Origin of the sequence: Alitabrizicola rongguiensis (assembly GCF_021491355.1) — a bacterium.
Taxonomy (GTDB): domain Bacteria; phylum Pseudomonadota; class Alphaproteobacteria; order Rhodobacterales; family Rhodobacteraceae; genus Aliitabrizicola; species Aliitabrizicola rongguiensis.
Genome location: NZ_JAKENF010000002.1, coordinates 563,798 through 674,190, shown reverse-complemented (window position 1 = coordinate 674,190; position 110,393 = coordinate 563,798). Strand labels below are relative to the sequence as shown.

General features: G+C 65.3%; 109 protein-coding genes, 3 tRNA genes and 1 pseudogene (2 of these 113 running past the window's edge). 57 read left to right on the top strand and 56 right to left on the bottom strand.

Annotation, left to right across the window (positions count from 1 at the left end; translation table 11 throughout):
* Positions 1-2,572, bottom strand: the 5' portion of a protein-coding gene (locus tag L0V05_RS09220; protein WP_234869817.1) for a hypothetical protein. Its footprint begins 260 nt before the window's first position; the window shows 2,572 of its 2,832 coding nt (coding positions 1-2,572); its start codon is at positions 2,570-2,572; its stop codon lies beyond the left edge, outside the window.
* Between the two features lie 162 nt (positions 2,573-2,734).
* On the opposite strand from L0V05_RS09220, the gene L0V05_RS09215 reads away from it, so the two are divergent.
* Positions 2,735-3,427 carry an SIMPL domain-containing protein gene (locus tag L0V05_RS09215; protein ID WP_234869816.1) on the top strand — a complete coding sequence of 231 codons (693 nt, stop codon included), beginning with the start codon at positions 2,735-2,737 and terminating at the stop codon, positions 3,425-3,427.
* A 54-nt stretch (positions 3,428-3,481) separates the two neighbouring features.
* Here L0V05_RS09215 and L0V05_RS09210 read toward each other — a convergent pair whose 3' ends face one another.
* Together L0V05_RS09210 and L0V05_RS09205 are read right to left on the bottom strand one after the other, a co-directional pair.
* Positions 3,482-4,768, bottom strand: coding sequence for an O-acetylhomoserine aminocarboxypropyltransferase/cysteine synthase family protein (locus tag L0V05_RS09210; RefSeq protein ID WP_234869815.1), 1,287 nt, complete (start codon positions 4,766-4,768; stop codon positions 3,482-3,484).
* A 102-nt stretch (positions 4,769-4,870) separates the two neighbouring features.
* Positions 4,871-5,323 carry an Lrp/AsnC family transcriptional regulator gene (locus L0V05_RS09205; RefSeq protein WP_234869814.1) on the bottom strand — a complete coding sequence of 151 codons (453 nt, stop codon included), beginning with the start codon at positions 5,321-5,323 and terminating at the stop codon, positions 4,871-4,873.
* 72 nt (positions 5,324-5,395) lie between these two features.
* Here L0V05_RS09205 and L0V05_RS09200 point away from each other — a divergent pair, with 72 nt between their 5' ends.
* Both L0V05_RS09200 and L0V05_RS09195 read left to right on the top strand, forming a co-directional pair.
* Positions 5,396-5,998: a LysE family translocator gene (locus L0V05_RS09200; RefSeq protein WP_234869813.1), complete on the top strand. Its 603-nt coding sequence runs from the start codon at positions 5,396-5,398 to the stop codon at positions 5,996-5,998.
* Between the two features lie 74 nt (positions 5,999-6,072).
* The gene (locus L0V05_RS09195; protein WP_234869812.1) at positions 6,073-6,633 is read left to right on the top strand and encodes a tyrosine-protein phosphatase; all 561 of its coding nucleotides are present in this window, start codon (positions 6,073-6,075) and stop codon (positions 6,631-6,633) included.
* Positions 6,634-6,636: 3 nt separating this feature from the next.
* On the opposite strand, the gene L0V05_RS09190 is transcribed toward L0V05_RS09195, so the two are convergent.
* The 3 genes from L0V05_RS09190 to L0V05_RS09180 form a co-directional block, all read right to left on the bottom strand.
* Positions 6,637-7,635: a GT-B fold glycosyltransferase domain-containing protein gene (locus L0V05_RS09190; RefSeq protein ID WP_234869811.1), complete on the bottom strand. Its 999-nt coding sequence runs from the start codon at positions 7,633-7,635 to the stop codon at positions 6,637-6,639.
* Positions 7,636-7,705: 70 nt separating this feature from the next.
* Positions 7,706-8,503 carry a dimethylarginine dimethylaminohydrolase family protein gene (locus tag L0V05_RS09185; RefSeq protein WP_234869810.1) on the bottom strand — a complete coding sequence of 266 codons (798 nt, stop codon included), beginning with the start codon at positions 8,501-8,503 and terminating at the stop codon, positions 7,706-7,708.
* Positions 8,504-8,569: 66 nt separating this feature from the next.
* The gene (locus tag L0V05_RS09180) at positions 8,570-8,815 is read right to left on the bottom strand and encodes a GlsB/YeaQ/YmgE family stress response membrane protein (RefSeq protein WP_234870577.1); all 246 of its coding nucleotides are present in this window, start codon (positions 8,813-8,815) and stop codon (positions 8,570-8,572) included.
* Positions 8,816-9,366: 551 nt separating this feature from the next.
* Between L0V05_RS09180 and gph the strand changes: the two genes are divergently transcribed.
* The gene (gene gph, locus L0V05_RS09175; protein WP_234869809.1) at positions 9,367-10,014 is read left to right on the top strand and encodes a phosphoglycolate phosphatase; all 648 of its coding nucleotides are present in this window, start codon (positions 9,367-9,369) and stop codon (positions 10,012-10,014) included.
* A 164-nt stretch (positions 10,015-10,178) separates the two neighbouring features.
* Here the strand turns inward: gph and L0V05_RS09170 are convergent.
* Positions 10,179-10,262, bottom strand: a tRNA-Tyr gene (locus L0V05_RS09170).
* A gap of 134 nt (positions 10,263-10,396) precedes the next feature.
* Between L0V05_RS09170 and rlmB the strand changes: the two genes are divergently transcribed.
* Both rlmB and L0V05_RS09160 read left to right on the top strand, forming a co-directional pair.
* Positions 10,397-11,173: a 23S rRNA (guanosine(2251)-2'-O)-methyltransferase RlmB gene (gene rlmB, locus L0V05_RS09165; RefSeq protein WP_234869808.1), complete on the top strand. Its 777-nt coding sequence runs from the start codon at positions 10,397-10,399 to the stop codon at positions 11,171-11,173.
* Positions 11,174-11,334: 161 nt separating this feature from the next.
* Complete coding sequence (locus L0V05_RS09160; RefSeq protein WP_234869807.1) at positions 11,335-11,754, top strand: CoA-binding protein; 420 nt, start codon at positions 11,335-11,337, stop codon at positions 11,752-11,754.
* Positions 11,755-11,812: 58 nt separating this feature from the next.
* Here L0V05_RS09160 and L0V05_RS09155 read toward each other — a convergent pair whose 3' ends face one another.
* From L0V05_RS09155 to hisA, 3 genes are all read right to left on the bottom strand, one after another.
* Positions 11,813-12,124 (bottom strand): phosphoribosyl-ATP diphosphatase, encoded by a 312-nt coding sequence (locus L0V05_RS09155; protein ID WP_234869806.1) that lies wholly within the window; start codon positions 12,122-12,124, stop codon positions 11,813-11,815.
* Entirely contained in the window at positions 12,121-12,882 is a 762-nt protein-coding gene (gene hisF, locus L0V05_RS09150; protein WP_234869805.1) for an imidazole glycerol phosphate synthase subunit HisF, read from the bottom strand. The genes L0V05_RS09155 and hisF overlap by 4 nt, the downstream gene beginning before the upstream one ends.
* 120 nt (positions 12,883-13,002) lie before the next feature.
* Positions 13,003-13,722: a 1-(5-phosphoribosyl)-5-[(5-phosphoribosylamino)methylideneamino]imidazole-4-carboxamide isomerase gene (gene hisA, locus L0V05_RS09145; RefSeq protein WP_234869804.1), complete on the bottom strand. Its 720-nt coding sequence runs from the start codon at positions 13,720-13,722 to the stop codon at positions 13,003-13,005.
* A 151-nt stretch (positions 13,723-13,873) separates the two neighbouring features.
* Between hisA and L0V05_RS09140 the strand changes: the two genes are divergently transcribed.
* Positions 13,874-14,263 (top strand): DUF2147 domain-containing protein, encoded by a 390-nt coding sequence (locus L0V05_RS09140; RefSeq protein ID WP_234869803.1) that lies wholly within the window; start codon positions 13,874-13,876, stop codon positions 14,261-14,263.
* 37 nt (positions 14,264-14,300) lie between these two features.
* On the opposite strand, the gene hisH is transcribed toward L0V05_RS09140, so the two are convergent.
* The 5 genes from hisH to L0V05_RS09115 all read right to left on the bottom strand — a co-directional run bounded on the left by hisH (position 14,301) and on the right by L0V05_RS09115 (position 20,957).
* Positions 14,301-14,942 carry an imidazole glycerol phosphate synthase subunit HisH gene (gene hisH, locus L0V05_RS09135; protein ID WP_234869802.1) on the bottom strand — a complete coding sequence of 214 codons (642 nt, stop codon included), beginning with the start codon at positions 14,940-14,942 and terminating at the stop codon, positions 14,301-14,303.
* Positions 14,939-15,526, bottom strand: coding sequence for an imidazoleglycerol-phosphate dehydratase HisB (gene hisB / locus L0V05_RS09130; RefSeq protein WP_234869801.1), 588 nt, complete (start codon positions 15,524-15,526; stop codon positions 14,939-14,941). Before hisB ends, hisH begins: the two co-directional genes overlap by 4 nt.
* A 103-nt stretch (positions 15,527-15,629) precedes the next feature.
* Positions 15,630-15,704 (bottom strand) — tRNA-Gly (locus L0V05_RS09125).
* An 88-nt stretch (positions 15,705-15,792) separates the two neighbouring features.
* Positions 15,793-19,254 carry a pyruvate carboxylase gene (locus L0V05_RS09120; protein ID WP_234869800.1) on the bottom strand — a complete coding sequence of 1,154 codons (3,462 nt, stop codon included), beginning with the start codon at positions 19,252-19,254 and terminating at the stop codon, positions 15,793-15,795.
* A gap of 173 nt (positions 19,255-19,427) precedes the next feature.
* Positions 19,428-20,957, bottom strand: a complete 1,530-nt coding sequence (locus L0V05_RS09115; protein ID WP_234869799.1) for an MDR family MFS transporter — start codon at positions 20,955-20,957, stop codon at positions 19,428-19,430.
* A gap of 123 nt (positions 20,958-21,080) precedes the next feature.
* Between L0V05_RS09115 and L0V05_RS09110 the strand changes: the two genes are divergently transcribed.
* Positions 21,081-21,635: a MarR family winged helix-turn-helix transcriptional regulator gene (locus L0V05_RS09110; RefSeq protein WP_234869798.1), complete on the top strand. Its 555-nt coding sequence runs from the start codon at positions 21,081-21,083 to the stop codon at positions 21,633-21,635.
* A gap of 15 nt (positions 21,636-21,650) precedes the next feature.
* Positions 21,651-22,427, top strand: a complete 777-nt coding sequence (locus L0V05_RS09105) for a pyrroline-5-carboxylate reductase family protein (protein ID WP_234869797.1) — start codon at positions 21,651-21,653, stop codon at positions 22,425-22,427.
* A 154-nt stretch (positions 22,428-22,581) separates the two neighbouring features.
* Here the strand turns inward: L0V05_RS09105 and L0V05_RS09100 are convergent, their stop codons facing one another.
* Positions 22,582-22,977 carry a ribbon-helix-helix domain-containing protein gene (locus L0V05_RS09100; protein ID WP_234869796.1) on the bottom strand — a complete coding sequence of 132 codons (396 nt, stop codon included), beginning with the start codon at positions 22,975-22,977 and terminating at the stop codon, positions 22,582-22,584.
* Between the two features lie 45 nt (positions 22,978-23,022).
* A complete protein-coding gene (locus L0V05_RS09095; RefSeq protein WP_234869795.1) occupies positions 23,023-23,580 on the bottom strand; it encodes a DJ-1/PfpI family protein in 558 nt (185 codons plus the stop codon).
* A gap of 137 nt (positions 23,581-23,717) precedes the next feature.
* On the opposite strand from L0V05_RS09095, the gene L0V05_RS09090 reads away from it, so the two are divergent.
* A complete protein-coding gene (locus tag L0V05_RS09090) occupies positions 23,718-26,090 on the top strand; it encodes an ATP-dependent helicase (RefSeq protein ID WP_234869794.1) in 2,373 nt (790 codons plus the stop codon).
* A 66-nt stretch (positions 26,091-26,156) separates the two neighbouring features.
* On the opposite strand, the gene L0V05_RS09085 is transcribed toward L0V05_RS09090, so the two are convergent.
* A complete protein-coding gene (locus L0V05_RS09085; RefSeq protein WP_234869793.1) occupies positions 26,157-27,308 on the bottom strand; it encodes a benzoate/H(+) symporter BenE family transporter in 1,152 nt (383 codons plus the stop codon).
* 497 nt (positions 27,309-27,805) lie between these two features.
* Positions 27,806-28,021: a DUF1127 domain-containing protein gene (locus L0V05_RS09080; RefSeq protein ID WP_234869792.1), complete on the bottom strand. Its 216-nt coding sequence runs from the start codon at positions 28,019-28,021 to the stop codon at positions 27,806-27,808.
* 250 nt (positions 28,022-28,271) lie between these two features.
* On the opposite strand from L0V05_RS09080, the gene L0V05_RS09075 reads away from it, so the two are divergent.
* The 10 genes from L0V05_RS09075 (at position 28,272) to L0V05_RS09030 (ending at position 39,717) form a co-directional block, all read left to right on the top strand.
* A complete protein-coding gene (locus L0V05_RS09075; RefSeq protein ID WP_234869791.1) occupies positions 28,272-29,339 on the top strand; it encodes an Mrp/NBP35 family ATP-binding protein in 1,068 nt (355 codons plus the stop codon).
* 648 nt (positions 29,340-29,987) lie between these two features.
* Entirely contained in the window at positions 29,988-30,509 is a 522-nt protein-coding gene (mraZ, locus tag L0V05_RS20650; protein WP_234869790.1) for a division/cell wall cluster transcriptional repressor MraZ, read from the top strand.
* Positions 30,510-30,511: 2 nt separating this feature from the next.
* Entirely contained in the window at positions 30,512-31,513 is a 1,002-nt protein-coding gene (gene rsmH, locus L0V05_RS09065; RefSeq protein WP_234869789.1) for a 16S rRNA (cytosine(1402)-N(4))-methyltransferase RsmH, read from the top strand.
* Positions 31,513-31,899 (top strand): cell division protein FtsL, encoded by a 387-nt coding sequence (gene ftsL / locus L0V05_RS09060; protein WP_234869788.1) that lies wholly within the window; start codon positions 31,513-31,515, stop codon positions 31,897-31,899. The genes rsmH and ftsL overlap by 1 nt, the downstream gene beginning before the upstream one ends.
* Positions 31,896-33,683 (top strand): peptidoglycan D,D-transpeptidase FtsI family protein, encoded by a 1,788-nt coding sequence (locus L0V05_RS09055; RefSeq protein WP_234869787.1) that lies wholly within the window; start codon positions 31,896-31,898, stop codon positions 33,681-33,683. Before ftsL ends, L0V05_RS09055 begins: the two co-directional genes overlap by 4 nt.
* Positions 33,684-33,707: 24 nt before the next feature.
* The gene (locus tag L0V05_RS09050) at positions 33,708-35,189 is read left to right on the top strand and encodes a UDP-N-acetylmuramoyl-L-alanyl-D-glutamate--2,6-diaminopimelate ligase (protein ID WP_234869786.1); all 1,482 of its coding nucleotides are present in this window, start codon (positions 33,708-33,710) and stop codon (positions 35,187-35,189) included.
* Positions 35,189-36,634 carry a UDP-N-acetylmuramoyl-tripeptide--D-alanyl-D-alanine ligase gene (locus tag L0V05_RS09045; RefSeq protein WP_234869785.1) on the top strand — a complete coding sequence of 482 codons (1,446 nt, stop codon included), beginning with the start codon at positions 35,189-35,191 and terminating at the stop codon, positions 36,632-36,634. Before L0V05_RS09050 ends, L0V05_RS09045 begins: the two co-directional genes overlap by 1 nt.
* Before the next feature lie 25 nt (positions 36,635-36,659).
* Positions 36,660-37,742, top strand: a complete 1,083-nt coding sequence (mraY, locus tag L0V05_RS09040) for a phospho-N-acetylmuramoyl-pentapeptide-transferase (RefSeq protein ID WP_234869784.1) — start codon at positions 36,660-36,662, stop codon at positions 37,740-37,742.
* Between the two features lie 61 nt (positions 37,743-37,803).
* A complete protein-coding gene (locus tag L0V05_RS09035) occupies positions 37,804-38,436 on the top strand; it encodes a LysE family translocator (protein ID WP_234869783.1) in 633 nt (210 codons plus the stop codon).
* A gap of 3 nt (positions 38,437-38,439) precedes the next feature.
* Positions 38,440-39,717: an aspartate aminotransferase family protein gene (locus L0V05_RS09030; RefSeq protein WP_234869782.1), complete on the top strand. Its 1,278-nt coding sequence runs from the start codon at positions 38,440-38,442 to the stop codon at positions 39,715-39,717.
* Here L0V05_RS09030 and L0V05_RS09025 read toward each other — a convergent pair.
* Positions 39,708-40,040: a hypothetical protein gene (locus L0V05_RS09025; protein WP_234869781.1), complete on the bottom strand. Its 333-nt coding sequence runs from the start codon at positions 40,038-40,040 to the stop codon at positions 39,708-39,710. The two genes, L0V05_RS09030 and L0V05_RS09025, sit on opposite strands and share 10 nt — an antisense overlap.
* An 80-nt stretch (positions 40,041-40,120) precedes the next feature.
* Between L0V05_RS09025 and L0V05_RS09020 the strand changes: the two genes are divergently transcribed.
* A complete protein-coding gene (locus tag L0V05_RS09020) occupies positions 40,121-40,858 on the top strand; it encodes a helix-turn-helix transcriptional regulator (RefSeq protein ID WP_234869780.1) in 738 nt (245 codons plus the stop codon).
* A gap of 76 nt (positions 40,859-40,934) precedes the next feature.
* Positions 40,935-41,606 carry an SDR family NAD(P)-dependent oxidoreductase gene (locus L0V05_RS09015; protein ID WP_234869779.1) on the top strand — a complete coding sequence of 224 codons (672 nt, stop codon included), beginning with the start codon at positions 40,935-40,937 and terminating at the stop codon, positions 41,604-41,606.
* Between the two features lie 6 nt (positions 41,607-41,612).
* On the opposite strand, the gene L0V05_RS09010 is transcribed toward L0V05_RS09015, so the two are convergent.
* The gene (locus tag L0V05_RS09010) at positions 41,613-42,647 is read right to left on the bottom strand and encodes a GlxA family transcriptional regulator (protein WP_234869778.1); all 1,035 of its coding nucleotides are present in this window, start codon (positions 42,645-42,647) and stop codon (positions 41,613-41,615) included.
* An 89-nt stretch (positions 42,648-42,736) separates the two neighbouring features.
* On the opposite strand from L0V05_RS09010, the gene L0V05_RS09005 reads away from it, so the two are divergent.
* The 3 genes from L0V05_RS09005 (at position 42,737) to L0V05_RS08995 (ending at position 46,345) form a co-directional block, all read left to right on the top strand.
* A complete protein-coding gene (locus tag L0V05_RS09005; protein ID WP_234869777.1) occupies positions 42,737-44,161 on the top strand; it encodes an FAD-binding oxidoreductase in 1,425 nt (474 codons plus the stop codon).
* Positions 44,162-44,229: 68 nt separating this feature from the next.
* On the top strand, positions 44,230-45,633 hold the full coding sequence (gene murD / locus L0V05_RS09000) for a UDP-N-acetylmuramoyl-L-alanine--D-glutamate ligase (RefSeq protein ID WP_234869776.1): 1,404 nt from the start codon (positions 44,230-44,232) through the stop codon (positions 45,631-45,633).
* A gap of 130 nt (positions 45,634-45,763) precedes the next feature.
* Positions 45,764-46,345 carry a hypothetical protein gene (locus L0V05_RS08995; RefSeq protein ID WP_234869775.1) on the top strand — a complete coding sequence of 194 codons (582 nt, stop codon included), beginning with the start codon at positions 45,764-45,766 and terminating at the stop codon, positions 46,343-46,345.
* Between the two features lie 26 nt (positions 46,346-46,371).
* Here the strand turns inward: L0V05_RS08995 and L0V05_RS08990 are convergent, their stop codons facing one another.
* Entirely contained in the window at positions 46,372-47,583 is a 1,212-nt protein-coding gene (locus tag L0V05_RS08990) for an MFS transporter (protein ID WP_234869774.1), read from the bottom strand.
* Positions 47,584-47,768: 185 nt separating this feature from the next.
* On the opposite strand from L0V05_RS08990, the gene L0V05_RS08985 reads away from it, so the two are divergent.
* The 6 genes from L0V05_RS08985 (at position 47,769) to L0V05_RS08960 (ending at position 52,677) form a co-directional block, all read left to right on the top strand.
* Positions 47,769-48,224: a GFA family protein gene (locus L0V05_RS08985; protein ID WP_234869773.1), complete on the top strand. Its 456-nt coding sequence runs from the start codon at positions 47,769-47,771 to the stop codon at positions 48,222-48,224.
* A gap of 140 nt (positions 48,225-48,364) precedes the next feature.
* Positions 48,365-49,531, top strand: a complete 1,167-nt coding sequence (ftsW, locus tag L0V05_RS08980; protein WP_234869772.1) for a putative lipid II flippase FtsW — start codon at positions 48,365-48,367, stop codon at positions 49,529-49,531.
* Position 49,532: 1 nt separating this feature from the next.
* A complete protein-coding gene (locus tag L0V05_RS08975; RefSeq protein ID WP_234869771.1) occupies positions 49,533-50,669 on the top strand; it encodes a UDP-N-acetylglucosamine--N-acetylmuramyl-(pentapeptide) pyrophosphoryl-undecaprenol N-acetylglucosamine transferase in 1,137 nt (378 codons plus the stop codon).
* Complete coding sequence (gene murC / locus L0V05_RS08970; protein ID WP_234869770.1) at positions 50,666-52,072, top strand: UDP-N-acetylmuramate--L-alanine ligase; 1,407 nt, start codon at positions 50,666-50,668, stop codon at positions 52,070-52,072. The genes L0V05_RS08975 and murC overlap by 4 nt, the downstream gene beginning before the upstream one ends.
* Before the next feature lie 78 nt (positions 52,073-52,150).
* Positions 52,151-52,417, top strand: a complete 267-nt coding sequence (locus tag L0V05_RS08965; protein ID WP_234869769.1) for a DUF2484 family protein — start codon at positions 52,151-52,153, stop codon at positions 52,415-52,417.
* Entirely contained in the window at positions 52,414-52,677 is a 264-nt protein-coding gene (locus tag L0V05_RS08960) for a DUF2484 family protein (protein WP_234869768.1), read from the top strand. The genes L0V05_RS08965 and L0V05_RS08960 overlap by 4 nt, the downstream gene beginning before the upstream one ends.
* A gap of 3 nt (positions 52,678-52,680) precedes the next feature.
* Here L0V05_RS08960 and L0V05_RS08955 read toward each other — a convergent pair whose 3' ends face one another.
* The 5 genes from L0V05_RS08955 to L0V05_RS08935 all read right to left on the bottom strand — a co-directional run bounded on the left by L0V05_RS08955 (position 52,681) and on the right by L0V05_RS08935 (position 57,774).
* Complete coding sequence (locus L0V05_RS08955) at positions 52,681-53,775, bottom strand: acetyl-CoA C-acyltransferase (RefSeq protein WP_234869767.1); 1,095 nt, start codon at positions 53,773-53,775, stop codon at positions 52,681-52,683.
* Positions 53,772-54,926: an AMP-binding protein gene (locus L0V05_RS08950; protein ID WP_234869766.1), complete on the bottom strand. Its 1,155-nt coding sequence runs from the start codon at positions 54,924-54,926 to the stop codon at positions 53,772-53,774. The genes L0V05_RS08955 and L0V05_RS08950 overlap by 4 nt, the downstream gene beginning before the upstream one ends.
* A gap of 3 nt (positions 54,927-54,929) precedes the next feature.
* Positions 54,930-55,697, bottom strand: coding sequence for an aldolase/citrate lyase family protein (locus L0V05_RS08945; protein WP_234869765.1), 768 nt, complete (start codon positions 55,695-55,697; stop codon positions 54,930-54,932).
* Positions 55,697-56,140 carry a type II 3-dehydroquinate dehydratase gene (aroQ, locus tag L0V05_RS08940; protein WP_234870575.1) on the bottom strand — a complete coding sequence of 148 codons (444 nt, stop codon included), beginning with the start codon at positions 56,138-56,140 and terminating at the stop codon, positions 55,697-55,699. The genes L0V05_RS08945 and aroQ overlap by 1 nt, the downstream gene beginning before the upstream one ends.
* Positions 56,141-56,265: 125 nt before the next feature.
* Positions 56,266-57,774 carry a DUF1254 domain-containing protein gene (locus L0V05_RS08935; protein ID WP_234869764.1) on the bottom strand — a complete coding sequence of 503 codons (1,509 nt, stop codon included), beginning with the start codon at positions 57,772-57,774 and terminating at the stop codon, positions 56,266-56,268.
* Between the two features lie 156 nt (positions 57,775-57,930).
* Between L0V05_RS08935 and pip the strand changes: the two genes are divergently transcribed.
* Positions 57,931-58,881, top strand: coding sequence for a prolyl aminopeptidase (gene pip / locus L0V05_RS08930; RefSeq protein WP_234869763.1), 951 nt, complete (start codon positions 57,931-57,933; stop codon positions 58,879-58,881).
* A gap of 31 nt (positions 58,882-58,912) precedes the next feature.
* On the opposite strand, the gene L0V05_RS08925 is transcribed toward pip, so the two are convergent.
* The 3 genes from L0V05_RS08925 to metF form a co-directional block, all read right to left on the bottom strand.
* Positions 58,913-60,214 carry a prolyl oligopeptidase family serine peptidase gene (locus L0V05_RS08925; protein WP_234869762.1) on the bottom strand — a complete coding sequence of 434 codons (1,302 nt, stop codon included), beginning with the start codon at positions 60,212-60,214 and terminating at the stop codon, positions 58,913-58,915.
* 219 nt (positions 60,215-60,433) lie between these two features.
* The gene (locus tag L0V05_RS08920) at positions 60,434-60,757 is read right to left on the bottom strand and encodes a putative quinol monooxygenase (protein WP_234869761.1); all 324 of its coding nucleotides are present in this window, start codon (positions 60,755-60,757) and stop codon (positions 60,434-60,436) included.
* A gap of 127 nt (positions 60,758-60,884) precedes the next feature.
* The gene (gene metF, locus L0V05_RS08915) at positions 60,885-61,751 is read right to left on the bottom strand and encodes a methylenetetrahydrofolate reductase [NAD(P)H] (protein ID WP_234869760.1); all 867 of its coding nucleotides are present in this window, start codon (positions 61,749-61,751) and stop codon (positions 60,885-60,887) included.
* A gap of 103 nt (positions 61,752-61,854) precedes the next feature.
* Here metF and L0V05_RS08910 point away from each other — a divergent pair, with 103 nt between their 5' ends.
* Positions 61,855-62,760 (top strand): LysR family transcriptional regulator, encoded by a 906-nt coding sequence (locus L0V05_RS08910; protein ID WP_234869759.1) that lies wholly within the window; start codon positions 61,855-61,857, stop codon positions 62,758-62,760.
* Here the strand turns inward: L0V05_RS08910 and L0V05_RS08905 are convergent.
* Entirely contained in the window at positions 62,757-63,782 is a 1,026-nt protein-coding gene (locus L0V05_RS08905; protein WP_234869758.1) for an NADPH-dependent curcumin/dihydrocurcumin reductase, read from the bottom strand. The genes L0V05_RS08910 and L0V05_RS08905 overlap by 4 nt on opposite strands.
* Positions 63,783-63,831: 49 nt before the next feature.
* Positions 63,832-63,996 carry a hypothetical protein gene (locus L0V05_RS08900; RefSeq protein WP_234869757.1) on the bottom strand — a complete coding sequence of 55 codons (165 nt, stop codon included), beginning with the start codon at positions 63,994-63,996 and terminating at the stop codon, positions 63,832-63,834.
* A gap of 14 nt (positions 63,997-64,010) precedes the next feature.
* Between L0V05_RS08900 and L0V05_RS08895 the strand changes: the two genes are divergently transcribed.
* Positions 64,011-65,321, top strand: coding sequence for an MFS transporter (locus L0V05_RS08895; protein ID WP_234869756.1), 1,311 nt, complete (start codon positions 64,011-64,013; stop codon positions 65,319-65,321).
* A 40-nt stretch (positions 65,322-65,361) separates the two neighbouring features.
* Here L0V05_RS08895 and L0V05_RS08890 read toward each other — a convergent pair whose 3' ends face one another.
* Entirely contained in the window at positions 65,362-65,805 is a 444-nt protein-coding gene (locus L0V05_RS08890) for a glycine zipper 2TM domain-containing protein (protein ID WP_234869755.1), read from the bottom strand.
* 148 nt (positions 65,806-65,953) lie between these two features.
* Between L0V05_RS08890 and L0V05_RS08885 the strand changes: the two genes are divergently transcribed.
* Positions 65,954-66,742, top strand: coding sequence for an inositol monophosphatase family protein (locus tag L0V05_RS08885; RefSeq protein ID WP_234869754.1), 789 nt, complete (start codon positions 65,954-65,956; stop codon positions 66,740-66,742).
* Positions 66,743-66,760: 18 nt separating this feature from the next.
* Here the strand turns inward: L0V05_RS08885 and L0V05_RS08880 are convergent, their stop codons facing one another.
* The 4 genes from L0V05_RS08880 to putA are packed head-to-tail and all read right to left on the bottom strand — an operon-like array spanning position 66,761 to position 71,840.
* A complete protein-coding gene (locus tag L0V05_RS08880; RefSeq protein ID WP_234869753.1) occupies positions 66,761-67,225 on the bottom strand; it encodes an OsmC family protein in 465 nt (154 codons plus the stop codon).
* 37 nt (positions 67,226-67,262) lie between these two features.
* A complete protein-coding gene (locus L0V05_RS08875) occupies positions 67,263-67,622 on the bottom strand; it encodes a GFA family protein (RefSeq protein WP_234869752.1) in 360 nt (119 codons plus the stop codon).
* Positions 67,619-68,359 carry a rhomboid family intramembrane serine protease gene (locus L0V05_RS08870; protein ID WP_234869751.1) on the bottom strand — a complete coding sequence of 247 codons (741 nt, stop codon included), beginning with the start codon at positions 68,357-68,359 and terminating at the stop codon, positions 67,619-67,621. The genes L0V05_RS08875 and L0V05_RS08870 overlap by 4 nt, the downstream gene beginning before the upstream one ends.
* A gap of 31 nt (positions 68,360-68,390) precedes the next feature.
* Positions 68,391-71,840 (bottom strand): bifunctional proline dehydrogenase/L-glutamate gamma-semialdehyde dehydrogenase PutA, encoded by a 3,450-nt coding sequence (gene putA, locus L0V05_RS08865; RefSeq protein ID WP_234869750.1) that lies wholly within the window; start codon positions 71,838-71,840, stop codon positions 68,391-68,393.
* Between the two features lie 104 nt (positions 71,841-71,944).
* Between putA and L0V05_RS08860 the strand changes: the two genes are divergently transcribed.
* Together L0V05_RS08860 and L0V05_RS08855 are read left to right on the top strand one after the other, a co-directional pair.
* Entirely contained in the window at positions 71,945-72,403 is a 459-nt protein-coding gene (locus L0V05_RS08860; protein WP_234869749.1) for an Lrp/AsnC family transcriptional regulator, read from the top strand.
* Positions 72,404-72,569: 166 nt separating this feature from the next.
* Positions 72,570-73,019: a hypothetical protein gene (locus tag L0V05_RS08855; protein ID WP_234869748.1), complete on the top strand. Its 450-nt coding sequence runs from the start codon at positions 72,570-72,572 to the stop codon at positions 73,017-73,019.
* Positions 73,020-73,209: 190 nt separating this feature from the next.
* On the opposite strand, the gene L0V05_RS08850 is transcribed toward L0V05_RS08855, so the two are convergent.
* The gene (locus L0V05_RS08850) at positions 73,210-73,563 is read right to left on the bottom strand and encodes an EF-hand domain-containing protein (protein WP_234869747.1); all 354 of its coding nucleotides are present in this window, start codon (positions 73,561-73,563) and stop codon (positions 73,210-73,212) included.
* A gap of 17 nt (positions 73,564-73,580) precedes the next feature.
* A complete protein-coding gene (locus L0V05_RS08845; RefSeq protein WP_234869746.1) occupies positions 73,581-73,844 on the bottom strand; it encodes a hypothetical protein in 264 nt (87 codons plus the stop codon).
* Between the two features lie 217 nt (positions 73,845-74,061).
* Here L0V05_RS08845 and L0V05_RS08840 point away from each other — a divergent pair, with 217 nt between their 5' ends.
* The gene (locus tag L0V05_RS08840; RefSeq protein WP_234869745.1) at positions 74,062-74,967 is read left to right on the top strand and encodes an alpha/beta hydrolase fold domain-containing protein; all 906 of its coding nucleotides are present in this window, start codon (positions 74,062-74,064) and stop codon (positions 74,965-74,967) included.
* A 142-nt stretch (positions 74,968-75,109) separates the two neighbouring features.
* On the opposite strand, the gene mgtA is transcribed toward L0V05_RS08840, so the two are convergent.
* Complete coding sequence (gene mgtA / locus L0V05_RS08835) at positions 75,110-77,692, bottom strand: magnesium-translocating P-type ATPase (protein WP_234869744.1); 2,583 nt, start codon at positions 77,690-77,692, stop codon at positions 75,110-75,112.
* 352 nt (positions 77,693-78,044) lie between these two features.
* Between mgtA and L0V05_RS08830 the strand changes: the two genes are divergently transcribed.
* Positions 78,045-79,043, top strand: coding sequence for a LacI family DNA-binding transcriptional regulator (locus tag L0V05_RS08830; protein ID WP_234869743.1), 999 nt, complete (start codon positions 78,045-78,047; stop codon positions 79,041-79,043).
* Here L0V05_RS08830 and L0V05_RS08825 read toward each other — a convergent pair.
* Genes L0V05_RS08825 through L0V05_RS08815 form a run of 3 tightly spaced genes read right to left on the bottom strand, consistent with a single transcriptional unit; the run spans position 79,040 to position 82,202 of the window.
* On the bottom strand, positions 79,040-80,197 hold the full coding sequence (locus tag L0V05_RS08825) for a Gfo/Idh/MocA family protein (RefSeq protein ID WP_234869742.1): 1,158 nt from the start codon (positions 80,195-80,197) through the stop codon (positions 79,040-79,042). The two genes, L0V05_RS08830 and L0V05_RS08825, sit on opposite strands and share 4 nt — an antisense overlap.
* Positions 80,198-80,206: 9 nt before the next feature.
* Entirely contained in the window at positions 80,207-81,091 is an 885-nt protein-coding gene (locus tag L0V05_RS08820) for a TIM barrel protein (RefSeq protein ID WP_234869741.1), read from the bottom strand.
* A gap of 10 nt (positions 81,092-81,101) precedes the next feature.
* Positions 81,102-82,202, bottom strand: coding sequence for a Gfo/Idh/MocA family protein (locus tag L0V05_RS08815; protein ID WP_234869740.1), 1,101 nt, complete (start codon positions 82,200-82,202; stop codon positions 81,102-81,104).
* Between the two features lie 180 nt (positions 82,203-82,382).
* Between L0V05_RS08815 and iolC the strand changes: the two genes are divergently transcribed.
* From iolC to L0V05_RS08800, 3 genes are read left to right on the top strand one after another with little or no spacing between them, the layout of a single operon-like run.
* The gene (iolC, locus tag L0V05_RS08810; protein WP_234869739.1) at positions 82,383-83,348 is read left to right on the top strand and encodes a 5-dehydro-2-deoxygluconokinase; all 966 of its coding nucleotides are present in this window, start codon (positions 82,383-82,385) and stop codon (positions 83,346-83,348) included.
* Positions 83,349-83,367: 19 nt separating this feature from the next.
* A complete protein-coding gene (locus L0V05_RS08805) occupies positions 83,368-84,210 on the top strand; it encodes a 5-deoxy-glucuronate isomerase (protein ID WP_234869738.1) in 843 nt (280 codons plus the stop codon).
* Positions 84,207-85,073: a class II fructose-bisphosphate aldolase gene (locus L0V05_RS08800; protein ID WP_234869737.1), complete on the top strand. Its 867-nt coding sequence runs from the start codon at positions 84,207-84,209 to the stop codon at positions 85,071-85,073. Before L0V05_RS08805 ends, L0V05_RS08800 begins: the two co-directional genes overlap by 4 nt.
* 19 nt (positions 85,074-85,092) lie before the next feature.
* Here the strand turns inward: L0V05_RS08800 and L0V05_RS08795 are convergent, their stop codons facing one another.
* Genes L0V05_RS08795 through L0V05_RS08775 form a run of 5 tightly spaced genes read right to left on the bottom strand, consistent with a single transcriptional unit; the run spans position 85,093 to position 89,750 of the window.
* Positions 85,093-85,839: an SDR family NAD(P)-dependent oxidoreductase gene (locus L0V05_RS08795; protein ID WP_234869736.1), complete on the bottom strand. Its 747-nt coding sequence runs from the start codon at positions 85,837-85,839 to the stop codon at positions 85,093-85,095.
* Entirely contained in the window at positions 85,829-86,638 is an 810-nt protein-coding gene (locus L0V05_RS08790; protein ID WP_234869735.1) for an ABC transporter permease, read from the bottom strand. The genes L0V05_RS08795 and L0V05_RS08790 overlap by 11 nt, the downstream gene beginning before the upstream one ends.
* Positions 86,638-87,504 (bottom strand): ABC transporter permease, encoded by an 867-nt coding sequence (locus tag L0V05_RS08785; protein WP_234869734.1) that lies wholly within the window; start codon positions 87,502-87,504, stop codon positions 86,638-86,640. Before L0V05_RS08785 ends, L0V05_RS08790 begins: the two co-directional genes overlap by 1 nt.
* Before the next feature lies 1 nt (position 87,505).
* Positions 87,506-88,663: a polyamine ABC transporter substrate-binding protein gene (locus tag L0V05_RS08780; protein WP_234869733.1), complete on the bottom strand. Its 1,158-nt coding sequence runs from the start codon at positions 88,661-88,663 to the stop codon at positions 87,506-87,508.
* A gap of 25 nt (positions 88,664-88,688) precedes the next feature.
* Positions 88,689-89,750, bottom strand: coding sequence for an ABC transporter ATP-binding protein (locus L0V05_RS08775; protein WP_234869732.1), 1,062 nt, complete (start codon positions 89,748-89,750; stop codon positions 88,689-88,691).
* A 169-nt stretch (positions 89,751-89,919) separates the two neighbouring features.
* Here L0V05_RS08775 and L0V05_RS08770 point away from each other — a divergent pair, with 169 nt between their 5' ends.
* The 3 genes and pseudogenes from L0V05_RS08770 to L0V05_RS08760 all read left to right on the top strand — a co-directional run bounded on the left by L0V05_RS08770 (position 89,920) and on the right by L0V05_RS08760 (position 91,159).
* Positions 89,920-90,711: a helix-turn-helix transcriptional regulator gene (locus L0V05_RS08770; protein WP_234869731.1), complete on the top strand. Its 792-nt coding sequence runs from the start codon at positions 89,920-89,922 to the stop codon at positions 90,709-90,711.
* Positions 90,712-90,767: 56 nt separating this feature from the next.
* A complete protein-coding gene (locus tag L0V05_RS08765; RefSeq protein ID WP_234869730.1) occupies positions 90,768-90,992 on the top strand; it encodes a hypothetical protein in 225 nt (74 codons plus the stop codon).
* A pseudogene (locus tag L0V05_RS08760) lies at positions 90,989-91,159 on the top strand (DUF3309 family protein). The gene L0V05_RS08765 and the pseudogene L0V05_RS08760 overlap by 4 nt, the downstream one beginning before the upstream one ends.
* 539 nt (positions 91,160-91,698) lie before the next feature.
* Here the strand turns inward: L0V05_RS08760 and L0V05_RS08755 are convergent.
* From L0V05_RS08755 to L0V05_RS08745, 3 genes are read right to left on the bottom strand one after another with little or no spacing between them, the layout of a single operon-like run.
* Positions 91,699-92,046: a VIT1/CCC1 transporter family protein gene (locus tag L0V05_RS08755; RefSeq protein WP_234869729.1), complete on the bottom strand. Its 348-nt coding sequence runs from the start codon at positions 92,044-92,046 to the stop codon at positions 91,699-91,701.
* Positions 92,043-93,383, bottom strand: a complete 1,341-nt coding sequence (locus tag L0V05_RS08750) for an ATP-binding protein (RefSeq protein ID WP_234869728.1) — start codon at positions 93,381-93,383, stop codon at positions 92,043-92,045. Before L0V05_RS08750 ends, L0V05_RS08755 begins: the two co-directional genes overlap by 4 nt.
* Complete coding sequence (locus tag L0V05_RS08745; protein ID WP_234869727.1) at positions 93,380-94,039, bottom strand: response regulator transcription factor; 660 nt, start codon at positions 94,037-94,039, stop codon at positions 93,380-93,382. Before L0V05_RS08745 ends, L0V05_RS08750 begins: the two co-directional genes overlap by 4 nt.
* A gap of 134 nt (positions 94,040-94,173) precedes the next feature.
* Between L0V05_RS08745 and L0V05_RS08740 the strand changes: the two genes are divergently transcribed.
* Genes L0V05_RS08740 through L0V05_RS08720 form a run of 5 tightly spaced genes read left to right on the top strand, consistent with a single transcriptional unit; the run spans position 94,174 to position 98,528 of the window.
* A complete protein-coding gene (locus L0V05_RS08740) occupies positions 94,174-94,491 on the top strand; it encodes a PepSY domain-containing protein (RefSeq protein ID WP_234869726.1) in 318 nt (105 codons plus the stop codon).
* Between the two features lie 49 nt (positions 94,492-94,540).
* Positions 94,541-94,873: a hypothetical protein gene (locus L0V05_RS08735; protein ID WP_234869725.1), complete on the top strand. Its 333-nt coding sequence runs from the start codon at positions 94,541-94,543 to the stop codon at positions 94,871-94,873.
* Positions 94,874-94,898: 25 nt separating this feature from the next.
* Positions 94,899-95,369, top strand: coding sequence for a DUF2271 domain-containing protein (locus L0V05_RS08730; protein ID WP_234869724.1), 471 nt, complete (start codon positions 94,899-94,901; stop codon positions 95,367-95,369).
* An 11-nt stretch (positions 95,370-95,380) separates the two neighbouring features.
* The gene (locus tag L0V05_RS08725; RefSeq protein WP_234869723.1) at positions 95,381-97,588 is read left to right on the top strand and encodes a PepSY domain-containing protein; all 2,208 of its coding nucleotides are present in this window, start codon (positions 95,381-95,383) and stop codon (positions 97,586-97,588) included.
* Positions 97,569-98,528: an FAD:protein FMN transferase gene (locus L0V05_RS08720; RefSeq protein WP_234869722.1), complete on the top strand. Its 960-nt coding sequence runs from the start codon at positions 97,569-97,571 to the stop codon at positions 98,526-98,528. Before L0V05_RS08725 ends, L0V05_RS08720 begins: the two co-directional genes overlap by 20 nt.
* 145 nt (positions 98,529-98,673) lie before the next feature.
* Here the strand turns inward: L0V05_RS08720 and L0V05_RS08715 are convergent.
* A tRNA-Leu gene (locus L0V05_RS08715) sits at positions 98,674-98,757 on the bottom strand.
* Positions 98,758-98,908: 151 nt separating this feature from the next.
* Between L0V05_RS08715 and L0V05_RS08710 the strand changes: the two genes are divergently transcribed.
* The gene (locus tag L0V05_RS08710; protein WP_234869721.1) at positions 98,909-100,120 is read left to right on the top strand and encodes an META domain-containing protein; all 1,212 of its coding nucleotides are present in this window, start codon (positions 98,909-98,911) and stop codon (positions 100,118-100,120) included.
* A 21-nt stretch (positions 100,121-100,141) separates the two neighbouring features.
* On the opposite strand, the gene choV is transcribed toward L0V05_RS08710, so the two are convergent.
* The 4 genes from choV to choX (L0V05_RS08690) form a co-directional block, all read right to left on the bottom strand.
* On the bottom strand, positions 100,142-101,176 hold the full coding sequence (choV, locus tag L0V05_RS08705; protein ID WP_406565962.1) for a choline ABC transporter ATP-binding protein: 1,035 nt from the start codon (positions 101,174-101,176) through the stop codon (positions 100,142-100,144).
* Positions 101,173-102,006, bottom strand: a complete 834-nt coding sequence (choW, locus tag L0V05_RS08700; protein ID WP_234869720.1) for a choline ABC transporter permease subunit — start codon at positions 102,004-102,006, stop codon at positions 101,173-101,175. The genes choV and choW overlap by 4 nt, the downstream gene beginning before the upstream one ends.
* 67 nt (positions 102,007-102,073) lie before the next feature.
* Positions 102,074-102,994 (bottom strand): choline ABC transporter substrate-binding protein, encoded by a 921-nt coding sequence (gene choX, locus L0V05_RS08695; protein ID WP_234869719.1) that lies wholly within the window; start codon positions 102,992-102,994, stop codon positions 102,074-102,076.
* A 14-nt stretch (positions 102,995-103,008) separates the two neighbouring features.
* Positions 103,009-103,932 (bottom strand): choline ABC transporter substrate-binding protein, encoded by a 924-nt coding sequence (choX, locus tag L0V05_RS08690; RefSeq protein WP_234869718.1) that lies wholly within the window; start codon positions 103,930-103,932, stop codon positions 103,009-103,011.
* 92 nt (positions 103,933-104,024) lie between these two features.
* On the opposite strand from choX (L0V05_RS08690), the gene betI reads away from it, so the two are divergent.
* The 6 genes from betI to L0V05_RS08660 all read left to right on the top strand — a co-directional run.
* Entirely contained in the window at positions 104,025-104,609 is a 585-nt protein-coding gene (gene betI / locus L0V05_RS08685; protein ID WP_234869717.1) for a choline-binding transcriptional repressor BetI, read from the top strand.
* On the top strand, positions 104,606-106,111 hold the full coding sequence (gene betC / locus L0V05_RS08680; RefSeq protein WP_234869716.1) for a choline-sulfatase: 1,506 nt from the start codon (positions 104,606-104,608) through the stop codon (positions 106,109-106,111). Before betI ends, betC begins: the two co-directional genes overlap by 4 nt.
* A complete protein-coding gene (gene betB / locus L0V05_RS08675; RefSeq protein ID WP_234869715.1) occupies positions 106,111-107,565 on the top strand; it encodes a betaine-aldehyde dehydrogenase in 1,455 nt (484 codons plus the stop codon). Before betC ends, betB begins: the two co-directional genes overlap by 1 nt.
* Entirely contained in the window at positions 107,552-108,550 is a 999-nt protein-coding gene (locus L0V05_RS08670; RefSeq protein WP_234869714.1) for a threonine ammonia-lyase, read from the top strand. The genes betB and L0V05_RS08670 overlap by 14 nt, the downstream gene beginning before the upstream one ends.
* A gap of 1 nt (position 108,551) precedes the next feature.
* A complete protein-coding gene (gene betA, locus L0V05_RS08665) occupies positions 108,552-110,210 on the top strand; it encodes a choline dehydrogenase (protein WP_234869713.1) in 1,659 nt (552 codons plus the stop codon).
* Positions 110,211-110,317: 107 nt separating this feature from the next.
* Positions 110,318-110,393 carry the beginning of a thermonuclease family protein gene (locus L0V05_RS08660; RefSeq protein ID WP_234869712.1) on the top strand. Its footprint extends 590 nt past the window's final position, so 76 of the gene's 666 nt are visible here — the first part of the coding sequence; the start codon lies at positions 110,318-110,320; its stop codon lies off the right edge, out of view.

Sequence of the window (110,393 nt, the reverse complement as noted above, 5' to 3'; positions counted from 1 at the left end):
CCGCATCCTTCGTATCCGCCTCGTCCGCCTCGACCGCTGCAGTGTCATCGGACGGCGCAGCCGCAGCTTTCTTGCCAGCTTTCGGGGCTGGTTGAGCAACCGGTTCGGGATCGGGCTCGGGCAAAGCCAGTGCCAGCGTCGGTTCCTGCGCCGGTTTGGGATCGGGCAGGGCGACGGTCATCGCCGCGGCCTCGGCCACGGCGTTCTCGATCGATGTATCGGTTACGATGGGGCGCGGTGCCGGCTTGCGCGACACGGCCACAGCCAGCGGGCTACCACCGTCTTCGAGCGCGGCCGTTACCAGCGACGCATCGGCTGCCGATGAGGCCTGTTGCTCTTCGAGCGCGGCATTGTTCGCGGCAAAGACTTCAGCCGACCGTGCACGTGGGCGCAGGCTTGCCATGCGGGTATCGGTTTCGGCGGGCAGGGCGGCACCGTCGTCATCCTGTCCGGCGGTCTGGGGGGGCACCAGCCCCTCGGGACGCAGCTTCGGCTTCAACTTGGCCAATGCCGGGTCGACAACCTGCACCGGCGCGACCGCTTCGGCCGTGGCCGCGGGCAGATCCGACAGCGCATCCGTCGTAGCCGCTGGCGCGACCACCGCAGCGGCTGCGGGACGAACGGGCGGCACGATGGGGGGCTTGCCGGCGACCAGCATCACGCCTTCGGGCGTGACAATGCCTTCCTTGGTCGGAATGATCCGGCCGGCCGCGTCAAACTGATAAGTCGTGCCGAACGGGGGCGGATCGGGTTGCGCTGGTGGCACCGCATCGGGTGCGGTCAGTGGCGCGGCAAGGGCGATTGCGTCCGACGTGGCGGGAGCGGGTGCGGCGGTCGACAGGAAAATCTCGTCCTGCGGCTCGTCGCCGGGATTGCGGGTGGTATCGGTGCCGACTGTGGCCGCCGCCGTCGGAACCGTGGCCGAAGCCTCGTCTGCCGGGGTCGAGGTTCCATCGCCAGCCGGAGTGGCGGCAGCCACAGCTGTCGTATCGCCGCTATCCGTCTCAGTGGGGCTTTCGCCAGCCACTGCAGCGGCGTCTGCCGGCATGTCTTCGGCTTCGGGGTCGATATCCTGGCCGTCAGCAAGGGCTTCGTCTTCGGGCGAAGGCAGCTCTGATGTACCTTGGGACGCGACATCCGCAGCCGTTGCGTCGCCCGCCGTTTGGTCGGCCACCGTGTCCTGAGAAGGTGCCGCAACGCCGTCAGCCGTGACCGCCGCCATCTCCACACGGGGCTCGTCGGGATTGAACCAGGACGCCAGGAAGATAGACGACCAGACCGCAACTGCGGCGAGGAATCCCAGCAGGATCGCCGTCAGGATCAGGCCCAGATACTTCGGCTTGCCGCGCGTGCCGCCGCGCCGCGCGCCGAAGACGGTCATCGACTCGGCCTCTGTTTCCGTACGTGGTTGAGCCGGAGGTGCGGGCGTCGCCTCTGGCGCAGGGGAATGACGGCGCTCTTTTGGTACGGCGATCGTCTGGGCGGTGACCATCGCACCCGACGCCTTGACCTTGCCGGACTCTCCCCGCGACTTGACGGTTGCCGTGAGCTGTTCGAGCGGCGAGATCGCCTCGGCCGCAGGGCGCGTTGCCTTGCCGGCAGGACGCGTTGCCGGGCCGATGGCCGGGGCGCGCGGCGCGGCGGGCGGAACGCGCGGCGGCTCCGCACGTGCGGCCGCCCGTGCATTGCGCACGGCCGCGGCGGCGGCGCGCTTGACCGCCTTCTGGTCGGTCTCGGCCAGCACGGGTTCGGGCTCGGCGGGGGCTTCTGTCTCTGTGACGGGCAGAGGATCAGCCAGCGGCGGCTCGACGATCTCTGCCGCGGTCACCGCCGGCAGGGCCTCGATCTCTTCGAAGGGCTCGTCGACCTCGGAGAACGGCGCTTCGGGCTCCGGGTCGGGCTCGACGGCCAGCGGTTCCCCGACAGCGACGGGAATCATCGGCTCCTCGGCCTCTTCCATCGCTTCGAGAGGCTCTTGCTCAGCCTCGGCGTCGTTGGGCGCGGATGCGGGTAGGGGGATCGCCGCACGCCCCACGATGTGGATGGGATCCTGATCGCGCTCGATCTTCTCGCCCGGACCCAGAAGAGTCGGCGCGAAGGCCGTCGGCCCGAACCACGGCTCGCCGCCGAACTGGCTTGTCGGCGGGATGGCAACGAAGGACATCGGGTTGAGCTTCTGCGAAACGGCGAAGGCTTCAGCCTCGTCCAGAGTTTCGCGGGCGACGACGGCGACCTGCACAGTGTCGCCCTTGCCCCACCAATCGAAGACAAGATCATCGACTGCATAGGGTGTCCGCCCTTCCAGACCTGCGCGGATTTGCGCGCGACGGCTTGCGGCGTCGGGGCCCGGCGCCTCGACGGAGAGGTAGAGGATCTGCGAATTCGGGATAACGACCTTGCAGGTCAAACCGCGCGGATCGAGCGTTTGCGCCGTACTGCGCAGATAGCCGATTGTCTCGGTGATCTCGGCGCTGTCCAATCCGACACCGCCAACTTCCAGCCAGCCGCTGGAAGTCCGGTGCAGAAGACTGATACGGTCGTCGGTAATGTTGAGAGCGAATGCGGGCTTCATGGCGGCCGGTTTAGCACGGGAGGGCCGCCGAACGGGAGTAGGCGGCGGCATCTGCACTTTCCCTACAGCAGGTTTCCGCCAAATGAAAGGAAAAGGCCCCTTTCGGGGCTTGAAGTGCCCGTTGCCGCGGGAAAATGTCGCATAATGTCAAAGGAGATCCGAATGAAGCCGATCAAGGGCGCCCTAACCGCACTGATTATTGCAATTTCGCCAGTTGCCGCCCTGGCACATGACGGAGGCCGCATCACCGTAACCGGCGAAGGCCAGGTCACTGGCGCGCCGGATATGGCGACTGTCAGCCTGGGCGTGACGACGCAGGCCAAGACCGCGGCCGAGGCCATGGCCGCGAACAATGTGCAGCTTGGCCTTGTTCTGGAGCGCCTGCGCGGCGCCGGAATCGAAGAGCGGGACCTCCAGACATCCGGTCTGTCGCTGAACCCCGACTGGCAGCAGCCAGAGGGCGAAACGCAGCCCCGGATTGTCGGATACGTCGCCTCGAACATGCTGACGGTGCGGGTCCGCGCCATCGATACGCTCGGCGCGGTGCTGGACAAGGCGGTGATCGATGGCGCTAACACCTTCAACGGTGTCTCCTTCGGCCTGGCGGATCCGCAGCCAGCTCTGGACCAAGCGCGCAAGGCGGCGGTGGCCGATGCGATGGCGCGCGCCAAACTGCTGACAGAGGCGGCGGGGCTGAAGCTTGGCCCGGTCATCTCAATTGCGGAGGGTGGCAATCAGGGCGGCCCGATGCCGATGTACCGCATGGATGCGGCTGCTGCCCCCGCCGTGCCTGTCGCCGCGGGCGAAGTGGCGACGACGGCCAGTGTCACCATCGTTTTCGGTTTGCGTGACTGAATGAGAAAGGGCGCCCCGGTGATCCGGGGCGCCCCTTGCTTTTCGGCCGATCGATCAGGCTGTGGCCTTTGCCAGCGCCTGATCCAGATCGGCGATGATGTCGGCTGGATCCTCGATGCCGATCGAGACGCGGACCACGTTCGGCCCGGCGCCGGCAGCGATCTGCTGTTCGGGCGAAAGCTGACGGTGCGTGGTCGAGGCCGAATGGATGATGAGCGAGCGCGCATCACCGAGGTTGGCCACATGGCTGAAAAGCTTCACCGAGTCGATCAGCTTCACGCAGGCGTCGTAGCCGCCCTTCACCGCGAAGGTGAACAGCGCCCCGGCCCCTTTTGGGCAGATCCGCGCGATGCGGGAATGGTAGGGCGAGGACGGCAGGCCGGCATAGGTCACCGCGTCGATTCTGGAATCCTTTTCAAGCCATTCCGCGACCTTCTTCGCGTTGGCGACATGGCGCTCCATACGCAGGCTGAGCGTCTCTATGCCCATGAGCGTGTAATGCGCGCCCTGCGGGTTCATCGTCATGCCCAGGTCGCGGAGGCCAACGGCGATCGAGTGGAAGGTGAAGGCCATCCCCCCAAGGGCCGCATGGAAGTTCAGCCCGTGATAGGCGGGCTCGGGCGCGGCGAGGCTCGGGAACTTGCCCGAGGCCGACCAGTCGAACTTGCCCGAGTCCACCACAATGCCGCCGGTGACGGTGCCGTTGCCGGTCAGGTACTTGGTCGCCGAATGTACGACCAAAGTCGCACCATGCTTGATCGGGTTGCACAGATAGGGCGAGGCCGAGGTGTTGTCGACGATCAGCGGCAGGCCGACTTTGTTGGCGATCTTGGCGATCGCGTCGAGGTCGGTGATGTAACCGCCGGGATTGGCGATCGACTCGCAGAAGATCGCGCGGGTGTTCTCGTCCACCGCAGCCTCGACCGCCTTCAGGTCATCGAAATCGACGAACTTGGCTGACCAGCCGAACTTGCGGATCGTATTGCCAAGCTGCTGGATCGTGCCGCCATAAAGCTTGTTGGCGGCGACCACGTTGCAGCCCGGCTGCATGAGCGGGAACAGCGCCATGATCTGCGCCGCGTGGCCTGATGAGCAGCAGACCGCGCCTGCGCCCCCCTCCAGCGCCGCGACCCGCTCGGCCAGCGCGCTGACCGTGGGGTTGGTCAGGCGCGAGTAGATGTAGCCGACTTCCTGCAGGTTGAAGAGCTTGGCCGCATGATCCGCATCGCGGAAGACAAAGGCCGTGGTCTGGTAGATCGGCACCTGCCGCGCGCCCGTCGCCGGGTCGGGGCGGTTGCCGGCATGGACCTGCAGGGTATCGAAGCCAAGGGTCTCGCTCATCGCGTCCTCCTCCCAATTGGAACGGGGCGAGACTAGGCGCCGGCCGCAGTCAAGACAAGCGAGGCGCATTCCCGATTTTTCGTGCCCAAGGAGACGGTTTTTCTACCCGCGCTCATCCTTCGAGGATTCGATCACGACATAGGTCGTAAGCGACGCGACTCCGGGAACAGTGCCCAGCACGTCGGTGTGGAAATGCTTGTAGGTGGCAAGGTCGGCCGCCTCGACCCTGAGCAGGTATTCGACGGTGCCGGTGATGTTGTGGCATTCACGTACTTCGCGCGCACCGGCCATCGCCTGTTCGAACGCCTGCTGAGCTGCCTTGGTATGCACCGAAAGACCGACCGAGACATAGGCGACGAAGCCGACGCCCATCTTGGACGGGTCGAGCACGGCCCGATAGCCGCGGATGACGCCGCTGCGTTCCAGTTCCTGCACCCGCCTTAGACAGGCCGACGGCGAAAGACCGATCCTTGCCGCAAGATCAGTGTTGGTCACGCGGCCATCGCGAGTGAGCTCGCGCAATATTCGACGGTCGATATCGTCCAGATCGGTCATTTGTTGCGCAGGATTGGTGATGTATACAACAAAAGCAAGAAAATTGCGCACGTTGCGCCGCATCATCTCGCAATGATGCTTCAGATCCTTCCCGCTCTTCTGGCCTTTGCCTTTGTCACCTCGGTCACGCCTGGGCCAAACAATATGATGCTGATGGCCTCGGGCGCCAATTTTGGTTTCCGCCGGACGGTCCCGCATATGCTGGGAATCGCCATCGGCTTTACTGCGATGGTCTTCCTCGTGGGTGTCGGGCTTGCGGGCCTGTTCCTGGCCGAGCCTCGCCTGGGCAAGGCTTTGGGCATTGTCTCGCTTCTCTACATGCTGTGGCTGGCATGGAAGATCACCCATGCCGCCCCGCCCCAGGCGCAATCTTCCAAGGCGCGCCCCCTCAGTTTCCTGCAGGCGGCGGCCTTTCAGTGGGTCAATCCGAAGGCTTGGGCGATGGCCCTATCGGCCTGCGCGCTCTACGCGCCCGACCAGACGGTTTGGGCGGTCGGGTTCGTCGCGCTCGTCTTCGGCGCGGTCAACCTGCCTTCCGTCAGTGTCTGGGCGGCGGCGGGGCAGGGGCTGCGCGGGTTCCTGACCGACCGTCGGAGGCTGGTGCTGTTCAACTGGGCGATGGCTGGGCTTCTTGTCTTGTCGATGCTGCCTGCGCTGCGACAACTGGCACCCTGACCTGTTGCAAAGAGGTGTTGCCGGGCCAAGGCGCCGGGTTTACCACGAGGACAAGGCCAATACAGGCGGAACGGATGCGGAAGCTGGCATATCTTGGAGTGGCTCTGATTGCGCTGGCGCTGTCGGCTTACGGCTATTCCCAGTTCCTGCAGATCACCGGCAACGTGCATACGGTTGTCGAGGGTGAACTCTATCGCGCCGCGCAGGTTGATCCTAAGCGTATTCGCGAGCTTCACGAAAAGGACGGCATTCGCAGCATCCTCAATCTGCGGGGTCCGGACCCGGGAGAGGCCTGGTACGACAACGAACTTCGTACCAGTGAAGAACTTGGCATCACGCATGCGAACTTCCCGATGAAGTCGTCACGTGAACTCACGCGGACCGACATCGAAACCCTTGTCAGCCTGATGCGTGACCTTCCGAAGCCCTTGCTAATCCACTGCGAGCACGGGGCAGACCGCACAGGCCTGGCCGCCGCGATCTATGTCGGGATGATCAAGGGAGCGGGCGAAGAGGCCGCAGAAATGCAGCTTTCGCCCATCTACGGCCATTTCGCCCTTCCTTATGTCTCGCGCACCTATGCGATGGACGAAAGCTGGGAAACGGTCGAGTCTGTTCTGGGCTTCGACAGTTGACGCCTATCGCATCCACAAGCCCGCGCGCTTGATCGTGTTGCGGATCATCTGCTCCCGCCTTGGCAGGTCGTCGCGGTCGAACAGCGCCCGCACCTCGGCGCCCTTACCCTGATAGACCATCCGCTTGAACGGCTCGTAGTCCTTCAGGACCCGCTTTACCGGGTTTGGGGCACATATCTCTTCCAGCGCCGCAACCGTCCGGTCGGATTCGCGGGCGTAAAGCAGCGGCAGGGTGCGCCAATGGCAGGTCACGTCGCCATCAAGGCCGGCAAGCTCTGGGCCCGGTCGCCCGCCTCCAAGGGCGTGAATTGCAAGCGGGAGGGCAATCTGGTCAAGCCAGGGATAGATCGTCTGTCCCGTCAACTCTGCCGGCGGGGTATCGCGGATCATCAGGGCCGCGGCAAGGAAGCGCTCGCCCAAAAGCCTAGGGCTTTCATGGAAGAACCACCCCGCGTTGAAGTAGAGATAGCGCTGCCAGTATTCGTCCGGCTGGCTGAGATCGAGAGTCGATGCGAAATCGAGCCCCAGCCGGTCATAGAGCGACTTCCAGATCTGGGCGTAGCCCGGCCCGTATAGATCAGGTTGCGGCCATGTCCCCTCGCGCCGCATCGAGGCCGAGGGGCGGGAGAAATCAAAGGCGACATCCGCGAAGCTGCCGGTGACGAGCGTATCGGTGTCGAGAAAAAGAAATGGCTCGTCCGGCAGATGCGCGAGGCATTCGATCTTGTTTCCTTGCGGCCAGTCGGCCCCGAACTGACGCACGGGGAACCCCAGATACTCAACGCCTTGGTCGTCGAGGAACCGCCGCAGCGGCCCGTCCGGCAGCCGGGTGTCAGCGCGCCAGCGTCCGCCGGGCAGAGGCTCCGCCAGGATCAGGCGGCCGGGAAAATCCGGATCGGAGTGGCGCAGCGAGGCCACGAGAAGCGCGGCTTCGTAGCCAAGCCTCCCGTCCTGCAGGATTGCGACGATGTTGAAGCGCTGCCTCGCCCTGGCCTTCGCCATCCTGCCCCCGAATTCGCCGCTTGCCGGCCGTAGCCCGATCCTATGCGCCGGGCGGGTCGGACGGAAGCCCTCAACCCTTGGGTGTGAACCGCAGCGACAGGCAGGACATGCCTCCGTCCAGCTTGGCACATTCGCTATTGCCGATCTCGCAGAGGGTGTAGCCCGCCTTGGCGATCCGCTCGGCGGTGCGCGGGAACCCGGCGGGGACGATGACAAGGTCGTTGAACCGGATCGAATTCGCGGCCGCCTCTTCGCCCTCGGCCACCGAAATTACCCGATAGCCCTCGAAGCAGCCGGAGGCGGCAAGGCGGTCGGTCGAAAGGATCGTTTCGGCGTCGAGCAGCGAGCAGTCAGTCTTGAAATGCAGCACGCCCGGCGGCGTGAAAACCTCGCGCACGGTGTAGCCCCACGGAGCGACCTGCCGAGTCAGTTCGGCTATTCCGGCGGCATTGGTGCGTGCCGAACGGCCGACGAGAATCTCGCGCTCGGTCGTCAGGATGTCGCCGCCCTCGATGAAGCTGTCTGGCCCGTCGATTGCGACGACCTCGGCATAGAGCGCCTTCAGATGCGGTGCCATTTCTGCCGCCTCACCCAGGCGGGAAGGTGCACCGGGGCGCATCACCACCGCACCATCCGGCAGGCAGAGAGCGGTATCCTCGACAAAGACCGCGTCCGGGAAAGCCTCCAGCGGGTCGAGTTCCAAGACCGTCGCCCCGGTCGAACGAAGGGCAGCGATGTAATCGGCATGATGGCCCAGCATGGTCGCGAGGTCCGGGGCGCCGGTATCGACCGCGCGCAGGCCGCCCGTGATGCTGCCCCCCGGGCGGCGGGTGATCGCGTGAGTGAATCGGAAGGAACGGTCGGTCATGCTGGGACTCCGGCTGGGATCGCTCCCCGCCTATCGCGCCGACCGATCGTCTGCAAGGCGTCTGGCCTAGCTCTTCACTGCGCGGGCAATCGCGATCAGGATCGAGGCTCCGATGACGCCCGCGATCAGGTTTCCGATGATGCCACCGAAGCTGACCCCGAGCATGCCGAACAGGAAACTCGCAACGATTGCGCCGACGATTCCGAGCAGGATATTCATCAGGAGGCCCGTCGAACTCTTCATCAGTGACGAGGCGATCCAGCCGGCCAGCCCCCCGACGATGATTGCCGCAATCCAGCCCATGCCTGCCATCTCTGCCACCTCCAATGTGTCCGCTTGAACGGGAAGGATGGACCAGCCGGTGGAAAAGTCGAGTCTGTCGTTTCAAGGCGGGGCGCGGGAGCGACCCTTGTAGCCGATCCAGCCATACCCGGGGGGCATCCGCGGCGTGTCGGCCATCATCCCCCTTTGCTCGGGGTTGCCAGGTGTCTCGGCCGGGGCGATAAAAGTGCAGGCGCTCTCGGAACCAATGGGTCCGGCGCAGGCCACCCGTAGAGGACGATGGGAGTGCGATTCTCTGCAAGATTGCCCAAGACGGGTCGGGTGACGATCCGGCCCAGGCCATCAAGTGGAGTGCTCGCCAGCACATCTTCAACGCGGCCGTCTTGGAAGGTCCCGGCTGCCTCTGTCCGGCAATGGAAGCTCCTCTGTGCGACATCGATTCCGCTGTTATCTGTATCCGCGACGAAGGTACCCGCACTGCCTTGGCCGTCATGTCGATCTGGGACAGATCTGCGACTAGGCCGCGATGCGGCCGGCGGGCGGAACGACAGTACGAAAAAAGGGGCAGGAGATAAGACCCAATGACAATGTCGATCGTGTTTGATCTGGACGGCACCCTCCTCGACAGCGCGCCCGACCTGCAGGCTGCGTTGAACAAGGTGTTGGACGAGGAGGGCGCTGCAGCGCTGACCTTGGCCGAGGTCATTGGCTTCATCGGGCATGGAATTCCGAACCTGGTCGATCGCGCCCGCCGCGCGCGCGGGATCGATGCCGCAAGTCAGCCTGCGATGACCGAGCGGATGTTCGAACATTATCTTGCCAGCCCTGCATCGCTTTCCCGACTGTTTCCCGGTGTGCGCGTGGTCTTGGAACAGTTGGCTGGCACCGGTCATCCGCTTGGCCTGTGCACGAACAAGGCGCTAACGCCGACCATGGAGATTCTGCGCGCCTTCAACCTCGACCGCCAGTTTGCCGTCGTGATTGGCGGCGACAGCCTGCCGCAGAAGAAGCCGGATCCGGCGCCCTTGCTGGCCGCTTTCGATGCTCTGGGCGGGCGGGGCATCTATATCGGCGACAGCGAGGTTGACGCCGAGACCGCCGAGGCCGCGCAGGTTCCCTTCGGTCTGTTCACCTTGGGCTATCGGCACAGCCCGGTCGAACAGCTGCCACACGATTTCGCGTTTGACGATTACCAGGATCTGCCGGGTCTGCTGCGCTTGAACCGCTGATCCGCGTTCTGTCGGCCTAGAGCCGCAGAGCTGGAACCAGAATGACCCGGGCCGCCCGTCCAGAACTCCGCTGGACGTGCCGGCTGACGTCGACGAACTTCAGGAGGGCTGGGGCTTGGGAACCAAGCTTCTGGAGCTGATTTCACCGTCACGGATTGGGGAGATGGTGGGCGACCCTGGAATCGAACCAGGCATGGGTCTCCCCGGCGGAGTTACAGTCCGCTGCCGCACCTTGCAGCTCGTCGCCCGACGCTGGCGGGGGAATATAAGAGGCCCCCGGGAGCGTCAAGCGCGAAAACGGCAGGTCCGTACAAGGGGCTTTCCGCTTGCGGAACGCGGCCGGGAAGTGGAAAGGTCCGGCGGAACGAAAGGGTGCCTTGCCATGAAGAAACCGGCCTGGGTGATCGAGAAGGAACGCGCCAAGCGCGCCGATGCGCGTGAAACGGTCTGGCTGTTCGGCCTGCATGCCGTGCGCGATGCGCTGATGAACCCCAAGCGGGAAAAGCTGCGTCTGGTGTTGACCAAGAACGCCGCCGACAAGCTGGGCGACGCAATCGCCACGGGAGGGATCGAGCCGGAGATCGTCGATCCGCGCAGGTTCGATGTGCCGCTGGACGAGGGATCGGTGCATCAGGGCGCGGCACTTGAGGCGAAGCCTCTCCATTGGGGCAGCCTTGAGGAAGTCTGCCTGACGGGCGAGGGCGCGCCGCTGGTCGTGCTGCTCGACCGGGTGACCGACCCGCACAATGTGGGCGCCGTGCTGCGCTCGGCCGAAGTGTTCGGCGCGCGCGCGGTGATCGCGCCGCATCGTCACTCGGCCCCGGAGACGGGGGCACTGGCCAAGACTGCGAGCGGGGCGCTGGAACGGCAGCCCTATCTGCGGGTGCAGAACCTGTCCGATGCCATGGAGACATTGAAGGGCATGGGTTTCGTGCTTCTTGGCCTTGAAGGGGAGGCGGGCGAGACTTTGGCTGAGGGGCTGGCGGCTGCTGGCACGCGACCGGTCGGGCTTGTGCTCGGCGCCGAAGGGCCGGGCCTGCGCGAAAAGACGCGCGAGACCTGCGACCGGCTGGTGCGCATTCCTTACGCCGGGGTATTCGGCTCGCTCAACGTGTCGAATGCGGCTGCGGTTTCGCTCTATGCGGCTACGGCAAGATAGGCGGCTTCACGCTTTTGCGACCCCTCTTTAATGTCTCTGAAACTGTCCCATATGAAAGTGAGGAATGGCAGCCTGGAACACCGCCGTTTCCCTTCACTGTCCCTCGTTCCACACTCGCGCCCGGATCTCCAAGTCCGGGCGCTTTTTCGTCCGAGACACGCATGACCCCGTCCGACACCGACATCGCCCGTATCCTGCGTGCGACCCGCACGATTGCCCTTGTCGGCTGGTCGCCCAATCCGGCGCGCCCCAGCCATGGCGTCGCGCGTTATCTGGTGGGTCGCGGCTATCGGGTGATCCCGGTCAATCCGGGGCAGGCAGGTCGTGAGGCCCTGGGGACCACCGTACGGGCGAGCCTGGCCGAGATCGGCGAGCCGGTGGATATGGTCGACATCTTCCGCCGTTCGGAAGAGGTGCTGCCGGTGGTCGAGCAGGCCCTGGCCAATCTGCCGGGGCTGAAGACGGTGTGGATGCAGCTGGGCGTGATGAATGCCGAGGCTGCGGCACTGGCCGAAGCCAGGGGTGTTGCCGTGGTGCAGGACCGCTGCCCGGCGATCGAGATTCCACGGCTGGGGCTCTAGGCCTTCGAATTCTCTACGAAAATTCAGGCCGGCGCGGGATTTTTCGTAGAAAAATCGGTTATTTGCGCCCGGCTTTCTCGGCAATGCCCGAGGTGCCTTCGCGCCGCTCCAGCTCCGCCTCGACATCGGCAAGCGTCAGATCCCGCGCGGCAAGCATGACGAGCAGGTGATACAGCACATCGGCCGCCTCGGCGGTCAGTTTGTCCCGGTCGCCCTTGACCGCCTCGATGATCGCTTCGACAGACTCCTCGCCGAACTTCTCGGCGCATTTCTCCGGCCCCTTGGCCAGGAGCTTTGCCGTCCAGCTGGTCTCGGGATCGGCGCCCTTGCGGCTGGCGATGGTGGCGGCAAGGCGGGCAAGCGCGCTCATGCCAGCCTCACGGGGATGCCGGCGGCGGCCATGTGGGCCTTGGCCTGGCCGATGGTGTAGGTGCCGAAATGGAAGATCGAGGCCGCGAGCACCGCGCTGGCATGGCCCTCGGTCACGCCTTCGACCAGATGGTCAAGCGTGCCGACGCCACCGCTGGCGATGACCGGGACCGGCACGGCGTCGGCGATCGCACGGGTCAGGGGAATGTTGAATCCCGCCTTGGTGCCGTCGCGGTCCATCGAGGTCAGCAGGATCTCGCCCGCGCCCTTGGCAGCCACGGTCCTTGCGAACGCCACCGCGTCGATTCCGGTCGGCTTGCGGCCCCCATGGGTGAAGATCTCCCAACGGCCGGGGGCGACGGTCTTTGCGTCGATCGCTACAACGATGCACTGGCTGCCGAAGCGGTCGGCGGCCTCGGCCACGACATCGGGATTGGCGACGGCGGCAGAGTTGAAGCTGACCTTGTCGGCCCCGGCCAGGAGAAGCGCGCGCACGTCTTCGGGCGTACGCACCCCTCCGCCCACGGTCAGCGGCATGAAACATTGTTCGGCGGTGCGGGTGACAAGGTCAAACATCGTGCCGCGGTTTTCATGGGTCGCGTGGATGTCGAGGAAAGTCAGCTCGTCCGCCCCGGCAGCGTCATAGGCCTTGGCGGCCTCGACGGGATCGCCGGCGTCGATCAGGTTGACGAAGTTCACACCCTTGACCACGCGGCCGTCGGCCACGTCGAGGCAGGGAATGATGCGGGTCTTGAGCATGGGTGGGCTCCTTCGCTCTCTCTTGCCTCAATGCGGGAGCGGGGAAAAGGGGGCTTTCCGCCCCCTCGCGCCTTTGGCGCTCACCCCCGAGGATATTTGAGAAACAGAAGAAGGAGGCGGTCAGGCGCCCAGGGCCGCGATCGCCTCGCGGAGGTCAATCGCACCGTCGTAGAGCGCCCGGCCCGAGATCGCGCCGGCGATGACGCCGGTATCGCGCAGCGCCAGCAGGTCGGCCATCGCGGAGACGCCGCCCGATGCGATGACCGGGATCGACACGGCGCGGGCGAGGGCGGCGGTCGCCTCGACATTCGGACCCTGCATCGCGCCGTCGCGGTCGATGTCGGTGTAGATCAGCGCGGCGACGCCGGCATCCTCGAAGCTTTTCGCGAGGTCCGTCGCCATGACTTCGGTTTCCTCGGCCCAGCCGCGGGTGGCGACGCGCCCCTTGCGGGCATCGATGCCGACGGCGACATGGCCGGGGAAGGCGCGGGCGGCCTCGCGCACCAGGCCCGGGTTTTCGACCGCGACGGTGCCGAGGATCACGCGGTTCAGGCCGCGGCCGAGCCAGCCCTCGATCGTGGCCATGTCGCGGATGCCGCCGCCAAGCTGGCAGGGGACGGTGACGCGGGCGAGGATCGCCTCGACCGCCGCCGCATTGACCGGCTTGCCGGCAAAGGCGCCGTTCAGGTCGACGAGATGGAGCCATTCGCAGCCGGCCGCCACAAAGCTCGCCGCCTGCGCCGCCGGATCATCGCCGAAGACGGTCGCCGCCTCCATCTCGCCGCGCAGGAGCCGGACGCACTGGCCGTCCTTGAGGTCGATGGCGGGATAAAGGATCATGATCGGGCTTCCTCTGGCTGGCGCGGACCCTTTGGCATGGGACGCAGGCCGGGACAAGACGCAAGGTTACGGGGCCGGTGACCCTGCGTCAGGCTTGCTGGAATCGGCACGGCCGCCCGAGGATCGCGGCATTCCGAGGGAGGAGAAACCGATGAAATCAATGATGCTGGCTCTGGGGCTGGTCGCTGCGGCGACGGCGGCCTCGGCCGATCCGGTCGAAGGGCTGTGGAAGACCAAGCCAGATGACAACGGCCATTACGGCTATGTCCAGATCGACCCTTGCGGCGCGGCCTTCTGTGGCCGTCTGGTCAAGGCCTTCGATCAGGCGGGGGCCGAGATTGCCTCGCCCAATATTGGCAAGCAGATCGTCTGGGACATGGTGGCGCAGGGGGACGGCGCCTATGGCGACGGCAAGGTCTGGAGCCCGGATCGCGACAAGACCTACAGCTCGAAGATGCAGCTCGACGGGAACAGCCTCGCGGTATCGGGCTGCGTGCTGATGATCTGCCGCGATGGCGGCACCTGGACCCGGGTGCAGTGACAAGTGGGTCGGGCGCGCCAGTGCGCCCGACGGTTTCTCAAGGCTTCCAGCGCAGGAAGTTGGCGATCAGACGCAGACCGGTCTTTTGGCTTTTTTCCGGATGGAACTGGGTTCCCACCACGTTTTCCGCGCCCACGATGGCGGTGATCGGGCCGGCATAGTCGACATGTGCGAGCAGATGCGCCGGATCGGCCACGCGGAAGTGGTAGCTGTGCACGAAATAGGCGTGGTCGCCGGTGGTGATGCCATCCAGGACCGGGTGGGCGTTGTCGATCACCAGATCGTTCCAGCCCATATGCGGCACCTTCAGGGCCGGATCAGTCGGAGTGATGCGCACCACCTCGCCGCCGATCCAGTCGAAGCCCGGTGTCGGTTCGTATTCCAGCCCCCGCGTCGCCAGCATCTGCATGCCGATGCAGATGCCGAGGAAGGGGCGGCCCCGGTCGCGCACGGCTTCCTCGATCGCCTCGTACAGCCCCCCATGCGACCCGAGTGCCCGGCGGCAGGCCGGGAAGGCGCCATCGCCGGGCAGGACGATCCGGTCGGCACGGGCCACATCCTCGGGCCGGGCCGAGACGATCACCGCCCCCGCCCCGGTTTCCTGCGCCATGCGCTGGAAGGCCTTCTCGGCCGAGTGCAGGTTTCCGCTTTCGTAATCGACGAGGACGGTCAGGCTCACAGCGTGCCCTTGGTCGAGGGGATGGCATCGGCGGCACGCGGATCGGGCTCGACCGCCAGACGCAGGGCGCGGGCGACGGCCTTGAAGGTCGCCTCGGCGATATGGTGGCTGTTGATCCCGTGCACCATGTCGATGTGCAGGGTGATCCCGCCATGGGTCGCGAGCGCCTGGAAGAACTCGCGCACCAGTTCGGTGTCGAAGGTGCCGATCTTCGGCGTCGGCAGCATGACGTTCCAGACGAGGTAGGGCCGGCCCGACAGGTCGAGCGCGCAGCGCACCTGCGCGTCGTCCATAGGCAGCGTGCATTCGCCATAGCGGCGGATGCCGCGCTTGTCGCCAAGCGCCCTGGTCAGCGCCTGGCCAAGTGCGATGCCGGTATCCTCGACCGTGTGGTGGTCGTCGATATGCAGGTCGCCCTTGGCCGAGATTTCCATGTCGATCATGGAATGGCGCGCAAGCTGGTCGAGCATGTGGTCGAAGAAGCCCACGCCCGTTGCCACCCGGCGCGCGCCGGTGCCGTCGAGGTTCACGGCGACCGAAATCTCGGTCTCGGCCGTCTTGCGGCTGATCTCTGCCTTGCGCATGGCGCGCCTCCGCCAATGGTGTCAGGGCCTTATAGGGATGGTCGCGGCGTGAGGAAAGAGCGAGCGAAAACAAAAGGCCACCCCGGAGGGTGGCCTGTTTGATTGGAGCGGGCGATGAGATTCGAACTCACGACCCTAACCTTGGCAAGGTTATGCTCTACCCCTGAGCTACGCCCGCATCCTTGGGTGAGCGGTGATCTATAAAGTCCGGCGGGAGGCCGCAAGGGGGATTTTGCGCCCCCGGCGATTTTTTTGTCGACGTCCGGTCACTCGAGCTCGACCAGCAAATCCTTTGCATCGATCTGGACGCCGGGTGTTACATGCACGGCCTTGACGGTTGCGGCGCGGTCGGCATGAAGGCCGGTCTCCATCTTCATCGCCTCGATGGTCAGGAGAAGATCGCCGGCATTCACCTTCTGGCCGGCCATCACCGCGACCGATGCAATCGAGCCCGGCATTGGCGCGCCGACATGGGCCGGATTGCCCTCTGCCGCCTTGGGGCGGGCGGCGGTCTTGGCCTTAATGGCGCGGTTCGGCACGCGGATCGTGCGCGGCTGGCCGTTCAGCTCGAAGAAGACCTTCACCTCGCCGTCGTCACCCACCTCGCCCACGGTCTGCAGGCGAATCTCGAGCGTCTTGCCGGGATCGATCTCGGCGGTGATCTCTTCGCCCGGCTGCATGCCGTAGAAGAAGGTGCGGGTCGGCAGCACGCGGACCGGGCCATAGGTACGATGCCGCGCGCGGTAGTCGGAGAAGACCTTGGGATACATGAGGTAGCCGTTCAGGTCCTCATCATCGATCACCTCGCCCTCGGCGTCACCCTTGCCGAGGCCCAGATCCTTGACGAGTTTCTTGCGGGTGGCCTCGATGTCGACCGCGCTGGCCAGAAGGCCGGGACGGTCGGTGAACGGCGTCTCGCCCTTCAGTACCTTGGCCTGGATGCCCTTGGGCCAGCCGCCATGGGGCTGGCCAAGATTGCCCTTGAGCATGTCGACCACGGAGTCGGGGAAGGCCACGTCCACGGCCGGATCCTCGACCTGCGCGCGGGTCAGACCCTGTGCCACCATCATCAGCGCCATGTCGCCCACGACCTTGGACGAGGGTGTGACCTTGACGATATCGCCGAACATCTGGTTGGCATCGGCATAGGCCTGCGCCACCTCGTGCCAGCGGTCCTCGAGGCCGAGGCTCCGGGCCTGTGCCTTGAGGTTGGTGAACTGGCCGCCGGGCATTTCGTGCAGGTACACCTCGGAGGCAGGGGCCTGCAGGCCGCTCTCGAAGGCGGCGTATTGCTGGCGGACCGCTTCCCAGTAATTCGAAATCTCTCGGATGGCACCCATGTCGAGCCCGGTATCGCGGTCGGTGTTCTTCAGTGCCTCGACGATCGAGCCAAGGCAGGCCTGCGAAGTGCCACCCGAGAAGGCGTCCATGGCCGCATCGACCGCATCCACCCCCGCATCGCAGGCGGCGATGATCGTGGCGGCGGCCGCACCAGACGTATCGTGGGTGTGGAAGTGGACCGGCAGGCCCACCTCCTGCTTCAGCGTCTTGACGAGCTGACGTGCGGCGGCGGGCTTCAGAAGCCCCGCCATGTCCTTGAGCCCGAGGATGTGTGAACCGGCGGCCTTCAGCTCCTGTGCCCGGGCGACATAGTATTTCAGGTCGTATTTCGCCCGGTTCGGGTCGAGCATGTCGCCGGTATAGCAGACCGTGCCTTCCAGGACCTTGTTCTCTTCCAGAACCGCATCCATCGCGACGCGCATGTTCTCGACCCAGTTGAGGCTGTCGAAGACGCGGAATACGTCGACGCCGGTCTTGGCCGCCTGGGCGACGAAGAACTTCACCACGTTGTCGGGATAGTTGGTGTAGCCGACGCCGTTGGCCCCGCGCAGCAGCATCTGCGTCATCAGGTTAGGCATCGCCGCGCGCAGGTCGCGCAGCCGCTGCCAGGGGCATTCCTGCAGGAAGCGGTAGGCCACGTCGAAGGTGGCGCCGCCCCAGCATTCGACGCTGAAGAGCTGCGGCAGGTTCGCAGCATAGACCGGCGCGATGCGGATCATGTCGATCGAGCGCATGCGAGTGGCAAGCAGGCTCTGGTGGCCGTCTCGCATGGTGGTGTCGGTGATCAGCACCTTCTTCTGCGCCTTGAGCCAATCGGCGACTGCCTGCGGACCCTTCTGCTCCAGCAGGTTGCGGGTGCCCATGGCCGGTTCGGCGCGCAGCTTCGGCACGCGAAGCACGCGCGCCTCAGCCGGCGGTTTCGGCCGGCCCGCGGTCTCGGGGTGGCCGTTCACCGTGATGTCGGCGATGTAGGTCAGGATCTTGGTCGCCCGGTCACGCCGCTGCTTGAAGTGGAAGAGTTCCGGCGTCGTGTCGATGAACTTGGTCGTGTAGCTGTCGTTCAGGAAGGTCGGGTGCTTGAGCAGGTTGATGACGAACTCGATGTTCGTCGCGACGCCGCGGATGCGGAATTCGCGTAGCGCCCGGTCCATCCGCGCGATCGCCTTCTCGGGCGTCTGGGCATGGGCCGTCACCTTCACGAGCAGAGAGTCATAGTAGCGGGTGATGACACCGCCCGCATAGGCCGTGCCGCCATCCAAGCGGATCCCGTTGCCGGTGGCCGAGCGATAGGCGGTCAGGCGGCCATAGTCCGGGATGAAGTTGTTCAGCGGATCCTCGGTCGTGACCCGGCATTGCAGCGCATGGCCATTGAGCTTGACCTCCGACTGGCTGGCAACGCCGGTTGCCTCGGCCAGAGACTTGCCTTCCTCGACAAGGATCTGGGCCTGCACGATGTCGATGCCGGTCACCTCTTCGGTGACGGTGTGCTCGACCTGGACGCGGGGGTTCACCTCGATGAAGTAGAACTTTCCGGTGTCCATATCCATCAGGAATTCGACCGTGCCGGCGCATTCGTAGCTGACATGGGCACAGATGCGCTTGGCCATCGCGCAGACGTCCTCGCGCTGCTCCTGCGTGAGGTATGGGGCTGGGGCGCGTTCGACGACCTTCTGGTTGCGCCGCTGCACAGTGCAGTCGCGTTCCCACAGGTGCCAGACATTGCCCTGTTTGTCGCCGAGGATCTGCACCTCGACATGGCGGGCGCGCAGGATCATCTTTTCCAGATAGCCCTCGCCATTGCCAAAGGCGGCCTCGGCCTCGCGCCGGCCCTCGCGCACCTTGTCGGCCAGTTCATCGGGACCGTTGATCGGGCGCATCCCGCGGCCGCCGCCGCCCCAGCTGGCCTTGAGCATCAGCGGATAGCCGATCTCGGCGGCCTGCGTCTTGATGAGGTCCATGTCATCGCCCAGAACCTCGGTGGCCGGAATGACCGGCACACCGGCCTCGATCGCCACGCGGCGGGCGCTGGCCTTGTCGCCAAGCGCGCGCATGGTTTCGGCGCGCGGGCCGATAAAGGTGATTCCGGCCGCATCGCAGGCCTCGACGAAATCGGGGTTCTCCGACAGCAGGCCGTAGCCCGGATGGATGGCATCGGCACCCGAGAGTTTGGCGACCCGGATGATCTCTGGGATCGAAAGATAGGCGCCGACGGGCGACAGGCCCTCGCCGATCCGATAGGCTTCGTCAGCCTTGAACCGGTGAAGACTCAGCTTGTCCTCTTCCGCATAGACGGCGACCGTCTTCTTCCCCATCTCGTTCGCGGCGCGCATCACACGGATGGCGATCTCGCCCCGGTTGGCGACAAGGATCTTGCGGAATTCGGGCATGGGAGCTCTCCGGAAACGAGGGCGGTGGCGCTAACTGTCGCACTCTAGGAGTGCTGCGGTGCGGCGCAAGAGCGGGAAAAGCCCTTTGCTGAGCAATTTGCGACATGACTGGTCAGGGGGTGCCTGTCATGTCCGCAAGTCGCCCAAAATTTGTGCATGACTGCCTACTGCGGCTATTCGCCCCGAGGAACGACGCGATTGGCAAGCGGTATCTCCTCGAGGCGGAGCGCCACGAAGAAGCCGATCGCGCCGAGGACGGCCACTGCCCAGTAGATCGGGTGGATTGCCGACACCACGGCCGCGGCGACCTCGGCCTTAAGCGCCTGATCGAACCCCGCCATCTGCTGCGGCCCGATCTCGACCCCGGCGGGAAGGTTCACGCCCTGCGCCGCAAGGCTTGCCACCATCCTCGCGGTGAACAGTGCGCCGAAGGCGGCCACGGCGAGCGAACCGCCGATCTGGCGGAACATCACGCCGGCCGCCGTCGCAGTGCCGAGTTGCTGCCGTGGCACCGCGTTCTGCACGGCAGTGGTGACGACGGGAAAGATACAGCCCATGCCGATGCCCAGAAGCGCGATGATGAAGCCGAAGGTCACTTCGTTTGTGGTGCTGCTCAGCGTCGCCAGCAAGACGCCAGCCACGGCGATCACTGCCGTGCCGATCATCGGCAGGATGCGGTACTTGCCTGTCTTGCCCATATAGCGCCCCGACAGGTTGGCGGCGGTCAGGATGCCGAGCGTCATCGGAACGAGCAGAAGCCCCGAGACCGTGGGCGTCGCGCCCTTCGCGATCTGAAGATAGATCGGCAGGAAGGTGATCGCCCCGAACATTGCCGCGCCCGAGATGAACCCGATGGCCGACGTGTTGCGGAACACGTTCAGGCGGAACAGCGAGGGTGGCAGGATCGGCTCGGACGCGCGTGCCTCGATCCGGAAGAACAGCCAACCCGCGACCAGCGTCAGAACGATCAGACCAACCGCGGTCGGCGACAGCCAGTCGATCGTCGCGCCGCCAAGGCTCGTTACCAGTGTCAGCGAGGCCAGCGCGACCGACAGCGCGGCGGCGCCGGCCCAGTCGATCCTGTGGTCGTGATGGGCGGTGAAGGGCGGGAAGCTCAGGGTAAAGCCAAGGACGGCGAGCAGGCCGAAGGGGATGTTGACGTAGAAGATCCAGTGCCAGCTGGCGACTTCCACGAACCATCCGCCGATCAGCGGGCCAAGCATCGAGGCAAGGGAAAAGACGATGGCGAAGATGCCCTGCACCTTGCCCCGGTCGCGCGGCGCGATCACGTCGCCGACGACGGCGAGCGCGAGGACGAACAGGCCGCCGCCACCCAGGCCCTGGATCGCCCGCGAGACGATTAGGAACAGCATCGAGGTCGCCAGTCCGCACAGCGCCGAGCCGAAGAGGAACAGCCCGACCGAGATGAAGACCATCCGCCGCCGCCCGTAGAGATCGCCGAGCTTGCCATAAAGCGGTGCAACCACGGTCGAGGCGAGGACATAGGCCGTGACGACCCAGGACAGGTGATCAAGCCCGCCAAGGTCTGCGACGATCGTCGGCAGCGCGGTCGAGACGATTGTCTGGTCCATCGCCGCCAGCAACAGCAGAACGCCGATCGAGGCGATCACCAGACGGGTCGAGCCCGTCGCCGCCTGCGCCGGGGCGTGCTGGGAAGGGGGCGTCTGGATCGGGTGCGGCATGCGAAAGACTCACGGTTAGAGGATGCACCGCATGCCTATGCTTGGTCATATTATGTGTCAATGGCATATAAATGTCTTTATCATATGATTGACAAGCGCACCGGATTGGGCGAACTCGCGATCATGAGCAGTAAACCCGACTCTCCCTATTCCGCCAAACTGGCGGTGGCCTTGGCCGAATACGGCTTCTCCCCTGCTGCGGCCGAAGCGCTGCTGGAGATTGACGGCGAGAACTTCGTCTACATGCGGCGTGTCAAGAAAGGCGACATTCCGCAAAGCCTCATGGAGGAGATGGGGGCTGGCATCGAACCGATGCAGTTCCTGTCTCTGGCCGCGATCATCCGCATCGAGACCGGCAGGGGCCGACCTGCCGAAGAACCGACCGTCGGGCTACTGGCGGAAGAGATGCAGGTCGATGCGTCGCGCGCCAGCCGCATTGCCGCCGATCTGGTCGAGCGCGGTCTCGTGGCGCGCGCCGCAAGCCAGGAGGATGGCCGTCGCTCGGTTCTGGTGCCGACGGCCGAGGGGCGGGCACTTCTGGACGCGTTCCTGAGGGCGAAATGGCAGCGGACGATGCGCCTGTTCCGCGACTGGCCGGAAGAAGATGTTCTTGCCTTCGCCCGGCTGCTCAAGCGCTATAACGATGGGATGCGGGCGCAGTATCCGACCGCCCGGTAAACTGCGGGAGGCGTCATGCGTCTGGGAATTCTTGGGGCGACGGGCTGGCTGGGGCAGGGACTTGGCCTTGGACTGATCGCGAAGGGCCTCTGGCCCGCCGACCGGCTGGTGCTGTTGAACAGGTCTGGCAAGGCGGGCGGATATGCGGACCAGCCGGTGATCTGGGCGCGCGATGCGGCCGATCTTTGTGCACGGGCCGACATCCTTGTGCTGTCCACCCGGCCCGAGGATTTTCCGCCCGAGCGCTTCGATGCCGGCGGACGGCTGGTCATCTCCTTCATGACCGCCTGGACGCTGGCGAAACTGTCGGCGCGCTGGCCAACGGCCCGGATCGTGCGCGCCATGCCGAATGGCGGGGCGAGCATCGGGCAGTCGTATACGCCCTGGGTCGCGCCCAGTCTGTCGGAGGCCGACACGGCACTGGTCGCCCGAATCCTGTCGGCAATGGGGGCCGAGGATCGAGTCGCCGATGAGTCACAACTCGACTATCTGACCGCCCTGTCGGGGTCGGGTCCCGCCTATCCGGCGCTGCTCGCGCAGGCAATGCTGACCGATGCACTGGCCCGGGGGCTGCCGCAGTGGGTCGCGGAACGGGCGGTCGAGGCGGTCATCTGCGGGTCGGCCCCGTTTCTTGAGGGGCGCATGGGTAGCCTGAGGGAGATTCTCGACAGCTTCCTGTCCTATCGCGGTGTGACTGCCGCCGGCATGGCGGCTGCCGGACCCGCTTTCGACCGCACGATGCACGACGCGCTTGCCGCCGCCGAGGCCACGGCTCGGGCGATGGGCAAATAGGCGCGGCTATTCCCGATCCTGATCGAAGAATTGCGGGACACATGTTCCCCGCCTGACTCCCGCCGCGCCGATTTCGGGTACATGATTGACGTGAGAGGCGATCCTTTTTTGTCGCCGCCCTGTCCCCATCGCCGGGTGCGAGGGCGACTCGGTCTCAGACGGGTCGCGAACGCACCGTGGCGTTGGTATGCCTGAGGTGAAGGCGGTCGCGCTGTCGCTCGCGCGCCAGGATCGACACCGCGTCGACCTCGCGAAGCCGACGCGACGGATCGGAGGAAATTTCCCCTGCGGCCATGAGCGACAGATAGCGCGCGCAGCAAACCCGCAGGAACGAGGTAAAGTTGCCCATGTCGTGATCCGCCTCCAGCGCCTCGCGATAGAGCCGGGTGATGAGCTGATTCACCGTCAACTCATCGCGCGCGCCGATATCTTCGAGCGTCGCCCAGAAGAAAGCTTCAAGGCGGATCGAGGTCGCCACGCCATCGATGCGCAGCGATTTGGTGCGTTGACTCCAGTGGTCGGGGTCGGCCCCGATGAACAGCTGGCACATGGGCCTCCCCCCTTGTTGCAGCGGTATCGACGGTCTCGTGGCAGCCTAGAGCAGCCGCATGAACTGCGCCATCCATTCCGCATTCGCGGGCCAGGCGGGCGCTGTCACCAGCTTGCCATCCGTCACCGCCGCGTCCACGGCGATATCGGCATAGATGCCGCCCGAAGCCGTCACCTCCGGCCCGCAGGCCGGATAGGCCGAGCAGGTCCGCCCCTTGAGCACGCCTGCCGCGGTCAGGATCTGGGCGCCATGGCAGATGGCGGCGACCGGCTTGTCGGCAGTGAAGAAGTGCCGGACCATTTCGAGCACCTTCGCGTTCAGCCGCAGGTATTCCGGTGCGCGCCCCCCGGGCACGACTAGGGCGTCGTAGTCCGCCGGGTCGACGGTCGCGAAATCGGCGCTCAGTGCAAAGAGGTGGCCGGGCTTTTCCGTATAGGTCTGGTGGCCCTCGAAATCGTGGATCGCGGTTGCAACCCGGTCGCCCGCCTTCTTGTCGGGGCAGACCGCGTCGACCTTGTGGCCGCAGGCCAGAAGAATCTGGAACGGCACCATCGTCTCGTAGTCCTCGGTGTAGTCGCCGGTGATCATCAGGATCTTGGCCATGTCATCCTCCCGTTATGGCTTCCACATCAGCCTAGCCCTGACCCGGGACTAGCGGGTGGTAGCGGGTTGTGACAGAGGCGAAGAACAATAAAGGAACAAAGCTTTAACTTTGCAGCGAGGCAGGCTAGACTCGGTCCATGACCGGGTTTGACGAAAGCGAGGCCTTCGAGGCCGCCCTGCCGCTAAGCCGCCGCGCCATGGCGGCGCGGCCGGCGCCCTATCTGGATGACCTGAACCCCGCGCAACGCGCGGCGGTCGACGCGCTGGATGGACCGGTGCTGATGCTTGCCGGGGCGGGGACGGGAAAGACCAAGGCGCTGACCGCGCGCATCGCGCATCTGCTGACCACAGGCCGGGCGCGCCCGAACGAGATTCTTGCCGTCACCTTCACCAACAAGGCCGCTCGCGAGATGAAGGATCGGGTCGGGCGCCTCTTGGGCGAGGCGGTGGAGGGGATGCCGTGGATGGGCACCTTCCACTCGATCAGCGTGAAGATCCTGCGCCGTCACGCGGAACTCGTCGGACTCAAGTCGAACTTCACCATTCTCGACACCGACGACCAGATCCGGCTGATGAAACAGCTGATCGTCGCCGCAAACATTGACGAGAAGCGCTGGCCGGCGCGGATGCTCGCCGGGCTGATCGATGGCTGGAAGAACCGCGCGCTGACCCCGCAGAAGGTGCCGAACAGCGAGGCGGCGGCCTTCAACCATCGCGGGACGGAGCTTTACGAGCAATATCAGGAGCGGCTGAAGACGCTGAACGCGGTCGATTTCGGCGACCTGCTGCTGCACGTGCTGACCATCTTCCAGACCCATCCCGACGTGCTGGCGCAATACCAGCGCTGGTTCCGCTACATCCTCGTCGACGAGTATCAGGACACCAACGTCGCCCAGTATCTCTGGCTGCGGCTGCTGGCTCAGGCGCATCACAACATCTGCTGCGTGGGCGATGACGACCAGTCGATCTACGGCTGGCGCGGCGCCGAGGTGGGCAACATCCTGCGCTTCGAGAAGGATTTCCCCGGCGCCACGGTGATCCGGCTGGAGCAGAACTACCGCTCCACCCCCCATATCCTTGCCGCCGCCTCGGGCGTGATCGCGGCCAATGCCGGGCGGCTGGGCAAGACGCTCTGGACCGAGGTCGAGGACGGCCACAAGGTGCGCCTGATCGGCCACTGGGACGGCGAGGAGGAGGCGCGCTGGATCGGGGAAGAGGTCGAGCGGCTGCAGAAGGGTACGCGCGACTTTAGGCGGATGTCGCTGAACGACATGGCGATCCTCGTCCGTGCCAGCCACCAGATGCGCGCCTTCGAGGACCGCTTCCTGACCATCGGATTGCCCTATCGCGTGATCGGCGGTCCGCGCTTTTACGAGCGGCTCGAGGTGCGCGATGCGATGGCCTATTTCCGGCTGGCTGTGTCCCCCGACGACGACCTTGCCTTCGAGCGGGTGGTGAACACGCCCAAGCGTGGCCTCGGTGACAAGGCGCAGCAGACCATTCAGGTGATCGCGCGTCAGAATGGTGTTACGCTGGCCGAGGCGGCGCGCATCCTGCTCGCGGAAGGGGGCATCTCGGGCAAGGGGGCGGGACAGCTGCGCGCCTTCCTCGACGGGATCGAGCGCTGGCATCAGGCGACGCTGCGCCCCGGACAGAGCCATATCGAACTGGCCGAGACGATCCTAGAGGAAAGCGGCTACACCGAGATGTGGCAGCAGGACAAGACGCCCGAGGCGCCGGGGCGGCTAGAGAACCTCAAGTCGTTGATCGAGGGTCTGGAAGAGTTCGACAACCTGCAGGGCTTCCTCGAGCATGTTTCGCTCATCATGGACAATGACAGCGAGGATGCGGTCGAGAAGGTGTCGATCATGACGCTGCACGCCGCCAAGGGGCTGGAGTTTCCCGCCGTGTTCCTGCCGGGCTGGGAGGACGGTCTGTTCCCGAGCCAGCGCAGCATGGACGAGAGCGGGCTGAAGGGCCTCGAGGAAGAGCGTCGACTCGCCTATGTGGGCATCACCCGGGCCGAGGAGCTGTGCACGATCTCCTTCGCCGCGAACCGCCGGGTCTATGGCCAGTGGCAGTCGGCGCTGCCCTCGCGCTTTATCGACGAATTGCCGGGCGAGCATGTCGAGGTGCTGACCCCGCCCGGCCTTTATGGCGGCGGCTTCGGCGCGGCGGGGATGGCGGCGGGGTTTGGCGGTGGCTCGACCATCGAGCAGAAGGCGGCAAAGGCCGATGTCTACAACTCGCCGGGCTGGAAGCGAATGCAGGCGCGCGGGGCCGAGCGGCCCATGGCGCAGCCGCAGGAGGCGCGCAACATGGTGATCGACGCCACGGCGGTGTCCTCTTTCGTGCTGGATGACCGGGTGTTCCACCAGAAATTCGGCTATGGCACGGTCGTCGGGATCGAGGGCGACAAGCTCGACGTGGCCTTCGACAAGGCCGGCGTGAAGAAGATCGTCGCGCGCTTCGTCGTCGGCGCCGCGCAAGCGGATGACGTGCCGTTCTAGGGGGCGCCGCCCCCTCTGAGCCTGCGGCTCATTCACACCCGGGATATTTGGGAACAGAAGAAATGCCTACTGTCTCTTGAGGCGGCTGGCCGTGTGCTCGAGTCCGAAGATCGTCAGGCCCGCGATCAGCCCCCAGAAGGCCGCGCCGATGCCGAAGAAGGCGACACCCGAGGCTGTGGTGGTCAGCGTCACGGCTGCGGCGAAGCGCTGCGGCGGATGAGAGAAGGCGCCGGTCAGCGCGCCGGTCAGTGGCCCGAGCAGCGCAAGTGCCACGAGCGCGGTCATTGTGGCGGCGGGCAGGGCGCCGATCAGCGCGAGGATCAGCGGGCCGAAGATGCCAAGGCAGACCCAGACTGCCGCGTAGGCAAGCCCGACCTTCCAGCGCTGGTTCCTGTCGGGGTGCACGTCGTCGCCCAGACAGATCGCGGCGGTGATCGCGGCCATGCTGATCGTGTGCGAGCCGAAGAGGCCGCCGAGGGCTGACAGCCCGCCGGTGACAGCGAGTGCCGGGCGGACGGGTGGTTCGTATCCGGCGGCGCGGAGCGTTGCGAAGCCGGGAAGGTTCTGCGAGGCCATCGTCACCAGATAGAGCGGCAGGCCGAGGCCGATCAGCACGCCCGGCGTGAATTCGGGTGCAATGAAGGTCAGGCGGGGCAGGGCGAAGCTGAACCCTGCCAGTGCCTCGGGGTGAAGGCCGGTCACGACGCCGGTCGCGAGCGCGACCAGCACGGCGAAGGACGGGTTCCACAGCCGCACCAGCGCAAAGATGAGCACCATTGGCAGGACCTGCTTCGGCGCGATCTGCACGGCGCCGGCGAGTTTCAGCACGAAAGGCAGGAGGACGCCCGCGAGCATGCCTGCGGCGATACCGTCGGGAATTGCTGCAACCAGCCTGCCGAGCGGGCGGACAGCCCCTGTCATAGCGATCAGCGCCCCGGCCAGCAGGAAGGCTCCGACTGCCTGCGCCATGCTGATTCCGGTCGTGGCTGCGATCAGAGCTGCGCCAGGCGTTGACCAGGCCAGCACAACAGGTACCCGGCTGGTTGCACTGAGAAACGCGCTGCCTGCCGCCTTGATGAGGCAGACGGCAAAGACCCAGGACGCTGTCTGCGCCGGAGTTGCGCTGACTGCGCCAGCGGCGGCAAGTACCAGTGTGATGGTCGAGCCATATCCGACGAGGGCGGCGACAAGGGCCGCGGAGATCATCGAAAGGCGCATCACGAACTCCTGCTTTTCGCCCGACCTTTAGCGGGTGGCGGCAGAGTTGCAATCGGAAGGCAATCAACGGGGGCGGAAAAGGAAACGGCGGCGCTCAGGGAGGAGGAGGAGCGCCGCCGTTCTGCACGTCGGACCCAGGGAGGAGGAGGGGTCCTTCGTAGCCCTCGGACCCGATGGGCCCGGTATGTCTGCGACGACACCCAGGGAGGAGGAGGGGTATCGCCGCCTGCTACGCCCGGCCCGAGGGAGGAGGAAGGCCGAACGCATCTGCTTTGGGGTGGCGGGCCTGCGCCCGATCCCCGGATCTTGGCGCGGCGACCCCAGGGAGGAGGAGGGGGTCGCCGCTGGTCCGATCGGCCCAGGGAGGAGGAGGGGCCTTTCGTACGCCGGTGGAAGCAAGGGCTTCCGAAGAAAGTGCGGCGGCACCAGGGAGGAGGAGAAGTGCCGCCGCTTTTGCTATGGACCCCGGGGAGGAGGAGAGGGGTCCAGCAATAATCCTACTTGCCGTAGGCAGCCTGCGCAGCGATCTCGGGGATCAGCGTGCGATTGATGCCGAGGTCCGCGAGTTCACGGTCGGTCAGGACCGCGAGTTCCCGGAAGGTCTGGTTGTACAGTCGCCGCTTGCGAAGCATGTCGGCCACTGCTTTCCGCATCGCCGACAGACGGTCCGGAAGGCCGGCGCGTACAGCGGTGGAAGTGGTTACGTAGCTCATCGTCTTGCCTCTATCGTCTCGCGTGCGCTTGTTTAGTTTCGCGCTGTTAGGGCAAACATAACCCAATGCTGCAGATGCACAATAAGTTAGGTCATCAATGCTGCCATGCGGCAAGTGCATGGCTTCCTTTACGTAATTTTGACATTGCGGCGACTGGCGCGCCTGAAATCTGTGCAGCGTACGAACGGGCCTTGCCCTGACGCGATCAAAGCGCGACGTATTCGCCCAAGCAAAGCCTGGGGAGACAGCCATGTCGGTGTCGCGTGAGTCCGTGATCAAGGTGCTTTCGGGAATCGACGTCCCCGGAGGCGGCGACTTTGTTTCGCGGGACCTGGTCCGTGCCTTGACGGTCGAGGCCGGGCTGGTGCGTTTCGTCATCGAGGTTGCCGACGCCGCAACGGCGCAGGCGCTGGAGCCGGCCCGTGCGCGCGCCGAGGCAGCCTTGCGTGAACTTCCGGGGGTGACCTCCGTCCAGATCGTGCTGACGGCACCGGCGACCAAGGCGGCACCCCCGAGCCTGAAGATCGGCCAGCACCCGACGCCTCAGCAAGGCGGGCCTCAGCCCGTATCCGGCGTCGACCGCATCCTCGCGATCGCCAGCGGCAAGGGTGGAGTGGGCAAATCTACCGTCTCGTCAAATCTTGCCGTCGCGTTGGCGCGGCAGGGGCGGCGCGTGGGGCTGCTCGATGCCGACATCTATGGTCCGTCGCAGGCCCGGATGATGGGGGTGAGCAAGCGCCCGGCTTCACCGGACGGAAAGACGATCCTGCCGCTCGAGGCGCACGGCGTCGTCATGATGTCGATGGGGCTGATGCTCAAGGAGAACGAGGCGGTGGTGTGGCGGGGCCCCATGATCATGGGGGCGCTTCAGCAATTGCTGACCCAGGTGGAGTGGGGACGGCTTGACGTGCTGATCGTCGATCTGCCACCGGGCACCGGTGACATCCAGCTCACGCTTTGCCAGCGGACGAGGCTGACCGGGGCGATCGTGGTCTCGACGCCGCAGGACGTCGCTCTGCTCGACGCGCGCAAGGCGCTCGACATGTTCCGCAAGCTCAACACCCCTGTCCTGGGGTTGATCGAGAATATGTCGACCTTCATTTGCCCCAATTGCGGCCATGAGGAGCATATCTTCGGCCATGGCGGCGTACGGGCCGAGGCCAAGCAGCTGGGGCTGCCCTTCCTCGGGGAATTGCCATTGAGTCTCGATGTGCGGCTCGCAGGTGACAGCGGCACCCCGGTCGCGGCGGGCGAAGGGCCGGCGGCTGACGCCTATGCGCGGATCGCGGCGGGACTGGTGGCCGGCGGCATGGCCTGAGGGCCCGAGCCGCACGGGAAATCATGGGATTTGCCCCTTCCAGGTGAGCGACACGCCGAATCACTGACGCGTGACGCGCCGTGATTCGCTGCGTGTCCTCCTCATATTCGTTGTTTGTTCTCCACTCTTCAGCAGGGCGGCCTGGGGCGAGACATATATCTGGGAATTCATGGGATTTTGTGGTTGAGCGTAACGTGGATCTATATCTTGTGCCTTGTGCTCAGATGACTCCGATTTGTGGGCTAAGCTTCTCAGAATCTTGTCTAATCACAAGCGCGTTAGCGATACTCCGCTGAGTTCCTGCTGAAAGACACCAAAGAAAGGGTTTGCTTTCCCATGCTTTCCCATGGCATCCCTTGTCCATCGAAGGCGGCAGCGAATGACAAGCAGGGGCAGCCAAGACCCCGAACAGGCGAAAGTCAGGTTTCATACAGGCAGCCGCCGCTTTCGAAAAACTGAGATCCGGCGCGCGAGCGAGCAGACATCCCCCCAGGTGGCGCGCGCAGCTGGACGGACCCAGCGATGGGACGAGGGCGGCGGATCGGGCGTGGCAGCAGTCCCGATCCGCCGTTGTCCGTTTCAGGGCCGGGCAAACGAGGGACAAGACCCCGACGCAAGGGCGGGGCGCGAGTGAAGGAGCCGCACAGCGTGGCGGAGAGCTTCAGAGGCGAGGTCGTCCAGAAGGTGGACGCCAAAGCGAGGGTCTCGATCCCCGCCGCCTTCCGTCGCGTCCTGGAAAATGGCGATCCCTCCTGGCCCGAAAGCCCCCGCCCGCGCGTGATCATGGTCTATGGCGACGAGCGCCGCCGTTTCGTCGAATGCTACCCGATCAACGAGATGAAACGGGTCGAGGCGCTGATCGCGCGCCTTCCCAAGGGTTCGCCTCGTCGCCGGGCGCTCGAGCGTAACCTCATCACCCTGTCGGTCACCGTAGAGGTTGACGAGGACGGTCGGATCGTGCTGCCGCAGAAGGTGCGCGAAAAGATCGGTGCCGCGCCCGAGGAATTTTCCGGCGGGTTCGAGGCGATGTTCGCCGGCGCGCTGGAAACCTTCCAGCTTTGGAAGCGCGACGCCTACGAGGATGAGATCGCGGCGCAATCCCTTGAAGAAATGGAAGAACTGGCAGAGGGGCTCGATATCCTGTCACTCCTGCCGGATCCGGAGGCGTGAGCATGGTGACGAGCGGTCCCGCCGACGCCCGCCCGCCGCATATCCCCGTTCTCCTGCGCCCGCTTCTGCAGGCGGTATCTCCCGTTCACGGCATCTGGATCGATGGCACCTTCGGTGCGGGTGGCTATGCGCGCGGCCTGCTCGAGGCCGGGGCGGATCAGGTCATCGGGATCGACCGTGATCCGCTGGCACTTGAAATGGCGGCGGGGTGGTCGGCGACCTATGGCCAGCGGCTGCGGCTCGTTGCCGGAACCTTCTCGGACCTCGACACTGTTGCGGACGGTCCGGTCGATGGCGTGGTGCTGGACCTCGGCGTGTCGTCCATGCAACTCGACCAGGCCGAGCGCGGATTCTCCTTCCTCAAGGATGGCCCTCTCGACATGCGGATGAGCCAGTCGGGTGACAGTGCCGCCGATCTGGTCAACACAGCCTCGGAAGAGGTGTTGGCCGACATCCTCTATCTCTATGGAGAGGAACGCGCATCGCGCCGGATTGCACGGGCGATCGTGGCGGCCCGCGGCGAAGCGCGGATCGAGACAACCCTGCGTCTGGCCGAGATCGTGGCCCGCTGCCTGCCTCGCCCGAAACCCGGGCAAAGCCATCCCGCAACGCGCAGTTTCCAGGCTATCCGCATCGCCGTGAACGCCGAGTTCGAAGAACTCGCGGAAGGCCTGATGGCAGCTGAAAGGGCGCTTAGGCCGGGGGGCATGCTGGCCGTCGTCACCTTCCACTCTCTCGAGGATCGCGTCGTGAAGCGCTTCCTGCAACTGCGCTCTGGTGGCGAGGCGCAAAGCAACCGCTACGCCCCTGCCAACAGCCCCGACAAACCGCGCTTTCAACTGGTGACGCGCCGGGCGGTCGGTCCGGACGATGAGGAATTGGCCGAGAACCCCCGCGCCCGGTCTGCAAAGCTCCGCGTTGCACAGCGCACCGATGCCCCGGCGGGTCAGGTCGATCCCGCCGCGCTAGGTGTCCCCCTTCTTCAGCGCAAAGGTCGCCGGTAATGCGTTCCGTCCTCTATGCCGTCTCGTTCCTTGCTGTCATGGGGCTGGCCTTCTGGGCCTATCGCGAGAACTATGCCACCCAGGACGCGCTCCGGAACGTCGACCGGCTTCAGAACGAGATCGCCGACCTTCGCGATGAACTCGCGATGCAGAAGGCGGAGTGGGCCTATCTGAACCGCCCCGACCGGATTCGCGAACTCGCCGCCATCAGTTTCGACAAGCTGGGGCTTCTGCCGATGGAGCCGTCGCAGTTCGGGGACGCCAAGGATATTCCCTATCCGCCGCCGCCGGCGGCCTCGCTGCCGTCCGATCTCTCCCTTTCGGCCCCGATTTCGGTGCAGGGCCAGCTCGACATCGTGCCGACCAATGAGGTGCAGATTCCATGACCCGCATTCCGCTGCGCCCCCTTGCCCGCATCCTGTCCGCCCGTGCGCGTGGCGAAAATCCCGACACGATCGAACGCGAGAACATCCGTCTTCGCCAGAAGCAGACCCACGACCGCGCGCGTGCGCGCGCTCAGGGTCGTCTGCTCCTGCTGGGGGTGGCCTTCACCATGGCCTTCACCAGCATCGGGGCACGGATGGGGATGATGGCGGCGACGATGCCGACCGAACCGCGCAACGCCAGCTCCGGCGCCCAGATCGAGGCGCAGCGCGCCGATCTCACCGACCGCAACGGTCGCATCCTTGCGACCAATATCCTGACCCATTCGCTTTACGCCCAGCCCAAGGACATGGTTGATCCGGCCCGCGTGGCGCATGAACTGGTCGGCATCTTCCCCGACCTCGACGAGAAGCAGCTTCTTGCCCGCTTCACCGATGGCCGCAGCTTCCTCTGGATCAAGAAGAAGTTGTCCCCCGAACAGATGCAGCAGGTTCATGACATTGGCGATCCCGGCCTGCTGTTCGGCCCGCGCGAGATGCGGCTTTATCCGAACGGGCGTCTTGCCGCGCATGTTCTTGGCGGCACGAGTTTCGGCGCTGAAGGCGTGAATTCGGCCGAGGTGATAGGCACCGCCGGCATCGAAAAGGCGCTCGACGCCCGTCTGCGCGATCCGGCCAATGCCGGCAAGCCGGTGGCGTTGTCGCTTGACCTCACGGTGCAGGCCACCGTGCAGGAAGTGCTGGAAGGCGGCATGAAGATGATGCAGGCCAAGGGCGCCGCCGCCGTCCTTCTGGACATTCGGACAGGCGAGGTCCTGTCGCTGGTTTCTCTTCCCGATTTCGATCCGAACGACCGTCCGCAGCCGATGGTCAAAGGCGACCCCGCCGATAGCCCGCTGTTCAACCGCGCGGTACAGGGGGTGTATGAGCTGGGTTCGACCTTCAAGATATTCGCGGCAGCCCAGGCGTTGGACCTTGGTCTCGTGAACCCCGAAACGATGATCGACGCCGATGCTCCGATGATCTGGGGCAAGTTCAAGATCAAGGAATTCGAGAACCACAATTACGGGCCGCTGCTGTCGGTCCGCAACATGATCGTGAAATCCTCGAACGTCGGTGCCGCCCGGCTGGCCCTGATGATTGGCGGGGTAAGGCAGCAAGCCTTCCTGAAATCGCTCGGCTTTTTCGATCCGACCCCGGTCGAGTTGATCGAGGCGCCCTATGCCAAGCCGCTGGTCCCCTCGCGCTGGCCGGACATCACCACCATCACCACCGCCTATGGCCATGGCATCTCGGCCAGCCCGATGCACCTTGCTGCGGCCTATGCCACCATCGCCAATGGCGGCACTCTGGTGCGGCCCACATTGCTCAAGTCCGATGTCGTCGAAAATGGACCGCGCATCATCTCGCCCAAGACCTCGCAAGAGGCGGTCGCGATGCTTCGCGGCGTTGTGACCGAAGGGACGGCCAGCCTCGGGGATGTTCCGGGCTACTCCGTCGCCGGCAAGACAGGAACCGCCGACAAGCCCAAGAAGGGCGGCGGCTACTATCACGACAAGGTGGTGAACACCTTCGCCTGTACCTTCCCCTCGACCAACCCGAAATACGTTCTGATCCTGACGCTGGACGAACCGATGGAGATCGTCGGGTCGCAGGTGCGCCGCACCGCCGGCTGGACAGCCGTGCCGGTCGCCGCCGAGGTGATCCGCCGCGTCGCGCCGTTGCTCGGGCTCCGGCCCGAGGTTGAAACCGCCTCTGCCACCGAGGTAACACTCGCCAGCAACTGACCCCAAAGCTGGAGCGCCGTGCCAATGACCCAAGTCGTGAAATCCCTCGCCGAACTGGGCCTGACGGCCCGCGGCGGGCGCGAGGCGCGGATCACCGGGCTGGCGGTGGACAGCCGCGCGGTGCGTCCCGGATATCTGTTCGCGGCGCTGCCGGGGAGCAAGGCGCATGGCGCAGCCTTCATCTCCGCCGCCCTGGATCTTGGCGCGGTAGCAGTGCTGACGGATGCCGAAGGCGCACGGCTCGCTCAGGGCCTGCCGGGGATCGCGACCGTCGCGCTTGTCGTGGCCGAGGATGCGCGCGAGGCGCTGTCCTTCGCCGCCGCGCTTTGGTTCGGCCGCCAGCCCGAGACCATGGTCGCGGTCACCGGCACCAACGGCAAGACAAGCGTCGCCACCTTCACCCGTCAGATATGGTCAGCGCTCGGGCTGCCCGCGATCAACATCGGTACAACCGGGGTCGAAGGGGCATGGGACGCTCCTTCGGGCCATACCACGCCCGAGCCCATTACCCTGCACCGCCTGCTGGCCGAAGCGGCCGACGCCGGAATTACGCATGCAGCGATGGAAGCCTCTTCGCATGGGCTGGACCAGCGCCGGCTTGACGCCGTGCGGCTCAAGGCGGCGGGATTCACCAACTTCACCCAGGACCACCTCGACTATCACGGCACGTTCGAGGCCTATTTCGCGGCAAAGGCGGGACTTTTCACCCGGGTCCTGCCCGAGGACGGCACGGCGGTTCTGAACACGAATGATCCCAAGAGCATCGACCTGGCGCTGATCGCAACGGCGCGCGGGCAGAAGATCATCCGCACCGGCCATGGCGAGGATGCCGACCTGCGTATCCTGGGCCAGCGCTTCGATGCGACCGGGCAGGATGTCCGGTTCGCCTGGAAAGGCACACCCCATCAGGTTCGCCTGAACCTGATCGGCGGCTTCCAGGCCGAGAACGTGGCAGTGGCCGCGGGACTTGCCATCGGTTCGGGCTCGGCCCCCGGAGACGTCTTCTCGGTCCTGCCGCAGCTTTCAACCGTGCGAGGCCGGATGCAACTGGCCGGTCGGCGCAAGAATGGCGCAAGCGTCTTCGTCGATTACGCTCATACCCCCGATGCAATCGAGACCGCGCTCAAGGCCCTGCGGCCGCATGTCATGGGTCGGATCGTCGTCGTCTTCGGCGCAGGCGGCGACCGAGACCGGTCCAAGCGCCCTCTGATGGGCAAGGCTGCTGCCGAGAATGCCGACATCCTCTTCGTCACCGACGACAACCCGCGATCGGAGGATCCGGCTTCGATCCGGGCGCAGATCATGGAAGCCTGTCCCGAGGCGAACGAGGTCGGCGACCGGGCCGAGGCGATCCTGCGCGGCGTCGACGCGCTTGGCCCCGGCGACGCGCTGCTGGTGGCCGGGAAGGGCCATGAAAGCGGACAGACGATCGCCGGGCATGTCTATCCCTTCGACGATGTGGAACAGGCCAGCGTCGCGGTGGCAGCGCTGGACGGGCTGATCTGATGGCCGCGCTCTGGACAGCCTCCGACGCCGCAGCCGCTACCCGCGGACGGATCACCTGCGACTGGGTGGCGAAAGGTGTTTCGATCGATACGCGCACCCTTCAGCCGGGCGATCTGTTCGTGGCACTGAAAGACGTGCGCGACGGGCACGAATTCGTGGGTCAGGCGCTCGACAAGGGGGCGGCCGCAGCAATTGTCACCCACGTGCCGGAAGGGGTGGGGATCGATGCCCCTCTTCTGATCGTCCCGGACGTGCTTGAGGGGCTTCGCGGCCTTGCACGCGCGGGGCGGGCGCGGACGAAGGCGAAGGTGGTCGGCGTCACCGGGTCGGTCGGAAAGACTTCCACCAAGGACATGCTGCGCGCGGTGCTGGGCGGGCAGGGAAAGACCCATGCCGCAGAGGCAAGCTACAACAACCACTGGGGCGTGCCGCTGACGCTGGCGCGGATGCCGGTCGACACCGATTTCGCCGTGGTCGAGATCGGGATGAACCACCCGGGCGAGATCGCTCCTCTGGCCGAACTCGCACAACTTGATGTGGCGCTGATCACCACCGTTGCCGCAGCCCATCTGGAGGCGTTCGAAAGCATCGAGGGGATCGCCCACGAAAAGGCCTCGATCATGGAGGGGCTGAAACCCGGCGGCACGGCCGTGCTTCCTGCCGACCTTGGCGTGAGCCCCATCCTTTTGGCCAAGGCGGCTGAAGTCGGCGCGCGGGTCATCCGGTTTGGCACCTCTGAGACTGCCGACTTCCGGCTCACCGACGTCTCGCTGACCCCCGATGCAACGGTCGTCCGGGCCATCGCAGATGGTGAGCCGCTGCTGTTCAAGGTCCGCAGCCCCGGTCGCCATTTCGCGCCGAATGCGCTGGCCGTTCTTGCTGTGGCCTCGGCACTTGGACTTGATCCCTCGATTGCCGCCTGTGACATCGGCAACTGGCTGCCGCCGAAGGGGCGCGGCACCCGCGAGCGTATCCTGCTGGACGCTGTCGAAGATCGCGGCTTCGAACTGATCGACGATGCCTTCAACGCCAATCCGGCCTCGATGGCGGCGAGCCTTGACCTGCTGGCAGCAATCCCGCCGGTTGACGGAGTCGGGCGCATCCATCCGGGCCGGCGCATTGCCATCCTTGGCGACATGCTGGAACTCGGCCGGACCGAACTGGACCTGCACGCGGCCATCGCCGCTCACCCGTCAATGGCAAGTATCGTGACGGTGCACTGCGTCGGTCCGCGGATGCGGGCACTGCACGCCGTGTTGCCGCCGAACAAGCGCGGTCTTTGGGTCGAAACCGCCGCCGAACTGGTGCCCCAGCTTCGCCAGCTTGTCGATGCCGGCGACATCGTGCTGGTCAAGGGGTCGAAGGGAATCAAGGTCTCGCAGGTCGTTGACGGCTTCCGAAAATTGGGGCAGGCGATCGCGCAGGATACGACAGGCGCCGAATAACGGCGCGGACGAGAGGGGCGAAGGCATGTTCTACTGGTTGGCCGATTTTTCGGACGGGGGCGGTGTCCTCAACCTCTTCCGCTACATCACGTTCCGTGCCGGCGCGGCGTTCTTCACGGCGCTGGTCTTCGGCTTCCTCTTCGGCCGACCGCTCATCAACATGCTTCGGCGGAAACAGGGCAAGGGCCAGCCCATCCGCGATGACGGCCCGCAGACCCATTTCGCCAAGGCCGGAACCCCGACCATGGGAGGGCTGCTGATCCTGTCGGCGCTGACATTCTCGACCATACTCTGGGCGCGACTGGACAACCCCTACGTCTGGATCGTTGTCTTCGTGACGCTGGCCTTCGGCCTGATCGGTTTTGCCGACGATTTCGCCAAGGTCACCAAGCAGAACACAAAAGGCGTTTCCAGCCGGGCGCGATTCCTGTTGGGCCTTCTTATCGCGGCACTCGCCTCTTATGCCGCCGCGCGCTTCCATCCCGGTCCGCTGACCGACCAGCTTGCCGTGCCGTTCTTCAAGAACGTGCTGATCAACCTCGGCTATTTCTTCGTGCCTTTCGGGATGCTAGTGATCGTTGGTGCGGCGAATGCGGTGAATCTCACGGATGGCCTGGACGGTCTGGCGATCATGCCGGTGATGATAGCTGCAGCGACGCTCGGCGCGATTGCCTATGTCGTCGGCAACGCCAATTTCGCCGAGTATCTTGGTGTCCATTTCGTACCCGGAACGGGCGAGCTTCTGGTCTTCACCGCCGCACTGATCGGCGGTGGCCTGGGCTTCCTGTGGTACAACGCGCCTCCAGCAGCGGTGTTCATGGGCGATACCGGCTCGCTGGCCCTGGGCGGTTCGCTTGGCGCGATCGCCGTCTGCACCAAGCATGAGATCGTGCTGGCGATCGTCGGCGGGCTTTTCGTGGTCGAGGCGCTCTCGGTCATCATCCAGGTGATGTACTACAAGCGCACCGGGCGGCGAGTGTTCCTGATGGCACCGATCCACCACCACTTCGAGAAGAAGGGCTGGGCCGAGCCGCAGATCGTCATCCGCTTCTGGATCATCTCGCTGATCCTTGCACTGATCGGCCTCGCCACGCTCAAGGTCCGGTGAGAACGGCTGGCGTAAGCGGTCGGCCTGTGCAACTGTCCCCGGACTGAACTCGGGGGTAGGAATGGCATCGAGCGATACCTTACTGGCTTTCCTGCTGGCGACCGCGATCTTCGCCCTGATGCCTGGCCCCGCGATGCTCTATACTGCGGCGCGGACAATCGCGGGCGGTCGCCGCGCGGGACTTGGCGCCGCGTTCGGCATTCTTCTTGGCTGCTGCGTTCATGTCATCGCCGCCGCCGCCGGCCTGTCGGTGCTGTTCCATGCGGTTCCGACCATCTATTTCGCGGTCAAGCTGATCGGCGCAGGCTATCTGGTCTGGCTGGGGATCGGAATGATCCGCAGCCGCGAAGGTCTGGGCGCGTTGCCCACCGGATTGCCCTCCATGTCAGCGGGCAAGGCGTTCCGGCAAAGCGTCATGGTCGAGCTTCTGAACCCCAAGACGGCTTTGTTCTACGTGGCGTTCCTGCCGCAGTTCGCCGATCCTGCCGCCATGCTGCCGGTTTGGTCACAGCTTCTCGTGCTGGGTGGCATCGCCTGCCTGATGTTCAGCGCGATGGACCTTGTGGCCATATTCGCGGCCTCGGCAGTGGCCGGACGTCTGGCCCGGTCGACGCGCCTGGCGAAGTGGATGCAACGCACGGGCGGCATGATCCTTGTCGGTCTCGGCCTGCATGTGGCAACGCAAAGAGCCTGAGTCATGACCGACCGGACCGCCCCGCTCATTGCGCGCGATGCGGCGGTCTTTCTGAGCCAGGACCTGTCCTCGCCCTGCACCTCAAGCGTCCGGCGCGCCGAGGGGATCTGGATAGAGGATCATGCCGGCCGACGTTTCATGGATTTCCATGGCAACTCGGCGCATCACCTCGGCTATGCCCATCCGCGCATCCTGGCCGCGATCCGCGAGCAACTTGACCAACTGACCTTCGCGCCGCGGCGTTTCGCCTGCGAGCCGGCGACGGAGCTTGCCGAGGAACTGGCGCGGATCGCGCCCGGCGATCTGGGACGCTCGCTGTTCCTGCCCTCGGGTTCGGACGCGGTTGAAACCGCCCTGCGTCTGGCCCGCGCCGTGACCGGGCGGTGGAAGACGGTGTCATTCTGGGGCTCCTACCACGGTTCGGGCTTTGGCGCGGCGGCAGTGGGTGGCGATCCGGCCTGGCGGAACCGCGCGACGGGTCCGCTGCCGACCGGGGCCGAGCATGTCGCGCAATATGACTGCCACGCCTGCCCCTACAACCATCCCGGTCCCGACGCCTGCGGCCTCGCCTGCGCCCGGGCTGTCACCGACATCCTGCGGCGCGAGGGGGACGTGGCGGCGGTTGTCGCCGAACCGATGCGGTCCTGGCCGCTGATCCCCCCGTCAGGCTTCTGGGCCGACGTCCGCCGCGCCTGCGATGAGACCGAAACGCTCCTGATCTTCGACGAGATTCCGACGGGTCTTGGCAAGACCGGCCGCATGTTCGCCTCTTCGCATGAGGGTGTGGTGCCCGATATCCTGGTGCTGGGAAAGGCGCTTGGCGGGGCGGTCCTGCCCCTCGCGGCGGTCATCGCGCGGCGCGATCTGGACCGGGCCGCGCCGTGGTCCATCGGTCATTTCACACACGAGAAGAATCCCGTCACAACTCGCGTCGGTCTCGAAGTCCTGCGAGTGATCGCCGAAGAGGGTCTGGCCGACCGTTCGGCAGAACTGGGTGCGCTGGCGCTGGAGCGACTTGTCGGCATGGAAGGGGCCGCGACAGGCCTGCGCCATGCACGAGGGCGCGGGCTGCTGCTCGGGATCGAGGTCACCGATGCTTCGGGTCGCCCGGATGCGGCGCGGGCAGAGCGCATCCGCAAGGCATCGCTCGAGGCCGGGCTGAACTTCAAGCTCTCGAACGGGGCGACGATCACGCTTTCGCCGCCCCTTGTCATCGACTGGTCCGATCTGGATCGCGCCCTGTCGATCCTTGAAGCCGCGGCAGACGCCTGTCAGCCGTAGCGGCGCAGGACCTGCATGTGCAACACGCCTTCGCCCGGATCGCTGCCCATCTCCATCAAGTCGAAATAGGCCAGGCACGCGGGCGATCGCATCGCGGTCGCCATCACCGCCTCGGCCGCGTTCGGCGACGACCAGCGGACGAGGTCCATATAGCCGCCATCGGCGCCACGGATCAGGTCGCGGCCGAGAAAGCCGTCGACATGTGCCAGGAATTCGGTCTGGAACTGGTCGGAAACGGCAATCAGGCGGTCTTCGCTCACGCCGGGTTTCAGGCGGATCCGGGCGAGCTCGACCACTGTCATGTCGGATTCAGGTGTTGTCATCTCAGGTCTCCTTGCTGTGACCTGGACGGAATGCCCGAAAATATGTCATCTAACGGCAAATTTCTCTGTTGGATTGCGACATGCCCCGCCCGGACACCCTTGGCCGCCTGGACCGTCTCGACCTGCTGGCGAGCCGCCTGAAGGCCGACGAGCCGATGACGGTCGCAGAACTCGCCGCCGAATTTGCCGTCAGCGAGCGCACCCTGGCCCGCGATCTGGAGGTCTTGCGCGCTCGGGGGCTGCCGGTCGAGGCGGATCGCGGCCGGGGCGGCGGCGTGCGGTTGCATCGGCTCTGGGGTGTCGGCAGGCTGACCCTGACCGCACCCGAGGCGATCAACCTGCTCGTCAGCCTTGCCATTGCAGAGAAGATGCGGGCGCCTTGGCTTCTGGCCAATCTCGATCCGATCCGGCGCAAGCTCGCCGCCTCGTTCTCGCCGGCCCTGCGCGACCAGATCGGCGGTCTACGGCGGCGCCTCCTGATCGGGACCTCTGCCTCCGCGCAGGTGGTTGGCGGCTTCACGCCGCCAGAACAGACCGAAGTCGCTGCGCTGTTCTCGGCCTTTCTCGAGCAGCGGGAACTTGCCTTCCGCTATGCCGGGGCGGTGGGAGAGGAGCGCGCGCGCCATGTCGAGCCGCAACTTCTGCTGCTCAACTATCCGGTCTGGTATCTCTTGGCCTGGGACATCGACAGCGAGGCCGTCCGGACCTTCCGCTGCGACCGGATCCGAAACGCACGCTCCATGCCGAACCGGTTCACCCTTCGCCCCCCGGCGATTTTCGCCGAGGCGATGGCAGGGGTCGAGGCGCTTAACCCCTGAGGCGCGAGGATCCGGGGCCTTGCCGCCCGCCGCCCGCCGAGCCATCCTTGCCCTTCCCGCCTGACAGGAGCCCGGAATGACCCGCCCTTTGCATCCTAGCGCCCTTGTCACCGGCGGAAATCGCGGTTTGGGCCGGGCGATTGCAGCCGGATTGAAGGCGAAGGGCTGTCGGGTGACGATTGGTGCGCGGTCAGAAGAGGATGGACGGCAGGCCGCGGCAGAGTTGGGCATGGCCTTCGTGCGCCTCGACCTGACCGAGCCCGACAGTTATTTCGACGCGGTGATGCAGGCCCGCGGCTTCGACATCCTCGTGAACAACGCCGGCATCCTGAACCATGGCTCGCTCCTGTCGCCGAAAAGCGATTTTGCCGAGGCGATGGAGGTGATGGTGGCGGCGCCGCTCGACCTGATCCGGCTCAACGTTCCCCATTGGCGCGAGACGGGCTGGGGCCGCATCGTCAACTTGTCCTCGGGCTGGGGCAGCTTTACGCAGGGCCTGGGCGGTCCGGGCGCCTATGGCGTGGCAAAGGCGGCGCTGAACGCGCTGACCAAGGCCTTGCCGCGCGACCTGCCGCCAGGGGTGAAGATCAACGCCTGCGATCCGGGCTGGGCCAGGACCCGGATGGGCGGAGCCTCGGCCCCGCTCAGCCCCGAAGAGGGGGCAGATACCGCCCTCTGGCTCGCCCTTCTGCCCGAGGATGGCCCGACCGGCGGCTTCTTCCGCCGCCGCGAGCCGGTCGGCTGGTGACGCGGTTCAGGCTTGGGGCGCCAGCGCCCGGCGCAGCGCGCCGAAGCGCATCCGGTACTGGGTGGGGGTCAACCCGACGCGCCGCCGGAACAGCCGCCCGAAAAAGCTCGGATCCTCGTAGCCCACTTCCTCGGCGATCGCCTCGACCGGCAGATCGCTGCGCTCGAGCATCTGCTTTGCCTCTTCCAGCCGGTGGGCATGGACATAGTCGAGCGGCGTCATGCCGGTCGCGGTACGGAAGCGCCGCATGAAGGACCGCTCCGGCAGGCCCGACTGCTCGATCATCGCGGCGACGGGGGCCGGCTGGCCGTAGTTCTCGGCAACCCAGTCCTGGCTCTTGCGGACCGCCGCATCGTCGCTCTGGCGAAAGTTCACGGGCGCGGCGAAGGGCATCTGGCCGATGTCATGCCACTGCAGCAGATAGACCCGCGCGACCTCGATCGCCTCCTTAAGCCCGACATGGCGGGCGATCAGGTAAAGCGCGAGGTCCTGCCAGCTGGTCCCGCCGCCGGCCATGACGATGCGCTGCGCCTCGCCGGTTAGGACCAGCGTCTGGTTCTGACGTACGCGAACTCCGGAATAATTGTTGGTCAGAGTCGCGACATAGGCCCAATGGATCGTGGCGTCTCGATCATCGAGCAGGCCGGCCTCGCCCAGAAGGACGGCCCCGGAACAGGCGCTGGCCAGCATCCCGCCGCCCTTATGCACTTGGGCGAGCCAGGCGGCCTCCGGGGCATACTGACCGGCGACGCTGGCGCCCGGATCAACGAAGAAGTCCGGGATGCAGACAATGTCCGGCATGGGCGCGCTGTAGAAATCGAACTCCGGCTGCACGGGAATGCCGTTGGCGGCAAGGAACGGTTCCCTGCTCCGCGCGACGATGAAAGGCCGCATCCGCTGCTCGCCCGCCTCGCCCCGGGTTACGAAACTGAAATCCCGCCCGGGCGAGGAAAAAAGGTCGAACATGCCGTAAAGCGCCGAAGCGGTTACTTCGGGCACGGCCACGATGGCCACGTAAAGTCGTCCCTGTTCATCCGGCATGGCAGAAACGAACGCTTTCCTGCAGGATCAGCTTTGGGGTCACACACGAAACAACCTTAGCCTTTCTACATCAATCAGGGAGGCACGTCATGACCAAGCATGAAGCGAAACCTGCGGCCCGCGCGCTTGATCCAGAAGCGGTGGAGGCGTTCCGCGCCGAAATGCGGGGCGAAGTGCTTGATTCTGCCAGCGAGGCTTACGACGAGACTCGCGTGATCTGGAATGCGATGATCGACCGGAGGCCTACGCTTATCGCCCGCTGCGTGAATGCGGCGGATGTCTCGGCCAGCGTTCGCTTCGCGCGAGCACAGGGTCTGACGATCGCCATGCGCAGCGGCGGGCACAACGTGGCGGGCTATGCCGTCTGCGAGGGCGGCCTGATGATCGACATGTCCTTGATGGACGGCGTCCGAGTCAGCCCCGCGCTCGATCGGGCATGGGTCGAGGGCGGTGCGACCTGGGCCGCCGTGGACCGGGCAACGACGCCGTTTGGTCGCGCGACGCCGGGCGGGCTTATCTCGGCCACCGGGGTCGCCGGTCTGACACTGTCTGGCGGCATCGGCTGGCTGCGCGGAACTCATGGCCTTGCCTGCGACAACCTTGTGGCCGCCGACCTGATCGACGCCGAAGGCCGGCTGATCCACGCAAGTGAAACCGAGAACGCTGACCTTCTCTGGGCCCTGCGCGGGGGCGGGGGCAATTTCGGCGTGGTGGTGAATTTCGAGTTCCGGCTGCACGCGATCGCACCGGAGGTCTTCTTCTGCGCCCCGATCTATGCCGAGGAGCGCGCCGCCGAGATCCTGCCGCTCTGGCGAGATTTCATGACGACCGCGCCGGATGAGCTGAGCGGGCTGGCCGAATTCTCGACCATTCCCGCCGATCCGGCCTATCCGGAAGAGATCTGGGGTCGTCGCGTGGTCGCGCTGGCCCATGTCTATGACGGTCCCGCAGAAGAGGGCGAACGCGTCACGGCGCCCCTGCGTGCCTTCGGACCGATGCTGACCGACTTCAGCGGCGCCATGCCCTATGCGACGATCCAGACGCTCTATGACGGGATCTTTCCCAAGGGCAGGGACCGCTGCTACTGGAAGTCGACCTATCTTCGTGGGCTTGATGACCAGGTCATTGCCGACATCCTTGGCCACCTGTCCCGCCGGCCCTCCGAGATGACCTTTGCCTCGGTCTGGAAGTTCGGCGGTGCGGTGCAGCGCGTTGCGCCCGATGCCACCGCCTTCGGTGACCGGTCGATGCCCTTCATGTTCAGCCTCGATGCGATCTGGCAGGGGGCCGACGGGGACGAGGCCAATATCGGCTGGGTCCGGTCGGCCTGGTCGGCGATGCAGGCCCATTCGACCGGGCGGATGTACCTCAATTTCCCCGGCCTTGGTGAGGGCGACACTCTGGTGCGTGACGCCTTCGGGGCGGCGACCTATGCGCGGCTGCAGCAGGTCAAGCGCCGCTACGATCCGCACAACGTCTTCCGGATGAACCAGAACATCGTGCCGGTCGGCTGACGCCAGCCACCCTTGCGGCCCGCCGCCGCCCTGCCCATTGTGCCTCGGAACGGCAAGGAGGGCGGCAGATGATTCCGGTCACGGGCTATGAAGGGCGCAAGGTCGGCGTGCTGGGACTGGGCCGGTCCGGGCTTGCGACGGCCCGCGCCCTGATCGCCGGCGGCGCTGAGCCGGTGGTCTGGGACGACAGCCCCGAGGCCCGTGCCAAGGCCGAAGCCGAGGGCTTTGCCCCGATTGACCTGTCGCGAGGCGGGGTGATGGACGACCTGGCGGCGCTTGTCGTCTCGCCCGGCATACCGCATCTCTATCCGCAGCCCAACAAGGTGATCGCTCTGGCGCTGGACAGGGGCATCCCGGTCGACAACGACATCGGGCTGTTCTTCCGCTCCTTCGCCACCAAGGGCTGGGACAACTTCGATCAGGCCCCGCGCGTGGTTTGCGTCACCGGGTCGAACGGCAAGTCGACCACGACCGCGCTGATCCATCACATCCTGCAGGTCGCGGGTCGGCCGACGCAAATGGCCGGCAATATCGGGCGCGGCGTCCTCGACATCGATCCGGCGCAGGATGGCGAGGTGGTGGTGCTGGAACTGTCGAGCTACCAGACCGATCTGGCCCGGGCGCTGACCCCGGATATCGCGGTCTTCACCAATCTCTCGCCCGACCACCTCGACCGGCACAACGGCATGGGCGGCTACTTCGCCGCCAAGCGCCGGCTCTTTGCCGAGGGCGGACCGGACCGGGCGGTGATCGGCGTGGATGAACTCGAAGGTCGCTTCCTTGCCAACCAGATGTCCGAGGGCCCCGGGGATGACCGGGTGATCCGTATTTCCTCCGGCCAGAAGCTTGACGATCACGGCTGGACGGTCTTTGCCCGCAAGGGGTTTCTGGCCGAATGGCGAAAGGGCAGGCAGGTGGCCTCGATCGACCTGCGCGAAGTCTCAGGCCTGCCCGGCGCCCACAATCATCAGAACGCCTGCGCAGCTTATGCGGCCACCCGGGCGCTCGGGGTTGCCCCGAAACTGATCGAGCAAGCCTTTCACTCTTTTGCGGGACTTCCGCATCGCAGTCAGCTTGTGGGCGAAAGGGGTGGCGTGCGCTTCATCAATGACAGCAAGGCCACCAACGTGGACAGTGCCGCGAAGGCGCTTCAGGCCTTTCCGAAGATCCGCTGGATCGCCGGCGGCCTTGGCAAGGATGGCGGCATCACGGCGCTCTTGCCCTATCTGGACTCGGTGGTGAAGGCCTACCTGATCGGCCATTCGGCGCGCGATTTTGCCCTCCAGATCGGCGACACCCCGCACGAAATCTGCGAGACGATGGAGCGCGCCGTCGCGCGGGCGGCAGAAGAAGCAGAGGCGGGCGAGGTCGTGCTGCTTGCCCCCGCGGCCGCGAGTTTCGACCAGTATCCCAACTTCGAAAAGCGTGGCGAGGACTTCATGGCGCAGGTGAAGGCCCTGCTTCAGGCCTGACGCGGTCTCACAGCCTAACTGTCAGCCTGCCGTGTCGGCCTGGGGCTGCCGTCGTCCTCGGGCGTTCTTTCCAGACGTTTTCTGTGCTATGCTCCATGTGCAGCCAAGGTTCGAAAGGAAGGAGGGTTCGATGACCGCGCTTTTCCGTCTGAGCATGGGGCGATTGCCTTTCGTTGCCTGTCTCGCACCTGTCTTTCTCGCCGGTTGCAGCGACGAGTTCCTGATGACCAGCTACAAGGTCGCTCCCGAAAGCCCCGCTTTCGTGTCAGAGGTGCGGCGTGGGGATCGTCAGATATCGGAGATCTTCACCGGCACGCCCTGCCTGCTGACGGTCGACAATGACGCGACACCGTTGCAGTCGACGAAAAGCGGGACGCTCGGGCAGACAGGCTTCAACATCACGGTGAATTCCTCGAACCCGGCCAATGCGGCGACCAATGATCCGTCCTGTCCGGCGATCACCGCGCTTTCGATCAATGTCGGCGGCGCAAGCGAGGCGCTTGGGGTCGGAAGCACCACGGACCAGATGCGGCTTGCGGTCACGGTCGACGGTACCAACTACTCGACCGACTCGCCCGGCGGCTACTTCAAGTCCACCATCACCGGCCAAAACCGGTCGAATGATACGGTCAGCGCAAGCTTCGAGGGGATCGCGACCGCGCCGGGAAGCTCCTCGATGGTCGTGACGCAGGGCTCGTTCAACATCCGCTGAGCCGGGTGGCCGCAGGCATCCGGGGTCTAGCGGGCAACCGAAGGGGTCTGGGCGGCGTTCGGGAACGGCCTGAAGGTCATTGAGATGGCAAAGGCCATCAGGCCGAAGGCAAAGCTCGTGATGTAGAGCGCGCCGTATCCACCGGTCGTGTCGAAAATCCAGCCGCCGAGCAATGGGCCGCTGGCCATCCCGAGCGATCCGGCCATGCCGGTGCCGCCCATGATCGTTCCCATCATCTTCATCGGGAAGTTTTCGCGGATCAGCACGGCATAAAGCGGCATGATCCCGGCATAGATGAAGCCGAAGATCACTGCGACCGTGTAGAACTGCAGGAGTTCATGGGCGAAGAAATAGCCGAGCGCCCCGAAGGCCTGTGCCAGGAGCCCCGCCACCAGAACCCGCTTGGCGCCGAACCTGTCGCCCATCACGCCAAAGCCGATCCGGCCGAACAGTCCTGCAATGCCTTCAACCGAGTAGATCGACACGGCAACGATGGTCGTCAGGCCACAGAGTTCGGCATAGCTCACCGTATGAAAGATCGGGCCGGAATGGGTCGCACAGCAGAAAAAGTTGGTCGCCACCAGAACCAGGAAAGGCAGCGAGGTCAGAGCCTCGCGCACGGTCATGTCGTCTGACGGCCCCTCCTGCATCTTGACCGCGCTTTCCTCCTGCCGAGGTGGCGGGCGCAGCAGCAGCGCGGTCGGGATGTTTACCGCCGAGACGATCAGCGCGAGAATGGCCAGCACGGTGCGCCAGTCATTCGTTTGGATCAGACTGGCGACCAGGGGCGACATGGTCACAGGGGCAAGGCCCATCCCCGCCGACACGAGCGAGACGGCAAGGCTGCGCTGCGTCGTGAACCAGCCGGTGACCGTTGCCATCATCGGGGCGAAGAACGCCGCGACTGCCCCCCCGACAAGCCCGCCGAAGCAGAACTGGAACACCAGCAGGCTGGGCGCCCGGCTGGCAAGAAACAGGCTGGCCGCGAACAGGGCCGCCCCCGCCATGACCACCGGGCGGGCGCCGTAGCGGTCGGAAAGGGCGCCCCAGCCCATCGACGTGAGCGCCATGGCGAGAAATCCGATCGTCATGGCAGAAGAAATGCCCGTTCGGGACCAGCCCGTTGCCTCAGCCATCGGCGTCAGCAGGACCGGCAGGGCAAACAGCGCGCCCATCGCAACGCAGCCCATCAGGCCGCCTGCTGCGACAACGATCCAGCGATAGGCCGTCTGCGACATCCGAGCCTCCGTGGCCGCGAAACGAGCCCATTCGCGTCGCAGCCGGATGATGCGTTCAATCAGATGGCAATGATACACGATTCTCTGCGCAGCACATGTCACAGGCAGAAGTGCTCTCTGGTGCTTGTCGGCGGCCAGTGGCGAGGCGATGATACCAGAGGCGGCAGCGTGGAGGACAAAGGCAGATGGAAGGGCAATGCACCTGTGGCCACATCCGCTACCGGATGACCGACCGTCCTTTATTCGTTCATGCCTGCCATTGCAGTTGGTGCCAGCGAGAAACCGGATCGGCCTTTGCCCTGAACGCGCTGATCGAGACGAGCCGGCTCGAGGTCGATGGCGCGGTCGACTACGTCATGACGCCGTCAGCCTCTGGCAAGGGGCAGGAGATCGCGCGTTGTCCGGATTGCCTCGTCGCGCTCTGGTCGCACTATGGCAGCCTGCGCCGCAAGCTTGCTTTCGTCCGCGTCGGGACCCTGCGCGATCCCGCCGGATGCCCGCCCGATGTTCACATCTTCACCTCGACGAAACTGCCCTGGGTCCTGCTGCCCGAAGGCGTTCCGGCTTTTGAGGAATACTACAGCACCAGCCAGCTCTGGCCGGCTACCAGCCTCGCCCGCCGCGAGGCACTGAAGGCGTAAGCACAGCCGGGTTTTCGGCCGGGTTTTCTCTGGCCTTGCGCGGGCTTATCCGCTACTCTTCCGCCAGACCCGGAAAACCGGGCGATCGAGGCAGTGGCGGGGTGAGCAGCCCTGCATGAAGGCGGAACAGGCGACGCACCATGACTGAGATGGTCTATGGCTCCATGCCCGCACGGGTGGGCGAGCCGGTACTCCCCCGTTGGTGGCGAACGATCGACAAATGGTCGATGACTTCGATCATGATGCTTTTCGGCATCGGACTGCTTCTGGGCCTGGCGGCCTCGGTGCCGCTGGCGACGCGCAACGGCCTGGATCCCTTCCACTATGTCCAGCGCCAGGCAATCTTTGGCGGCATGGCGATGGTTGCGATGATGGCGACCTCAATGATGACGCCGCAACTGGTCCGCCGGCTGTCGGTGATCGGCTTCGGCATCTTCTTCGTGGCACTTTGCCTTCTTCCCTTCCTCGGAACCGATTTCGGAAAGGGGGCCACGCGCTGGTTCTCGATGGGCTTCCTGTCGTTCCAGCCGTCGGAGTTCCTCAAGCCCTTCTTCGTCGTCGTTTGCGCCTGGCTGATCGCAGCGGGGCAGGACCTGAACGGCCCGCCCGGAAAGCTGATCTCCTTTGTCGTCGCGGTGGTCGTCGTCGTCCTTCTGGCCCTGCAGCCCGACTTCGGGCAAGCGGCGCTGGTGCTGTTCGGCTGGGGAGTCATGTACTTCGTCGCAGGTGCGCCCTTCCTGCTCATTACCACGATTGGCGGGCTGGTTACGGCGGGCGGGATGTTTGCCTACGCCAATTCCGAACACTTCGCCCGCCGCATCGACGGCTTCCTGACCCCCGATGTCGATCCCCGTACCCAGCTTGGCTATGCGGCCAACGCCATCCAGGAGGGTGGTTTCTTTGGTGTTGGCGTGGGCGAGGGGCAGGTGAAGTGGTCGCTGCCCGATGCTCATACCGATTTCATCATCGCCGTCGCGGCCGAGGAATATGGCCTCGTGCTGGTTCTGATCATCATCGCCCTCTACGCGGCGATCACTGTCCGCTCGCTTTGGCGGCTGACGCGCGAGCGCGATCCGTTCAGCCGGCTGGCCGGAACCGGGCTTGCGTGTATGTTCGGCGTTCAGGCGATGATCAACATGGGCGTCGCTGTACGCCTGCTGCCTGCCAAGGGCATGACCTTGCCCTTCGTCAGCTACGGCGGGTCTTCAGTGATCGCCGCCGGAATAACGGTGGGCATGCTGCTTGCCTTCACGCGGCAGAGGCCGCAGGGCGAGATGGGCGACATCCTGTTCAAGCGGGGCCGGTAAGATGGCGGGGCGGGGCGAGCGCGCGCCGCTGCTGCTGATCGCAGCCGGCGGCACGGGCGGGCACATGTTCCCCGCCCAGGCCCTGGCCGAAGCGATGATTGCCAAGGGCTGGCGGGTAAAGCTGTCGACAGACGTGCGCGGCGCCCGATATGCCATCGCCTTTCCGGAACAGGTCGTGATCGAGGAAATCTCCTCGGCCACCTTCGCACGCGGCGGCGCGGCGGCGAAGTTGGCCGTGCCGTTCCGCATTGCCGGCGGAGTGCTTGGCGCAGCGGGGCAGATGCTGCGCGACCGGCCAACAGTCATTGTTGGCTTTGGCGGCTATCCGACGATCCCTGCGCTGTCCGCAGCGACGGTGTTGCGCATTCCCCGCATGATCCACGAACAGAACGGGGTGCTTGGCAAGGTCAACACCGCCTTCGTATCTCGCGTGGATGCAGTCGCCTGTGGCACGTGGCCGACCGCGTTGCCGACCGGGGTCGAGGGTATCCATACCGGCAATCCCGTGCGGCAGGCCGTGCTTGACCGGGCGGGGGCAGGGTACATCGCGCCGGGCGACTACCCGATGAGCCTTCTGGTGATTGGCGGCAGCCAGGGGGCGCGCATTCTTTCTGACGTGGTGCCCGCCGCCGTCGCGGCCTTGCCCGAAGCGCTGCGCATCCGGCTTCGCGTCGCCCACCAAGCGCGTGAGGAAGATGCCGAACGGGCGCAGGCCGCGTACGATGCCGCCGGTATCAAGGCCGAGATCGAGCCCTTCTTTACCGACATCCCGCGCCGCCTGTCCGAGGCGCAGCTGGTCATCTCGCGTTCTGGCGCTTCATCGGTCGCAGATATATCGGTGGTGGGCCGGCCTTCGATCCTCATCCCCTTCGCGGCAGCCACCGGCGACCATCAGGCCGCCAACGCCAGGGGCCTTTCTGACGCAGGGGCAGCAATCGTCATCCGGGAATCCGAGCTTGATCCCGCCGGGCTTTCCGGCCATATCGCCGCGATTTTGGGTAATCCTGCCAAGGCCGAGGCAATGGCGCGGGCCGCCCTGTCGCAGGGCCGACCCGATGCCACGGAGCGGCTCGTAGAGATTGTGGAACGACTGGCAGCCGGCATCCCGGCGGCCCAATACAAGAAAGGCGGCGCATGAACGCGGCAACCAAACTTCCGCTCGAACTGGGACCAATCCATTTCGTCGGCATCGGCGGCATCGGTATGTCCGGCATTGCAGAGGTGCTGATCACGCTCGGTTACACCGTGCAGGGGTCGGACGCGAAGGCCTCGAAGATCACCGACCGGCTGGTGGAACTTGGCGCGACCTTCTTCGAAGGCCAGCGGGCCGAGAATATCGGCGACGCGGCGGTGGTCGTCATCTCGTCCGCCATCAAGAAGGGCAACCCCGAACTGGAAGAAGCGCGCAAGCGCAAGCTGCCGGTGGTGCGCCGGGCCGAGATGCTGGCCGAACTGATGCGGCTGAAGTCGAACATCGCCATCGCCGGAACGCATGGCAAGACCACCACGACGACCATGGTCGCCACGCTGCTCGACAAGGGCGGCTTTGACCCGACCGTCATCAACGGCGGCATCATCCACGCCTATGGCTCCAATGCCCGCGCCGGGGCAGGGGAGTGGATGGTGGTCGAGGCCGATGAGTCGGACGGATCCTTCAACCGCCTGCCCGCCACAATCGCCATCGTCACCAACATCGACCCCGAACATATGGAGCATTGGGGCAGCTTCGACGCGCTGCGGAAGGGTTTCCTCGACTTCGTTTCGAACGTGCCCTTCTACGGACTGGCAGTCTGCTGCACCGACCATCCCGAGGTGCAGGCTCTGGTCGGCCGCGTCACTGATCGCCGGGTCGTGACCTTCGGTTTCAATGCGCAGGCGGATGTTCGCGCCCTGAACCTGCGGTTCGAGAACGGCACGGCGCATTTCGACGTCGCCCTTCAGAACGAGGGCGACAGCAGCATTATCGAGGGCATGACCCTGCCGATGCCGGGCGACCACAACGTGTCGAACGCATTGGCGGCGATTGCGGTTGCCCGCCATCTCGGCATGAAGAAAGAGGAAATCCGCGAGGCCCTGGCCAAGTTCGGTGGCGTCAACCGCCGCTTCACCAAGGTGGGCGAGGTGCTGGGCGGCGTCACCATCATCGACGATTACGGCCACCACCCGGTCGAGATCGCCGCTGTGCTGAAGGCCGCGCGTCAGGCAACCAAGGGGCGCATCATCGCCGTCCACCAGCCGCATCGCTATACCCGACTGTCGAACCTGTTCGAGGACTTCTGCACCTGCTTCAACGAGGCCGACGTCGTCGCCATCGCCGAGGTTTACGCTGCAGGCGAGGATCCGATCCCCGGAGCCACGCGAGACGATCTGGTCGCGGGCCTGATCGCCCACGGGCACCGCCACGCACGGGCAATCCTGTCGGAAGAGGATCTGGCGCGACTGGTCAAGGAGCAGGCACGACCGGGCGATATGGTCGTCTGTCTTGGCGCGGGCACGATCTCGGCCTGGGCCAATGCTCTGCCGGCGCGGCTTGGGGCCTGAGATGAGCGCCCTATCCCAAAGAACAATCGCCTTCCGCGTGTGGATTGCGCTACCCAGTGTCAGGGAGGAGACGCCGGCATGTCCGCTCCACTGACGCTCGCCTGCATCTGGGTGCTGGCCGCCACGGCCGTGGCCTTGCTGCCGTTCCGCCGCCAGATGGCGCCGGGATTGGCGCTGCTTATTGCCGCACCGGTGCTGATCGGCTGGATCGGCTGGGAACATGGCTGGGTCTGGGCTGCCCTGGCGCTGCTGGGGTTCGGGTCGATGTTCCGCCGGCCGCTGATTTACTTCGGTCGCAGGGCAGTCGGTCTGCCGGTCGAACGGGTCGGGGAGCAGAACCAATGAGCCTGTCTCTTGTTGCCGTCTGTATCTGGCTCATCGTCGCGAACGTGATTGCCATGCTGCCCAGCCGCGACCAGCATTGGCGCGCCGCCTATCTGCTGATCTCCGTCGGCATCCCCATTCTCGGCTGGGTCACCTACGAGAACGGCCCATGGATCGGCATGCTCGCGCTGGCTGCAGGCTCGTCGGTGCTGCGCTGGCCGCTGATCTATCTGTGGCGCGGTGTCCGCAAGCGAGTCTTCCAGCAAAGCCCGGCCGAATAGCGCTCAGTCCTGAACCAACAGGGCAGTGCCGATCCCGCCCGCCGCCGCGATGGCGGCTAGGCCGATCCCGCCCGACAGGTCGTGAAACAGCCTCGTAGCAAGGATCGCCCCCGACGCGCCGACCGGATGGCCGCGTGCCAGCGCCCCGCCACCGGGATTGACCCGTGCCGGATCAAGGCCCGCGCCAGAGATGCAGGCCATGGCCTGAACGGCATAGGCCTCCATGATCTCGGCCTGCCCGATGCGATCGGTCGCCACGCCCGCCTTTGCGAGACACGCCTTGATCGCCGGAATTGGGGCAAGACCCGGTTCATCGGGCCGGGCGCCGAGTGTGACGCCGCCCAGAATGCGCAACGCCTTGGGGGCACGCCGCATCAGCTTGTCCGAGACAACGAGGCACAGCGCCGCCCCGTCTGCCGCCACTGCCGCCGTCGCCGCGGTGATGCTGCCGGCGATGGGGCGTGCCCGTGCCGCGATCGCCGGCGACAGCCTGCGGGTAAAGGCATCATCGGTCAGGCCGGCAAGTGGTATGATTTCGGAACGCAGCCGCTCCTGCGCCGCGAGGGCCTTGGCGTGGCTGGACACGGCCCAGGCCTCTTGCTCGGCACGGGCGATGCCGAGGCGTTCGGCAAGCGCCGCGGATGCCGCCGCCATATCGGGGTCGCGATCTGGCCAGGGCGTGAAGCGCGCCTGATCATAGGCCGTCGGTGCGCCCCCGGCAGGATCGGTGCGCAGCCGCAACGGGCGACGCGAATAGCTCTCGCTCCCGCCTGCCAGAACGGCATCGGCCTGACCTGAATTGACCAAAGCAGCCGCCAAGAGGATCGCGTCGAGCCCGCCGGCGCATTGCCGGTCGATCGTCAGCCCGGCCACGCGCTCGGGCAGACCTGCGGCGAGCGCCGCGAGACGCGCGGGGTTGCCGCCTTCGCCCAGGACGTTCGACAGGATCATCTCGTCCACCTGATCCGGTGCCAGTCCCGCGGCGGCCAGACAGGGGGCCACAAGCGGCGCCGCAAGTTCGTGGGCGTGCAGCCCGGCAAGGCCACCGCCACGCGATGCGACAGGGGTGCGGAAGGCTGCCGTGATCCATGCGTTCACGGCAGCGCGCGCTCCAGCGCCGCTAGGTCTGTCTTGCCGGATGGGAGCAAAGGCCAGTCGGCTATGCGATGGATGCGGCGGGGCGCGGCCAGCGGCCCAAGCTGGCAGCGGCAGGCTGAAAGCACCGCTTCCACGTCACCCCCTGCGACAAAGGCCTCGATGACATGGCCACGCCGTTGGTCCGGGCGGGCGAGGGCGGCGGCGCGGGTTACACCCGGAAGGGACAGAAGAAAGCTCTCGACAGCCTCGGGAAAGACGTTCTGGTCGGCCACCGTGACCATCCTGCCCGCGCGGCCGTGCAGGTAGAGGTATCCATCCTCGAGCCGCCCGTACTCTCCGATCGACAACCAGTCTTCCTGCCACTGGGCCGGTCCTGGATCGCCGGCATACCCCTCGAACAGGTAGGGGGACCGCACCCAGATCTCACCGTCGCGAATATCCAGCTCGGTGCCCGGATAGACACGCCCCACCGACCCTTCCGGTGTGTCGGGGTCGGAAAGCGTGATGAAGCTTGCCTCGGCCGCGCCGTAGAATTCGCACAGCCGGGCGTTCGGCGCGATGCTGCCGACCAAGGCGCAAGTGGCCGGATCAAGCTTTGCCCCGCCACAGAGGACAAGCCGAAGGCTGGGCAGCTGCACGCCAGCCTCTGTGATCAGGCGCAACTGCACTGGACTGGCATAAAGCATCTCAATGCCGCGGACTTGGATGGCTTGAGCCTGATGATCCGGGCGCAGCATGTCGAGCGGGTGCAGTTCGCCGCCTAGATGCAGCGTTTCGATAGAGCCATAGAGCGCCAACGACTGCACCAGTTGCCCAGGAATCCCGACCCGGCAACCTGGACCGAGGCCGAACAGCCGCGCGTTGACCTCGAAACTCGCGATCCAGGAAGCGTGCGCGCGGCGGATGCGGCGGGGGCTGCCGGTAGAGCCGGAGGTAAGCGTTTCAATGACCGGGCCGGGGGGAGGTGGCGGACCGTCGCCACCAATGCGGAAGGCCAGTCCTGCCGCTGCGGCAGCCATGGCCTGTTTCAGGGCCTCTGCCGCCGGGCGTGCCGGGATCACCGGCTTCAGGTCGGCTCCAACCCCGTTGCTGGAACCCTCGGCGGTTACGATCCGAGCGGCGGGATGCCAGCGGAATCGCTCGGATGTCATGGCTCAGGCGCCGCGGAACTCTGCCGCCAGCCGGCGGGCGGCAAGCACGAGCAGGTGCAGGTCGACGCCGACGGCGGTGAAGGTCGTGCCAAGCTCGATGCAGCGGCGGGCGAAGGTTACGTCGGTTGCAAGGATTCCGGCGGCCTTTCCGGTCGCCACAATGCGGGGGATCGCGGCCTCGATCGCGGCAACGACCTCGGGGTGCCCCGGCTCGCCGGGATGTCCCATGCTGGCGGCTAGATCGGACGGGCCGATGAAGAGGCCGTCCACCCCATCGACCGCGGCAATCTCCTCGATCCGGGTCAAGGCGGTGTCCGTCTCGACCTGCAAGAGCAGGCACAGTTCGGTCTCGGCACGCTTGAGGTAGCCATCGACAGCGCCGTAGCCGGAGGCCCGCGTCATGTAGGAAACGCCGCGGATGCCTCGGGGCGCGTAGCGGATCGCAGCCACCGCCGCTTCCGCCTCGGCGCGGGTCTGGACATAGGGAATGAGGAGCGACTGAGCGCCGAGGTCTAGCAGGCGCTTGATCAGCACCGGATCATTCGCCGCCGGCCGGACGAGCGACGACGGGCCATGGCCAACCATCGCCTGCATCATCGCCATCGTATCGGGAATGTCGGTCAGCGAATGCTCGGTATCGATCAGCACCCAGTCGTAGCCGCATGTTGCCAGCGCTTCGGCAGGGACGGGTCCGGGAATGGTGCACCACATGCCGATCTGCGAGCGGCCCTCGGCCAGGGCCTGCTTGAAGCGGTTCTTCGGCAGATCCATCATTTGCCTCCAATCAGGGAGGCGATGCGGCGCAGGGCGAGAGGGTAGCCTTCGATCCCGAAACCGGCGATCACACCGTCTGCGCGAAGCGAGACATAGGAATGGTGGCGGAAGCTCTCGCGCTTGTGGATGTTGGAGATATGGACCTCAAGCACCGGTCCTTCGAAGGTATTGAGTGCATCGAGGATGGCAATCGAGGTGTGGGTCAGCGCCCCGGCGTTGATGATGATAGCCGCGCCTTCCCCCCGTGCTTCGTGGATCCAGTCGATCAGCTGGCCTTCGTGGTTCGACTGGTGGAAGCGGATCGTCAGGCCGAGTTCCTCCGCAAGCGCCGCACAGGCCTCTGCAACATCCTCGAGCGTCGCGCGGCCATAGATCTCGGGCTGGCGGTGGCCAAGCAGGTTCAGGTTGGGTCCGTTCAGAATATAGATCGGTTTCGGCATAAGGGCGTCCTTGCGGTTTGGCGCGACGATAGCCGATCCGGGCGAAAGGGCAAACGGCATCGGGGAAGCCGGAACGGAAATGGCCGCCCCGCAAGGAGGGCGGCCCAAACCTTCAACGCGGCGGCTTACTCGACCAGTTCGAGATCGCCCGGCTTCCAGCTCTTGTCGAACCAGGGTTCAAGCGGCCCGTAAAGCCGGAGGAGTGTGTTCCAGCCCTTGCCTGGCATGGTCTGGACCCAGTTTTCTTCTTCACCCTCGGGCGCCATCGGGCCGAACCAGACGGTGACCGAACCGTCAGCCCCAACCTTCAACTTCTTGTTTGTGCTGTCGACGCCGGCCAGCTTCTGGTCGGTTTCAAGCAGCGAGCGTGTGTCGTTGTCATAGACGACGAAGGACCAGAAATCCTTGGCCGGGATCGGGCCGGGCAGGGTGACCTTGTAGGTCTTGCCGCCGTCAAGTGCCTCGCCCTTGGCATCGCGCACGGCCACGGCATAGGCCGAACCCTCGCCGACCTTGGCGAAGGACATCGCAGGGGTGATGCCGGTGGCATAGTAGAAGAACATCGTACGGGCATCGAGCAAGCGCGCCGCACCATCGAGGAACTCGTAGCTGCCGCCGACGAAGGGCGTCGACCACTGCCGGTCGGGATAGTATTTCACCGCCGGGTCGCGGCTGTCGAACAGGATGGTGCGGGCGGTTGCGTTGCCGACAGCCACGGCTTCGGTCAGGATCTTCTTCATGCGCTCGTCTGGCGCAAAGGGCTGGCCCTTGCGGATGCCGATCGAGGCGTAAAGCCCGACCTGATCGGGATCGACGAAATCGGCCGGCTCGGCCTGCACGACCTGGTTCAGCTCTTCGAAGAAGCTGAAATCGTTGGCGCTGATCGTGTTGAACTTCAGTCCCGAGGTGTTGATGAACGCGACCTTGGCGGGGGTGCCGGAGGCGGCGGACAGCGGGTAGAGGTTCGCGTTCTCCTTCACGTGATTCACCGCTGCGGCGATGTCGCCGTCCTTCACGAAGACACGGAAGAAGATGATCTGCGTGTTGGTGCGGGGCTTGGCGACGAAGTAACCCTCGCTCGGCACCTCACCCTTGTAGCCGGGCGGCACGAACATGTATTTCCCGCCCTTGCCCTTGTCCGGGCCGGTGAGGCCGATGTCGGTCACCCAACGGAAGTCGGCATCGTCGACCGGGCCGAGAACACCCGTCGGCACATCGAAGACGATGGGGCCGCCGCTCAGGTCGAGACAGGCAAAAGCGTAGACCGTGGTCGTGTTCGGTGTCAGGAACAGGCTGCGGGCATCCATCAGGTCTTCGGTGATGCCGATGGCCTGGTTCGCCTTGATTCCTGCGCTTTCAAGGCCGTTGCACATGGCGCGGACCGAGGTGGCAGAGATACCGGTCATAAAGGCCTGTACGCCCCGCATGAAGTCGAGGTTGTCGTAAATCTTCGCCGCCGTCTCGCTGTCCGGCACACCTTTGCTGAACTTGAGTGTTCCGATGCGGCTCTCGACGCTGTTAGGGGTGGTTATCTTGCTGGGGACGTCAGCCTTGAACTTAGGCTCGGCATGCAATGTGCCGACGCCAAGGAACAAAGCCACGAGCGTCGCCGTAAATGATCCGCCAAATCTCATTGCGATACATCCTCCTGATCCAATGACCGCGATCCAGTCTAGATGCACAGATAGGCCGTAGGGAACTGGCAGCGGCATTCCGGCGCCGTCCGTTCTTGCCCCTGCGCGCCATTTGCGATCATCTCGACACTGAAATCAGCCAAGGAGGCGGCACAGATGGAGACCCCGCGCGAGTTCTATCCGCCGATCGAGCCCTATGAGACGGGGCGGATGGAGGTCGGCGACGGCCATGTGATCTATTGGGAACGGGTCGGAACACCGGGTGCGACGCCAGCCGTTTTCCTGCATGGCGGACCTGGAGGAGGATGCGAACCCGATCACCGCCGGTTCTTCGACCCGTCGCGCTATGACGTCCTGCTGTTCGATCAACGCGGCTGCGGTCGCTCGACCCCTTACGCGGAACTCGAGGCGAACACGACCTGGCATCTGGTTGCCGACATCGAGAGGTTGCGCGCGCTGGTCGGATGCGAGACATGGGTGGTCTTTGGCGGGTCATGGGGGGCAACGCTGGCTCTCGCTTATGCCGAGACCCATCCCGAGCGGGTGCGCGCCCTGATCGTGCGGGGCATATATACGGTCACGAAGGCCGAGATCGACTGGTACTACCGCTATGGCGTGTCCGAGATGTTTCCCGACGCCTGGGAGAGATTCCTTGCCCCCATTCCCGAGGTGGAGCGGGACGATCTTGTCGCGGCCTACCGTCGGAGGCTGACCTCACCCGACCCGGAGGTGAGGCGGGTGGCGGCGCAGGCCTGGTCGACCTGGGAAGGCACAACGATCACCCTCCTGCCACGCCCCGCGCTGGTCGAACATTTCGGCGAGGCGCATTTTGCCGAGGCCTTCGCCCGGATCGAGAACCACTTCTTCTTCCACGACTGCTGGCTCAAGGAGGGTCAGCTCCTGCGCGACGCGCGCCGCCTGCACGGCATACCCGGCGCGATCATCCACGGCCGCTATGACATGCCCTGCCCGGCGCGGACGGCGTTCGAGCTGCACAAGGCCTGGCCCGAGGCGGCGTTCCACCTGATCGAGGGCGCGGGCCATGCCGCCTCGGAGCCCGGCATCCGCGATGCGCTCATCCGGGCGACGGACCGGTTTGCGGGATGAAGCCGGTCCATGATCCTGCCCCTCTGCCGGGTCAGCCCGGCTTGACCTGCTGCAGGATCCAGTCGCGGATCGCTGGAATATCATAAGCGATGCGCCATGTGTTGACGTGGTTTGCCCCCGGATTGTCGACCTGCCCCGGAGGAACCACGGTGCCCTTCTGCAGGACGGAGTAGTTTACCGTCTTGCCCTGTGCGGCCTGCTCGGCGACGGCCTTGTCCAGGGTGGCAGCATCCGACGTGCCGTCCCAGATCGCCTCGGAATGCGCGGTACCTTCCGCCTCGATCACCTTCATGATCGCGTTCTGGCCGGGGAAGGCCTTGGCGTCGCCCTCGGCCACGACGACCCAGAGCCTCTGGCGGGCGAGGGGCTGCACCACCGCCGGATCCCACTGACAGGCCACGAGGAAGGCGGCGGCAAAGAGGTCGGGGTGCCGCACCATCATCGCGATCGACATCATGCCTCCGCCGGATTGGCCGGTCACATAGATGCGCTTCCGGTCCACGTTCCGCGTGGCGGCGATATGGTCCAGAAGGTGCAGCGTCGTGTCGAGAAGAGAGGTGGCCTGCGAGTCGTCGTTGACTGTCTGGCTGGCATATTGCGGGGCCAGGACAAGGCAGGCATGGCGCGCCTGATCCTCGGGTGAGGCCCAGCCGATCGCACCCAGGCCCTGAACAAGGGTCGTATCGATCACCGGGCTGGTATTGCCGGCGTCATGCATGAAAAGGACAAGTGGCAGCGCCGCCTGCGGGTCGCGGTCCTTCGGCTCGAAAAGGTTGTACGCCAGCGTGTCGCCAGTCTTGGCATCGTGGAACTGGTCCTGCAGGAAATTATCGACGACGAGGTTGACTGCGGCGTCGGTCGGGATCGAGCGGGGGATCGTGTTGAAGTCCGGCGGCCCCGAGGGCGGGCCGGATTCCGGAGTGACCGGCGCGCCTCCGGGCGTGATCGTGACTGTCGTCGCGGCCGGATGGCGGGTCGTTGTGCGGCCGTCCGTGACGAAAAGCTGGGCGGCGGCATCGTCCGGCGACAGATCCAGCATGATCCAGTGGCCGTACTGGGCTTCGACACCGGGTTCCGTTGCAGCATAGACCCGGGTGATTGTCCGGCCCTCGACGCTGTAAAGTGCCGGATTCAGCGCTTCCGCCTCGACCGGGCGGTCCTGTTCGATGGCGACGCCGATCAGCCGCTGGCCGTTGCCGAAGACCCTTGTGACGGCCGTGGCACCCAGGATGTAAGGCGGCGCGCCGGTCGCCTTGGCCAGGGCCGGGCGGATGGGAAGAAAGGCGGAGACGGTAAGGCCCAGACCGGCGAGCAGGACGTGGCGACGTTGCAATGAAAGATCCTTCGTATCGGAGTGTACGTCAAACGCGGCTGGTGCCGTTTTCTGTCGGCTGCTCCGGACTTATGGTTGGAAGAAGTGACAACGCCTTGCAATATATACGTTGTTTGTCATAAATGGTCGGAGCCCGAGCTCCAGTCATCGCGCCTCTGATGCCGCCATCGGAGCGCACGGCCTCCAGAAAATTCCCTGGTTTGTACGGCAGAGACGTCATCAATCTGCCGTGACGTTGTACTCGCGGCGTATATGGGCGGTGGCGCGGAACCACTCTGACGCGCGCGTTCGGATCTGGTGGTGGTCAAAGGCGGCACGGTCCGCGAAGAGCTCTTCGACCCGCCAGACCAGGGGGTCGTCGGTCGGCGTGACCGCGAAGCAGAGGCATCCCGGCTCGGCGCGGGACAGCCGTTCGTGGTTGGGCAGGTGCAGACGCACGAGATCGGCATCCGCCGGAGTGTCGCAGCGGAGGAGGCCCGCAAGGCGGACGGGGCCACGCCCAGGTTCGACCGATCTTCCGGGTTTCACGGGGCTGTCTGTCATGGCATGACCCTACAGCGGCGGACGCCGACAGATCAAATGCTGGAGAGCAGAAAAAAATGGGGGACCATCCGGCCCCCCAGTTCGCGCAACAAGGGGGCCAGGGAGGGCCCCTTGGACGCCTGACCTCTCAGGCAACCTTTTCCAGCGCAGGTTGCGCCGTGATACCGAGCGCGTGGCAGACCTCGCGCGTCAGGTGGGGGCGGTTCAGGGTGTAGAAGTGCAGGTCTTCCACCCCTTCCGAAATCAGCGTGTCGCACAGCTCGGTGCACAGCGCGACAGACAGGAGTTCCTCACGTTCGTCGCGGGCCGCTGCGCGGAACGCCTCGTCCAGCCAGCCAGGCACCTGCGCGCCGCAGCGGGCGGCAAAGCGCTTCACGCCCGCCCAGTTCTCGATGGGCAGAATGCCGGGGATGATCGGCGCGGTGATCCCTTCCTTGGCGCAAAGATCGCGGAAGCGCAGGAAGGTCTCGGGTTCGAAAAAGAACTGCGTGATCGCGGAAGAGGCGCCGGCCTCGATCTTGCGCTTGAGCCAGCGGACATCGGCGAGGGTGTCGGCGGCGTCGGGGTGGGGCTCGGGGTAGGCGCCAACGCGCAGGTTGAAATGGCCTGTCGCCGCAAGAGCCTCAATCAGTTCGACCGAATTGGCGAAACCCTCGGGATGGGCGGTGAAACGTGTTGCGCCCTTCGGCGCATCGCCCCGCAGTGCAACGATCTCGGTTACGCCGGCCTCGGCGTAGCAGCGGGCGATGTCCAGCGTCTCGGTCCGCGTGGCATCCACGCAGGTCAGATGGGCGGCGACATTCAGGCCGGTTGCCCGCCCGATCGTGGTGACGGCTTCATGCGTCAGCTTCCGCGTCGTGCCGCCGGCACCATAGGTGACCGACACAAATTCCGGGCGGAGAGGCGCCAGCATCTGCACCGTCTCCCACAGCCGGAACGACGCCTCTAGCGTCTGGGGCGGGAAGAACTCGAATGAAACGCGGGGTGCAGGCATAGATCGACTCCTTGGGTCCACTTCTCGGACACCCCCTTGTCCCAGATTTCCGAATGTGAGACCAATTCATAATTCTCAAGATCAATATGAGGATCACCACAAGATGCACCTCGAGTTCCGTCATCTGCGCACCATCCGCGCAATCCAGCAGGCCGGCGGCCTCGCCCGGGCGGCCGAAATGCTGAACATGACCCAGTCGGCGCTGTCGCATCAGGTGAAGGGACTGGAGGATCAGGCGGGGGTGGAGCTGTTCGTGCGTCGCTCGAAGCCGATGCGGCTGTCGGCGGCCGGTCTGCGGATGCTGAAGCTGGCAGAGCGCATCCTTCCCGAGATCGACGCGCTGGAGGAAGAATTCCGGGCTTTGAAGTCGGGCAAGACCGGGCGGCTGCACATCGCCATCGAATGCCATGCCTGCTTCGACTGGCTGTTCCTGGTGCTGGAGCAGTTCCGCCACGCCTGGCCCGAGGTGGATGTGGACATCCGCGCGGGGCTTGCCTTCGAGGCAATGCCGGCGCTCCTGCGCGAGGAGGTGGATCTGGTGATCTCCTCCGATCCCGTGCGGTTGGAGGGCGTCGTCTACAATCCGCTCTTCGACTATCATCCAACCTTTGTTGCCTCGTCGCAGAATCCGCTGGCAACGAAGGACTGGATCGGGGCTGAGGATTTTCGCGACGAGATCCTCATCACCTACCCGGTGAGCCGCGACAAGCTTGACGTCTTCACCGAACTCCTGACCCCGGCGCGGGTCGAGCCGCGAGGGCAGAGGCCGGTGGAGCTGACGGCGGTGATCCTGATGCTGGTCGGATCGAACCGCGGGGTGGCGGTGCTGCCCGACTGGGTCCTGCGTGACGTAAGATCAAATGCAGACTATGTGACCCGACCGCTTGGCCCCGAAACGATCACGCGGCGGCTTTATGCCGCCACGCGCGAGGATGACGCGACCAAGCCCTTCATGGCGCATTTCCTGCGGCTCGGACGGAGCGAGCCGGTGAAGCTCCAGCGGGCCTAAGCCGCGACGCGGATCAGGAGCTTGCCGAAGTTCCGGCCGTTCAGAAGGTCAACGAAGGCGCGCGGCGCGTTTTCGAGGCCATCAACGATGTCCTCGCGGTATTTCAGCCGTCCTTCGGCGATCCAGCGCGAGGCCTCGGCATGGAAGGCCGGGAACTGGTCGGCGAATTCGCGCTGGATGAAGCCGCGGAGCGTCAGGCTTTTCGTCAGTATGGCGCGCATCAGACCCGGCAGGCGGTCGGGGCCGTCGAACACGGCAGGGCCGAGGTTGTACTGGGCGATCAGGCCGCAGACCGGGATGCGGGCAAAGGTGTTGAGAAGCGGGAACACCGCGTCCCAGACCGCACCGCCGACATTCTCGAAATAGACATCGATCCCGGCCGGGCAGGCGGCGGCCAACTGAGCAGCGAAATCGGGGGCGCGGTGATCGACGACGGCATCGAAGCCAAGCTCGTCATGGACATAGGCGCATTTCTCCGGCCCGCCGGCGATGCCGATGGCGCGGGCGCCCTTGATCCGGGCGATCTGGCCCACGACGGACCCAACAGCGCCGCTCGCCGCCGCGACGACGACCGTCTCGCCCGGTTTCGGCTGGCCGAGGGTGAGAAGGCCCGCATAGGCAGTGAACCCCGGCATCCCGAGCACGCCGAGCGCCGTGCTGGGCGGCGCGGCGGCGGGATCCAGCTTGCGCAAGCCCGCGCCGTTGGCCACTGCATGGGTCTGCCAGCCGGAATGGGACAGGACCAGATCGCCCTCGGCCAAACCGGGATAGCGCGAGCGGATCACCTGACCGACCGTGCCCCCTTCCATTACCGCGCCGACCTCGACCGGGGCGGCGTAGGATTTCTCGGCGCTCATCCGACCGCGCATGTAGGGATCGAGCGACAGGTAGAGGATCTTGATCAGCACCTGACCCTCACCCGGCTCGGGGATCGACGCGGTGTCAAAGCGGAAATCCGTCTGGCGCGGCATCCCGTCGGGGCGGGCGGCCAAAAGGATGCGGGTGTTGAAGCCTTCGGCCATGATGGACGCCCTTTCTGCCAGGGTAATGGTGGTCAGCGGCAGGCTGCGGTCAGCCCTTTTTCTTTGCTTCGGCCGCCGCCTTCAGCTTGGCCAGGAGCTCGGTTTTGGGTGGCGTCTGGCCATACGGGTTCTTCGCCGTACCCTTGGCATTGTGCTCCTGATGTTTCGGTGCGTTCTTGCGCTGCGAGGAATTTCCCGACTTGCTGTAATCCATCGCGATGCTCCCGCTTGACACTATTCCCGGACTTCTTGCCGGAAAAGCGCTGCCCCGACAAGGTGAACGCCCGGCAATGGACGCCGACGTCCGGGCGTGACAGGGTCCGGCACATGGAAAACGATCGCACCATCAGCGCCAGCCGCATGCGCCTTCCTCGCGGGATCTGGGCGCTCGGTCTCGTCTCGCTCCTGATGGATGTCTCCTCAGAGATGATCCACGGCCTGCTGCCCGTCTACCTCGTGACGGTCTTCGGTGCAGGCTACGCCGCGGTCGGGCTTATCGAGGGCATCGCCGAGGCGACGGCGCTGATCGTCAAGGTGTTCTCGGGGACGTTGTCCGACTGGCTTGGGCGCAGAAAAGGGCTGGCCGTCGTCGGTTATGGCCTTGCCGCGCTCACCAAGCCGGTCTTTCCGTTGGCGGGCAGTCTGGGTTGGGTTGTTGCCGCGCGGTTCATCGACCGCGTCGGCAAGGGCATCCGAGGAGCGCCGCGAGACGCGCTTGTGGCCGACCTCGCGCCGCCAGAGCTGCGAGGCGCGGCCTTCGGATTGCGCCAGTCTCTCGACACGGTTGGCGCCTTTCTCGGGCCGCTGCTGGCGATCGGCTTGATGGCGCTTTGGGCCGGGAACTTCCGCACAGTCTTCTGGGTGGCCGTAATCCCTGCTGCGTTGTCGGTGCTGGTGCTTGTCGTCGCGGTGAAGGAACCGCGTACCGCCCGGCCCGCCAGAACCGCACGGTTTCCGCTGCATCGCGCGGAACTTGCCCGTTTGCCCGGGGCCTTCTGGCGGGTAGTGGCCGTGGCGCTGGTCTTCACCCTCGCGCGGATCAGCGAAGCGTTCCTGATCCTGAGGGCCTGCGATGCGGGTCTGGCCATTGCCTTGTCTCCGCTCGTTCTCGTGGTTCTTAACCTCGTCTATGCGCTGACCGCCTATCCGGTAGGAATTCTGTCGGACCGGATCGGGCGCGAGGGCCTGCTGATGCTGGGCTTCGCGGTTCTGGCCCTGTCGGATCTGGTGCTGGCCCTTGACGGCGGGCTGCCGGTCATCTGGGCAGGGATCGCGCTGTGGGGACTGCACATGGGCTTGACGCAGGGATTGCTTGCCACGCTTGTCGCCGATACGGCGCCGCGGGACCTGCGGGGAACGGCCTTTGGCCTGTTCAATCTGGCGGGGGGAGTGGCCGTCCTGGTTGGAAACTTCGCGTCCGGCCTGATCTGGCAGGCACATGGCGCCGAGGCGACCTTCGGACTTGCTGCGCTGGTGACCGCCCTGGGCTTGATGGGGCTGGTCTGGCTGTCGCGCCATCGCCCGGATAGAAAGGAATAGCGCGCCGCCCACTGGCCGGCGCGCCATCCGCCGTCGCGGATCAGCCGATGATCCGCGCGCCACCGTTGCCGGTGAACTGAACCTTCACGCGCTGTCCGACCTTGAAGTTCTGGTTCTGGACCACTGCAATCGAGCGCCCGTCGTCCAGACGTACGGTCCATTGCAGCGCTGTCGTGCGCGAGTTCGCGGCGGCCATGTTCGAACCGGCAGCCATCCCTGCAGCAGCGCCAAGGCCAGTCATCACGTCCTTGCCGGTCCCGTTGCCGAACTGGTTGCCGATGAGCCCGCCGGCAATGCCGCCGACAACCGCGCCGGCCATCTGGCTGTTCGGATTGGTTTGGACGACCTGCTGGACGTTGGTGATCGTGCCGTCGAAGACAGTCTGCTGCGCGACCGCGGGATAGGTGGTGGCGGTCGTCGTCGGCACACAGGCCGCCAGTGCGGCACAAGCAACGAGAGGAAGGGCGAGTACTGTCGATTTCATTGATGAAACTCCTTGGGACGGACAACCCATCATTAGGCCATTTGTGAATCTCCTCCAAGGGCTAGGTGGTTCCAACCAGCACCGTCCCCCTTTCCTTCCCACCCCATCCCGCCTATACGCACGCCCTGACAAACCGGAGCCGATCGCCATGCAGGGCAGCGCCAACCTCAACCTGATGATCAAGGCCGCACGGAAGGCGGGCCGCAGCCTCGTGAAGGATTTCCGCGAGGTCGAGAACCTTCAGGTGTCGTCCAAGGGTCCGGGCGATTTCGTTTCGCGCGCGGATCGCGAGGCCGAACGGATCATCAAGGAAGAACTCCTTGGCGGGCGCCCCACCTATGGCTGGCTGGGCGAGGAAACCGGCGGGCAGGACGGCGAGGATCCGACCCGGCGCTGGATCGTCGATCCGCTGGACGGGACCACCAATTTCCTGCACGGCCTGCCGCATTGGGCGGTGTCTATCGCGCTTCAGCACAAGGGCGAGATCGTTTCGGGCGTGGTCTATGATCCGGCGAAGGACGAGATGTTCGTCGCCGAGAAGGGCGCCGGAGCTTGGCTGAACGACACGCGTATCCGCGTGTCAGGGCGCCGTCACATGATCGAGGCGATCTTTGCCACCGGCGTGCCCTTTGGCGGGCGCACCACGCTGCCTGCGACGCTTCAGGACCTGGCGCGGTTGATGCCGGCCTGCGCCGGAGTGCGGCGTTGGGGGGCGGCTGCGCTCGACCTCGCGTATGTTGCTGCAGGCCGTTATGATGGCTACTGGGAGCGCGGCATCAACGCTTGGGACATGGCGGCGGGACTGCTGATTGTTCGCGAGGCGGGTGGCTTCGCCTCGGCGATCCGCGAAGGCGACGATCCGATGGAAAAAGGCGCGGTGATCGTCGGAAATGGCGAACTCTTCGAAAGCTTCCGCAAGATCATCCGCGGCGAGTGACGCAGAGCCTTTCTACCTTCAGACAACCTCGAAGGTCGGTTCATAGCGGACAGGGAAATTCACTGACCGCGCGATGAAGCACACCTCGTGGATGCGGTGGTGGATGGCCTCGGCCTCCTGCAGGTCGGCGCCGGCCCGCAGTGCAATGTGCGGCCGCAAGGTCGCTGCCGAAAAGCGACCTGCACCACCTGCAGATACCTCGCCGATGCCGATGGGCTTGTCCTCGTAGCGTGTGACGATGATCCTGGCATCCGCAGCGTAGTGCAGATACCACAGCATGTGGCAGGCCGACAAAGCCGAGAGCAGCAGATCCTCCGGGTTCATCTTTCCCGGATCGCCGCCGAGAAGCGGGTCGTTCGAACAGGGAACAACCGCCTTGCCCGGCACCGCGATATCCCAGGTCCGATCATAGGCGCGATAGCCCGAGGTGCCCGTTCCCCGGTTTCCGGTCCAGACGATCCGCGAGATGTAGGCGTGTTCCATGAGGGCTCCAGTTTGCGGGGACGTGGCTTTGCGACGCTCAGCCGCGATCTGATGGATGGTTCACCCCGTCGGCCCAGGGAACATCGCCCAGATCGCGAGGATTGATGCCCTCGAGGATCGCGACGTTGATACCAAATTCGTTGGGGTTCGAGCGGCGCTGGTGGTGGGTGTAGATGCCGCAGGTCCTGCAGAACCAGTGCTTGGCGGTCTTCGTGCCCCATTGATAGAGCGTCAGGGTGTCGGCCCCCTTCACCACCCGCAGATCCTCGAGCCTGGCCGAGACAACGATCGCGCCGCGGCGCCGGCAGTAGGAACAGTCGCAGCGCCTGGCGGTGGCAAAGCCATCAGACAGCGTCACCTCGATCTCGACCGCACCGCAGTGGCAGGTGCCCTTCATCTGCGCCGCCTCACGATCGGAACGCGGCTGTTGGCATAGGTGATGGCCGGATGGGGCGGCAGGCCTTTGGTCCGGTCCCAGAAGGTCCGCCCGCCTAGGCGCAGCCATAGCGGCAAGGTCAGCGCCACCCCGGCGATGAAGCCGCCGGCGTGAGCCCAATGGGCGACCCCGCCTTCGGCGGGCGAGGTGATCACCCCGCTGCCGATCTGGATCAGGAACCACAGCCCAAGCATCAGCCAGGCACGCACGGGGAAGACTTTGAAGAACACCACGAAGAAGATGAACACGTCCACCCGCGCCTTGGGGAACAAGAGCAGGTAGCCCCCCATGACCCCGGCGATTGCCCCTGATGCGCCGACCATCGGGATGCGCGAATAGGGGTCCGCGACGATCTGCAAGGCGGCAGCGGCAAGGCCGCTGGCGAGGTAGAAGGCGAGAAAGCCCAGATGGCCCATCTCGTCTTCCATGTTGTCGCCGAAGATGTGCAAAAACAGCATGTTGCCGATCAGGTGCATCCAGCCGCCATGCAGGAACATAGAGGTCAGGATGCCATGCAGATCGTGCCCCTCCATCACATAGAGCGGCACGAGTCCCCAGTGATCGAAGAACACGGCCGCCGCATAGTCAGAGGTCAGGCGCGGCCAATAGAGCAGGAAGATCACGATGTTCATCGCGATCAGGGTGTAGGTCACGTAGGGCGTGCGGCCAGACGGGTTGTGATCGCGGATCGGGAACATGGGTTCAGCGTTCCCGATCCGAAAGGGGGCGTCAAGTCTCGGCGGCCTCGGACAGAAGCCGCGCGTTGCCGCCCGCCGCTGTCGTGTCGATGCAGACCTGACGTTCCAGCTGCGCGTGGCACCGGTCGGGCATCCCTCCGATCAGAGGCAGGATAGGACCATGCCGCCCCGCCAGTGCCTGTGCATAGGGCCGGGCTTGTTCAGGGCTGCCCCAGTGCAGCGCGCCAGAGAAGCCGGTGAGCGTTGCCAGCGCTTCCGGTGGCAAACCGGGCGCAAGGGCGGCCGACCCGCCCAACGCGCGGATCGCCTGCGCCTGCTGCTCTGCGGCTGCACGACCGGGGCCAAGGCAAAGAACCGGCGCGCGGGCCGAGAGCGTGAGGCGGTTCGACTCGCCGGTCGGGCCGGGAAGCTCCAGTGTCTCGTCAGCCCGGGCCTCTGCCGCAGCGGCCTTGATGGCGTCTTGCGCGACGGTGGCAGTGGTGGCCGTGCCGTCATCCAGCGCGGGATCGGCTGCGCCGCGGGTAAACCTGGGCAGATAGTTCGGGCCGCCCGCCTTGGGGCCAGTGCCCGACAGGCCCTCGCCGCCGAAGGGCTGGCTGCCGACGACCGCGCCGATCTGGTTGCGGTTGACATAGAGGTTGCCGGCATGGACGCCTTCGACAATGCGCTGCACCCGGTCGTCGATGCGCGTATGCAGCCCGAAAGTCAGCCCGTAGCCGGTGGCGTTGACCGCCGAGACCACCTTGTCCAGATCCGCGGCGCGGAAGGTGGCGATGTGAAGGACAGGGCCGAAGATCTCGCGCGGCATGTCCTCGATGCCCTTCACGCGCAGGACGGTTGGCGGGATGAAGGTGCCCTTGCGGGGCGCGTGAAGCTCCTTCAGCACCCGGCGCTCGGCCCGTGCGGCCTCGATATAGGCGCGGATACCGGTCTGCGCCTCGGTATCGATAACCGGGCCGATGTCGGTGGCAAGGTGCCAGGGATCACCGATCGTCAGTTCGTCCATCGCCCCGAAGAGCATCTCTTGGACGGTTTCGGCAATATCCTCCTGCAGGTAGAGGCAGCGCAGCGCCGAACAGCGCTGGCCTGCCGACTGGAAGGCCGAGGCCAGCACGTCGCGCACCGCCTGTTCCGGCAGCGCGGTCGAGTCGACGATCATCGCGTTCAGGCCGCCGGTCTCGGCGATCAGCGGCGCGGTCGGGTCGAGATGGTCGGCCATGCTGCGACGAATGATCTGGGCGGTCTCGGTGGAGCCTGTGAAGGCGACGCCCGCGACGCGCGGATCGCGGGTGAGCGCCGCGCCGACCGATCCGTCGCCCGGCAGGAGTTGCAAGGCCGTCTTGGGAACGCCCGCCTCGTGGAGGAGCGACACGGCGAGGGCCGCGATCAGTGGCGTCTGTTCGGCGGGCTTCGCCAGAACGGCGTTGCCTGCGGCAAGCGCCGCGGCGATCTGGCCGGTGAAGATGGCGAGCGGGAAGTTCCACGGGCTTATGCAGGCGAAGATGCCGCGCGCCGGTGCGGTTAGCGCTTTTGCCCCGACAGCGTAGTAGTGGAGGAAATCCACCGCCTCGCGCAGTTCCGACACCGCATCCGGCAGGGATTTCCCGGCCTCCCGCGCCAGAAGGGCAAAGATCGGGCCGAGGTTCTGCTCGTAAAGCATGGCGGCGCGGGACAGGACGGCGGCTCGTTCGGCGGAGGCAGCAGACCATGGCTCGGCAACAGACAGGGCTGCATCCACGTCCGAGGGAAGCGCTGGCAGGACATGGCCGGCAACCGCGCCAGTGGCCGGGTTGGCGATCACCGCCCGCTTTCCGCCTGAAGCGGGGCCGGCAAGGATCGGGCGCGCTTCGAAAGGATGGTCCATATGCTGTTCGCGCGCGGCCTCGATCGCAGCGAGATCGGTCAGGTCGGTCAGGTCGTGGCCGGTCGAGTTAGGACGTGGCGCGAAAAGCTGCGGCCCGGGCGGGATGGCCGGATTGGCGATTGGCTCCATCGCCTCCATCGTGCTCAGCGGGCAGGCCGCGACGACCTCGGGCGGGACCTCGGCATCGACGATCTGGTGGACGAAGGACGAGTTGGCGCCGTTCTCGAGCAGCCGGCGCACGAGATAGGCCAGAAGGTCACGATGGGCGCCCACGGGCGCGTAAATGCGGCAGCGCGTGCCGTTGTCGGTCAGCACGAGGTCGTGCAGCCGTTCGCCCATGCCGTGCAGGCGCTGGAATTCGAAGGCGGTCTTGTCCTCTGCCATATCTAGGATCGCGGCAGCGGTATGGGCGTTGTGGGTGGCGAATTGCGGGTAGATGCGGTCCGTCATCCCGAGCAGCTTGCGCGCATTGGCGATATAGCTCACGTCCGTTGCCTGCTTGCGCGTGAAAACCGGGAAGGAGGCGAGGCCCAGCACCTGCGCCCGCTTCACCTCGGCATCCCAGTAGGCGCCCTTCACCAGCCGAACCATGATCTTGCGGTCAAGCCGGATGGCCAGCGCATGGAGCCAGTCGATCACCGCCCCGGCGCGGCGCCCATAAGCCTGAACGACAACGCCGAAGCCGGTCCAGCCCACAAGGCTCGGGTCCGACAGGACAGACTCGATCACCTCGAGCGACAGCGCCAGTCGGTCGGCCTCTTCTGCGTCGATGTTGAAGCCGAGGCGGGATTCCTTGGCGAGACGGGCGAGGGAGAGGACACGCGGCACGAGTTCCGCCAGCACCCGGTCACGCTTGGCGATCTCATAGCGCGGATGGAGGGCGGAAAGCTTGACCGAGATCCCCGGATTGGCGCGGATGTCGTCGCCCTTGGCGGCGGCGCCGATGGCGCGGATCGCCGCCGCATAGGCCGCCTCGTAGCGCTTGGCATCGGCGGCGGTCCGGGCGGCCTCGCCCAGCATGTCGTAGCTGTAGGTATATCCCTTCGCCTCAAGTTCTTCTGCGCGGGTCATGGCCGACTGGATCGTCTCGCCCAGCACGAACTGGCGGCCCATCTCCTTCATCGCACGGGCGACGGCGGTCCGGATCACCGGTTCGCCCAGACGGCGGACAGCGGCGCGCAGATGGCCGACGACGCCCGGCTCGCGATCGTCGAGCACCCGCCCGGTCAGCATAAGCGCCCAGGTCGAGGCGTTCACGAGCGACGAGGAAGACTGGCCGAGGTGCCGGCCCCAGTCGGACGGGGCGATCTTGTCCTCGATTAGCGCGTCCATCGTCTGGGCGTCCGGCACCCGCAGCAGCGCCTCCGCCAGACACATGAGCGCGATGCCCTCGTCGGTCGAAAGCCCATATTCGGCGAGGAAGACCTCCATCAGGCCCGGACGGGTCGAGGCGCGGATGCGGGTCACAAGATCGGCCCCGGCGGCGCTGATCCGGGCGCGGGCTTCGGTGTCGAGCCTGGCGTCTTCGATCAGACGCAGCACAAGCGGGCTCTCCTCGGCCAACGAGGCCGCGGTGATGGTGGTCCACGGGTCAGTCTGGGTGGCGCTGGCGGGCATTGCGGGCTCCTGTGCTTTGGGTCAGGATACACGGGAACACGCAGGCGATTTTCCCGATGATGCGGGAACGGCGGTCGCCTTGACTGTTTTTGAGGTGATTGGTGATGCCATCTTCCTTCGACCTCGACGAATTCGACCGCGCCATGCTGCGGGTGCTGGAAACCGAAGGGCGGATTCCTGCGGTGGAACTGGCGCGGCGCGTGGGGCTCTCCAAATCACCCGTTCAAGCTCGGCTGAAGCGGCTGGAAGAGCAAGGGATCATCACCGGCTACCGCGCGGTTCTGGACCATGTACGCATGGGCGAGGCGCATGTGGCCTTTGTGGAGGTCAAGCTGTCCGACACACGCGAGGCGGCGCTGCAGGCCTTCAACCGGGCGGTGCTCGCCGTGCCGGAGATCGAGGAATGCCACATGATCGCGAGCAGGTTCGATTACCTGATGAAGGTGCGCACGACCGACATCCAGTCCTATCGCCGGGTGCTTGCCGAGCGCATCTCGGCCCTTCCCCACGTCGCCTCGACCTCGACCTATGTGGCGATGGAGGCGGTCAAGGAAACAGCCTGAGCCGGGCGCCCGGCCATTGCCGCGGAGGCGCAAACAGCCCGGTGAAATGCGAAATCGCCCGAAGCTTCGCAATCTGGATAGCGCACCGACGCAATCGTCCGCATGGAAAGCGGTGGTGCCCAGGCCCAGGGCGCCAATTCTGTAGTGCAAAGGGACTATTCACATCATGAACACCGCCGTTTCGCTTCTCTCCGCCGTCATGGTCATTGCCCTCGCCACGGCTGGCCAGGCCAAGACCGTCTCTCAGCGCGAATACGAACGCGGATACAAGGACTGCTCTCAGGGGCGCTACGACCAGAACCAGCACGGAGAATCCTACAAGAAGGGTTGCCGGGCGGCGGAAGACGGGCAGCCGATGACTCCTCCCGCAGCGGGTCAGGCCGCCCCGTCGAGCTCGGGGAAAGCGAAGATCTCGGACCTGCAAGGGATGGACTCGATCAAAGCCATCGACGTCATCATGTCGCGCGGTTTCAACGACGTCGATTCATTCTCGTCCGGAGACACGTTGTACGGGATCTACTACAATCCCAAGACGCTCCAGTGTGTCCAGGTGACCAACGCCAACAACCGTGTCGTCAGCGCCGACGACATCGGGACTCATCCGAACTGCCATTGAGAACCTGCGCGTGACGGCTGTCGTCCTGGACAGGCTGATTGGCCCGCAGCCGTACGATCCAAAGGCCCCGACGAGGCGAACGTTCGGCTTGTTCAGAAGAGACCGTTCTTCATGAAGAAAGGTCGCCGGCATTTCTGCCGTCGACCTGAGTTCAGAAACCTGCGGCGGCTGTGCTCAGCCGCCTCTGTGGTCACTTCAGGACGCCGTCGCCGTCCTGGTCGGCGGTCTTGAAGTCGGACCGCACCTGCTCGGTGAGTTCCTCGACAGAGATCACGCCGTCGCCATTCGTATCGATCGCGGTAAACTGCTCTTCGGAAAAGACGACGAGCGCCTCGGTCTTGTCGACCTTGCCGTCGCCATTGGCGTCAAGCGCCGGATAAACCGCGGCGACGAACGCGTCCATTTCATCGACAGTGATCACCTCATCGCCATTGCGGTCTACAAGGTTGGCGGCCTCACCCGGAACGGTGGGCGCATCCTCGGCGAAGGCGGGAATGGCAAGAAGAGACAGGGCGAGTGTGGCAGTCAGGATGCGAAGGATCATCTCTATGTCCTTTCCAATCACGACTGCTTCTTGCAGGCCAGTTTGTGGCCGACGAAGCCGCCGCCGCCGCCACCCGCAATCTCCATAAGCGACTTGCCGACTCCGCCGCCGAAGATACCGCCGACCGCGGCCCCGAGAAGGACGCCCGCGGCCGTGCCGGCGATGCAGCCGATCTCGTGATCGCGCTTCTGTTTCTCGGTCTCCTGCGTCGTGGTGGTCTGGGCCAGGGCTGCGGTCGTTGTGAACGCGATGGCCAGCAGAAGTGTGATCGGTTTATTCATGCCTGATCCTATTGGCTGTAATTCGTACAATCCTGATAAGTGGGCGCACATCTTGTGGATGTGATCGCCGCAGGCACGATAAGCTGTCCCGTCTGCCCTGTCACGAGGGGGTGTGCATTTATTGCGCGCAGAGTACCGGCCGCAGTTGACGTCTTGCCGCGACTGGGTCGAAACTGGGCGCCGACAGACAAAACAAAAGCCAGCGGGGAAGCGTGGAGTGGCGGAACAACCGAGTCGACTCCTGTCAGTTCTTGCCGCGCTGATCATGGCGGCGGCGACTGCGGCAGGTCTGTACTTCGTCGCCCAGGCGCAGCGGCCGGCGGCCGCCCAGACCGACATCCGCTATGCCCCGGAGTCCGAGAAGAACAGGCTTGACCTGTACCTGCCGGCCGGTGACGGACCATTTCCCTACGTGATCGACATTCATGGTGGCGACTTCACCGGAGGAGACAAGTCCGATACCCCGGTGCCAGAGCCGCTGCTTGATCTTGGCATTGCCGTCGTGCGCGTGAACTACCGACCAGCGGCCGAGGCGAAGTGGCCGGGTCCGCGCGATGACGTCGTTGCGGCGGCGCGGTTCCTTCGCACGGCTGGCCCGCAATTCGGGCTCGATCCTGCGCGCTATGCCCTTTGGGGAAAATCTGCGGGCGGCTTCCTCGCGGTGACTGCCGGACTGGAACTGACGCGAGAAGGACAGGCCCCGCGGGCGATCGTGGATTTCGGAGGGCCCATGGCCTTCGGCCAGTTGGATGCCGATATGGCCGCGCTTGACCGTGTGCCTGCACGTGGACCAGCCGATGCGGCCGATAGTCCCGAAAGCCTACTTCTGGGTTTCCCGATTGCCGGGAACCGGGCCAAGGCCGACGAGGTAGGACCCATTGGCGTTCTTTCAGCCTGGCCTGCGGGGCAAAAGCTGCCGCCGCTGATGATCCGTCACGCCGATGGCGATCTGGATGTGCCGCAGTTGCAATCGGGCCGCCTGCGCGATGCGTGGATCGCCGCGGATCCTTCTGCACTTGTCGACTTCGTCGTGGTTCAGGGTGTGGATCCATCCACCACGGGTCTTTCCGGCGAGGATACCGCGGGCGAGGTCGCTGTGTTTCTGGCCGAGCGACTGCAGTAACGACCCGTTCGCATCGAGCTGGTTCGATTTGAAACGCCCGCGTTAGGTGAGCTGTCATCTGATGGGCTGACGACCTATTGAAAAGGGCAGACGGGTGCCGGCGGCGCCATGCTCAAAGCGCCAGGTTTTCAATAATTTCCAGTCAGTTGCGGGATGGCGGGGCCCTCGTCCCGTCTCCGGATCGGGGGGACGCGCGGAAAAACCAGCTCTTCGTCACTTCGGTTGCAGCCATATAGCCGATGAGAATGGCGAGGATCGCAGAGAGCGTACCCAACGACAGCGGCACAAAACCGAAGAGCGCGCTCAGCGGGCCAAGCCAGGGAATGGCGAATGTGAAGGCAAAGACCAGAAGCGTCGACGACAGAAGGATTGTCCCCGGTCGGCTGCGGAATACCGGGCGGCGGGTTCGGAGGATCAGCACAACCGCCAGTTCGGTCATGAGCGAGATCATGAACCAGGTCGTCTGAAAGACCGGCTCGTCCGCCTTTAGCACCCAAAGCAGCAGGCCGAAGGTAAGGAAGTCGAAGATCGAGCTGACCAACCCGAAGACGATCATGAAGGACCGGATCTCAGCGACGTTCCAGCGCTGCGGCGACGACAGGCGTTCCGGATCGACACGGTCGCCTGCAATCGTCAGAGACGGCAGATCCGACAGGAAGTTGTTCAGGAGGATCTGTTTCGCAGCCAGCGGCAGGAACGGCAGGAAGGGCGTCATGACCGCCATGCTGATCATGTTGCCGAAATTGGCACTGATCGTGATCGAGATGTATTTGAGCGTATTGGCGAATGTACGCCGCCCGCCCTCGACCCCTGCGCGCAGCACCTCAAGGTCGCGGCGCGTCAGAACGATGTCGGCGCTTTCGCGGGCCACGTCCACAGCCTCGGCCACCGAAATTCCGACGTCAGCGGCATGAAGGGCAGGGGCGTCGTTGATCCCGTCGCCAAGAAAGCCGACGACCCCTCCGGTGCGCTGAAGCGCGCGCACGATGCGCTCTTTCTGCTGCGGATCAATCTCCACAAACAGATCCGTGCGAGGGGCAAGGTGCCACAGTGCCTCGTCGCGCATTCCGGCGATCTGCTCACCCGTCAGCATGGCATCGGCATCAAGCCCTACCGCGCGGGCAACATGGGCCGTGACCAGACGGTTGTCGCCGCTGATCACTCGGATCGCGATGCCCAGGCTGCGCAGCGAGGCGATGGTTGCAGCCGCGTCGGCCTTCGGCGGGTCGAGGAAGGCGAGGAAGCCCTGGAACGTCATCTCCTTCTCGTCGGTCCGGGCGTAGTCGGGCCGTGCCGCAAAGCGGCGCGTCGCAACCGCGAGCACGCGCAGGCCTTCGCTGCTGCGCTCGCGGAAGATCGCCTCAAGCGCCGCACGGCGGGGCACATCCAGCGGCACCGCATCACCGCCGTCCTGCACCAGGGTGCAGGTGCCGAGCACTTCGGAAAAGGCGCCCTTGGTCACCATGAGGTGACCGTCCGATCCGCTTTCTGACAGCACGATAGTCAGTCGCCGACGCTCGAAGTCATAAGGGATCTCGTCGATCTTGGTGATGCCGGCCGAGGCGAACCCTGCCACCTTGCCTGCTTCCACGAGCGCTGCGTCGAGCGGGTTCTCGATCCCGGTCTCGAAGCTGGCATTGAGCCAGGCCAGCCGCTTCACCTGCTCTGATGCAGCGCCCGCCGGATCCAGGGCGTCGCGAAGAACCAGCTTGCCTTCGGTGAGGCTGCCGGTCTTGTCACAGCACAGCACAGTCATCGAGCCGAGGTTCTCGATGGCTTCAAGCCGGCGCACGATGACGCCCGCCTTGGCCATGCGCTGCGCCCCTGCCGCCAACGTGACGCTTACGATCGCCGGCAGGAGTTCGGGCGATAGACCAACGGCAAGTGCAGCGGCGAACATCAGCGAGTCGATCATCGGCCGGTCGAGCAGCAGGTTGGCGCAGAACACGAAAAGCACGACCAGCACAGTCACCCGGATGAGGAGATAGCCGAATTGCCGAAGGCCACGCGCGAAATCGGTCTCTGGCTCGCGTGATGCGATCTGGGCGGCGATGGCTCCAAAGGCAGTGTTGCGGCCGGTCGCGGTGACAAGGACCCGCGCGGTGCCGCTGCGCACCGACGCGCCAAGCCAGACCATGTTGGAGCGTTCTCCCACAGGTGCGTCAGGTGGCACGATGCCGGGGCGCTTTTCGACCGGGAACGACTCGCCCGTGATGCTGGCCTCGCTGACCAGGAAATCCTGCGCTTCGATCACCCGGCCGTCAGCTGGTACGAGGTTTCCCGCCGAAAGCAGGATCATATCACCGGGCACGAGTCCGCTGACGGGAAGACTGGTCTCGGCACCGTCGCGGAGCACGCGTGCGGTCAGTGCCAGCCGGTTCTTGAGCGCCTCGACGGCGACCGAGGCACGGTATTCCTGAAAGAAGCCAAGCGTCCCGCTGCCCAGCACGATCAGGAGGACAATCCCGGCATCGACCCATTGCCGAAGAACCAGCGAAATCGCGGCGGCGGCCAGAAGGATCAGGACGATCGGGCTTTCGATCTGCCTCAGGACAAGTCGAAGCACGCCGAGCTTCGGCGCCGCTTCAAGGTGGTTCGGCCCAAGGTCTGCAAGGCGTGATTGCGCCTGACGCGCCGAAAGCCCGTCCGCCCCAGCCTCCAGACTTGCCGTCAGTGCGGCGACATCCTGGCTCCAGAAGGCGGCATCACCCGTCGCCTCATGCATTTTTGCTCTCGCACGCAGGCTTGTCTGTCGCCTTTGATAGCACGCAAGTATCGCTACGGATATCTCGGCTCATCAAGCGGTTGCAGGCAAAGTCCATATTCGAGCGTCAATCGCGCCCGGCTTGGCGCCGCGAAGGTGCCTTCCGGCGGCCTGCTCGCGCAAAGTGGCCTTTGCGCCAATGCGCTTCCACTCTGCCGTCTGGTCGCCCGGGCGATCTGGAAGTGGCGGAATGGCGGGCGCCATGCAATAGATGGATGTCATCGCGCGCGCCTTGCGCAGGGGGGCGCCCCGATGATCTGGCGGTCAGACAGCCCGGCGGGCGGGAACAGGGAAGGCGCAGCGGCAGGAGCGGATGGCGATCACGCTGAAAGAGGTTGCGGAGCGGGCCGGCGTGTCGAGGGCCGCTGTGTCGCGCGCCTTCACCGAAGGCGCCTCGGTCTCGGCCAAGACGCGCGCCAAGGTCGAGAAGGCGGCTGCCGAGCTCGGGTACAGCCCCAACATGCTGGCGAGAAGCCTCACGACGCGGCGCACGCAACTTGTGGGTCTCGTTTCGAACAACTTCCGCAATCCGGTCTTCCTGCAGATCTTCGACCAGTTCACTCGGGCAATCCAGGAGCGTGGTCTGCGGCCGCTTCTGCTCAACCTGACGGAGGACACCGATCCCGCCCGTTCCGTGCAGCTTCTCAGACAATACTCGGTTGACGGGGTCATCGTCGCGTCGTCGCATCTGCCGACCGACTTTGCCCGAGCGTTCCGCGATGCCGGACTGCCCGTGGTTCATGCCTTTGGCAGGGCCGAGGCCGAGCCGAAGGTGAACGTCGTCGCGATCGATAACGTCGCGGCGGGGCGCATGGCGGCCGAGACATTGATTGCACGCGGATACCGACAGCTCGGATTCCTTGGCGGGCCCGAGGGAGCCTCCACCACCCAGGACCGGCTTGCGGGGTTTTCCGAACATGCCGCCCGGCAAGGGGTTCCCGTCACAATCGGATTTGCCGGTGCCTACAGCTTCGAGGCGGGCCATTCCGCTATGCAACGTCTTCTCGCGCAGGAGACGCGGCCTGACGCCTGGTTTTGCGCCGACGACGTTCTGTCGATCGGGGCGCTCTCGGCCGCCGCCGAGGCAGGGCTGCGGATTCCCGACGAGATCGGCATTATCGGCCTGAACGACATGGAAATCGCCTCTTGGTCCAACATTGCCCTGACGACGATCCACCAGCCCTTCGAGGCGATCGTGGCCGCCTCGATCGATCTCATCGTCTCGACCTTCAATGATCCGGCCCGCGCGCCGGAAGTCAGGCTGTTTCCCTGCCACATCGTCGAACGGCGGACGCTGCGGCCCTTGCCCTAACGGAAGAGCGTGGGCCTCGCATCGACCCAGGCCCCGTCAGCCCTGGCCGAGGCCACCGCAGCATGGATCGCGGCTATGGAGCGCAGCCCGTCTTCGGCTGTCGGGAACAGCGTGATCGCGGGATCGGGCCTTCGTCCCTCCGCCGCCGCCAGAAGGCTTTCGCCCAGGTCGCGGTAGATGTTGCCGAAGGCAAGAGGCATCCCCTCCGCATGGCCCACGGTCACCCTGCTTGCGCGGTCGGCCTCGGGCGAGAGATTGCCCTCGCCGCGCTCGATGACCTGCAGCCGCCCGCCGAGCGGCATGTAGTAAAGCTGGTTCGGCTGCTCCTGCGCCCAACGCAGCCCTCCGGTTTCGCCAAAGACCTGCAGCGTCAGGCCATGCTGCCGTCCGATCGCGACCGAAGAGGTCCAGAGACGCCCCACGGTGCCGCCATCCATCCGGAAATTCACCATCGCGTCGTCCTCGAGCACCCGGGACGGCAGGCACGAAGCGAAATCGGACGAGAGCCGCTCCACCTGCTGCCCGGTGACGAAGCTCGCCATGTGCATCGCATGGATGCCGCAATCGGCAAACTGGGCCGAAACGCCGGCCTGCGCCGGATCGTAGCGCCAGCGGACCCGCGGGTTGTCGGCATCCGCCGCATTGGCGTGGTGCCCATGGGCGAATTCGGCCACGACGACCCGCACCCGACCAAGATCGCCGCGCGCCACCATCGCCCGCATGTGCCGCACAAGTGCATAGCCGGTATAGCCATAGTTCACCGCGCAGATGCGGCCCATCCTTCGGGCGGTCAGGACAAGGTCCTCGGCCTCGGCTTCGGTCACCGTCATCGGCTTTTCACAAAGCACGTTGATGCCTGCCTCCAGAAAGGCCTTGGCGATGGCATAGTGGGTTGCATTGGGCGTAGCCACCGTCACCAGGTCGATCCGGTCGGGCCGGTTTCTTTCGCCTTCGAGCATCTCGCACCAGTCGCCGTAGGCCCGGTCGGGCGCGATTCCAAGTGCGCTTGCGAAAGCGCGACCCGCCTCGGGATCGACGTCGAGCGCCCCGGCGGCCAGGGTGAAATACCCGTCGAGGCCAGCAGCGATGCGATGGGCCGGTCCGATCTGGCTGCCTTTGCCACCACCGATCAGACCCCAGTTCAGCCGTTTCATGTTCGCCTCCTAGAAGCCGATCGAGGAAAGATAGGCCCGGTTGGCGCGGGCATCGTCGATTGGCGATGTGGGTCCCGCCGGGTCACAGTCCTGCTCCACTGTGCACCATCCCTCGAACCCGGCATCGAGCAGGATCTGGCGGACGGCGGGAAAATCCACGTCGCCGCGCCCGAGATTGCAGAAGATGCCCTGGGCGCAGGCATCGTAGAACCCGGTCCGGTTCGCGACGGCGCGAGCCTTCACCTGCGGATCGATGTCCTTGAAATGCATGTAGGAAATGCGCCCGATATGCCGGCGCATGAACGCCACCGGATCGAAGCCGGCATAGGAATGGTGGCCCGTGTCGAAGCAGATCTTCAGGAGCCGCTCGTCGATCTCGTCCAGAAGTCGTTCGAGTTCCGGCTCGAAGTCGATGAAGCCTGCCGCATGGGCATGGATGCCGACCGACAGCCCGTGATCGACGCCAAGCTGAGCGACCTTGCGGATCCGATCGACGAAGCCCGCCCACTCGGCGGCATCCATCTGCTCGGCCTCGCTGGCACGGCCGGCGGTCGGCGCCCGCCGCGGCGAAATCGAGTCGATGAGCACAAGATGCCGCGCACCGTGGGAGGTCAACGCCCTGCAGGTGCGCTCGCTGGCATCCCAGACCTCGTCCCATTTCGACGGATCGTGAAACGGACGGAACACCACCCCGCCGATCAGGGTCAGCCCATTCTCGGCGAGCGCGTCTGCCAGGGTTGTCGGATCTTCGGGCATGTAGCCGATCGGACCGAGTTCAATCCCGCGGTATCCGGCAGCAGCGCAGTCTGAAAGCACCTTGCGCCAGGGGGGATTTCGCGAATCGTCCGCAAATTCGACACCCCAGGAACAGGGCGCATTGCCGATCCTGATCATCTCAACCCTCTCACAGTTCCATCCATGTTCCCGAAGCCGCCGAGGCCTGCGCGGCGGCAATGACGCGGTTTACTTCCATCCCGTCGCGGAAGGTCGGCCAGCGTGACTTGCCTTCGGCGATGGCTGTCAGAAAGTCCTTCGCCTCGATGATGATCTGGTCCTGATATCCGGTGCCGTGCCCTGGACCCTGGCAGAAGGCCAAATAGTCGGGATGGTCCGGGCCGGTCAGAATCTTGCGGAACCCCCGGATCGTTGCCGGGTCGTCTGCCTTGTACAGCCAGAGCGCATTCTGGTCTTCCTGATCGAATCGGATCGCGCCTCGCGTTCCGGTGATCTCGTAGGCGTAGCCCATCTTCCGGCCATGGGCGATCCGGCTGAACGACAGATGGCCCATCGCACCGTTCTCGAACCGGCACATGAACTGTCCGAGGTCATCATTGACCGCTCGCCCCTCGTGGCCGGGGCGCTCGGCGTGAACGGTCGCGATGTCTGCACTGAGCCTGGCGATGGGCCCGACCAGAGCCAGCGCGGCGTTGATCATATGGGGTGCAAGATCGCCCATCGTGCCATTGGCAGCACCGAAGTTGCGCCAGGTCGCGGGGCGCGTGCCGTCTGCGTCGAAATCCTCGGTGTGTTCGCCGCGGAACCAGGTCACCTTGCCAATCTCGCCCGAAGCGACAAGAGCGCGGGCGAATTGCGAGGCCGGCGTACGGATGTAGTTGAATCCGACCATGTTCACCGCCCCCGACGCCTCGGCCGCCGCGACCATGGCACGGCTGTCGTCAAGGTTTGCGCCAAGCGGCTTCTCGCAGAACACTGGTTTACCAAGGGAAAAGGCATACTCCGCAATCGCCCGGTGTGTCTCTTGCGGAGAAGCGATCACCACGGCTTCGACCTTCGGATCGCCCACAAGGACGCGCCAATCCGAGGTCGCCTGAGCGAAGCCATAGGCTGTCCGATACCGCTCGGCGGAGGTGGGACTCGTGGCGCATATCATTTCCAGCCTTGGCCGCAGTTGCGTGTCGAAAACTGCGCCAACCGCCGCCATCGCAACGGAATGGGCCTTGCCCATATAGCCGCCGCCAACGATTCCGATGCCGATTTCCCGCATCGTGCAGACCTCTGGAAAAGAAATTGCAACCGGTTGCAAAATGGCTATCGTGAGTTCCGGGACTCGTCAACTCGGATTCACTCCGGGCCTGCCGAGAAGAGGAACCAAACGGAATCGGAATGTCATGATCGCCGTCCTCCAGTTCATGGGCCCCGGCGCACGGGCAGCCAAGGTGACGTGATGCAGCGCCTGTGGGAGCGTCTTCGATCGAACCGCTTCGTCGTTCTCGGACGTGTGGGGATGGACTTGTATGCCGACCCGCCCGGCACCCGGATCGAGGAGGCAAGCCGCTATGTCTCTGCCATCGGCGGGTCTGCGGGGAACATTGCTGTCGCGCTGGCAAGGCAGGGAGCGACTGCTTCCCTGTTGTCCTGTGTTTCCGACGATGCGGTCGGGCGCTACTGTCTGGCGGAACTCGCGCGTTTTGGCGTTGAAACGGGGCATGTCCGGCGCGTCTCGGGCGAGGCACGCACCTCGCTCGCCGTTGTCGAGACCCGCCCTGTCAGCGCCCAGGCTGTTCTCTACCGCAACGGCGCGGCGGACTTCGCCTTGACCCAGGACGATGTGGAACGGGTCGCCTTCGATGGTGTCGCGGCGCTGGTCATCACCGGAACCGCGCTGGCAAGAGAGCCGTCGCGCGGGGCTGCCGTTGCCGCGGCGTCTCGGGCCCGGAAGGCCGGGGCGATCGTCGTGCTCGATCTCGACTACCGCGCCTATTCCTGGACCTCGCAGGCCGAGGCGGCGGAGATCTGCCTTTCGATGGCGAGGACGGTCGATGTTGTCGTCGGCAATGATGACGAGTTCGGGCTTCTCGCAGGGAATGGCGAGCGCGGCCAGGACCTTGCCCGCGACCTTGCGTGGGGTGGGGCCTGTTTCACGGTCTATAAGCGCGGCGCCGAGGGCAGCATCACATTCACCGCCGATTACTCTTTCAGATCGGGCATTTTCCCCGTCGCAGCACTAAAGCCGATGGGGGCCGGCGACGGCTTCATGGGTGGGCTGCTTGCGGGTCTTGCCCAAGGAAAGACACTGGAGGCTTCTGTAGGGCGCGGCGCGGCGACGGCGGCGATCATCGTGGCAGGCATCGGCTGCGCCCCGGCCTCTCCCGATCGTGCGACGCTCGATGAGTTCATGAGCAGGTACTGAGTGGTGGAGGAAAACCACAATGCACATCCCCCCCTTCGACAACCGCAACCAGCCGATTATCGGCGCAGACGACCCGCTCGTTCCGCTGGTCTGGTTCAACATCCTGCGGCTGGCGCGCGGCGAGACCGTCATTTCGACGGTGCCGGGCTACGAGACCTGCATCGTGCCCGCGACGGGAACGGTGCGGGTCGAAACGATGGGGCAGGTCTTCGACGACATCGGCTGCAGGCGGCTGAATGTCTGGGACGGGGAGCCCGAGGGCGTCTACGTCCCGACCGGGGCCGAAGCCACCGTAACCTGCCTGTCTGACGCGGCTGAGGTCTTCGTTGCTGGCGCGCGGTTCGATGAGGTGCTGTCGCCTTTCGCGGTCCGCGCCTCCGACATCGACCCTGTGCAATACGGGTCGGACGACACCAAGACGCACCGAAAGATCAAGCACATCCTTGGCACGAAGTATCATGGCCGCGTCGGCCGTCTGCTGGTGTCAGAGCTCTATACGGTCGGTGCGGGCGGCTGGTCGGGCTTTCCCAGCCACAAGCACGACACCACGCGCTTGCCGGATGAGACTCGGCATGACGAGGTCTACAACTTCCGCTTCAATCCGCCCCGTGGCTCCGGCTTGCAGATGCTTCAGCGCGAGGATGGCCTGCCGGGAGACGCTTACCATGTGGTCGACGGATCGACGGTTGCCATCGACAGGGGCTATCATCCCTGCTGCGTCCTGCCTGGCTACGAGATGTATTACTTCACCATCCTCGGTGGTGAGACCCAACGATCGCTGGTGCAGTATTTCCAGCCGAGCCATGCCGACCAGATCGAGACGATCCCCGGCATCAAGGACATGATCGCCAAGTTCAAATGACACGCGCGACGCTGAAGGACGTTCTGACACCCTGCCTGACCGACCGCACTGCCGTCGCCGGCCTTGTTGTCTTGGGATGGGAGGATGCGGTCGCCTATGTCCGTGCGGCCGAGGCTGCATCGCGGCCGGTGATCCTGCAGGCCGGGCCGGGCGCACGGGCACATATGCCGCTTCCGGTCTTCGGCGCCATGTTCCACGCTTTGGCGCAGGGCGCTTCGGTTCCGGTAGTGGCCCATCTCGACCACGGGGAAGATGTTGCGGTCTGCCGGCAGGCCATCGACTGTGGCTTTACCTCGGTCATGTTCGACGGCTCGACCCTGCCGCTGGAGCACAACATCGCTCGGACTGCCGAGATCGCAGCGCTGGCCCGAAGCTGTGGCGTCTCGGTCGAGGCCGAACTCGGTTATGTCGGATACCACGGCGGCGCAGCCTCGATGGGCACAGACCCGGCCGAGGTCGCACTTTTTGCCCGCGAAACAGGGGTGGATGCGCTTGCCGTCTCGGTCGGCAACAACCACCTCATGACCTCGGCCGTCGCCGAACTGGACCTTGGGAGGCTGAAGGCGATCGAGGCTGCCGCACCTGGGCTCCCGCTCGTCCTGCATGGTGGGTCCGGCATCCCGATCGCCCTGCGCCGCCGGCTCGCCGAAGAGACCGCGGTCTGCAAGGTCAACATCGGGACTGAACTTCGCATGGCCTTCGGCGTGTCGCTGCGCGAGGCGCTGCTCAGGAACCCCGAGGAGTTCGACCGCATCCGCATCCTGCGAGAAACCATAGAACCCGTCTCGGATGCAGCCAGAACAGCAATCGAGAGCCTCTGTCCCTCTGAAATGGCCAATGGCCGGAGCATGCCCGCGCCTTGATGATTGGGAGTGCGGCGGTTCAGACCACGGTCTCGCCGCCGTCCACAACCAGGACCTGCCCTGTCATGTAGGACGATCGGTCCGACACCAGGAACAGGATCGGCTCGGCCATCTCATCGAGTTGGGCCCAACGTCCCAGGGGCACGCGTTCGGCCACGTAAGCCTCGAGCGCCGCTCGACCGCCCATCTGTTCCATGAAGGGCGCGTTGAACGGGGTGTCCACCCAGCCGGGGCACAACGCATTGACACGAATGCCGTACCTGCCGAAATCGCCCGCCATCTGTCTCGTCATGGCGACAACGGCATGCTTGGTGGTGGCATAGGCGATCATCTCGCGGTCGTACTGGATGCCCGAGGACGAAGACGTATTCAGGATGACGCCGCTGCCCTGCGCCTTCATAGCCGGCACCACTGCCCGAGCCGCGATGAAATGCGCCCGCACATTCACGGCCCAGGAGTCGTCAAAGCCCTTCACCGCGACCTGCTCCAGATCACCGGCGACCTGGATCCCCGCGTGGTTGTGCAGGATGTCGATGCGTCCGTGGCGGGACAGGACATCGGCTATGGCCGCGTTGAGCCCCGCGTCGTCAGCCACATCCACCGCTACCGCCTCGGCGTCAATCCGCTTGGCCACCGCGCGGGCGCGGTCGCCGTCACGGTCGAAGATCACCACGCGCGCCCCCTCGCGTGCCATGGCGGCGGCGCCCGCCTCACCGATGCCGGAGGCAGCTCCGGTAACGATGGCGACCTTGCCCTCAAGCAGCATGGGGTTTCCTTTCCCGCATCAGAAGCCAGGCCAGCGCGATCAGGATCAGAGAGGCGACAAGGACCATGGTGGCGATGGCGTTGATCTCGGGCGTCACGCCGCGCCGGATCGAGGCGAAGACATACATCGGCAGCGTCGTCTTCGCCCCGGCGACGAAGAATGCGATGATGAAATCGTCGAAGGAGAAGGTGAAGGACATCAGGAATCCCGCCAGGATCGACGGACGCAGTTGCGGCAGGACGATCTGGAAGAAAGTGGCGAAAGGCGGGGCGTAAAGGTCGTAGGACGCCTCGACGATATCCCGCGACAAGCTGGCGATCCGGGCCTTCACGATCATCGCGACCAACGCCATCGAGAACAGGCCATGGGCCGCGATCAGCGAGAGGTAGCCCATCTGGAACTGGGGCGCGGTCGATGAAAGCTCGGCCAGAACCGGGTTGATGACCCCAAACAGGCCCGCCAGCGCGACAAGGGTCGCGATGCCGATGACCACGCCGGGCACGACAATCGCGGCGGCCAGCATGCCATCGAAGACAGCGCGCAGGCGGGGTCCGAGCCGCTCCATCCCCATCGCAGCCATCGTGCCGAAGACCGCGGCCAGTGCGGCCGAAGTGAAGGCCACGATCAGTGAGGTCTTCAGGGCATCGGTTAGGAAGACGTTCGACAGTGCCTTGCCATACCATTGCAGTGAAAAGCCGGTCATTTGCGTCGCGCTGCGTCCGGCGTTGAACGAGAATACCACGACCAGCGCAATCGGCGCGTAGAGGAACAGATAGACGGCGGACAGGAACACGCGCATCAGACGAGATCCATCTGCCTGGTGCCCGACACCTTCCACGCGATCCGCATGGTGATGAGCAGAACTCCCACGACGCCCAGCACCAGCGTAACCGCGATCGCCGACCCGAAGGGCCAGTTGCGCGATTGCAGGAACAGGTCCACGAGCGCATTGCCGATGAAGTAGACCTTGCCGCCCCCAAGCATCTGCGGGATCAGGTATTCGCCCAAAAGCAGGATCGACACCAGCGCCACGCCCGTCATCACGCCGGGCATCGACAGGGGCAGGGTGACGGTCAGAAAGGTCGACATGGGCCGGGCGCCAAGATCCGAAGACGCCTCCAGCAGGCGGCGGTCCAGCTTTTCAAGGCTGACATAGATGGGCATGACCATCAGCGGCAGGTAGCCGTAGACGATGCCGAGAAGCACCGCGCCGGGCGTGTTGATGAGCCGGATGTTTTCGATCCCGATCATCTCCAGAAGCTGGGGAATGCCACGGGCACCGAGCAGGTACATCCAGGCGTAGGTCCGGACGAGCATCGAGGTCCAGAAGGGCACGATCATGAGTGCCACCAGCAGGAGTCGGTGCCGCGGATCGACCCGCAGCGCCAGGAACCACGCGGCCGGATAAGCGATGGCAAGGCAGAGCGCGGCTCCGACTGGTGCCAGCAGGGCCGTGTTCAGGAAGGCTGCCCCACGGGCCGGGAGGTTCAGATAGTTGGCCAGTGTCAGCGCCGGCTGATAGCCGCCGGCGGGAGCCCGTTCCCCGAGAGAGAACACAAGGATCGCGAGGAACGGGAGGGCAAGGAAGAAGAACAGCCAGAGCCCGGCGGGCGCCAGAAGCGCCGCCGTGACCCATCTTTTTCTGGCTGCTGCCGAGAGTGCCATCTCAGGCCGACTTGAAGCGCGCCATGAGTTCCGCCCGGCCCGGGTCGGTCAGCGTCGCCGCCGCACCGAACTCCAGCGGCGTCAGCGAGGCTTCGTCGGGATAGACGATCTTGTTGCTGGTGATCTCGGGCGGCAGCAGGGCGATCACCCGGCTGTCGGTGGCGGGCGCGCCGTTGGCGATATGCTCCTTCACCGCGACGGCCGGGTCCATCAGGAAGTTCAGGAGCGCATAGCCCGCGGCCTTGTTCGGGGCCGAGCTCGGGATGGCATAGTAGTCGGTCCAGATCTCGCCGCCGTCGGTGCCGAGGATATAGGCGATCTCGGGCATGTCGCGGTTCAGCTGCGCGCCGTCGTTCGTCCAGCACATCGTCATCCACGCATCGGTGGACCGCATCGAGGGCTGGTAGTCCGAGTTGATCGCAAAGAGGTGCGGCTTGACCTCCAGCAGCAGCTTCTCGGCCTGGGCCAGATCCTCGGGCTTGGTCGAGTTGAAGTCGAGGCCAAGCGAGACGAGCGCCGAGCCAATGGTGGTCAGCTGGTAGTCATGCACCATCGCGCGGCCGTCAGCCTCGTTCATCGCGACGGCGAAGAAGTCTTTCCACGAGGTCAGCGGCGCCTTCAGTTCGGCCGTATTCACCGCGAAACCGGTCGTGCCCCAGTTCTTCGGCAAGGCATAGGTCGTGCCGTCGACCATGCCTTCCGAGGTGAAGCGTGGATTCTGTGTCGAAGGCGAGAAGTTCGGAATCTTCGAAAGGTCCAGCGCGTCGATCAGCTTCAGCCCGGCATAGGTCGAGATCGTGTAGTTGGTCGGCACGAACAGCGACCAGCCCGCGCCGCCCGCCTGCAGCTTGGCCAACATCTCTTCGTTGGAGCCAAATACGTTGACCTCGACGGCCACGCCGGTCGCGGCGGTGAAGTTCTCGAACGTGGCGGGGTCGTGGTAGTTGGGCCATGTGGCAATCGCCATCTGGGTGCCAAGGTCCTCGGCAAAGGCCGGGTTGACCCCTGCGCCGGGGAAGCGCGACAGCACGGCGGTGGCAAGGCCCAGTCCCGTCACACCCATGAAATGCCGCCGGGTGATCGACCCGCGCTTCCAGCGCATGAATTCCGTCATGAACCGATCCGGCGTGATCGGCGTGTCCTTGAAGTCCTTGGTCATAGGAAGCCCTCTCTGTCGGTTGTCGTTATTGTGGGAACACCAGCACGGCGGCTGGGTCGTAGGTCAGGCATACGGCCTCGCCGGGGGCGATCAGATCAGCCTCGGTTGCGCCGCGTCGGTCGGTCGTGACGAGGATGTCGCCGATCCCGGGGACGGCGACGGCGTATTCGGCGAAGGAGCCGAGGAAGATCCGGTGGGTGACGGTGCCGGGTAGACCATCGCCCGCGCGGGCGATGCGGATTGCCTCGGGGCGAAGGGCGGCGATGGCAGATCCGTGAAGCGCCGAGGCGCCGGGCAGGGCGCGGCCATCGGCGAGCCGCAGCACCCCGCCATCTACCGTGACCGGGATTCGGTTGGTTTTGCCGACAAAGTCGGCGACGAACAGATCGGTCGGATGGTCGTAGACCTCTTGCGGGGTACCGAGCTGGCTGATGCGGCCCGCGCTCATCACGCAGACGAGGTCGGCCATCGACAGCGCCTCTTCCTGGTCATGGGTGACCAGCACGAAGGTGATGCCCAGTTCCCGCTGCAACTGGAGCAGTTCCAACTGCATGTCGCCGCGCAGCTTCTTGTCCAGCGCGGCCAGGGGTTCGTCCAGAAGCAGGATCTTCGGGCGGTTGACGATGGCACGGGCGAGGGCGACCCGCTGCTGCTGTCCGCCCGACATCTCGTGCGTCCGACGTTTGGCGAAGGAACCGAGGCGAACCATCTCGAGCGCCTCGCCAACCCGGCGGTCGATCTCGGTGCTGGGCAGGCGAGGGCGCATCTGGCGCAACCCATAGCCCACGTTCTCGGCGACGTTCATGTGGGGAAACAGCGCGTAGTGCTGGAAAACCATGTTGACGGGCCGCTGATAGGCGGGGATGCCGTTCACGACCTGCCCGGCAATGCGGACCTCACCTTCTGTCGGCTGTTCGAACCCGCCGATCATTCGCAGACAGGTGGTCTTGCCGCAGCCCGAGGGACCGAGAATCGCGAGGAAGGCGCCCTTAGGCACGGAAAGGTCGATCCCCGACACCGCCTCGACCTCGCCATACCGCTTGGTCAGGTGTCGGAATTCCAGATCGGAGATGGCTTCTGGCGCCACGTTCTACCCCCTGCGCGCCCCATTTGCGGGGTCTTGCATCAAACGATCAGGGAAAGGCAGGTGCGGTCATATACCCCAAAAGTGGTATTTCGGGCGGAATTGGCGCATGGGAGGTATATATCACGTCTCCCCTGCAACTCTGGGGGGCAGCTTTGCCGGAGATATAGGCATGCCGCCGGTTCTTCCCGATGTCTTTGCCGCCTTGCGCGAGACGCTCGGCCGCCCGAGTCTGCCGGACGATGCCGTAGGCCGGGTCTTTCTGCGGTTGGCCCGGGCACTCGCGCCGGTGGATGAGGTCGTGGTCTTCGCCTATCACGACGGGGAACGCCCCCTCGACCTGTTCAGCACCTTCACACCGGCCTTCTACCATATCTTCGTCACGCTCTATCAGGCCGGCCCCTATCTTTTGGACCCGTTTTGCCGCAATGCCCGCGACCGCCGATCCGGGCTGTTCCGGATGCGTGACCTCGCCCCCGACCGCTTCTATTCCAGCGAGTACTACCGCACCTACTACGTTCAGACGGGCCTCGCCGAGGAGGTCGGCTATTTCGTGCCCGTCGGGGACGCGACGATCGTGCTGTCGCTGATGCGGCGGGAGGCGAGCGGTGGTTTCAGCGATGCCGAACTGGCTCCCCTGCGTCAGGCCGAGCCGTTGATCGGCGATCTGGTGCGGCTTTACTGGGGGGGCGTAGCGGCCCGTTTCGGTGCTCAGGCCAAGTCGGCTGCTCCGGCCCAGCCCTGGCAGCGCCTGAACCTGACCGACCGCGAGGCGGCGATCGTGGAACTGGTCCTGCAGGGACATTCCTCGGAATCCATCGCCCTGCGGCTGGGCATTGCCACCGGCACGGTGAAGGTCCACCGCCGCAACGTCTATCGCAAGCTTGGCATTTCCTCGCAGACGCAACTCCTGTCGCTCTATCTCGCCGAGCGCGGGCCGCAGGCTCCAACCGACACGGCATGAGGATCGGCACGCCGCCAAGCCGGCGGCCCTGAACCGCCTGTGTGACGAGAAACCCGGTGCGTTCGGCCGAGGCTTTCGAGGCCCAGATTGCCGAACTGAAACGCGACGGTGAGGCCAGCCGGTGGTTTTCGCCGCTCAATCGGTTGTCGATCGTCCCGCGATACGCGGCCGCGCTCGGACTGGATGTAGATCCGGAAGAATCTCTTTCCGACGGTCTGAGCCTTGGTCTTGAGGAACCAAGCACAAGTGACCAAGAAACTGCTCCGGGTGAACTCTCATGAAAGGTACCACCATGCTTGGCACCGTTTTGATCGTTCTTCTTATCCTTTTCTTCGTGGGAGTGCTTCCAACCTGGGGACATAGCCGAACATAGGGCTGCGGCCCGAGCGGCGCTTTCGGATTGATCCTGCTGATCCTTATCATCCTGATGGCAACTGGTCGGCTGTGACATCTGGCAGCCGGTTTCTGCGGGGTGTTGTCCCGAGGACCCCTGTCGACTTCACCGGTCTGCCTTGGGTCGTGAAGGACCTGAACGGCGGCGAACCGAGTTGCCGCCGGAAATCATGCTGTTGATGAGTTTGGCCACGGCTGCGTTAAGCGTTTCATTTCCGCCTGGCCTCGCGTGAAAACTTCTGAGCCCGGACGTTCTTTCGCCGGAATTGACGCGCTTCGGAAAGCCTGTCTGCCGTCAGGCCAAGCAACCTGCGGTCCGACGAAGTCTCGCCCTGCTGATCGTGGAAGGTGGTTCCTTCGACCGCCAGATTGCGCCAGAAAGTCCGGGAATCCATTCCAACCGCAACGCTGGCGCCCGCAGAGCTGGCTTCTCCGCACAGCTGCGATTGTCTCAACCGGCGCCTGGCGCGATCGGTCCACACAATCGCGGAGGGTGGTGTCGCGACCGCCGCAAGCTTCTGCAGCCATTGCAAGAAAGAATGCCCGACTGCCGAGTACAGTTCCAGCGCGGAACAGAAGCGGATATCGCCAGTGTCAGACGCTTACGCCGAAGACCCAGCCGACTCCCGAGATGATTGCGATGGCGGCCGCGCCCCAGAAAAGGACGCGGGCAGTGGCCGAGAGCTTGGGCGCGCCGCCGGCCGCGGCGACGGTGGCCCGAAGGGCGGCGAGGCTGGACAGCGTGGTGATGACGACGGCCGGGATGATCTGCGTCGCGCGGGCCAGCAGTGCTGCGGCAAGGGGCACGGCGGCGGCGGCACCGACGATCAGCGAGGAGACCGAGACGATCCCGTCATTGGCGCCCAGAACGGCAGTCCGCAGCCAGCCTGCGCGGTCTAGGTGATGGAGTTCGGCATGGGCGGATTTGTAGGCAAGGGTCATCTGGATTGGTCCTGATATGTCGTGCCGTGCAGGTTGACGCGCGCGGAAAAGCCGGTGGTTTTACCGGGCAGCGGCGAGGTCAAGCGAAGGGGCGAGCCGATCCGTTCGGCAATGGTGTGGACAATCGCAAGGCCAAGGCCGCTACCTTCGCCAGCGTCCTTGCCCCGCACAAAGCGGCCAGAGAGGGCGGCAAGCTCGGCGGGTGGAATCGGTGGGCAGTCATTTTCGACTGAAAGCGTACCCTGCGGGTCCAGGGTGACAGTGACGGGACTAACTCCGTGCCGCACGGCGTTCTCGATCAGGTTGCGGGCCAGGATCGCCACGGCATCAGGATCTATGTCTGAGCGGACGGGTGCATCGGGCAGCGAGAGGGTCACGCGCCCGGCGTCGGGGCCTTGGGCAAAGTCGCCAGCGACAATCCGCAGGATGGGCCGCAGATCCTGGGCGGTGTCGGTCAGCAGCCGTGCGCCCTCGGCCCGGGCCAGCTGCATCAGGCGTTCGGACAGGCGGGTCAGGCGCTTCAGCGTCGCCTCGACATCGCCCGCGCGCCTCGCGATGTCGGGATCGGTCGCGGTCTGACGCAGGCGCTGCACCTGGGCGAGCGCCCCTGCCAGAGGCGTGCGCAACTCATGCGCTGCATTGGCGGTAAAGCTACGTTCGGCGGCAAAGGCGGTGTCCAGCCGGGCGAGAAGCTGGTTCAGCGCATCGCCAATCGGGCGAAGTTCGGTGACCATGTCCTTTGTCGGCAGGGGCGACATGTCCTTCACCCCGCGCCGCGCCAACTGTGCGCGCAACTTGCCGAGGGGGCGCAGGCCATAGCCGAGCCCATAGAAGATGCCGGCAATGCTGAGGGGAATCATCACGACTAGGGGCAGGGCCAGGGAAAGTGCCATTTCGCGCGCCACCTCGCGCCGGTGCGACAGGGGCTCGGCGATGGTCAGCGAGATGGTGCCGCGCACGGCAGATTCATGATAGAAGCGCAGCTCTGATGTCTGATGAAAGCCGGTTTCGGTGAAGGCCGGAAAACGCGCGGGATCGGCGCGGTGCGAGGTCAGAAGGATGCGACCCCGGTCATCGCGGACGATGTAAGTGTAGTATTCCTCATGGTCGTCCAGCGCCATGACGCGCTGAGCGACACCTTCCTCTTCCCGCCCCAGCACGTCGACCACGGCCAGTTGCAGGATACGCTGGCCGGTTTCCTGCAAGGCTGAATCAAAGACATCATTCAGTTCCGAGGTCAGAAGCCGCGTCGTGACCAGAGCGGTGCCTAGCCAGATCAGAGTGACGATCAGCGACAGCGCGGCGGCCGAGCGCAGGCGGATCGAGGCACGGGTCATGCCGGACCCAGACGGTAGCCAAGCCCGCGTTCGGTGACGATGACACCCGCCCCCAATTTCTTGCGGAGGCGGCTGACATGCACCTCGATCGTGTTGCTTTCGACCTCGGCATCGAAGGAATAGAGCCGTTCCTCAAGCTGCGGCTTGGACAGAAGCTGGCCCGGCTTTTGCAGGAACGCCTCGAGCAATACCCATTCGCGGGCGGTCAGGGGAATGGGGCGACCGGACTTTCTGACCCGGCGTTCGGCAATGTCGATGGACAGCTCGCCCAGTGAAATCAGGGGATTGGGGTTGCCGGAATAGCGCCGGGCGACGGCGCCGATGCGAGCCGAGAGTTCCGAAAGATCGAAGGGCTTGACCAGATAGTCATCCGCCCCGGCGTTCAGCCCTTCGATCCGGTCGGACACCTGATCGAGCGCCGTCATGATGATGACCGGAGTCTGGCTGCCCTTGGCCCGCAGGGCGCGCAGGAATGGCAGGCCGCGACCATCGGGAAGCATTAGGTCCAGAAGGATCAGGTCGAAACTGGCCGTCGCCAGCGCATCGGACGCCTCGTCCAGCCGCGCGGCCCAATCGACGGAATGCCCTTCGCCTTCCGCCTGCTCGCGCAGGGCGGTGGCGATCACGCGATCATCCTCGATCAGCAAGATACGCATCCGGCCTGTCTCCTTCGGTTCCCCGCATAGCGTGGCAACCTGACGGCCACCTGAAGCAGTTTGTCGCGCTCCTTCAGGCTGGCGTCAGTTTCGCGCGCCAAAAGGCCCGCAGGACCCGAAGCGGAGTGTCGCCCATGAACCGGACAACAACAATGCTGGCGCTGACCTTGGTGCTGATCGCCACCCCGGCGCTGGCGGGTGACGACGACTGCGCCGTGCCGATGACCGACTGGCAGCCGCGCGAGGCGGTCGTGAAACTTGCAGCCGACCAGGGCTGGGCCCTGCGCAGGATCCGGATCGACGATGGTTGCTACGAGTTGATCGGTCGCGATGCCGAGGGCCGCGCGATCGAAGTCAAGCTCAACCCCGCAACGCTGGCGGTGGTCGAGATGGAATTCGGGGACGACCACGGCGAGGGCCGTGAACCCGAAGACGATACCCATGACGATTGACCCGGACGACGACGCAGGTGCGCAATCCGGACCTCCAAGGAGATGAGAAATGAAGTTTGCCTTTGTCCTTCTGATGATGACCACGGCGCTTGGCGCTGGTTCGGCGGCACTTGCCGGCGGCCAGGGCCTGTCCCTGACGCCGGGTGCCGGCCTTTCACACCGCGTCCTGCCGGACCCGCAGCTGACCCTCATCGACGATGACGAGGATGAGGACGGCGGCTCGCTTTGGTCGAGTTCGGACGATGACGACGACTGCGGCGATGACGACGAGGAGAGCTGTGCCGCAGGGACTGCCGGCGACGCGGCAAAGGCGGGCACCGTAGCGCCACCGAAGAACGGGCTTTTCACAAACGGCACCGCGCCGGTCGTGAAATCGAACTGATCCTTTCCCTTCCGGAGTGTCCAGGATGAAATCCCTGATCGCCGCCCTTGCCCTGTCCACCGCCCTTGTCACCCCCGGCCTTGCCATGGCGCGTCCCGTTACCCTGACCGCCAACATGGCCGACTACGGCGGGAGGGGAGCCTATCTTGCCATCTATGTGACCGACGCCTCGGGGGCCTATGCGGGCAGCCTTTGGATGGCGGGTGGAAAGTCGAAGTATTACCGGCACCTGATCGATTGGGCGCAGTTTACCGGTGGCGACCCGGCGCAAGTGGACGGGATCACCGGTGCCAGCGTCGGATCGGGCCAGAAACTGGAGCTGTCGATGGACTTGGCCGACGCCCTCTTCGACGCGGGCTATACCCTGCACATCGACGCCGCAGCCGAGGATATGCGCGAGAGCCCTAATGAGATTGCGGTGCCCCTGACCACCGCCGGGGCCGGGACGCCCGTGTCGGGCCGCCGCTACATCGCCGATTTCACTTACGGCTTCTGATCGGACTCCCCATGCTTCGCCAAATCCACCGCTGGCCCGGCCTTCTGGCCGCTGTCTTGATCTTAGCCCTCGCGCTGAGCGGGGCGGCGCTGTCGCTGTTCCCTGCGTTGGAGCGGCTGTCCTCTCCATCCGAGGTCAGTGGGCAAACTGTGGGCGATCTGGCGACGAAGGTGCTGGCGGTGCATCCGCAGGTGGAGCAGATCCGACGCTCGCCATCTGGCACAATCACTGCCTACTGGTTCGACGGAGATTTGGCCGGGGCGGCGGTTGTCGATCCGGCCACGGGGCTGGATGTGGCCAGTGCCGACCAAGGCGCACTGCGGCGCTGGCTGACGGATTTCCACCGATCCCTTCTCTTCGGCGACCCGGGGCGCTTCGGGTCGGCGGTGGGAGCATTGGCAATGCTGATGCTGGCCGCCTCGGGCGCCATGCTGGTGGCCCGGCGACAAGGCGGCTGGGGGCGCTGGTTCGCGGCGGTCAAGGGGCCATGGTCGGGGCGCTGGCATGCGGAACTGGCGCGGGTCGCGGTGTTTGGTCTTGGACTTTCCGCGCTGACGGCATTGTGGATGACGGCGGCGACCTTTGACCTTTTGCCAGCGGATGAAGCGAACCCCGTCATGCCCCATGCGGTCAGCGGCGTCACGGGACTGGCGCCCAACGCGATGCCAGCTTTGCAAAAGGTCCTCGTTGCCGACCTCCGGGACCTGACCTTTCCCTATCCTGGCGACACGACGGATGTGTTCACGCTGAGCACTGGCTCGGGGACCGGATACATCGATCAGGGCACCGGGGAGATGCTCGCCTGGCAAGCTCCGGGGCCGTGGACCGTGGTGGGAGAATGGATCTACGTCATCCATACCGGCGATGGCGCGGCGCTATGGGGGCTGCTTCTTGGTCTTGCGGCGCTGACGGTCCCGGTTCTGTCGGTGACGGGTGGGCTGATCTGGTGGCGCAATCGCCAAAGCCGTCCCCGTCTGGCAGGGATGGTCGCAGCGCCGGTGGCGGAGACGGTGATCCTTGTGGGCAGCGAGGGCGGGAGCACCTGGGGCTTTGCCACTGCCTTGGCCTGCGCATTGCAGGCCCATGGACAGGCCGTTCATGTGGCCGCCCTCTCTGCCTTCGCGCCGCGGACCTACAAGCACGCCAAACGAATTGTCGTCATGACCGCAACATGGGGCGACGGCGATGCGCCGACCTCGGCCAAAGGCGCGCTCGACCGTCTGGCGACAGCCGCGCCCCTGTCTGGAGTGCCGCTGGTGGTGTTGGGCTTCGGCGACCGCAGCTTCCCCGGCTTCTGTGCCTATGCCGAGGCGGTGCAGGCTGCTGCGAAAGCCGCAGGCTGGGCTATGCAGATGCCGCTGGACCGGATCGACCGGCAATCGCCGCAAGCCTTTGCCCGCTGGTCCCGCGCCTTTGGCGAGTGGATTGGCTTTTCCCTGGATATCACCCACCAACCCCTGCCGCCACAAAGCACCGCGCTACGCCTGATGTCCCGTAAGGACTATGGAGATAGCGTCCAGGCCCCTACCGCAATCCTGCGCTTTGCAGTGCCGAAGGGGGGCCTCTGGCAGCGGCTGACCGGGCGTGGTTTCGGGCGGTTTCGGGCGGGCGACCTTCTTGGCGTCGTGCCACAGGGCGACACGGTGCCCCGGTTCTATTCGTTGGCCTCAAGCCAGGCGGACGGCTTCGTAGAGATCGTCGTGCGAAAGCATGTGGGCGGCCTGTGCTCGGGTCAGCTTCTGGCTCTGCAGCCGGGAGACGCGGTGCAGGCTTTCCTACGACCGAACCCTGGGTTCCAGCCGGACCGGTCGCAAGCACCCTTGATCCTGATTGGCGCGGGAACGGGGATCGGGCCGCTGGCAGGGTTCTTGCGCGCCAACTGGAAGCATCGGCCGATGCACCTGTGGTTCGGCGCGCGGCATCCGCAGGCGGACTTTCTTTACGCCGATGATTTGGCCAACTGGCAGCGCGATAGGCGCCTAACCGGCCTCCGCACCGCATTTTCCCGCATGGGGAAGCGGCACTATGTGCAGGACGCCTTGCGCGAGGATGCCGAGGCGATCCGCCGCATGATCGCTGAAGGCGCGCGGGTCATGGTCTGCGGCGGCCGCGAGATGGCTCAGGGGGTGCGCGAGGCGATGACAGAGATCCTGCATCCGCTCGGACTGTCGCCCGTGACCTTGCAGGCCGGAGGTCGATATGCCGAAGACATCTACTGATGACGCAATTGTATTTGGCGGCCCGACAATGGGCACACGGTGGTCGGTTCTGATCGACGAAGGGGCCGTTGATATTGACCTGGGGGCCCATCTTCAGGCTGCGGTCGACGAGGTTGACGCCCAGATGTCGACCTGGAAACCGGATAGCGATCTTATGCGCCTGAATGCTGCCCAGCTGGATAGCTGGGTCCCTTTGCCACAGGAACTGCTGACCGTGCTGTCGGCGGGCCTTGCCGTCAGCCGCCAGACAGGCGGGGCCTTCGAGATGAACATTGTCGACGCTGTCCGAGCCTGGGGCTTCGGGCCTGACAGAATCGACCTTGGCGCAATCCGGGCGGCAAGTGCCACACCGCGTGTTCCGGCAACCGAAGCGTTGGAGCTGGACATCGCCAACAGGCGCGCCCGCAAATCGGCCGCTTTGGCGCTGGATCTGTCGGGCATCGCCAAGGGCTATGGCGTCGACCGCCTTACTGAAACCGCGACGGCTCTTGGCTATACGTCGACTCTTTGCAGCATCGATGGCGAAGTGCGGGCCACGGGTCTCCGGCGTACCGGGCGGCCCTGGGCGGTCGGGGTGGAGACGCCGGACGACCAAGCGACGGCTCCGCATTCCATTCTGGCGCTTGAGGATATGGCCGTGGCCACGTCAGGGGACTATCGCCACTATGTTTCGGTGGGAACAACGCGCCTTTCCCACACGATGGACCCGCGCCGTGGCGCCCCTTTGGTCGCGGCCCCGGCCTCGGTCACCGTGATGTCGCAGCACTGCATGTTGGCAGACGCGATGGCGACAGCCCTTATGGTCATGGGTGACAGTCAGGGGCTGGATTTTGCGACGGATCATGCAATCAGCGCGCTTTTTCTGCGCCGCTCCAAGGGGGGCATGATCACCAGTGTCACCGGAACCTTCGCCACAAGTTACGAAAGAGGAAGAGGATAAGAGGCCGCACAGTGCCAGAAATCAACCCGAGGACTCTCCCAAAACTTGGAGGAGCGTCGGGTGTCAGATCCGTGGACTATGGGTGGACCCTTGGAAGTCGACCTGCATAAAGATGTCTTGGAACCAATCAGTTGTGCAGAAGACTTGGTGCCCGCGGCCGGACTTGAACCGGCACGCCTTGCGGCTAGGGATTTTAAGTCCCCTGTGTCTACCATTCCACCACGCGGGCGCCGCCGCAGCAGGCGGGCGGCGCCACCATAGCGGCTGCCGGGGCAGGGTAAAGCCCGCGTGGCGCGCCCGATCCCGACGCCATTCTCGACCGAAAGGGATTTGACGCGGGCGACCCGCACCCCGATGATGCGCCAAACCGGAGGGACCTGATGCGCCGACTGACTTGCCTGATCCTCGCGACCGTTCTTGCGGCCGCGCCTGCCTTGGCCCGCGACGTGACTGGTGAGGTGGGTTATCGCGAGCGGATCGCCCTGCCGGAAGACGCCCAGCTCGTCGTCGAACTGCGCGGGCCGGCCGGGATCGTGGCCGAGGCGCGGATCCAGACCAAGGGGGCGCAGGTCCCGCTGCGCTTCGCCGTCGTGGCCCCGGACAACGGCGACTACAGCTTGCGTGGCGCGATTTTTGTCGCCGGTCGGGCCGATTGGGTATCGGCTCAGGTCCCGGTGGCTGCGGGCGAGGGCCCGGTCGATCTCGGTCTCGTTCCGCTGACCCGACCCTCGCCGGTCGCGTTCAACGACCGGATGATCTGTGGCAACGTGCCGATCCAGATCGATTTCCTCGATGGAGGGGCGCGACTCAAGGCGGGGGACGAGGCCATCCGGCTGGAGCCGCTCTTGTCTGCGGATGGTGCCCGCTACGGCGACAACGCGACGCCCCCGACCGAGTTTTGGGGGAAGGGCAATTTCGCCCGGGTCACGCTGAAGGGCACCGAACTTCCCGAATGCGAGATGATGATCCCCGATCCCATCCTGCCGATCACGCTGCGCGGCAACGAACCCTTCTGGCGGCTAGACCTGAGCGAGACCGGCTACACGTTCCAGCCGACTCCTGACGCAGCGCCCATATCGGGGGGGCTCCCGGAGCCATATGCCTCGGCCGATGGCCTGCGCATGGATCTCGCTACCGGGCTGGTCCTGACGCTGTCGCGCACGATCTGCAGCGACACGATGAGCGGCATGCCCTTTCCGGTGACGGCGAAGCTGGAGCATGACGGCCGAACGCTCAGCGGCTGCGGGGGGCGGCCCGAGGACCTGTTGGCTGGGGCTTGGCAGGTGACCCAGATCGGCGCCAGGGCCATTCCGGCCGAGGTCGAACTGTCGATCGTCTTCGACGTGGCCGAGGGCCGGGTCTATGGCAAGTCGGCCTGCAACCGCTACAACGCTGCCTTTACCCTGACGGGCGAGGGCCTGTCCTTCGGACCGGCGGCGGCGACGATGATGGCCTGCCCGGACGAACTCATGGCACTGGAGCAAGAGTTCCAGTCGCTCCTGGCGACAGTCAGCGGCTTTGACGTCAGCGAGGCCGGGACGCTTGACCTGCGCAGCGGGGACAGCTCGGTGATGCTCGCCGCCCGCCCCTGAGGGGGCGGACGCGCCGCCCCTTTAGCCGCGCGGGTCGAGAAGCCGGCCCATCAACGTCGATGCGCGGATAACTCCCTTCGGTACGCCGCCATCGACGACGACCACCTGCGCGGCGCCATCGCGCAACAGTTCCATGACATCTCGGACGGGCGCGCCGGGCGCGACCTGCGGCCCTTCACCGGTGCCCGCTTCCATGACATCCGCGGCGGTCAGCACGCCGAGCGGGTTCATGTGGGCAACGAAGTCGGCCACGTAGTCCGAAACCGGATTGGCGATGATCTCGCGCGCCGTGCCGCATTGCACGATGCGCCCGCCTTCCATCAGCGCGATGCGGTTGCCGATCTTGAAGGCCTCGTCCAGATCGTGGCTGACGAAGATGATCGTGCGGCGCAGCTTCTTCTGCAGGTCCAGAAGCTCGTCCTGAAGCCGTGTCCGGATCAGCGGGTCGAGTGCAGAAAAGGGCTCGTCCATCAACAGGATCGGCGCCTGCGTGGCAAAGGCCCGGGCGAGGCCGACGCGCTGTTGCATGCCGCCCGACAACTCGCCCACCTTCCGCTCGGCCCACTGGCTGAGATTGACCAACGCCAGCTGGACATCCACCGGATCGCGGCGCTTTTCCGGCGGCATCCCCGCCAGTTCCAGACCCAGGCCGACATTCTCGCGCACCGTGCGCCAGGGCAGCAGCCCGAACTGCTGGAAGACCATCGCGATATGCGACAGGCGCAGGCGGCGCAGCGTCTCCGGGTCGGCTTTGGTCACGCTGACCATCTTCTCGCCGTCATGGACGCGCACCTCGCCCCGGACCACGGGGTTCAATGCGTTCACGCCGCGCAGAAGCGTGGACTTGCCCGAGCCGGAGAGCCCCATGAGGACAAGGATCTCGCCCTTGCCCACGGTCAGTGAGCAGTCATGGACGCCAAGTACCTGGCCGCAGGCTGCCTGCACTTCGGCGCGGGTCTTGCCCTCGTCCATGTGGGGCAGGGCTGATAGCGGCCGGTCGCCGAACACGATCGAGACGCGGTCGAACTCGACGGCGGGAGTCATGGGCTCGGTCATTTCCGGGTTACCCTCAGCATGCGGTCAAGGACGATGGCGACGACCACGATGATCATGCCGGATTCAAAGCCAAGCGCCGTGTTGACAGAGTTCAGCGCGCGCACGACCGGCACGCCGAGGCCGTTGGCGCCGACCAGCGCCGCAATCACGACCATCGACAGGGACAGCATGATCGTCTGGTTCAGGCCCGCCATGATCTGCGGGAAGGCATAGGGAAGCTCCACCTTCCACAGGCGCTGGCTTGGCGTGGCGCCGAACGCCGTCGCCGCTTCAAGCAGCGATTGCGGGGTGGAGGAGACGCCGAGATGGGTCAGGCGGATCGGCGCGGGAAGAACGAAGATCACCGTCGCGATCAGGCCTGGAACCATGCCAAGGCCGAAGAAGACGATCGCGGGGATCAGATAGACGAAGGTTGGCAGCGTCTGCATCAGGTCGAGGATCGGCGACATCGCCGAATAAAGGCGGGGCCGGTGGGCCGCAGCGATGCCGATCGGAACACCAAGGCCCATGCAGACGACGCAGGCTGACAGAATCAGCGTCAGGCTTTCGGTCGTTTCCTCCCAGTAGCCCTGGTTCAGGATGAACAGGAAACCCAGCAGCACGCCGACGCAGACCTTCCAGGAGCGCTGAACGTACCAGGTCAGCGCCACGAAGACCGCGATGACGACCAGCGCCGGAGGAGCCTGCAGCACCCAAAGGATCGCGGCGATCATTCCATCGAGGATCGCAGAGATCGCATCGAATAAGCCGCCCAGATTGTCCTTCATCCAGTCGAAAACTGCCTTGGCCGTTTTCCCGACCGGGATCTTGTAGTCCGTAAGCCAGTCCATGCGTCCCCGTCCCCGTCAGAGAGTTGGGCGGCCCCGGACCGAACCGGGGCCGCCAGCATCGCGTGGGTTACTTCAGCGCCGCAGTCACGGCTGCGAGGGCATCGCCTCCGTCCTTGGTCGTCACGCCTTCAAGCCAGGGGCCCAGCACCTCGGGATGCTGGCCGAGCCAGGCCCGCGCAGCGTCCAGAGGATCGGCACCATCATTCAGGATCGCACCCATCAACTCGTTCTCCATCGGAAGAGAGAAGACGAGATTCTGGAAGAACTTGCCCGTGTTCGGACATTCCGCGACATAGCCTTTGCGGCTGATCGAATAGACGGTCGCGCCTCCGAAATCCGGCCCGAAATACTCATCGCCTCCGGTCAGGTAGGTGATGTCCAGTGCAACGTTCATCGGATGGGGTTCCCAAGCCAGCCAGACCACCGGCTTGCCGTCCTTGGTCAGCTTTGCGACTTCGCTGATCATCGCCTGTTCGCTGCTTTCGACGAGGTTAAGGTCACCCATGCCGAAGGCGTTCTTCTCGATGATGTCGAGGATCAGCCGGTTGCCGTCGTTGCCGGGTTCGACGCCATACATCTTGCCGTCAAGCTCGGCCGAATGCGGGGCCACATCCTTGAAATCGGCGATCCCGAGTGCCTTGCCGGCGCTGTTGGTCGCAAGCGTGAACTTCGCGCCCTCAAGGTCAGCCCGGACCGTGTCGATCGTACCGGCGTCGCGATAGGGGGCAATCATGCCCTCCATCGAGGGAAGCCACATGTCGAGGAACACGTCGATGTCATTGCGCGCCAGGCTTTCGAAGATGATCGGCAACGACAGAAGATCGTCCTTCACCTCGTAGCCGAGCGCCTTCAGCACCACGGTCGCTACCCCGTTCTGCGCCATGTTGTCGGTCCAGCCGACATTGGCCATGCGCACCGTATCGCAGTCAGCCGCACTGGCAGCCGCCGGGGCGACAGCCAATGCAAGCAGGACAAGCGATTTGCTCACCCGGTTCGGCAGGCTCACTGCAGGGCTGCCTTGACCGCTTCTGCCGCGTCGCCGCCATCCTTGGTGGTCACGCCAGCGAGCCACGGGGTCACGGCATCAGGATTGGCCTGCAGCCAGGCTTTCGCGGCATCGGCGGGATCGTCGCCGTCGTTCAGGATTTTGCCCATGACCTCGTTCTCCATCGCAAGGGTGAAGCTGAGGTTGTTCAGAAGCGTCCCGACGTTCGGGCATTCCTTGGCATAGCCTGCGCGGGTGTTGGTGAAGACCGTGGCTCCGCCGAAGTTCGGACCGAAATAGTCGTCACCCCCGGTCAGGTAGGTCATCTTGAAGTTGGCGTTCATCGGATGGGGTTCCCAGCCCAGGAACACGATCGGCTTGCCCGCCTTCGTCGCGCGATCGACTTCCGCCAGCATGCCCTGTTCCGAGCTTTCGATGACCTCGAACCCGTCCAGCTTGAACGGGCCAGAGGCGATCATGTCGATGATCAGCCGGTTGCCGTCATTGCCAGGCTCGATGCCATAGATCTTGCCTTCCAGCGCGTCTTTCTGGGTCGCGATATTCGCGAAGTCGCTGATGCCAAGCGCTGCGCCGGCCTCGTTGGTGGCCAGGGTGTACTTCGCGCCCTCGAGGTTCGCGCGGACCGTCTCGACGGTGCCCGCATCGCGATAGGGTTTGATGTCGGCTTCCATCGTCGGCATCCAGTTGCCGAGGAACACATCCACGTCGCCCTCGGCAAGGCCAGTATAAGTGACGGGAACGGAAAGAAGCTTGGTCTCGGTCTCGTATCCGAGGGCCTGCAGCACAAAGCTCGTGATGGCGGTGGTGGCCGTGATGTCGGTCCAGCCAACATCCGAGAAGATGACTTTGTCGCAGCCTGCAGCGAATGCAGGTGCGGTTGCCAAGGCCAGGACGCTGGCCATGAGCGTAGTGCGGAACATAGTGGCAGACTCCCCGTTGGGTTTTTGTTGATTGACGAGTCAATTAACTTCAAGCTAGCACCTCATGGCAAGCATTTTTGCGAGGGGCGCCGGTGCCGAAAGTTGGAGTCGAGCCTATCCGAAAGGCGGCACTGGTCAACGCCACGATCACCGAGGTTGGCCGGGCCGGAAGTCTTGATGTAACCGTCAGCCAGATCGCCAAACGCGCGGGCATGTCCTCGGCTCTGGCGCACCACTATTTCGGTGACAAGGAATCGCTGTTTCTGGCCGCAATGCGCCACATCCTGACGCTTTACGGCGCCGAGGTGCGCGGTGCGCTCGTCATGGCGCACGGACCAAAGGAACGGCTGCAGGCGATCGTCCGGGCCTCGTTCACCGCGGCAAACTTCCGGGGCGAGGTCGTCTCGGCCTGGCTGAACTTCTATGTGATGGCCCAGACGGTGCCCGAAGCCCGGAGACTTCTGGGAATCTATCAGCGCCGGCTGCGGTCAAACCTCCTGTCCGATCTGAGGCCGCTGGTCGGTCGCAACGCGCTGCGCGCAGCCGATTCGCTCGGGGCGATCATCGACGGCGTCTATCTGCGACAGGCGCTTGGCCAGTCGCAGCCCGATCGTGCGGCGGCAGTTGCGCTGGTGCTCGATGCTCTGGATGCGGAACTGGCGCGAGGAATGGCATGACGCGGCCGAACATACTTATCCTGATGGTCGACCAGTTGGCGGGGCCGCTTTTCCCTGACGGCCCGGCGCCGTGGCTTCATGCACCGAACCTGAAACGGCTCGCGGCGCGATCGGCGCGCTTTGCCCATACCTACACGGCCTCGCCGCTCTGCGCGCCGGCGCGGGCATCGTTCATGTCGGGGCAGTTGCCTTCGCGTACCGGCGTCTATGACAATGCTGCCGAATTCCGCTCGGACATCCCGACCTTTGCCCATCACCTGCGCCGCGCGGGCTACCAGACGGCGCTGTCGGGCAAGATGCATTTCGTCGGCCCGGACCAAATGCATGGCTTCGAGGAGCGGCTGACGACCGACATCTACCCCGCCGATTTCGGCTGGACGCCCGACTACCGCAAGCCCGGCGAGCGGATCGACTGGTGGTATCACAACATGGGCTCGGTCACCGGGGCAGGGGTGGCCGAGATCACCAACCAGCTGGAATACGACGACGAGGTCGCCTTCCACGCCGTGCAGAAGGTCTATGACCTCGGACGGCGGAACGACGACAGGCCGTGGATGCTGACGGTCAGCTTCACCCATCCGCACGATCCCTACGTCGCGCGGAAGAAATACTGGGACCTCTACGAAGACTGCAAACACCTCGCGCCAGAGGTGCCGCCCATCCCCTATGCCGAACAGGACCCGCATTCGAAGCGCATTTTCGACGCCTCGGATTGGCACAACTACACCATCACCGACGAGATGGTGGCCCGCTCGCGCCGGGCCTATTTCGCCAATATAAGCTATATCGACGACAAGATTGGCGAAATCCTGACGGCACTCGAGGGTACCCGGCAGGAGGCAATCATCGTCTTCGTCTCGGACCACGGCGACATGCTGGGCGAGCGGGGCCTGTGGTTCAAGATGAACTTCTTCGACTGGTCCGCCCGCGTTCCGCTCATGATCGCGGCGCCGGAGATGCCCGCCGGCAAGGTGGATCAGCCGGTCTCGACGCTCGACGTGACGCCCACGCTCTGCGACCTCTCCGGCATCGACATGTCTGAGGTGATGCCCTGGACCGATGGCGCATCGCTGGTGCCCGTCGCCAATGGCGCGGAGCATGGTCCGGTGGCAGTGGAATATGCTGCCGAGGCGAGCGAGGCGCCGCTGGTGTGCCTGCGCAAGGGCAAGTGGAAGCTGAACCTCTGCACGCTCGATCCCGACCAGCTGTTCGATATGCAGGCCGACCCGCAGGAACTGCGGAACCTCGCCGCCGATCCCGCCTATGCCGGCGTGCTGGCGGAACTGAAGGCCGCGGCACTGGCGCGGTGGGACCTGACCCGCTTCGACGCCGACGTCCGCGCCAGCCAGGCGCGGCGGTGGGTCGTGTATGAGGCGCTGCGCAACGGCGCCTATTTTCCGTGGGATTTCCAGCCGCTGCAGAAGGCGTCCGAGCGCTACATGCGCAACCATATGGACCTGAACGTGCTTGAAACCTCCAAACGCTTCCCGAGGGGGGAATGATGCGCGCCCAACCCACAGCCAGCCACTTTGTTAACGGCGCCTATGTCGAGGACAGGTCCGGCGCCCCGATCGAGGTCGTCTATCCCGCGACGGGCGAGGTGATCGCCGTTGTCCACGAGGCAACGCCCGAGGTCATCGAAGCAGCGCTGGCGAGCGGTGCCGCCGCGCAAGTGGAATGGGGGCGCACTCGCCCTGTCGAGCGTGCCCGCATCCTGCGCCGCGCCGCCGACCTGATCCGGGAGCGGAACCCGGAACTTGCGCGACTGGAGACGCTGGACACCGGCAAGCCGATCCAGGAGACGCTGGTGGCCGACTGGCCGAGCGGGGCCGATGCGCTGGAATGGTTCGCGGGGCTCGCGCCCACCGTGACGGGCGAGACCGTGCCTCTTGGCCGCGATTTCGTCTACACCCTGCGCGAGCCGCTTGGCCTTTGCGTAGGCATCGGCGCCTGGAACTATCCCAGCCAGATCGCCTGCTGGAAGGCGGCGCCTGCGCTGGCGCTTGGCAACGCGATGACTTTCAAGCCCTCCGAGGTGACGCCGCTTGGCGCGCTGAAGCTCGCGGAAATCCTGATCGAGGCCGGGCTGCCGGCGGGCCTCTTCAACGTCGTGCAGGGCCGAGGAGCGGTCGGCGCCGCGTTGGTCAGTGATCCGCGCGTGGCCAAGGTTTCGCTCACCGGCTCGGTCCCGACGGGGCGCAAGGTCTATGCGATGGCTGCCGAGGGCGTGCGGCATGTGACGATGGAACTGGGCGGCAAGTCGCCCCTGATCGTGTTCGATGACGCCAGCGTCGAGGATGCGGTCGGCGCGGCGATGCTCGGCAACTTCTACTCGGCCGGACAGGTTTGCTCGAACGGCACCCGGGTCTTCGTGCAGCGCGGCATCAAGGAGCGGTTCCTGTCGCGGCTGGCCGAACGGACGGCGGCGATCCGCCTCGGCAATCCGCTGGATGAGACGACACAGATGGGCCCGCTCGTCTCTGCCGTGCAGCGTGACAAAGTGATGGGCTATATCGACACGGCCCGCAGCGAAGGCGCGCGGCTGGTCTGCGGCGGCGGCCATGCCCTTGCGAATGAAGGGTTCTTTGTGGAGCCCACCGTCTTTGCCGATGTGACCGACGATATGACGCTGGCCCGCGAAGAGGTCTTCGGACCTGTCATGGCGGTGCTCGATTTCGACGGCGAGGACGAGGTCGTCGCCCGCGCGAACGCGACAGAGTTCGGTCTGGCGGCGGGGGTGTTCACCGCTGACCTGCCACGAGCGCACCGGGTGATCGGGCAGCTGCAAGCCGGGACCTGCTGGATCAACGCCTACAACCTGACACCGGTTGAAATGCCCTTCGGCGGCGCGAAACGCTCGGGCGTCGGGCGGGAGAACGGCCATGCGGCGATCGAGCACTACACCCAGATAAAATCCGTTTATGTGGGAATGGGACCCGTCGATGCGCCCTACTGACCTTCCCTCTCCGCATGACCTGGCGGCGGCTTATGCGGTCACCCGCAAGGCCACGCAGCGCACGCCTCTGATCGAGAGCGAAGCGCTGGCCCGGGCCTGTGGGGCCGAGCGGGCCTTCGTGAAGGCGGAGAACCTGCAAGCGACGGGATCCTTCAAGATCCGTGGCGCGACCTGGCGGCTGCACAATCTCTCGCCCGAGGAGCGCAAGCGCGGGGTCGTCGCCTTCTCCTCAGGCAATTTTGCGCAGGGCCTGGCTGCGGCGGGACGCGCTCTCGGCGTACCCGTCACGATCGTGATGCCCTTCGACGCGCCCGCGCTGAAGCGCGAGGCGACGGAAGGCTACGGCGCGCGGGTCGTCCTGACCCAGCATGGCGACCGCCCGCGCGAAGAGGTTGCCTCGGCCAAGGCGCGCGAGATCGCCGCGACCGAGGGGCTGGTGCTGCTGCATCCGTTCGACGACCCGCTGATCGTCGCCGGACAGGCGGGCGCGGCGCTCGAGGCCTTGGAACAGCTCGATGCCCGTGATGCCACCGTCAGCCTCTCAGCATGCCCGGTGGGCGGTGGCGGGCTGATGGGTGGCGTGGCCCTGGCGCTTAGGGCGCGGGACGCCGGCATGGACATCTTCGCGGTTGAGCCTGTGGGCTACAACGGCCTCGGCCAGTCGCTTGTGGCGGGCGAGATGCGGCGGGTTCTGGGCAACACCTCCACCGTGGCCGACGCCTTGCAGGCGACCGCCCCAGGTACCGCACCGCTCGCGGCCGCCCGCGCGGCAGGTGTGCAGGGGCTGGCGGTCGAGGACGCGGCGATCCGGGCGGCGATGCGTTTCGCCTTCGAGAAACTGAAACTGGTGCTGGAGCCTTCGGGAGCGGTGGCGCTTGCCGCCGCGCTGGCCGGGCAACTGCCCGCGACCGGGCGTAGCATCCTCATCTTTGCGACGGGGGGGAACGTGGCGCTGGACCGCTTCGTGGCCCTCACAGGGGACTGACATGACGGCAGACGTGGTGATCGTGGGGGCCGGATCGGCCGGTTGCGCAATGGCCTACCGGCTGGCCGAGGCCGGCTGGCAGGTGACGGTGATCGAATACGGCGGCACCGATGCCGGGCCCTTCATCCAGATGCCGGGGGCGCTCAGCTATCCGATGAACATGGGCATATACGACTGGGGCCTGCATACCGAACCCGAGCCGCATCTGGGGAACCGCGTCCTTGCCACCCCGCGCGGCAAGGTGATCGGCGGGTCGTCCAGCATCAACGGCATGGTCTATGTCCGCGGTCATGCCAAGGATTTCGACCATTGGGCCGAGCAGGGCGCGCATGGCTGGTCCTATGCCGACGTGCTGCCCTATTTCCGGCGGATGGAGCATTGGCACGGGCAAGAGCCGGGCGGCGAGCAGGAATATCGCGGGCATGACGGCCCGCTGCACATTACCCGCGGTCCGCGCCGTAACCCGCTGTTCAACGCTTTCATCGAATCCGGGAAGCAGGCCGGTTATCCGGTGACGGCCGACTATAACGGCCGCCAGCAGGAAGGCTTCGGCGCCATGGAGGCCACGATCTGGCGCGGTCGGCGCTGGTCGGCGGCCAATGCCTATCTGCGGCCGGCGATCAAGACCGGCCGGGTGCAGGTGATCCGCGGTCTGGCCCGCCGGGTGGTGATCGAGAATGGCCGCGCCGTCGGCGTGGAAATCTTGCAAGGCGGGCAGGTGCAGGTCATCCCGGCCCGTCGTGAAGTGGTGCTGGCGGCTTCGTCGATCAACTCGCCGAAGCTCTTGCTCCTCTCCGGCATCGGCCCGGCCGCGCATCTGGCGGAACATGGTATCCCGGTGGTGGCTGACCGCCCCGGCGTTGGCCAGAACCTGCAGGACCATCTGGAGCTTTACCTGCAATTCGCCTCGAAGAAGCCGATCACGCTCTACAAATACTGGAACCTCTGGGGCAAGGCGCTGGTGGGCGCGCAATGGCTGTTCACCGGCACCGGGCTTGGCGCCTCGAACCAGTTCGAGGCCTGCGCCTTCATTCGCTCGAAGGCCGGGATCGACTATCCCGACATCCAGTACCACTTCCTGCCGATCGCCGTGCGCTATGACGGCAAGGCGGCGGCGGGCGGGCACGGCTTCCAGGTGCATGTCGGCCCGATGCGGTCGAAGTCGCGCGGCTCGGTCTCGCTCCGCTCGGCAGACCCCGAGGCGGCGCCTGTCATTCGCTTCAACTATATGTCCCATCCCGATGACTGGGACGAGTTCCGCACCTGCATACGCCTGACCCGCGAGGTCTTCTCGCAGCTGGCGATGGAACCGTTCGTCAAGTACGAGATCCAGCCTGGGGCGGCAGTGCAATCCGACGACGAGTTGGACGCCTTCATCCGCGAACACGCCGAAAGCGCTTATCATCCCTGCGGGACGGCGCGGATGGGGCGTCGCGATGACCCGATGGCGGTGGTCGATCCGGAATGCCGGGTGATCGGGGTCGAAGGACTGCGGCTTGCCGACAGCTCGATCTTCCCGCGGGTGACGAACGGCAACCTCAACGCGCCGTCGATCATGACCGGAGAGAAGGCCGCGGATCATATCCTTGGCCGCCAACCGCTGGCGCCGGCGAACCTCGAACCCTGGATCAACCCGCGCTGGGCAACTGCGCAACGCTGAGCCGGACGACTCCTGCGCGACAGCAGGTGGCACCCAAAGACAACTCTCGTTAACCATTTGTTAACGAATGGGTTGATCCGCATGCCGCCTGTGCCGATCTGGTAGGCATGTCGCCGCTTCGTGCCGCCCTTCTTGTCTTCCTTACGCTGCTGGCCGCCCCGGCGCACTCGGCGGTTCTTGTCG

Excerpts from the sequence above, each read along its gene's own strand:
- L0V05_RS08795 (WP_234869736.1), bottom strand. The coding sequence starts at position 85,839 with ATGCTGCTTGAGGGCAAGGTCGCCATCGTTACCGGAGCTGCCTCCGGC.
- murC (WP_234869770.1), top strand. The coding sequence starts at position 50,666 with ATGAACGCGGCAACCAAACTTCCGCTCGAACTGGGACCAATCCATTTC.
- L0V05_RS08855 (WP_234869748.1), top strand. The coding sequence starts at position 72,570 with ATGAACACCGCCGTTTCGCTTCTCTCCGCCGTCATGGTCATTGCCCTC.
- gph (WP_234869809.1), top strand. The coding sequence starts at position 9,367 with ATGACAATGTCGATCGTGTTTGATCTGGACGGCACCCTCCTCGACAGC.
- L0V05_RS09035 (WP_234869783.1), top strand. The coding sequence starts at position 37,804 with ATGGCATCGAGCGATACCTTACTGGCTTTCCTGCTGGCGACCGCGATC.
- putA (WP_234869750.1), bottom strand. The coding sequence starts at position 71,840 with ATGCCCGCCAGCGCCACCCAGACTGACCCGTGGACCACCATCACCGCG.
- L0V05_RS08870 (WP_234869751.1), bottom strand. The coding sequence starts at position 68,359 with ATGTTCCCGATCCGCGATCACAACCCGTCTGGCCGCACGCCCTACGTG.
- L0V05_RS09030 (WP_234869782.1), top strand. The coding sequence starts at position 38,440 with ATGACCGACCGGACCGCCCCGCTCATTGCGCGCGATGCGGCGGTCTTT.
- L0V05_RS09055 (WP_234869787.1), top strand. The coding sequence starts at position 31,896 with ATGACCCGCATTCCGCTGCGCCCCCTTGCCCGCATCCTGTCCGCCCGT.
- L0V05_RS08965 (WP_234869769.1), top strand. The coding sequence starts at position 52,151 with ATGTCCGCTCCACTGACGCTCGCCTGCATCTGGGTGCTGGCCGCCACG.
- murD (WP_234869776.1), top strand. The coding sequence starts at position 44,230 with ATGATTCCGGTCACGGGCTATGAAGGGCGCAAGGTCGGCGTGCTGGGA.
- metF (WP_234869760.1), bottom strand. The coding sequence starts at position 61,751 with ATGCCTGCACCCCGCGTTTCATTCGAGTTCTTCCCGCCCCAGACGCTA.
- L0V05_RS08935 (WP_234869764.1), bottom strand. The coding sequence starts at position 57,774 with ATGAGATTTGGCGGATCATTTACGGCGACGCTCGTGGCTTTGTTCCTT.
- pip (WP_234869763.1), top strand. The coding sequence starts at position 57,931 with ATGGAGACCCCGCGCGAGTTCTATCCGCCGATCGAGCCCTATGAGACG.
- ftsW (WP_234869772.1), top strand. The coding sequence starts at position 48,365 with ATGACTGAGATGGTCTATGGCTCCATGCCCGCACGGGTGGGCGAGCCG.
- L0V05_RS09215 (WP_234869816.1), top strand. The coding sequence starts at position 2,735 with ATGAAGCCGATCAAGGGCGCCCTAACCGCACTGATTATTGCAATTTCG.
- L0V05_RS09180 (WP_234870577.1), bottom strand. The coding sequence starts at position 8,815 with ATGGCAGGCATGGGCTGGATTGCGGCAATCATCGTCGGGGGGCTGGCC.
- L0V05_RS09110 (WP_234869798.1), top strand. The coding sequence starts at position 21,081 with ATGAGCAGTAAACCCGACTCTCCCTATTCCGCCAAACTGGCGGTGGCC.
- L0V05_RS09075 (WP_234869791.1), top strand. The coding sequence starts at position 28,272 with ATGTCGGTGTCGCGTGAGTCCGTGATCAAGGTGCTTTCGGGAATCGAC.
- L0V05_RS08725 (WP_234869723.1), top strand. The coding sequence starts at position 95,381 with ATGCTTCGCCAAATCCACCGCTGGCCCGGCCTTCTGGCCGCTGTCTTG.
- L0V05_RS08780 (WP_234869733.1), bottom strand. The coding sequence starts at position 88,663 with ATGACCAAGGACTTCAAGGACACGCCGATCACGCCGGATCGGTTCATG.
- iolC (WP_234869739.1), top strand. The coding sequence starts at position 82,383 with ATGCAGCGCCTGTGGGAGCGTCTTCGATCGAACCGCTTCGTCGTTCTC.
- L0V05_RS09090 (WP_234869794.1), top strand. The coding sequence starts at position 23,718 with ATGACCGGGTTTGACGAAAGCGAGGCCTTCGAGGCCGCCCTGCCGCTA.
- L0V05_RS08785 (WP_234869734.1), bottom strand. The coding sequence starts at position 87,504 with ATGGCACTCTCGGCAGCAGCCAGAAAAAGATGGGTCACGGCGGCGCTT.
- betC (WP_234869716.1), top strand. The coding sequence starts at position 104,606 with ATGACGCGGCCGAACATACTTATCCTGATGGTCGACCAGTTGGCGGGG.
- L0V05_RS08770 (WP_234869731.1), top strand. The coding sequence starts at position 89,920 with ATGCCGCCGGTTCTTCCCGATGTCTTTGCCGCCTTGCGCGAGACGCTC.
- L0V05_RS09080 (WP_234869792.1), bottom strand. The coding sequence starts at position 28,021 with ATGAGCTACGTAACCACTTCCACCGCTGTACGCGCCGGCCTTCCGGAC.
- L0V05_RS08885 (WP_234869754.1), top strand. The coding sequence starts at position 65,954 with ATGCAGGGCAGCGCCAACCTCAACCTGATGATCAAGGCCGCACGGAAG.
- L0V05_RS08945 (WP_234869765.1), bottom strand. The coding sequence starts at position 55,697 with ATGGATCTGCCGAAGAACCGCTTCAAGCAGGCCCTGGCCGAGGGCCGC.
- L0V05_RS08740 (WP_234869726.1), top strand. The coding sequence starts at position 94,174 with ATGAACCGGACAACAACAATGCTGGCGCTGACCTTGGTGCTGATCGCC.
- ftsL (WP_234869788.1), top strand. The coding sequence starts at position 31,513 with ATGCGTTCCGTCCTCTATGCCGTCTCGTTCCTTGCTGTCATGGGGCTG.
- L0V05_RS08910 (WP_234869759.1), top strand. The coding sequence starts at position 61,855 with ATGCACCTCGAGTTCCGTCATCTGCGCACCATCCGCGCAATCCAGCAG.
- L0V05_RS08860 (WP_234869749.1), top strand. The coding sequence starts at position 71,945 with ATGCCATCTTCCTTCGACCTCGACGAATTCGACCGCGCCATGCTGCGG.
- L0V05_RS09140 (WP_234869803.1), top strand. The coding sequence starts at position 13,874 with ATGAAATCAATGATGCTGGCTCTGGGGCTGGTCGCTGCGGCGACGGCG.
- L0V05_RS08755 (WP_234869729.1), bottom strand. The coding sequence starts at position 92,046 with ATGACCCTTGCCTACAAATCCGCCCATGCCGAACTCCATCACCTAGAC.
- L0V05_RS08985 (WP_234869773.1), top strand. The coding sequence starts at position 47,769 with ATGGAAGGGCAATGCACCTGTGGCCACATCCGCTACCGGATGACCGAC.
- choV (WP_406565962.1), bottom strand. The coding sequence starts at position 101,176 with ATGACCGAGCCCATGACTCCCGCCGTCGAGTTCGACCGCGTCTCGATC.
- L0V05_RS09100 (WP_234869796.1), bottom strand. The coding sequence starts at position 22,977 with ATGTGCCAGCTGTTCATCGGGGCCGACCCCGACCACTGGAGTCAACGC.
- betB (WP_234869715.1), top strand. The coding sequence starts at position 106,111 with ATGCGCGCCCAACCCACAGCCAGCCACTTTGTTAACGGCGCCTATGTC.
- L0V05_RS09160 (WP_234869807.1), top strand. The coding sequence starts at position 11,335 with ATGACCCCGTCCGACACCGACATCGCCCGTATCCTGCGTGCGACCCGC.
- L0V05_RS09095 (WP_234869795.1), bottom strand. The coding sequence starts at position 23,580 with ATGGCCAAGATCCTGATGATCACCGGCGACTACACCGAGGACTACGAG.
- L0V05_RS08845 (WP_234869746.1), bottom strand. The coding sequence starts at position 73,844 with ATGAATAAACCGATCACACTTCTGCTGGCCATCGCGTTCACAACGACC.
- L0V05_RS08905 (WP_234869758.1), bottom strand. The coding sequence starts at position 63,782 with ATGGCCGAAGGCTTCAACACCCGCATCCTTTTGGCCGCCCGCCCCGAC.
- L0V05_RS09045 (WP_234869785.1), top strand. The coding sequence starts at position 35,189 with ATGGCCGCGCTCTGGACAGCCTCCGACGCCGCAGCCGCTACCCGCGGA.
- L0V05_RS08815 (WP_234869740.1), bottom strand. The coding sequence starts at position 82,202 with ATGCGGGAAATCGGCATCGGAATCGTTGGCGGCGGCTATATGGGCAAG.
- L0V05_RS08825 (WP_234869742.1), bottom strand. The coding sequence starts at position 80,197 with ATGAAACGGCTGAACTGGGGTCTGATCGGTGGTGGCAAAGGCAGCCAG.
- L0V05_RS09190 (WP_234869811.1), bottom strand. The coding sequence starts at position 7,635 with ATGGCGAAGGCCAGGGCGAGGCAGCGCTTCAACATCGTCGCAATCCTG.
- hisB (WP_234869801.1), bottom strand. The coding sequence starts at position 15,526 with ATGCGCAAGGCAGAGATCAGCCGCAAGACGGCCGAGACCGAGATTTCG.
- L0V05_RS08670 (WP_234869714.1), top strand. The coding sequence starts at position 107,552 with ATGCGCCCTACTGACCTTCCCTCTCCGCATGACCTGGCGGCGGCTTAT.
- L0V05_RS08890 (WP_234869755.1), bottom strand. The coding sequence starts at position 65,805 with ATGAAATCGACAGTACTCGCCCTTCCTCTCGTTGCTTGTGCCGCACTG.
- L0V05_RS08830 (WP_234869743.1), top strand. The coding sequence starts at position 78,045 with ATGGCGATCACGCTGAAAGAGGTTGCGGAGCGGGCCGGCGTGTCGAGG.
- hisF (WP_234869805.1), bottom strand. The coding sequence starts at position 12,882 with ATGCTCAAGACCCGCATCATTCCCTGCCTCGACGTGGCCGACGGCCGC.
- L0V05_RS08750 (WP_234869728.1), bottom strand. The coding sequence starts at position 93,383 with ATGACCCGTGCCTCGATCCGCCTGCGCTCGGCCGCCGCGCTGTCGCTG.
- L0V05_RS09185 (WP_234869810.1), bottom strand. The coding sequence starts at position 8,503 with ATGACCGACCGTTCCTTCCGATTCACTCACGCGATCACCCGCCGCCCG.
- betA (WP_234869713.1), top strand. The coding sequence starts at position 108,552 with ATGACGGCAGACGTGGTGATCGTGGGGGCCGGATCGGCCGGTTGCGCA.
- L0V05_RS09210 (WP_234869815.1), bottom strand. The coding sequence starts at position 4,768 with ATGAGCGAGACCCTTGGCTTCGATACCCTGCAGGTCCATGCCGGCAAC.
- L0V05_RS08790 (WP_234869735.1), bottom strand. The coding sequence starts at position 86,638 with ATGCGCGTGTTCCTGTCCGCCGTCTATCTGTTCCTCTACGCGCCGATT.
- L0V05_RS09085 (WP_234869793.1), bottom strand. The coding sequence starts at position 27,308 with ATGCGCCTTTCGATGATCTCCGCGGCCCTTGTCGCCGCCCTCGTCGGA.
- choX (WP_234869718.1), bottom strand. The coding sequence starts at position 103,932 with ATGTTCCGCACTACGCTCATGGCCAGCGTCCTGGCCTTGGCAACCGCA.
- L0V05_RS09195 (WP_234869812.1), top strand. The coding sequence starts at position 6,073 with ATGCGGAAGCTGGCATATCTTGGAGTGGCTCTGATTGCGCTGGCGCTG.
- L0V05_RS08805 (WP_234869738.1), top strand. The coding sequence starts at position 83,368 with ATGCACATCCCCCCCTTCGACAACCGCAACCAGCCGATTATCGGCGCA.
- L0V05_RS08975 (WP_234869771.1), top strand. The coding sequence starts at position 49,533 with ATGGCGGGGCGGGGCGAGCGCGCGCCGCTGCTGCTGATCGCAGCCGGC.
- L0V05_RS08735 (WP_234869725.1), top strand. The coding sequence starts at position 94,541 with ATGAAGTTTGCCTTTGTCCTTCTGATGATGACCACGGCGCTTGGCGCT.
- L0V05_RS08730 (WP_234869724.1), top strand. The coding sequence starts at position 94,899 with ATGAAATCCCTGATCGCCGCCCTTGCCCTGTCCACCGCCCTTGTCACC.
- L0V05_RS08995 (WP_234869775.1), top strand. The coding sequence starts at position 45,764 with ATGACCGCGCTTTTCCGTCTGAGCATGGGGCGATTGCCTTTCGTTGCC.
- L0V05_RS08875 (WP_234869752.1), bottom strand. The coding sequence starts at position 67,622 with ATGAAGGGCACCTGCCACTGCGGTGCGGTCGAGATCGAGGTGACGCTG.
- rlmB (WP_234869808.1), top strand. The coding sequence starts at position 10,397 with ATGAAGAAACCGGCCTGGGTGATCGAGAAGGAACGCGCCAAGCGCGCC.
- L0V05_RS08720 (WP_234869722.1), top strand. The coding sequence starts at position 97,569 with ATGCCGAAGACATCTACTGATGACGCAATTGTATTTGGCGGCCCGACA.
- L0V05_RS09120 (WP_234869800.1), bottom strand. The coding sequence starts at position 19,254 with ATGCCCGAATTCCGCAAGATCCTTGTCGCCAACCGGGGCGAGATCGCC.
- L0V05_RS09010 (WP_234869778.1), bottom strand. The coding sequence starts at position 42,647 with ATGCCGGATGAACAGGGACGACTTTACGTGGCCATCGTGGCCGTGCCC.
- L0V05_RS09200 (WP_234869813.1), top strand. The coding sequence starts at position 5,396 with ATGATGCTTCAGATCCTTCCCGCTCTTCTGGCCTTTGCCTTTGTCACC.
- L0V05_RS08960 (WP_234869768.1), top strand. The coding sequence starts at position 52,414 with ATGAGCCTGTCTCTTGTTGCCGTCTGTATCTGGCTCATCGTCGCGAAC.
- L0V05_RS09115 (WP_234869799.1), bottom strand. The coding sequence starts at position 20,957 with ATGCCGCACCCGATCCAGACGCCCCCTTCCCAGCACGCCCCGGCGCAG.
- L0V05_RS08950 (WP_234869766.1), bottom strand. The coding sequence starts at position 54,926 with ATGACATCCGAGCGATTCCGCTGGCATCCCGCCGCTCGGATCGTAACC.
- L0V05_RS08900 (WP_234869757.1), bottom strand. The coding sequence starts at position 63,996 with ATGGATTACAGCAAGTCGGGAAATTCCTCGCAGCGCAAGAACGCACCG.
- hisA (WP_234869804.1), bottom strand. The coding sequence starts at position 13,722 with ATGATCCTTTATCCCGCCATCGACCTCAAGGACGGCCAGTGCGTCCGG.
- L0V05_RS08745 (WP_234869727.1), bottom strand. The coding sequence starts at position 94,039 with ATGCGTATCTTGCTGATCGAGGATGATCGCGTGATCGCCACCGCCCTG.
- L0V05_RS09015 (WP_234869779.1), top strand. The coding sequence starts at position 40,935 with ATGACCCGCCCTTTGCATCCTAGCGCCCTTGTCACCGGCGGAAATCGC.
- L0V05_RS08800 (WP_234869737.1), top strand. The coding sequence starts at position 84,207 with ATGACACGCGCGACGCTGAAGGACGTTCTGACACCCTGCCTGACCGAC.
- L0V05_RS09025 (WP_234869781.1), bottom strand. The coding sequence starts at position 40,040 with ATGACAACACCTGAATCCGACATGACAGTGGTCGAGCTCGCCCGGATC.
- mraY (WP_234869784.1), top strand. The coding sequence starts at position 36,660 with ATGTTCTACTGGTTGGCCGATTTTTCGGACGGGGGCGGTGTCCTCAAC.
- mgtA (WP_234869744.1), bottom strand. The coding sequence starts at position 77,692 with ATGCATGAGGCGACGGGTGATGCCGCCTTCTGGAGCCAGGATGTCGCC.
- L0V05_RS09105 (WP_234869797.1), top strand. The coding sequence starts at position 21,651 with ATGCGTCTGGGAATTCTTGGGGCGACGGGCTGGCTGGGGCAGGGACTT.
- L0V05_RS08850 (WP_234869747.1), bottom strand. The coding sequence starts at position 73,563 with ATGATCCTTCGCATCCTGACTGCCACACTCGCCCTGTCTCTTCTTGCC.
- L0V05_RS08990 (WP_234869774.1), bottom strand. The coding sequence starts at position 47,583 with ATGTCGCAGACGGCCTATCGCTGGATCGTTGTCGCAGCAGGCGGCCTG.
- L0V05_RS08920 (WP_234869761.1), bottom strand. The coding sequence starts at position 60,757 with ATGACAGACAGCCCCGTGAAACCCGGAAGATCGGTCGAACCTGGGCGT.
- L0V05_RS09005 (WP_234869777.1), top strand. The coding sequence starts at position 42,737 with ATGACCAAGCATGAAGCGAAACCTGCGGCCCGCGCGCTTGATCCAGAA.
- L0V05_RS09155 (WP_234869806.1), bottom strand. The coding sequence starts at position 12,124 with ATGAGCGCGCTTGCCCGCCTTGCCGCCACCATCGCCAGCCGCAAGGGC.
- rsmH (WP_234869789.1), top strand. The coding sequence starts at position 30,512 with ATGGTGACGAGCGGTCCCGCCGACGCCCGCCCGCCGCATATCCCCGTT.
- L0V05_RS09050 (WP_234869786.1), top strand. The coding sequence starts at position 33,708 with ATGACCCAAGTCGTGAAATCCCTCGCCGAACTGGGCCTGACGGCCCGC.
- L0V05_RS08820 (WP_234869741.1), bottom strand. The coding sequence starts at position 81,091 with ATGATCAGGATCGGCAATGCGCCCTGTTCCTGGGGTGTCGAATTTGCG.
- L0V05_RS09020 (WP_234869780.1), top strand. The coding sequence starts at position 40,121 with ATGCCCCGCCCGGACACCCTTGGCCGCCTGGACCGTCTCGACCTGCTG.
- L0V05_RS08710 (WP_234869721.1), top strand. The coding sequence starts at position 98,909 with ATGCGCCGACTGACTTGCCTGATCCTCGCGACCGTTCTTGCGGCCGCG.
- L0V05_RS08880 (WP_234869753.1), bottom strand. The coding sequence starts at position 67,225 with ATGGAACACGCCTACATCTCGCGGATCGTCTGGACCGGAAACCGGGGA.
- choW (WP_234869720.1), bottom strand. The coding sequence starts at position 102,006 with ATGGACTGGCTTACGGACTACAAGATCCCGGTCGGGAAAACGGCCAAG.
- L0V05_RS09205 (WP_234869814.1), bottom strand. The coding sequence starts at position 5,323 with ATGACCGATCTGGACGATATCGACCGTCGAATATTGCGCGAGCTCACT.
- aroQ (WP_234870575.1), bottom strand. The coding sequence starts at position 56,140 with ATGCCGAAACCGATCTATATTCTGAACGGACCCAACCTGAACCTGCTT.